We start from the raw sequence: 114,277 nt of genomic DNA, 5'->3' as shown, positions 1-114,277 counted from the left end.
CGTCCTGGCTGTGCGGATCCTCGCCCAGGTAGTGCAGCGCGATCGGGATCATGTCCGACGGCGTGTCCAGGATGGTGATCCCGCAGTCCTTCATCTTGGCGATGTTTTCGGGCTTGAAGATCAGGTCCCAGCTGTTGGCGATGTCGGTGCTGCCACCGAAGCGCTGCTTGAGCAGCTCCACGTTGTAGCCGATGCCGGTGGTGCCGATCATGTACGGCACGCCGTACTCGTTGCCCGGGTCCTGCTGGGCGATGCGCTTCATCACGTCCGGGTCGAGGTTGGCCAGGTTCGGGATCTTGCTCTTGTCCAGCGGCAGGAACACGCCGGCCTTGATCTGGCGGCCGAAGAAGTTCAGCGTCGGCACCACCACGTCGTAGCCGCTGTTGCCGGCCAGCAGCTTGGTTTCCACCATCTCATCGCTGTCGAACACGTCGTAGGTCACCTTGGTGCCGGTGGCCTTTTCGAAGTTCGGGATGGTGTCTTCGGCGATGTAATCGCTGTAGTTGTAGACGTTCAGCACCTTGCTGTCGTCGTCGGACTTGCCGCCGCCACAGGCGCTGAGTACGGATACGGCAATGCCGAGGGTGAGGATTCGCAGCTTCATCGGACTCTCCACAGGTCAGGTGCGAGGTGGGGGAACCGGCCAGACCGGCACAACGGGTGCCAGCCTAACGGGCATGCCCACATTTTCCCAGCACATGGCCCTCACGGCCATGCCGGATCTGGCGACGCGGCGCCATTCAGACGTTGAGCAGCAGGAATTCACGCTCCCACGAGCTGATCACGCGGAAGAAGGTCTCGTATTCCTTGCGCTTGACCGACACATAGGCCCGGCAGAAGCGCTCGCCCAGCATCTCGCGCAGTTCCGGGCAGCCTTCCAGCCCGTCCAGGGCCTCGCCCAGCGAGCGCGGCAGGTCGTAGCCCAGTTCCTTGGCGCTGCCGCTGATCGGCGCGGTGGGGGAGCCCTGCTCGCGGATGCCGAGCAGGCCGGCGGCCAGGGTGGCGGCGATGGCCAGATAGGGGTTGGCATCCGAGCCGGCGAACCGGCTTTCCACCCGCATGTTCTCCGGCGTATCCAGCGGCACGCGCAGCCCGCAGGTGCGGTTGTCGAAGCCCCAGTGCACATTGCTCGGGGAGACCTCGCCGAACATCAGCCGGCGGTAGGAGTTCACGTTCGGCGCGAAGAACGCCATCGCCGCCGGCACGTACTTCTGCAGGCCGGCCAGGTAGTGCCCGAACAACGGGCTGAAATCCTCACCGCCGTGCTCGCCGGTGAACACGTTGCTGCCGTCGCTGATCCGCAGCAGGCTCTGGTGGATGTGCATCGCACTGCCCGGCTCGTTCTCCATCGGCTTGGCCAGGAAGGTGGCGTAGATGCCGTGGCGCATCGCCGACTCCCGCATGGTGCGCTTGAACAGGAACACCTGGTCGGCCAGATCCATCGCATTGGCGTGGGTGAAATTGACCTCCAGCTGTGCCGCGCCGGATTCGTGGATCAGCGTGTCCACGTCCAGCTTCATCGCATCGCAGTAGTCGTACATCAGATCGAGGATCGGATCGAACTCGTTGACTGCATCGATGGAGTAGGACTGCCGCGCGGTTTCAGGACGCCCGGAGCGGCCGGCCGGCGGCAGCAGCGGGAAGTCCGGGTCGGTGTTCTTCTGCACCAGGAAGAACTCCAGCTCCGGCGCCACCACCGGGCGCAGGCCGAGTTCGGCATAGGCATTGAGGACGCGCCGCAGCACATTGCGCGGCGCGAGTTCATGCGGCTCGCCGGTCTTGGTGAAACAGTCATGGATGACCTGGGCGGTCGGATCGGTGGCCCACGGCACCATGCGCACGGTGTCGGCATCCGGGCGCAGGATCATGTCCGAATCCGACGGTGAGGTCAGCTCGTAGTAGTCGTCCGGGAACTCGCCGGTAACCGTGGTGGCGAAGATTCCCTCCGGCAAGCGCGTGCCGTAATCGTGCGAGAACTTGTCGGCCGGAATGATCTTGCCGCGCGCGTTGCCGGTGATGTCCGGTACCAGGCACTCCACCTCGGTGATGCGCCGGTCCTTGAGCCAGCGCAGCAGCGTGCTTTCTTCGGGCACGGGCGGCGGTGCGGCCTTGCGCGAAGAAGAGGCCGCTTTGCGCGGGGCTGTGGCTTTACGCGAACGCGTTCGGGTGGTCATGACCGGTCTGCTTTGCAGGAGTAACGGCGACAAGCATCGCCGAAGGCTTGGAAAATGCGGTGATGGAAGGGATGCTCGGTAACACGCCATTCCGGGTGCCACTGTACCCCGAGCACGAAGGTGTGGGCGTCGCTGCGCGCGGCTTCCACCAGGCCATCGTCGGCGCGGGCCTCCACCCGCAGGCCGTTGGCGAGGCGATCAATGCCCTGCCCGTGCACCGAATTGACCTTCACACGGTCTGCGCCGGCCCATGCCGCCAGCCAGCCGCCGCCGGTCAACTGCACGGCGTGCGCCGGTGCGTACTGCTGCTCCACCGGCGCGGCCGGGTCCTCGCGGTGATCGGCCAGCCCGGGCACCGCGTGCACGCGCGCATGCAAGGTGCCGCCCAGCACCACGTTCACTTCCTGGAACCCCGGCAGATCGCCAGCACCGGCATGTCGCGCTCCAATGCAGCCTGCAGCAGCGACAGCGCATTGGCGTCGCGCGCCGGGTCGTGCCGGTTGCCCGGCCATGTGGGCGCACCGCCGTAGTGATGCGGCTCGATGTTGCTCACTGCGCCGGTCAGCAACAGACCGTCGAGCCGGTCCAGCCAGTGCGCGGCCGGCAACGGGGGCTGCAGGCTGGGCAGCAGCACCGGCGTGGCACCGGCCGCCACGGCCAGCGCATGCACGTACTTCTCACCGGCCACCGCGAAACGGTGGTGGCCCAGCGGCGTGCTGTCGGTGGGCAGGCCAACCCAAGGGGGCGCGACCATGCGGCATGCTCCGATGACCTGTTGCCACGGTAGCGCCGTGGCCGGGCGTGGCGCAACACGCCTTGCCGGGGGCATGCGCCCTCACATGCCGGCTGCGATGCCTGCGACAGACTGCGCGCTGTCACCGCGCATCGTTGCTGGCATGCTGTCACCATGATTGACGTCCCCACCGCCCCCTGCAGGTGCACGCCGTGAGCCGCGCTGGCCAGGACCATGTATCCAGCTGGTATGCCGACAGCCTGCCGGCGCAACCGCTGCGCCCGGCCCTGGCCGGCGACCACGCTACCGATGTGTGCGTATTGGGCGCGGGCTACACCGGCCTGTCAGCAGCGCTGTCGCTGGCCGAGCGCGGCTACCGGGTCAGCGTGCTGGAAGCGCACCGGGTGGGCTGGGGCGCTTCCGGGCGCAATGGCGGCCAGGCCATCGTCGGCTACGGGTGTGAAGTGGATACGCTGGAACAGCTGGTGGGCGCCGAAGACGCGCGGCTGCTGTTTGACTATTCGCGCGACGGCATGGCCTTGCTCCGCCACCGCCTGCAGCACTACCAGATCGACTGCGACTGGCACGATGGCCACGCCAGCGTGCCGATCACCGCCCGCCAGGAACGCGCACTGCGTGCCGGGCTGCTCGACCTCGCCGAGCGCTACGACTATCCGCTGCAGTGGTGGGACCGCACTCAACTGCAGGCGCAGCTGGACAGCCCACGCTACACCGGCGCCATGTTCGATGCGGCCAGCGGCCACCTGCAGCCGCTGGCCTATGCACAGGGCCTGGCACGCGCGGCAGAAGGCCTGGGCGTGGTCATCCACGAGCAATCGCCGGTCATCCAGTTGGTGCGGGGCCCGCGTCCGCAGCTGCGCACCGCTCACGGCAGCATCAGCGCCGACCACGTGGTGATCGCCGGCAACGCCTGGCTGCAGGGCATCGCCCCGGAGCTGGAAACGCGGATCATGCCGGTGGGCACCTATATCGGCGCCTCGCAGGTGCTGGGTGCCGAACGCGCCCGGTCGCTGATCCGCAACGGCATGGCCGTGGCCGATGTCAGCTGGGCGCTGGACTACTTCCGGCTCAGCGCCGATCACCGCCTCTTGTTCGGCGGGCGCGCCAGTTACTCCGCCCTGCCGCCACCCGGGCTGCGCGGGGTGATGACCCGGCGCATGCACCAGGTGTTCCCCCAGTTGGCCGACGTGGGCATGGAACAGGTCTGGGGCGGCTACGTCGACATCACCCGCAACCGCGCGCCGCATTGGGGCCGGCTGACCCCCAACGTGTACTTCGCACAGGGCTTCTCGGGCCATGGCGTGGCCGCGACCGGGCTCGCCGGCGCCGTGCTGGCCGAGGCCATCGCCGGGCAGAACGCGCGCCTGGATGTCTTCGAACGCATCCCCCACCGCCCCTTCCCCGGCGGCCGGCTGCTGCGCACGCCGCTGCTGGTGGCGGCGATGTCCTGGTACAAACTGCGGGATGCGCTGTGGTGAAGGCGACCGGAATTTGAGATGACCATCTCATTTGTAAATGCCATGTTGGTACGACCAACAACGCATCCGCACTTGATCCGATTCTGATAATTGCTGTCTGCAATTGCATAAACCGGTTTCTGCCGATACCGTCCTGTCTGAACGGAATAGTCCAGTGCATGGACGCTGGCTGGGCACGAACGGGAGGGAACGCGTGCGACTGGATTGGTGGAAAGACGGGCTTCAGGTGAACCTTCACATTCGTCCGGCTGGATTCGTGTTGGCTGCTGTGTACGCCATCGCCTGCTGGGCCGCGCGCCAACTGTCACTGGATCAGTTCTACCTGCCCGCTGGCGTTCGTGTAGCAGCGGTTCTGTTGTGCCCGCCGCGGTTGTGGCCCTATCTGTTGTTGGGCGAATACGCCTACTTCGCGCAGATGCGTTACCCGATGGTCGAAAAGTACGGGCTCACCTGGGTGATTCTGGCGTCGGCCAGTTTGATGCCGGCGGTGATGCTGCTGACCCGCCTTCATCAGAAGCTGGTGCACGCCACAACCAACATCTGGCTCATATCGCTGGCGGCATCAAGCGCGATTGTCGTCTCCCTAATCAACCGCAGTCTTTCCGAGCTGCTGTGGCCGATCCCCCCCGTAACGCCGTACTTCACCAGTGTGGCCCGCTACATGGTGGGCGACTTCATCGGCATTCTGACGATTGCCCCGCTTGTTCTGCTTTGGATGCGTCAAAGCAGCGACCGCGAGAACAAGCCTGGTTTCTCTACCGCGACGATAGCCGGCCTTGGTACGATGATCGCACTGGGACTTCTTGCGACACTTGTGCCAACGGAGTCGTCCGCCGCCAAGACCAGCCTGCAACTACTGATGGCGCTGCCCGCCATCGCGCTCACCTGTCTTCACGGCTGGCGCGGCGCCGCGATCAGCGTCCCGGCACTGAACCTCGTCCTCGGGCTGACGATGGCCAGCCCCTCGCCAACGTCATTCGACGCGGCAACATTCGCCACGCAGCAGATCATGGCGATCACCGGTGCCGCGCTGCTCGTGCTTGGCTCTCGGATCACGCACTACTACCACCAATACAGAATTCGCGACTTCGATGGAAAAAACGCCATCAAACTCGCGCGGACCTCGCATATCGCCAGTGAAATGGACCTGCGCGAGCGTGCGCTTCATCTGCGCAGACTCGGGGATGGCATCGACATGTCCCTCGGCGAGATTGTGAGCTGGTTGAAGCAACAGGGGCATCATACGATTGCGACCAGCCTGCTGCACACGTCGGCCGTGCATTCGCGCCAGTTCCGCGAGCAGACCAGCATGGTGTATCCCACGTCGCTGGAGCATCTGGGCCTATATGTCGCCCTACAGGCCGGCGGCGTGAGAGAGGCATGGGAGCTCACGGCACGGGTGCTTCGGCCACAGCTTGGCGGCGATCCCTGTCGATTGAGCGTTGAGCTGCAGTTGGCAACGTATCGAACACTGACCGAGGCCGTGTCGCTCCTGCTGAAGAGCGAATCCGGGCAGGTGCGTGTCCGCGCGCGTTGCGGACGCGTTGGACACCAGAGCGGAATCGTACTCACGGTGGGCCTGCTCGATTCCCGGCGCAGTCTGTCTGACGCGACAGTCGCGTTGGCGACAGAGCGCCTGGCAGGCCGAACCCTGGCCTACAGTGGTGTCGTTCAGTGCAGACGCAATCGAATCAGAATGGCGCTGTTTGAGACATCAACAAGTTCAAGTGCCGCGGCCATGCAGTCCAGCACGCTGGATCAAGCTGGTGTGGCAGGCTTGGGCAGTCAGCAAGCACTAACCTGAGCATCCGAAACGGGCCAGGACCTGCAGGTGGTCATTGCCACCTGCAGGCGGTTGCCTATGTCACTGGCCGGCTTCTACAGACCACACTGCATTGGCGCCACTTCCATACAGCACCAGGGAGAACTCAGCCCCCCTGTACACCAGCGAACGCGTGACGCCCGTAGGCAACTGAACGTGCTGCGTGGGCAACGATACCTTCGCCGTGCTCTCGCCAGCCGGGAGCACCCAGAACACATCATCTGCGCTACCGATGATCACCTGCACCCTACCCGCCAGATCATTGATCTGATAGTAGGAAATTCCGTCCCGCTGGAATCCGTACAGACGCCAGTTCGGATCAAGGCTCAGGTCCAGAGCCATCGGCTGGGACTGGCCGAGACCGCGCTTGGCCAGTTGTACCCCGTGATCGTCGGACTGGGCCGATGCGATCATGGGAATAGCCGCCAGGATCAGAATACCTGCTGCGTTGCGAAGAGTGGAAAGCCGCACATTAACCTCCGAGTCGTTTCTGGTTTAGGGATGTCCGGCGATGGTACTGCCAAGCCACCGACCGGTTGAACAGCATTCGGCGTTGAAGCCCGTGGGCTGCGGGCGCCCTCGTCGCAAACTCCCGATGGGCCAGCCCACGTTGGCGGACAACGCATTACAGCATCAGCGAGAAAGACGCATTCTGGCCTCCAGAATCCCGTCAATGCGCCAGCGATACTATCTCCAGTCCTGGGAACATTTGCCCATTCCGTTTGACCTCTCGCTGCTCAAGAACGTGCACTTTCCGAAGCGACAGAAGCACGTACCACGGGGGCGACTGGCGGAGCGGATACTCGCCTATGGCGGCGGTGCCACCAGAATCGATTCCGGACGGTTCTGATGGCAGACCCGGCAAGAGCCGCGTCTGAAATCCCGGGACACCGTGGGTTCGCGCCTGTCGGCGCCTCTGGCAGTGGCAGACATGAGGCGCTGACCAGATCGCCATGGGTCGTAGATATCTGCGGTGGTCTGGACCAGATTCAGCCGTTTCCGGCTCACGGCTGGACCAAAGGGACCCTCAACCGCCGCTTGCGGGAACCTCGACGGACCAGATGGCGTCATTGCCCTCGCCGTACACCACCAGCGCAAACTCGGCACGGCTGTACACCTCGCGGCGCACGGCGTTGCCCGGCACGACCAGACGCTGGGACGGCAACGACGTCCGTGCGGGGCTCTTCCCGGCCGGCAAGGTGAAGAATTGATCGTCGATCTTGCCCACGATCACGCGCACCTGGCCTGCAAGATCATTTACCTGGTAATACGAGATTCCATCGCGCTCGAAACCGTACACGAGCCAGTTGGGATCCTGGCTCAGGTTGACCACCAATGGAAGCGATTCACCCATACCGCTTTTGGCCAACGCAATGCCGTTGCCATCGCTCGGACAGCAGGCGGCTGCCGCGACAAACGGCATCGAGAGCAGGCTAACGACCAGAACCACATCACGAACGCGGTAAATTCGCACAAGCACCTCCATAGGATAAGAAATGGAAACGGCCAGACGATTCTATCGTTGCCGCGGGTACATATTCCTTGACAATATTCCTAAAGAGTAATGACCCCGGTTGTTTCTCCGCGCCAGAGTGGGCATCAGTCCCGTACAGTGCCGTCAGGTCCATGCAGCGCGCGGCAGAGGGTTTCAGAGGCACTGCCTGGCGCCAAGGGTCCCACCGGCGCAACAGCATGGGCCCTCCAGCATCGCCCGTCCCGACCGGCACCGCGGCACGGCCAGCCAATCCACCCTAAAGTTGCATGTGAAATCGCCGCTATATCTGCCGACCCACTCGAAATCGAGCGTACGCCACATGCCGGCTCTGTTGCAGGGCGCTTTCGACAGCGACCCCGGTGATGCCTTACCCCAGCGGATCCTGCTGGTGGAAAACTCGCGCACCTTCACCAGCATGCTGCGCGAGGCGATCGAGCAGCGGCTGGAGCTGCCGGTGTTCGTGGCCACCAGCCTGGCCGAGGCCGGGCGGCTGCTCGACGAGGAACAGGGCTGGTTCCTGGTCCTGACCGGGCTGGTGCTGGCCGATGGTGACCGCGACAACGTGGTGGAGTTCTTTCTGTCGCGCGGGCTGCCCACGGTGGTGGTCAGCGGCGTCTACGACGAAGACCTGCGCAAGCGCGTGCTGCAGCAGCAGATCATCGATTACGTCCTGAAGAACACCCCCGGCAGCATCGATTACCTGGTGTGGCTGGTGCAGCGGCTGGAGCGCAACCGGCGCATCGCGGCCCTGGTGGTGGATGATTCGATGTCGGCGCGGATGTACGCCGCCTCGCTGCTGCGCATGTACGGCCACACCGTGTACGAGGCGGCCGACGGCGCCGAGGGCTTGAAGGCGATCGAGGCGCACCCGGCGATCCGGCTGGCCGTGGTCGACCAGGAGATGCCCGGCATGGAGGGGGTGGAGTTCACCCGCCGGCTGCGCACCCTGCGCTCGCGCGACAAGGTGGCGGTGATCGGCATTTCCGGCAACACCGACCCCTCGCTGATCCCGCGCTTCCTCAAGAACGGGGCCAACGACTTCCTGCGCAAGCCATTCTCACGCGAAGAGTTCTTCTGTCGCGTGTCGCAGAACGTGGACCAGCTGGAGCTGATCGGCACCCTGCAGGACCTGGCCACGCGCGACTTCCTGACCGGGCTGCCGAACCGGCGCAGCTTCCTGGAACAGAGCCAGCGCCAGCTGCCGCAGCTGCACCACAACGATGATCTGGTGGCGGTGGCAATGATCGACATCGACCACTTCAAGCACATCAACGACACCCACGGCCATGAGGCCGGCGACGATGCGCTGCGCGCCGTGGCCGCTGCGGTGGCGGGCCACGCCCGCGACCAGGACCTGATCGCCCGCTTCGGCGGTGAGGAATTCTGCCTGCTGGTGCCGGGGCTGGAGGAAGACGAGGCGCGTGGCTACTTCGAAATGCTGCGCGAGCGCATTGCCGCGCTGGAGGTGAAGCTGGGCGACACCACCCTGCGCATGACCGTCAGCATCGGGCTGTGCTGCCTGCGCCCGCAGCGCGATTCCCTGCACCGTCTGATCTCCGAGGCCGACCGCCAGCTGTACCTGGCCAAAGCTGGCGGGCGCAACCGGGTGAGCTGTACCAGCGTGGCCAGTGCCGCCCGGGAAACCGCCCTGGCGCCTTGATCGAGATCAACGCGAGCGTGTCGCGATCGACCTAGAGTCGTTCCCAGTTGAACACCACAGGGAACGCACCATGGCACTTCTGGTCTGGCAGGACGACCTGAACATCGGCATCGACGTCATCGACCACCAGCACATGCGGATCGTGGAGATGCTCAACCACCTGCACGTGGCGCAGACCAGCCTGCAGCGGCTGGCGGTGGCCGAGGTGATCGACGAACTGGTGGACTACACCATGTCGCACTTCGCCTTCGAGGAAGAGCTGATGGAGGAAGCCGGCTACCCGTTCTGTGCGGCGCACAAGCGCGTGCATGAGATTTTCATCAAGCGCGTGGCCGAGTACCGCCTGCGCTTCCAGGCCGGCGAAGACATCAGCGACGAACTGCGCACCATGCTGTCGCGCTGGCTGTTCAACCACATCCGTGGCGACGACAAGGCCTATGCGCCGCAGGTCAAGCTGCACCTGAACCAGTTCGCCCGCGAGCACCAACAGGGTGGCTGGCTGGGGCGCACGCTCAAGCGCTTCTTCCGCTGACGGCCGCGCGCCGGCCCATGGCCAGCAGCGCCAGGATGGTCACCAGCGCGGTGCCGCACAGGTAGAAGCCCACCGCCAGCAGGCCGAAGCGCTCGGCCAGCCAGGTGGCCACATAGGGCGCCGGGGCCGCGCCCAGGATGCCGGCAAGGTTGAATGACAGCGACGCCCCGGTGTAGCGCACCTGCACCGGGTAGATTTCGGCCAGGAAGGTGCCGCACGGGCCGTAGGTGAGGCCCATCAGGAACAGCCCCAGCGACAGGAAGCCCAGCACCAGCCAGGGACTGCCGGCCTGGAACAACGGGGCGAACACGATGCCGAACGCGAGGATCAGGCCGCTGGCCACGATCATGGTGCGGCGCGTGCCCCAACGGTCGCCGTACAGTGCCGACAACGGAATGCCGGCCGCGAAGAACAGGATGCCCACCATCTGCAGCAGCAGGAACTGCTCGCGGCTGTACTGCAGCACGGTGGTGCCGTAGCCCAGGGTAAATACCGTCATCAGGTAGAACAGCACGAACGTGGCGAATGCGCCCAGCGTGCCCAGCACCAGGGTCAGGCCGTGTTCGCGCATGACCGTCCACATGGGCAGCTTGACCCGCTCGTTGCGGTCCAGCGCGGCCTGGAACTGCGGGGTCTCATGGATGTTCAGGCGGACCCACAGGCCCACCGCCACCAGCAGCGAGCTGGCCAGGAACGGAACGCGCCAGCCCCACTGCAGGAAGTCGGCATCGCTCATCGCCCGCCCCAGCAGCAGGAAGATGCCGGCCGACAGCAGGAAGCCCAGCGGCGCACCCAGCTGCGGGAACATGCCGTACCAGGCGCGCTTGCCCGGCGGCGCGTTCTCGGTGGCCAGCAGCACCGCCCCGCCCCACTCACCGCCCAGCCCAAGGCCCTGGCCGAACCGGCACAGCGCCAGCAGGGCCGGGGCGAGGATGCCGATGCTGGCGTGCGTCGGCAGCAGGCCGATCGCCACGGTGGACACGCCCATGGTCAACAGGGCGGCCACCAGCGTGGCCTTGCGTCCGATCCGGTCGCCGTAGTGCCCAAACACCGCCGAGCCCACCGGCCGCGCGATGAAGGCCACCGCGAAGGTGGCCAACGACTGCAGCAGGGCCGCGCCGTCGCTGCTGTCGGGGAAGAACAGGTGCGGGAACACCAGCACCGCCGCCGTGGCGTAGATGTAGAAATCGAAGAACTCGATGGTGGTGCCGATCAGGCTGGCCAGCAGGATCCGGCGCGGGGAGTTGGCAGCAGGTGCAGCGGGAGTCGACATCGGGCACACGCAAAAGGGCAGCTGCCCGATTCTGCCATGGCCGCACGACGCTGCGGCCGATGGTTGCAGACGTGACCGTCGCCGCCGGCACGCCGGCCCGGCGCGGTCACTCGCCCAGGTGGATCCAGGTGGCTTTGAGCTCGGTGTACTTGTCGAAGGCGTGCAGCGATTTGTCGCGGCCGATGCCGGACTGCTTGTAGCCGCCGAACGGGGCGGTCATGTCGCCGCCATCCCACTGGTTCACCCACACGCTGCCCGCGCGCAGCTGGCGCGCCACCCGATGCGCGCGGCCCAGGTCGCGGGTCCACAGACCGGCGGCCAGGCCGTAGCGCGAATCGTTGGCCAGCCGCACCGCATCGGCCTCGTGGTCGAAGCCCAGCACCGACAGCACCGGCCCGAAGATTTCCTCGCGCGCGATGCTGTGGCCGGCGTCCACCTCGTCGAACACGGTGGGCTGCACGTAGCTGCCACCGGCCACTACCTCCACCCGCTTGCCGCCCAGCAGCAGCCGCGCGCCTTCTGCCTGGCCGCGGTTGATGTGCTCAAGCACGTGGCCGGCATGGGCGTTGTCGACCAGCGCTCCCATCGGCGCGTCCGGATCGAACGGGTGGCCAGGCTGCATGCGCCGTGCATGGGCCAGCACGCGGGTCACGAATTCGTCCTGGATGGAGCGCTGCACCAGCAGCCGCGACGCCGCGGTGCAGACCTCGCCCTGGTTGTAGAAGATGCCGGTGGCCGCTGCTTCGGCCGCCTTGTCCAGATCGGGCGCATCGGCGAACACCAGGTTCGGGCTCTTGCCGCCGCACTCCAGCCAGGTGCGCTTGAGGTTGGACAACCCGGCGCACTGCAGCAGGCGCCGGCCCACCGCAGTGGAGCCGGTAAAGGCCAGCGCGTCCACGTCCATGTGCAGCGCCAGCGGCTCGCCGGCGCGCTTTCCATCGCCGGGCAGCACGTTGAATACGCCTTCGGGGATACCGGCCTCGGCGACCAGTGCCGCCAGCCGGATCGCACTCAGCGGCGACCGCTCGGACGGCTTGAGCACCAGCGAATTGCCGGCCGCCAGCGCCGGGGCGATCTTCCAGCAGGCCATCAGCAGCGGGAAGTTCCACGGCACGATGGCCGCCACCACGCCCACCGGCTCGCGGCTGACCAGGCCCAGCGTGTCCGGTGCGGTCGGGGCGATCTCGCCGTACACCTTGTCGATGGCCTCGGCGGTCCAGCGCAGGCAGCGCACCGCACCCGGCAGGTCGCCCCGGCGCGCGTCACGCACCGGCTTGCCCATGTCCAGGCTTTCCAGCAGCGCCAGCTCATCGGCGTGCTGTTCAACCAGATCGGCCAGACGCAGCATGAGCGCCTTGCGGTGGACCGGCGCAGCGCGCGACCAGTGCCCGGCATCGAAGGCGCGGCGTGCGGCGGCCACCGCATGCTCCACGTCGGCGCTGCCGCAGTCGGCCACCTGGGCCAGTACGCGGCCGTCGATCGGGCTGATGCAGGCAAAGCGCGCGCCATCGGCGGCGTCCACGTAACGGCCATCGATGAAGGCCTGGCCATTCACCACCAGCGCATCGGCCTGGCGTTGCCATTCCTCGCGGGTACGGGCAGCGGTCATCGGGGTCTCCAGCAGTGGCTATCGGCCCCCTTTATACCCACCGTCCTCACCCCGCGCCGTGATGCATCTGCGATAGAGTCGTGACCATCCGGTTCCCTGCGGAGTTGCCGATGCGCCGTGCCGAACACCCGTTGTCGTCCCTGTCCCAGCAGCGCCCCGACACGATGGACGCGTTCTGGATGCCGTTCAGCGCCAACCGCCAGTTCAAGGCGTCACCGCGCCTGCTGGTGCGGGCCGAAGGCATGTATTACCACGATGTCGACGACCGCCCGGTGCTGGATGCCGCGGCCGGGTTGTGGTGCTGTAACGCCGGCCATGCGCGACCGCGCATCGTGCAGGCGATCCAGCAGCAAGCCGCCACGTTGGACTTCGCCCCGCCCTTCCAGATGGGCACGCCGTTGCCGTTCGTGCTGGCCCAGCGCCTGGCCGCGCTGGCACCGGCACCGCTGAACCACGTGTTCTTCAGCAACTCCGGTTCCGAAGCGGTGGATACCGCGATGAAGATCGTGCTGGGCTACCACCGCCTGCGCGGTGAGGGGCAGCGCACCCGCTTCATCGGCCGTGAAAAGGCCTACCACGGGGTCGGGTTCGGTGGCATGTCCATTGGCGGGCTGCCCAACAACCGCAAGCAGTTCGGGCCACTGCTGGCCGGCAGCGATTTCCTGCGCCACACCCTGGACCTGCAGCGCAATGCGTTCAGCCCCGGCCTGCCACGGCATGGCGCCGAGCTGGCCGAGGACCTGGAGCGACTGATCGCGCTGCACGATGCCTCCACCATCGCCGCGGTGTTCGTCGAACCGGTCGCCGGCTCGGCCGGGGTGATCCTGCCGGCGCCGGGCTACCTGCAGCGGCTGCGCGAGATCTGCGACCAGCACGGCATCCTGCTGGTATTCGACGAGGTGATCACCGGCTTCGGCCGCGTAGGCAACGCATTCGCCGCGCAGCGCTTCGGGGTGACCCCGGACCTGATGACACTGGCCAAGGGGCTCACCAACGGCGCGGTGCCGATGGGTGCCACGCTGGTGTCCGATGCGGTGCATGCGGCCTTCATGCAGGGCCCGCCGGCGGCCATCGAGCTGTTCCACGGCTATACCTATTCGGCCCACCCGCTGGCCTGCGCGGCCGCGCTGGCCACGCTGGACACCTATGCCGAGGAGCACCTGTTCGAGCGTGCCATCGAGCTGGGCGAGTACTGGCAATCGGCGCTGCACAGCCTGCGCGGCCTGCCGCACGTGGTGGACATCCGCAATTTCGGGCTGATCGGCGCGGTGGAGCTGATGCCGCGCAAGGATGCGCCCGGCGCGCGTGGCTATGAGGTGTTCGAGCGCTGCTTCCGCGAGGGCAGCCTGCTGGTGCGCTGCACCGGTGACGTGATCGCGCTGTCGCCGCCGTTGATCATCGACAAGGCGCAGATCGACCGCATCGTGGAGATCCTGGGCGACATGATCAACGCCACCGCCTGAGGCCATGCCTGCCGGCCGCCCTGTCTGAACCCGGCGACCGGGACGCGACTACCCCGCCCCATTACAATGGTCGGTCACGTTGGCTCGCGTACCGGATTGCATGGACATTGTCGTCAAAGAAGAACTCAAGGCCTACATCGATCCCCTGACCACCGACGAGCACGACGCGCTGGAGCGCAGCATCCTGGCCGAAGGCTGCCGCGATGCGCTGGTGCTGTGGGGCGATGTGCTGGTGGACGGGCATAACCGTTTCGGCATCTGCCAGAAGCACGACTTGCCGTTCCAGACCGTGCAGAACACCCGTTTCCAGTCGATGGACGACGTGCACCTGTGGATGATCGAGCAGCACCTGGGGCGGCGCAGCGTCTCCGACTTCCAGCGCGGCGTGCTGGCCCTGCGCAAGCGCGACATCCTGGCCGAGCGCCATCGTGCCGAGCAGGCCCAGCTGCAGAAGGAAAGCGACGGCGAGATCGCCGATGCCAGCCCGGAGGGCGATGAGGACAGCCCGCCGTGGGCACCGGCGCCGAAGGTCAGCCGCGCCGACATGGCCCGCGAAGCGCGCCTGAGCAGCAGCCAGGTGACGATGATCGAGCGCATCCACAAGCAGGCCGCGCCGGAGCTGGTGGAGGCGGTGAAGACCGGGGTGATCTCGATCAGCGCCGCCGCGGCGGTGGCCGACCTGCCCGAGGATGAGCAGCGCGCTGCGGCCGTGGGCGGCAAGGACGAACTGAAGCAGGCCGCCAAACGCGTGCGCGAGGCCAAGCGCAAGCCGCGCAAGCCGGTGCAGGAGGTGCTGCACAGCGCCGACGGTGACACCGAGGTGGACCCCAGCCGCGAAGCCGAGATTGCCGACGCGCTCAACGCATTGGGCGAAGGCCCCGCCGAACTGCGCCAGCGGGTGATTGCGCTGACGCTGGAAAACGACGCCCTGCGCCAGCAGCTGGCGGCACTGCGCAAGCAGCTGGCGGCACTGCGCAAGCAGCTGGCCGAGTAACGCCGGGCCCTGCCCGGCTGCCCTTCGTGCGGGCAACGCCGTGGCCTTTCGGACGGGGTGCGGGGTTGCCGGCCAGCGGCCGGCACTACCGGTTGGCTTCGGTACGGGGTGCGGGGTTGCCGGGCAGAGCCCGGCACTACCGTTCTGTCGGGGTTCGCCTGGTTGCCGGCCAGCGGCCGGCACTACCGGGTGCTCATACGGGGGTGGGTAGACTGTAGGGATGACGCCTATTTCTCCGCCCGATCCCCGCCGCGCGCAGCTGCGCCGTCTTAAACTTATCGCGCTGGCGATGCTGCTGGCCATGCTGGCCGGCTTCGTCATCAGCCATCTGCAGGGCGAGCGGGGCATCTGGGCGTGGGTGTCGGCGTTCTGCGAGGCCGCCGCCGTGGGTGCGCTGGCCGACTGGTTCGCCGTGGTGGCGCTGTTCCGGCGGCCGCTGGGCCTGCCCATTCCGCACACCGCGATCATTCCGCACAGCAAGGACCGCATCGCCGACAGCCTGGCGGTGTTCGTGCGCGACCAGTTCCTGGAGCCGCAGGCGCTGCTGGCGCGGTTGCAGGTGTTCGATCCGGCCAGCCGGCTGGGCAGCTGGCTGGCCGACCCGGCACGGTCGCGGCTGTTGGCCGACATGGCCCGCGGCTGGGCACTGCAGGCGCTGGACTTCCTGGACGAGGCGGCGGTACGGCGCAGCATCCAGGGCTTTGTGATCCAGCAGCTGCGCCAGTGGAACGCCGCGGCCACCGCCGGCGAGCTGCTGGGCCTGCTCACCGCCGACAACCGGCACCAGCGCGTGCTCGACGAGGGCCTGACCCGGGTCAGCGAGTGGCTGGACAACGAATCGGTGAAGCAGCGCGCGTCCGAGCTGATCGTGCGCTACATCCAGCGCGAGTGGCCCAAGCTGGCCAGCACCGTGAACTGGGTCAAGCCGATCGACGAGATCGGCGACAGCCTGGCCGAGCGCATGGCGCACGCGGTGCTGGCCGAGCTGCAGCAGATTCTGGCCCAGCCCGAGCACCCGCTGCGGCGGGATTACGAAACCTGGCTGGCCGACTATATCCAGCGCCTGCGCACCGACCCGGCGCTGGCCGGGAAAATCGACCAGATCAAGCAGCAGATCATCGACCATCCGGCCGTGCAGGACTATGTGCAGGGCCTGTGGGAGCGCATCCACGCCAGCCTGCGCGCGGACCTGTCCAGTGAGGACTCGGCGCTGGCCGGCCACCTGCGCCGCAGCCTGGCCTCGGTCGGGCAGGCGCTGCAGGACGATCCGTCGCTGCGCGATGCGCTCAACCAGCACCTGATGGACGGCGCCGAACGGCTGACCAGCCGCCTGCGCGAAGGTGTCACCCAGCACATCGCGCAGACCGTCAAGGGCTGGGACGAGCGCCACCTGGTCGAACAGCTGGAACTGAGCGTCGGCCGCGACCTGCAGTTCATCCGCTTCAACGGCACCCTGGTGGGCGGCCTGATCGGCCTGCTGCTGCACGCCCTGACGGTGTGGATGCACTGGTAGGCACCCCGCCCGGTTGACGGATTGACCGGGTGTTTTTGTGAATTGGTTCGCGTATTCTGCCGCGCATTCCGGGCTGGTGTGGCCCACAGGGGGAATGATGCAACGGACCATCCTTGCGCTGGCGCTGTGCGCGCTGGCCAGCAGCGCCCATGCCGGGCGCGTGTACAAATGCGCCGCCGGCGGGCAGACCATCTACCAGACCGTGCCCTGCCCGCCCGAGCAGGACACCGGCGTGACCCGGCCGATCACCCGCGACCCCAAACTCAGCTGGGAAGAACGCACCCGCGCCCAGCGCGAGCTGTACGACGCCCGCCGGCGCATGCAGGCCGATGCCGGCCGCGGTCAGCCGGCGGTGCGCGGTACGGTCATCGACGGCTCGGTGGACCCGGAAAAGTGCGACGACCTGCGCGTGCGCCGCGACATCAGCGAAGCCTTCGGGCGCACCGCGCCGCCGCGCATCGAAGACGAGATCAAGAAGGCCTGCGCGAAGCGGTGAGTGCAGCGGGCATCTGCCCGCTTGCAACCAGTATCCAATCAGATACACTCATCGTCATGACGTCGGTGCGGGCAACCGAGGACTTCGACAGGTGGCTGCGCCGGTTGCGCGACACGCGAGCGCGCGCGTTCATCGCAGAACGCATCCAGCGCCTGGCCCATGGGCTCGAAGGTGACGTCAAGCCGGTCGGCGGCCGTGTCAGCGAGCTTCGCATCCATCATGGCCCGGGGTACCGCGTGTACTTCACGCGGCGTGGCAGGCAATTGATCATCCTGCTCTGTGCGGGCAGCAAGGACAGCCAGGCATCGGACATCAAGAAGGCGCAACGGATCGCCGACCAGCTCTAGCGCGCACTGCCACGCGGCTCTCTCTCCAGGAATCTCTCCATGCGCAAGCCTCACCTTCTCGCCTTCGACCCTGCCGACCACCTGGTCGACGACGCCGCCATTGCGGTGTACCTCACCGAGGCGCTGGCCGCCGACGACGCGGTGCATTTCCAGGATGCACTGCAGGCCGTGGCGCGCGCACGCGGAATGGCCCACATCGCCGAGTCGACCGGCCTCGGCCGCGAGAGCCTGTACAAAGCCCTCAAACCCGGCGCGCATCCCCGTTTTGACACGGTGCAGCGCGTGCTTGGCGCACTCGGCGTGCGGCTGACGGTGACACCGCTGGATCACTCCGGGCAGGCCTGAGCGTCCCTACCCCAGCGCCGCACGTACCGCGCCCACCAACGCCGCCATCTGCGCCGGCGTGCTGAAGATGCCCGGCGTTACCCGCAGGCAGGCGCCGGAGGCCAGGCCGTCACGCGGCACCACGAACACGCCCGACTGCCGGACCATCTGTTCGGCGGTGGCGGTGGTGTCGGCCAGGGTGGTCTGCCCGCGCAGGCGGAAGGCGGCGATCGCGCTGGACAGCCGTGGATCGTCCGAGGCCAGCAGTTGCACGCCCTCTTCGTCGCGCAGCGCGTCCAGCCACAGGTTGCGCAGGTACAACAACCGGGCGCGCTTGTTGGCCACCCCGATGCGCTGGTGCAGGTCCAGCGCGACCGGCAGCGCCATGCACGCGGCGAAGTTGACCGTGCCGGTGTGGATGCGGGTGTCGATGCGGTCATCGTCGGCCTCGCCCATGTACGGGTCCAGGTCGCGCACGCGGCCGCGCCGCACGTAGATGGCGCCCATGCCCACCGGCGCGCCGATCCACTTGTGCAGGTTGATGCCGACGAAATCCACCCCCAGCGCGCGCAGCGGGGTATCCACCTGGCCGATGCCATGCGCGGCATCGAGCACCACCTCCGCGCCGGCGGCACGGGCCAGCGCCGCGATCTCGGCCACCGGCAGCAGCATGCCGTTGCGGTGGTTGACCTGGGTGAGCAATAGCAGGCGCGTACGCGGGTAGCGCTGCAATGCCTGCCGGTAGGCTTCGACGATGCTGTCGTGGTCGAACGGCTCGGGCAGCACGATGCGCTGCGTCGCCACGCCGCGGCGGGCGTGCAACCAGCGCATCGCGCTGATCATGCTGTCGTAGTCGGTATCGGCGTACAGCACGGTGTCGCCGGGGGCGAGCCGGTTGTAGCCGCCGATCAGGACCTGCATCGCCTCGGTGGCGCCACGCGTGAGCACGATCTCATCGGCGTGCACGCCCAGCACCTCGGCCAGATGCGTGCGCGCCTGTTCCAACAGCGGTGGAAACGCCCGCCGCCCGAACCACGCGTTGCCGGCGTTCACCGTGGCGGTGGCCTGCTGGTAGGCCTGCAGTACCGGGCGTGCCATCGCGCCCCAGTACCCGTTGTCGAGCATCACCACCGCATCGTCGAGGTCGTACAGCGCCCGCACGTTCGCCCACCAGGCTTCGTCGGTGGCCAGCAGGTCGGGTGCGTGGTTGGTGATCGTCGGCAGTTCCAGCCCCTCCATCATTACGTGTCCGCATCGGTAGTAGGCAGGCCTCAGTCTGCCAGTGGAGCGGCGTGCATGACCACGCCCCGGGCACGCATTGAACGGATTGATAACACTTGCCGAACGAAATGATAATGACTATCATTCACGCATTGGCTGTACGCCTAGCCCCTCCGGCCCCGGCAGCGCACTGCGCACCCAGGTCCTGCCCCGTGTACACCCCCAACCGACCCGATCTGGAGCCCGCACCTGCCGATGGCGGCGAAGCGGTGCGCCAGACCAATCCCGCCGGAGATGCAGGCTTCCCCTGCCCTACCACGGTTGTCATGTGGCGCCCCGCACCGCGCGGCCCGCAATGGATTGCACCGCCGCTTTACCACCCTGGACACCTGACATGACCGTTCCAACTGCATCGCCGCTGATCCGCCCCTCACTGCTGAGCCTGGCCCTGCTTGCCGCGCTTGCCGGCCATGCGCCGTTGGCGCTGGCCGAGACCGATCCGGGCGATGCAACCACGCTGGACACGGTCAAGGTCACCGCCGATGGCGACATCCCGACCTCGTACACCGTCAAGCAGGCCCGCACCGCGACCAAGCTGGACCTGTCGCTGCGCCACACCCCGCAGTCGGTCACCGTGCTCACCCGCCAGCGCCTGGACGACATGGGCCTGTTCGCCCTGTCTGACGTGATGGGCCAGGTCACCGGCGTGCACGTGTCGGTGACCGACAGCGAGCGCATCAGCTATATCTCGCGCGGCTATGCCATCAACAACTTCCAGATCGACGGCATGCTCAACACCTTCGGTGGGTCGCTCAAGACCAATACCGACAGTGCGATCTACGAGCGCATCGAAGTGGTTCGTGGCGCCACCGGCCTGACCACCGGCGCCGGCGATCCGTCGGGCACCGTCAACATGGTGCGCAAGCGCCCCACCGATGCGGTGGCGATGAGCGCCGGGATCACGCTGGGCCGCTGGGGCAACCAGCGCCTGGAAGCGGACATCGGCGGCCCGATCGCCCTTGACGGTCGCGTGCGCGCGCGGTTCGTGGCCGCCAAGCAGCAGAGCGATTCGTTCCGCGATGTCTACGCGCTCGACAAGGACGTGTTCTACGGCATCGTGCAGGCCGACCTGGGCGACAGCACCCTGTTCGAGGTGGGCTATGAGTACCAGTCGCCGAAGACCACCGGCGTGACCTGGGGCGTGGTGCCGTACTGGGGGGCCGACGGTACGCCGGCCAACCTGCCGCGTTCCACCAACATGTCCGCCGACTGGAGCAGCTGGCCGATCGTGGAGAAGACCACCTTCGCCCGCCTGGAGCAGCAGCTCGGCAATGGCTGGGCGATCAAGGCCGCCGCCACCCAGGCCAAGCGCGATACCGACGGCAGCGTCTGGTACGGCGCGGCCGGCTACCCGCGTGCGGACGGCACCGGCGTCACCGCCTATACCAGCCACTTCGCCGAACGCAGCGAAATGAAGGTGTTCGACCTCAACGTCAGCGGCCCGTTCCGTCTGTTCGGCCAGGAGCATGAGCTGGTGGCCGGCATCGGCCAGTCGGTGCGCGCCAGCGAGGTGCCCGACATCGACATCCCCGACTTCCCGGCCAGCTATGTCCAGGTGCCCGACTGGCGCAACTGGACCGGCCAGGTCCCGCAGCTGCCGATCCAGCGCCTGGGCCGCATCGCCTCGGAAAACGAACTGCGCCAGCGCGCCGCCTACGTGGCCGCCAAGCTGCAGTTGGCCGATCCGTTGCTGGCGGTGCTGGGCGCGCGCTACGGCAGCTGGGAAACCCGTACCTGGGCCTATAGCTATGACGCGGCCGGCAACCGCAACGGCACCACCCGCGGCGGCTACAAGCCGGACGACTCGCTCACCCCGTACTTCGGCCTGATCTACGATTTCACCCGGCAGCTCAGCGCATATGCGAGCTACACCGACATCTTCCAGCCGCAGTCCTACCGCGACCGCAACAACAACTACCTGGAGCCGGTGGTCGGTGACATGTGGGAAGCGGGCCTGAAGGGCGAATTCTTCAACGGCCGCCTCAATGCCTCCGCGGCGGTGTTCAAGGGCGTCAAGGACAACGTGGCCGAACTGGACGACGCGGTGCCGCCAGGCAGCCTGCCCGATGGCACCGATGCCTACCGTTCCACCGGCAAGGGCAACAAGGTCCGGGGCTGGGAAGTGGAGACCCAGGGCAGCATCACCGAAAACTGGAACATCTCGGCCGGCTTTGCCCATACCACCATCCGCAACCAGGCGGGCGTGTTGCAGAACACCACCAACCCGATCGACACCTTCCGCCTCAACACCAGCTGGCGTCCCAGCGGTGCCTGGGACCGGCTGTCGCTGGGCGGTGGCGTGAGCTGGCAGAGCAGCATCTACCGCAACAGCACCAAGCCGCGCGCCGACTACCTGACCAGCGGCCGCACCGAATCGGCACGCATCACCCAGGACGCGTTCTACCTGGTCAATGTGTTTGCCGGCTACCGCTTCAATGACAATTTCTCGGCCCAGCTCAACATCAACAACCTGCTCGACAAGAAGTACTACAGCAACGTCGGTTTCTACAACGGCGTGTACTGGGGCGAGCCGCGCAACGTGATGTTGAACCTGCGCTGGAAGCTGTAACCGTTCTCCAAGGGAACGTTGCCTGGTGCAGCGACACGGCCACGGATGGCCACTTTTCCATGCATCACCGGCCGCGGCCGGTGATGTCCGTTGTTCGACATGACATTGCAGGTTCCCCGTGGACAGCACGCCTGACGCCAGCTGGTTCAGCCGCTTCGGAAGTTTCTTCGCCCGCCCCTGGTTGGGGGTGGCGTCACGCTCGTTCGCCGCGATCTTCGGCGGCTACGCGTTGGCCGCCACCTGCTCGATGTTCTTCGCCGTAGCCCTGCCCATCGCGCGTGGGCAGGCCGTGCTGACCGGCATGCTGGTGGCCATCGTGCTGTGCGCCTGCGCGGCGTTGTGGGCGTTCGCCACCCGTACCGCGCTGCGCGCATGGGTCGGCATCCTGATTCCCACCGCGCTGTTCTGGGTGGGTACCGAACTGCTGAGGGCGGGCGCATGAAGAACGGATTCCGCCAATCTATGGCGTGGCTGCACACCTGGACCGGGCTGCTGGTCGGCTGGCTGCTGCTGCTGATTTTCATGGCCGGCACGGCCAGCTACTACCGCGAAGAGATCAGCCGTTGGATGCGGCCGGAACTGCCGCGCAGCTCGGTGTCCAGCGAGGTGGCCGCCGAGCGCGCCATTGCGTTCCTGCAGCACAAGGCACCGCAGGCCGAAAGCTGGAACGTGACCCTGCCCGACCCGCGCAACCCGGCCATGCGGATGTTCTGGCGCAACCCCGAATCGATGGTCAAGCCGCCGGTGGAAGGCGAGAAGCGCCGCCGTGGCGGTGGACGTTTCGGCGATGCCACCGTGGACCCGGGCACCGGCGAGGAAGTGGCCGCACGCGAAACCCGCGGCGGTGATTTCTTCTACCGCCTGCACTTCGACCTGCATTACATCCCCGTGTACTGGGCGCGCTACCTGGTGGGCTTCTGCGCGATGTTCATGCTGGTGGCGATCATCACCGGGGTGATCACCCACAAGAAAATCTTCAAGGACTTCTTTACCTTCCGCAAGGACAAGGGCCTGCGTTCGTGGCTGGATTTCCACAACGTCAGCGCGGTGATGGCCCTGCCGTATCACGCGATGATTACCTACACCGGCATCGTCACCCTGATGTTCATGTACCTGCCGTGGGGCGTGAACGTGGCTTACCCCAAGGATGAAGACGCCTTCTTCAGCGAGGCCTTCGCGCGCCTGGCCGATATCGACACACCGACCGAAGGCACGGCCACCGCACTGCCCATCCAGCAGTTGCTGGATGCCGCGCGCGCCGAGTGGAAGGGCGCCCAGGTGAGCGGCTTCACCCTGTATCACCCCGGTGGGGCCAATGCGGTGATCGATGTGTACCAGCGTGATGGCAAGCGGCTGTCGGTGGATACGCCGTCGTTGCGCTATGACGCGGTGAGCGGCGCGCTGATCGAGGCCAGCCCGCTGTCCGGTGGCGCCACCCAGACCCGCGGGGTGATGTACGGCCTGCACCTGGCCCGCTTTGCCGACTGGGGACTGCGTGCGTTGTTCTTCGTGTCCGGCCTGATCGGCTGCCTGATGGTGGCCAGCGGCGTGGTGCTGTGGGCGGTCAAGGAACGGCCCAAGCATGCCAAGAGCGGAAAGATCGGCTTCGGCCTGCGCCTGGTGGACGCACTCAACATCGGCGCGGTCGCCGGCCTGCCGATCGCCTTCGCCGCCTACTTCTGGGGCAACCGGCTGCTGCCGGTGCAGATGGCCGAGCGCGCCGATACCGAAGTGAACGTGTTCTTCTACGCCTGGGCTGCGGCCCTGCTGGCGGCCTTCATCTGGCCCAAGCGGCTGATGTGGGCATGGCAGCTCTATCTGGGCGCGGCGATGTTCCTGTTGATCCCGGTGATCAATGCCCTCACCACCCACGCACACCTGGGCGTGACCCTGCGCACCGGCGACTGGGTGCTGGCCGGGTTCGACCTGATGATGCTGGCCTTCGGTGCGGTGCTGGCCTACTGCGCGCTGCGCATGCAGCGTTGGCAGCCGGCGCTGAGCGCGGCGGAGAAGAAGAAGCGGCAGGCCGCGGCGGCGGCAGCAGCCAAGGCGCAGGAGAGCGCGAACGTGGAGGCCAACGCATGATGCTGCTGGCCCTCACCGTGAGCTTCTCGGCCTTTACCGCGCTGTCGCTGGCCATGGACAAGCACCAGCTGGACCTGCACGGCAAGGCGCCGGCCAGCCCGGCACGCATGCGGCTGTGGCGTTGGCTGGGCTGGGCGCTGCTGACGCTGTCGTTCGCGCTGTGCGTATGGGACCACGGCTGGGCCGCCGGTCCGGTGCTGTGGCTGGGTGCGATGACGGTCAGCGGCATGCTGATCGCCTTCGGCCTGTACCCGTTCCGGCCACGCTGGATCGCCCCGTTGGCGTGGGTGTTGCCGCTGGTGGGACTGGTGGTGGCGGTGGTCGCGCGCTGAGGGAGCGCATATCGGCTGTGCTAGCATCAAAGGATGGAGATGGCAGGACACTTGCAAAGGATCGCGGATACGTCCTATTTCTCGCGCATGGGCCAGCCGATACCGTTAACAGAGGGTGTTTGCGTCGCATTGTCCTTGGCCGAGGCGATAGAAGTCATCGAGGACGGTGCCTTCGACTGGATGCCATCTTCGCTGGAAGACGTGGATCCATTTCATGGTCCGCAGGCGACGCCCGTCGAGCTGCTGCAACCACGCCGACAGCTCAATCGCGCCTTGATGCGCGCCCTGTCCGCCCATGCACACGACAGCCTGCGGGTAGCGCCACACGACTTCCATATCGTCGCACGCAATGCTGCGATGTACGGCTATCGCCACTGGATCCTCGAACGTCACCTCGGCCTGCCGCCCCACTGGCAGCGCGTGATTGACTGGTACGAGCGCGGACATTGGCCGGTGGGTCATGCACCAGGGCAATTGCTGGTGGTGTAACGCGGTGCTTGCGGGAGGTGAGAACGCATCGCTGGGACCCAGCCACGCATGGCGTGGCTCTACCTTCAGATCGATCCCTGCGGCGCACCCGCCGCACCCTCACGGGCGTCGCCGCATCGCGATCGCTTGTCAGGGAACGAGTGAAAACATGTGCGCGTCGGCAGAACGACCGTCGATGACCAGTCGATTGCGTGCCACGCCCTCGCGAAACGCGCCGGCCTTCTCCGCCACCCGCTCGCTGGCGAGGTTGCCCACCGCCACCACGATCTCCACCCGTTGCAGGCCTAGCGGCCCGAACGCCTGGGCAGCCAGTGCCCGGACAACGCGGGGCGCCACGCCCTGGCCACGGCACGACTGCCGCACCCAGTAGCCCAGGTTGCAGAACCGGGGATCGTGCTGGATCTTGTTCAATCCCGCGCCGCCGACAAACGCGGTCGTGTCCTGCTCGAATATCCCGTACTCGCAGGCCGAGCCTGCCGCCCAGCCATCGCGACAGGCCTGGAACCACTGCAGCGCCTGGTCGGCGCTGTAATCGGCTGAAGACCACGGCATCCAGCGCTGCATGCCCACGGCCGACTCGCGCACCGCCGCCGCGAACGCGGCGGCATCGGCCTCCTCGAAAGGACGCAGGAGGAGGCCGTCGGCGTGGAGGGGGCGATCGTCCATGGCGGCCCCGTCCGTCATGCGCCGTAGCGGCGCAGTTCCCAGGCGCGATGGATGCGCGGGTTGCGCTCGAAGTCATCGCCGATGGTATCGGCGGAGATCTCCCTGCACTCGGCGAACTCCTTGATCGCTTCTTCGTCCAGCTTGAAGCGGCGGAAGTTGTTGGAGAAGTACAGCACGCCTTCCGGGCTCAACCGCGCCACGGCCGCGCGCAGCAGGCGTACGTGCTCGCGCTGCACGTCGAAGTCTTCGGCGCGCGCGGAGTTGGAGAAGGTCGGCGGATCGCAGAAGATCACGTCGAAGCGGTGCCGCTCGGCCTCCAGCCACGCCAGCGCATCGGCCTGGATCAGCTGGTGCTGACTGCCGCCCTTGCCGTTCAAGGCCAGGTTGTCGGCGCACCACTGCAGGTAGGTGCCGGACAGGTCCACGCTGGTGGTCGATGCCGCACCGGCCACCGCCGCCTGCACACTTGCCACGCCGGTGTAGCAGAACAGGTTGAGGAAGCGCTTGCCGATGGCCTCCTGGGCCATGTGCCAGCGCAGCGGGCGGTGGTCCAGGAACAGGCCGGTGTCGAGGTAATCGAACAGGTTCACGCGCAGCAGCGCGTCGTTCTCGCGCACCAGCACGAACTCGCCACGCTGCTCGAAACGACCGTACTTGCTGCCGCCCTTACCGCGTTCGCGCGACTTCAGTGCGACCTGCTCGGCCGGCACCTGGAACACCTCGCGCGCGGCCGACAACAGCTCGTTGCGGCGGCGGCGTACGTCCACGTCGGGAATGGTGGCCGGTGCAGCGTATTCCTGCACGTGCAGGAAGGTACGGCGTGCGCCGGCGTCTTCTTCGTAGACGTCGATGGCGGCGGCGTATTCGGGTAGGTCGGCATCGTAGACGCGGTAGCAGGTGATCGCTTCGCGTGCGCGCCAGTTCTTGAACTTCTTGATGTTCTTGCGCAGGCGGTTGGCCACCATCTGCGCGCCTTCGCTGAGCTCACGCGGCTGCCCGGCGTTCTCGCGCTGCGGCACCGCGATGGGGTCGCAGACGATCAGCGCGCACTCGATGGCGCCGTTGAACAGCTGGTACTTCTTGTTGGCGCGCAGGCCGGTGGCGAAGGCCAGGTCGGCGCTGCCGCACAACAGGCTGGCGCGCCACTGCGGCACCGCGCGCTTGAGCGCGTCGCCGAGCTGGCGGTACAGCACCGCATCGGCGGCCAGGCGCTCGTCATAGGGCGGGTTGCAGACCACGCAGCCGGTCTCCTGCGGCGGCACCTGCACATCGGTGATGTCGCGTACGCCGAACCAGATGGCATGGCCTACACCGGCCGTTTCGGCGTTCTGCTTGGCCGCATGGATGGCGTGCGGATCGACGTCGCTGCCGTGGATCACCTGCTTGAGTGCGCTGCGGCCGGCGGTTTCACGGGCGCGCGCTTCCTCCATCAGGCTATTCCAGGCGTCGCGGTCGAAGCCCAGCCAGCGGCTCGGCGGAATGCTGCCGTGGCGCTGCAGGCCCGGGGCCACGTCGGCGGCCATCAAGGCGCCTTCGATCAGCAGCGTGCCGCTGCCGCACATCGGGTCGAGCAGGCCACCGCCTTCGCTGTGGATCTTTGGCCAGTTGGCGCGCAGCAGCACGGCGGCGGCCAGGTTTTCCTTCAGCGGCGCATCGTTCTGCGCCATGCGCCAGCCGCGGCGGTGCATCGGGCCACCGCCCAGGTCGATCGAGATCGTGGCCCGGCCCTTGCGCAGCGACAGGTTGATGCGCACGTCCGGGAAGTCGGTGTTGACCGACGGCCGCTCCAGGCCCTGCGAACGCAGGCTGTCGACCACGCCGTCCTTGACCCGCTGGGCGGCGAAGCGCGCGTGGGTGATTTCGGTCCCGGAGACGTGCGCGTCCACCGACAGGGTCAGCTCGGGGCTGATGTGCTGCTCCCACGCCATCGCCGACACGCCCTGGTAGAGCGAGCCTTCATCGGGGCAGTCGAACTCGGTCAGCGGCCACAGCACCCGGCTGGCCAGGCGCGACCACAGCACCACGCGCTGCGCCTGCGCCAGTTCGCCCTCGGCGTTGACGCCGGAAATGGTGGCGGTGGCCTTTTCCAGGCCAAGCGCCAACAGTTCGTCGGCAAGCAGGTACTCCAGGCCCTTGGCGCAGGAAACAAAGAATTTCACAGGATCGGTATCGCAGGTCAGCGGAGAAGGGGTGCCCTCGGGCACGGCAAGCAGCCCGGCGCGGGCGCCAGGAGGGCCATTGTACGTGACCGGGGCAGGATCGCCCCGACGGTGCGGCCGGACCACCGGATCCGGGGCACGGCCCCACGGCAGGTCGCTCCGCCGTCACAACGACAGCAGCAATTCCTCGAACGCCCGGGCCGACACTTCGACGTGATTGTTCAGCCGGTGCCCGTCATCGACCAGCAGCAGGCGCGCCGAGCGGGCCTGGGCCCAGGCGATCACCTGCGCGGCGGGAATCAGCTCGTCATGCCAGGCATGCACCACGCTGGTGGGCACCGGGGCCGCGTCCAGGGCCGGCATCGGGCCCATGGTGGTGGGCGGCACCATCAGGAACAGGCCCCGGGTGGGAACCTGCAGCGAGGCGATCGCCGAGATGTAGGCGCCCAGGCTGGAGCCGGCCAGCACCACCGGTCCGCGCTGCGCGGCGCCGGCGGCCAGCTCTAGCAGCCGCTGCAGGCGCGCACGCACGTCGCCCACGCTGCTTACCGCGCGCATCGCGTCGAGGTCGGTGTAGTCGGGGCGTTCATGGGTCCAGCCCAGACGCTGGGCGACCTCGGCCAGCGCGGTCACCTTGGTGGCGTCCGGGCCGCTTTCAAAGCCGTGGGAAAGGATGCAGTGGCCGCGGCTCATGCACGCACCGGGCAGGAATCGATTTGAGCGTTCATGGCGGAATGCTAGCATCGCGCCATGCCCGGCCGCGCCCCGCCACCGATCGATCCGCAGCCCCTGCCCTACCAGGACAGCCTGCAGGCGCGTGTGCCGGCGCAGGTCGACCTGGTGGTGATCCACTGCACCGAACTGCCCGACCTGGCGATGGCGCGCGCATACGGCGAGCGCGTGCTGTACGACAGCGGCAGCGGCAACAGCGGGCACTTCTACATCGACCGTGACGGCCGCATCGTGCAGTACGTGGCGGTGGACCGGGTGGCGCACCATGTCAGCGGCTACAACCCGCGCTCGATCGGTATCGAGTTGGTCAACCGCGGGCGCTATCCGCACTGGCTGGATTCGCGCCACCAGGCCATGGACGAGCCCTACGCCGATGCCCAGATCGCCGCGCTGATCGACCTGCTGCAGCACCTGTGCCAGACCCTGCCAGCACTGCAGTACATCGCCGGGCACGAGTGGCTGGACACGCGCGAGGAAGTGGCCAGCGACGATCCGGAACGGCGGGTGCCGCGCAAACGCGACCCGGGTCCGTTGTTCCCGTGGCCACGGGTGTTGGCGGCGGTGGCGCTGCAGGAACTGCGGGGGTGAATCGGGGTTGCCGGGCAGAGCCCGGCACTACCGGTTTGGTTGCCGGGCAGAGCCCGGCACTACGGGTCCGGGCATCAGCCGGTGGCGACCGGGCGTGTGGGGTGGCTGACCCACCCGCTCCACGAATCGGCATAGACCTTTGCACCGTGCAGGCCGGCCACTTCCATGGCCAGTAGCAGGTGGCAGGCGGTGACGCCCGAGCCGCACATCAGCACGACCTGTTCGGGGGCATGGGTGCCGATCAACGGCTGCAGCGCGGCGCGCAGATCGGGGGCCGGGCGCAGGCGGCCGTCTGCCACGTTCAGCGCGAACGGGCGGTTGACCGCCCCGGGTACGTGGCCGGCGACCGGGTCGAGCGGCTCCACGTCGCCGCGGAAGCGCTCGCCCGCGCGCGCATCCAGCAGCCACCCCGGTGCGTGCTTGAGGCGCGCGGCGACTTCGTCGACCGTTGCGATCCGGGCGCGATCGAAACGGCCCGGATAGGGAGGCAGCGGTTCCACCACCGGTTGGTCGGTGGTCAACGCCAGGCCAGCGGCCTGCCAGGCGGCCACGCCGCCGTCGAGCACCGCCACCCGGGCATGGCCGATCAGGCGCAGCAGCCACCACAGGCGCGCGGCGGCCATGCTGCCGTCCGCGGCGTCGTAGACCACCACCTGGGTATCGGGCGCGATGCCCCACCTGCCGAGCGTGGCGGCGAACGTGTCACTGTCGGGCAGCGGATGGCGGCCCTGGCCGGTCTTGCCCAGGTCGGCCAGGTCACGGTTGAGATCGGCGTGCAGCGCGCCCGGAATATGCCCCTGCGCGTATGCCTGGGCACCGGATTGCGGATCGGTCAGCGCGAACCGCGCGTCCATCACGCGTACCGCAGTGCTGGCCGTGGCGCGCGCATCCAGCACGCGGGTGCCGGCCTGGCCCAGGGTCGCGGCCAGATCGGCGGCATCCACCAGCGTGGTCCAGGTGGGAGTGGCGGTGTTCATTCGGTCTGCTCCAGGCGGCGACGCAGGTTGTAGAGAATGGCGGCGGTGGCGCCCCAGATGCGCTGGCCGGGCCAGCCGTACTCCAGCACGTGGCGGACACGGCCGCGGTGCTCGATGTCCACGTGGCGCAGGTTGTCCGGATCCATCAGGTAGGCCAGCGGCACTTCAAACACTTCGGCCACTTCGTCCGGCTGCGGCACCGCCACGAACGCCGGGTCGATCACCGCCACCACCGGCATCACCCGGTAGCCGGTAATGGTCACGAACGGGTCGAGATAGCCAAGCACCTGGACCTGCTCGGGCGGCAGTGCGATCTCTTCCTGGCTTTCACGCAGCGCGGCGGCCACCGCATCGCGATCGTCCGGCTCGGTACGTCCACCGGGAAAGCCCACCTGCCCGCCGTGCTGGCGCAGCGTTTCGGTGCGCCGGGTCAAAATCACCTGGGCCCCTTCGGCGCGCGGCACGATGCCGGCCAGCACTGCCGCTTCCACCGGCGGGCCGGGCGGCAGCAGATCAATCAGTTCGCTGCGGTTCCAGCCATCGCCGGTCGGCGGCTGGTCGAGCGGGTGCAGGGCGCGCAACAGGCGCTCGTGTTCGGCCAGCGAGCCGCGCAGCGATTGCCGCAACTGCTCGCGCAGCGGCAGCGTGTGCTGCATGACGTGGTTCTGTTGGTGTCGAGTCATCGTGGACCAGCGGGTGATTTCATCCACGCTGCGCAGGCAGCCCGTGCAAAGGCCGGCGCGATCCAGCGCGCAGATGCCGATGCAGGGCGTAGGTATTGCATGCGTGGGGTCTGCCAGGGAATGCACCGGGCAACATTAGCGCGAATACACGGGATTTGCGCGGTTTCCAGGCGCCTTCGGGCCGCGTCTGCAGTACATCCAGGCGCGCGTGACGCCGCACGGCCGGGCACAAAAAAACGCGCCGGTGATCCACCGGCGCGTTCGGGGTGCAACGACAGATTACTTGACGCTGACCAGCTTGATCTCGAACTGCACAGCCACGTTCGGCGGGAACGGGGTGCGCGGGTCGGCACCGTAGGCCTGTTCCGGCGGGAGGGTGACTTCCCACTTCGAGCCAGCCGGCATCTGCACGAGCACTTCGCGCATGGCCTTCATTTCGACTTCGCTGACCTTGATCGACGGAATCTGCTGCGCCGGACGCGCTTCAGCCGGACGGGTGCCGTACGGGTACGGACCGGCAACTTCCAGCTGCACGACGCTGGCCTGGGTCGGCTTGGCGCCCTTGCCGGCTTCAACCACGCGGTACTGCACGCCGCTCGGCAGCGCCTGCACGCCGGCCTTGGCCTTGTTGGCGGCCAGGAACTGGGTGCTCTTGGTCTTGTTGTCGGCCGCGGCCTTGTCGTACTCGGCCTTGGCGGCCTGGGCACGACCCTGCTCGCGCTTCTGGAAGGCTTCGACGGCCGGCTTCAACTGCTCCGCCGTGATCGACGGCTGCTTCTTGGCGTAGGCATCCTGCAGGCCCTTGACCACCGAGTTGATGTCCAGCTGCTCGCCGCGCGCGGTGAGTTCAGCGAGGTTGTTACCGTAGTCGTAACCGAAGTAATAGCTCAGCTTGCCCTTTTCGGACGAGGTGTCCTGGGCGAAGGCATTGCCCGTCAGGGCCAGGGCCGCGACGGCGACCGCGATAGAACGCAACTTCATCAAACGTTTCTCCAGGGGTGGTAACTCAGGACGCATTGGGCCGCCCTGAGGCGACGGGTTAGGATAGCCGCCGCAACGTTGAACCGCCACTAACGACGCAGGCTCTGACCTGACTTCGTTTCAAGAGTTCAACATCACTTTTTTTTAACGTTTTCAGGAGTCCTGCCGTGGCCGACGCCCCCATCGCCCCCGCCCCTATCGACGTTGCCGATGACGGTGCCATCCGCACCGTGACCGTGAACCGGCCGGACAAGCTCAATGCCCTCAACCGCGCCACGCTGGAGGCCCTGGATGCGGCGTTTGCCGCGGCCGCTGCCGATCCGGCGGTCCGCGTGGTGGTGCTGACCGGCGCTGGTCCCAAGGCCTTTGTGGCCGGCGCGGATATCGCGGAAATGAACGGATTGAGCCCGGTTCAGGGACGGGACTTCTCGCTGCTGGGCCAGCAATTGATGCGCCGCATCGAGCGGATGCCCAAGCCGGTCCTGGCCCGGATCAACGGATTTGCGCTGGGCGGCGGCCTGGAACTGGCCATGGCCTGCCACCTGCGCATCGCCGCGGACACCGCCAAGGTCGGGCAGCCCGAGATCAACCTGGGGCTGATTCCCGGCTTCGGCGGCAGCCAGCGCCTGCTGCGCCTGTGCGGCCGCGCCGCTGCGTTGGAGCTCTGCCTGCTAGGCACGCCGATCGCCGCCGCGCGCGCCCTGCACTTGGGCATCGTCAATGAAGTGGTCGCTACCGATGCGCTCGACGCGCGCGTGGCCGAGCTTGCGTTGCAGCTGGCCAAGGCCGCGCCGCTGGCGTTGCGCGGCATCCTCGATGCGATCCACGTGGGCGGCGAATGCGCGCTGGGCGAAGGCCTGGAGTACGAAAGCGCGCAGTTCGGGCTGATGTTCGCCACCGAAGACATGCGCGAGGGCACCGCCGCCTTCCTTGCCCGGCGCCCGCCGGTGTTCCAGAACCGCTGAGCCATGCACGCCGCACCTGCCCTGCCCGCCCGCCTGCTGTTGCTGGTGCTCGATGACGACCTGGACGCTGCGCTGGCGGCGGGCCTGATGGACTATGTGCCCTCACCGGGCGACGCCGCACTGCTGCCGGGCCACCCGGATCTTGCCGCGCGCCTGGTGCAGGCCCAGCAGCAGCTGTACCGTGCCTGGGCCGCGCGTGCGCGCTACCAGCAGCGCACGCAGCGGCTGGCCCGCCGCGCCGCCGAACGCGAGGCGCGCCGCGCACCGCCGGCCCCCACACCCGAACTGAAACCGGCCCTGCCGCCCGCCGCCGCCGCGATCCTGGCGCGCGCGAAGGCCAAGGCTGCCGGCAAGACTTCCTGATGAGCACGATGAAGAGCACCCCGGCGGCCAAACCTGCGCCGCGCAGCGCGCGCATGCCCAAGGCCGACGTGATCGAAATGTTCACGCGCCTGCGCGAACTCAACCCGCACCCGAAGACCGAACTGGAGTACAGCTCGCCGTTCGAACTGCTGGTGGCCGTGGCGCTGTCTGCACAGGCCACCGACGTGGGCGTCAACAAGGCCACCCGCAAGCTGTTTCCGGTGGCCAACACGCCGCAGGCGATGCTCGCACTGGGCGAAGAGGGGCTGAAGAAATACATCGCCACCATCGGCCTGTTCAACGCCAAGGCCAAGAACGTGATTGCCGCCTGCGCGATGCTGATCGACCAGCACGGCGGTGAGGTCCCGCGCGACCGTGCCGCGCTGGAGGCGCTGCCGGGGGTGGGCCGCAAGACCGCCAACGTGGTACTCAACACGGCGTTCGGCGAGCCGGTGATGGCGGTGGATACCCACATCTTCCGCGTGTCCAACCGCACCGGGCTGGCCCCGGGCAAGGACGTGCGCGCGGTGGAAGACCTGCTGGTGAAGGTGATCCCGGCCGAGTTCCTGCTCGATGCGCACCACTGGCTGATCCTGCACGGCCGCTACGTGTGCAAGGCGCGCAAGCCGGACTGCCCGCAATGCGTCATCCGCGACCTGTGCCGGTTCAAGCAGAAAACCGCCGCCTGAGGCGGTGTCGCGACTGCCATCTGCACGCAACCCGGCGGTCATCTGCGTCGGGCATCAATGGCAACCCCTGACGGCGCCTGACCCGGGCCGGCCGTCGGTTTGTCTGAAACTGTCATATTTACGCAATCTTCACTAATTAGCCTGCGCAGCATCTTCCCACCTGCCTGCAAGGCTCCTCTCCATGAAACTGCATCGCCAACTCCTGACCGCGGCTGTTGCGGCTGCGCTGTTCGTCCCGGCTGCCCACGCCGAAGTGGCCATCGATGTGATCGGCGGTTCGGAGATCACCTTCGAAGGCCTGGTCCAGGCCGACGGCAACTGGTTCGACAACGACCTGACCGACCTCAACGGCGGTGATGCCGGCAACGGCAAGGACAGCGAGTTCGAACTGCGCCGCGCCGAACTGGTGCTCAAGGGCAAGGGCCCGGGCAACATCGAATGGGTGGTCGGCTACGACGCCAAGGCCGACAAGTTCCTGGACACCAACCTGAAGTACAAGCTGGCCGGCAACGCCAACCACTTCGTGCAGTTCGGCCAGTTCAAGCAGCCCAACAGCCTGGAAGAACTGTCCAGCACCAAGAACAACGACTTCATTTCCAAGGCGGCCGTCACCAATACCTACGCGGTGGCCCGTCGCCTCGGTGGCGCCTACAGCATCGGTGACAACAACTGGTCGGTGACCGCCAGCGCCTTCGGCCGCGAGCTGACCCGCAACCTGGCCCACGGCAGCGGCTACGGCGCGCGTGGTACCTGGGCGCCGATCAACGACAAGGGCCAGGTGCTCCACTTCGGCCTGAGCTATGTGGACTACGACACCGACGCAGACACCCTGCGCGTGCGTGCCCGTCCCAACGCCGACCTGGCCACCGCGCGCCTGGTCGACAGCGGCAACCTGGTGGACACCGACCGCGTGAGCACGATCGGCGCCGAAGCGATGTACATCGGCGGCCCGTTCAAGGCCCAGGCCGAGTACTACACCAGCAAGGCCAAGCGCTATACCCGCGACAACTACACCAGCGACGGCTTCTACGTCAGCGGCCTGTGGAACATCACCGGCGAGACCTGGGGCTACAAGGGCGGCACGCCGACCACCGGCCTGCCGGATGAGCCGGGCCGCGGCATGTGGCAGCTGGGCGCGCGCTACGACCACATGGATCTGAACGACGGCAACGTCAACGCCAACCCGGTGGCCGGCCGTCCGCCGATCGTCGATGGCGTGCTCGGCGGCAAGATGGATATCTGGACCGTGGGCGTGAACTACTACTGGCGCTCCAACACCAAGTTCGCGCTGAACTACGTGATGGTGGACAGCAAGAAGTACAACTCGACCGCGCGTGCGTTCGTCAACGACGACCCGAACATCCTCGAAGCGCGCCTGCAGTTCTTCTGGTAAGCGTGGCGGTAAATGTGTGACAGAAAGGGCGCAGCTTGGGCTGCGCCCTTTTTTTGGTTCTTCTCCCATCTGAGGGAAGCGTCTTGTTCCAATGGCCGTCGCAGAGTGGCACGACGCGACGCGACGCGGGTGGCCGGGTGTGCAGGCGCCGATTGGATCGGCTTGCCTTCCGATCGGGCCGGTCGCGAGCGTGAGGGCCCCGTAGCAGCCGGTAGGCCCCTGGTGCAAATGTCCCCCGGCCGCTGGGCGGCCTCCTCCTTTATTTTGCCCAGGAGCCTACCGGCTGCTACGGGGCTCGGCTTGCGGTGGGCAGGTGGACGCCACGCTTTTTTTGACGGTGGTCGGTGGTTCGGGCGCTGGGCCCCCGTGCCCTTGGAGGCGAAATAAAGGGGGAGGTGGCGGCCGCAGGCCGACGCCGGAGGACATTCGCCGGAAAGGGCATGGGGGCCCAGCGCCCGAACCGCCGACGGCCGCGTCTGGAAAGCGCCAAGGCACGTTTCTGCCTGCCCCTCAGATGGGCGAAGAACCTTTTTTTGCGTGGGCGCCCGTGCGTTGGTTGCGTAGCCACCCGAGTCGTTGGTTGCGTAGCCACCCATGGGGTGGCTCTACCCGGTTGCGTTGCGTTGTCACGCAATGCGGGGGCACGCCGCGCGCGTATGCTGGGCGCCCCCTGCCCCGTGGATGTTCCGATGCGTATCGCCCTGTCGTTGTTGCTGGCTGCCCTGTGCGGCACCGCCCTGCCCGCCCGTGCGCAGGACTGCCACGATGCGCAGGCGGCGGCGCAGCAGGCGTACCTGGAGCGGGCAGGCAATGTGCTGCCGGACCGCGCCGGTTACACCCGGGACACCGCGGGCAGCGTCTGCCGCCGCTGGCCGGCCCGCCCCGGGCTGACCCTGCTGGCCACGCCGGTCTGGCGCGATGGCGGCGACCACGACTCCCGCGATGGCGACGTGGAGGTGATGGTGATCGACTCCGACACCCTGGCACCGCGCGCCTGGACGGTGCTGCCGGGCGCACTGGACAGCGACGCGGTGTTCTTCGACGGCATGCGCCTGGATACCGCGCGCTACCAGCTGGCCGCCGACACGCTGGCATTCGGCCTGCGCCTGCAGCGACGCAATGGCTCCGGCCCCAACCCGTTCAGCGAGGAACAGCTGCGGCTGCTGGCGATGCAGGGCACGGGCCTGCGCGAACTCAACCTGCCGCTGGTGACGCGTCGCTACCAGGCCGAATGGGACACGCGCTGCGCGGGCGAGTCCACCGATGTGACACGCACGCTCTCGGTGGGCCGGCAACCGCAGCACGGCCTTGCCGAGCTGATCGTCAACGAGCGCCGGGTGACCAGTCGCAGCTGGATGGACGGCGAGACGTGCCGTGACCAGGACACGCCGGTGGACAACGAACGCCACGTGCTGCGCCATGACGGGCAGCATTATGCGGTGCCGGAGGCGCTGCGGCCGCTGTAACGGGGCAGCCCGCCCGCGCTTCGTCGATGCTCAGCGTGCCGGGGCGGTGTGTCGGCGTGATACGGCGCGCTGGACCAGCATGCTGAGGCTGATCAGACCAATGCCAAGCAGCTCGCGCGGCCCCAGCCGTTCGGAAAAAAACGCGGCGGCGAACAGAGCGCCCAGGATCGGCACGAACAAGGTGAACCACGACGCGCGCAATGACCCCAGCCCGCGAATGGCGTAATACCAGAGCCAGAACACCAGGGCGCCGTTGAGCAGCCCCGCATACAGGATGCCGACCCCGTCCGACGGCGTCGGCACGGGCAAGGGGTGATCGAACGCCACCACGGCCACCAGCAGCATCGGCAGGCTGGCGAGGAGGGCGATCAGCATCTGCACGGTGACGGCGGTGAACGGCTGCAGGCCCGGCCCGACCCTGCCCGACAAGCACGTCCCCACTGCCCACACCACCGCATTGCACAGCACCAGAACGGCGCCCGCCCCCATGCTGGCATCGCCACTGTAGACCCCCACACCCGCTAACGCAGCGGCAGGCGCGACCAGTGTCAGCCAGGACCATGATCGGCGCGCGACAGCCTCGATCAGGCTGGCGAACGCCGGCATCGTGTACATCATCGCCAGCACGCTGGACGCCGGAAAGTAGGCCAATGCCAGCATGTTGAGCGAAGCGACCACGCTGCCGGTCAAGGTCACGGCCCACAACAGGTAGCGGCGCTGCAGCGGCGCCATCCTGCGCAGATCGACCAGACTGCGGCGCACGAACGGCAGCAACGGCAGTACCCCGATCGCCATGCTGTAACAGCGGAACAGCCACGGCCCGAGGTGGTCGATGGCCTCTTTGGCGAACGAGAAACTGGTGCTCCAGATGATGACGACAACCAGCGCTGAGGCAAGGCTGCGGTGATCAGTTGATGTGCCGCTCATTCGGCAGGCACCGCATCGTAACGGGCAATGGCCGCCATGCGTGCCTGCGGTGGCGAAACCGACACCATCGAAACAAGATGCGGTGTCGAGCGCCTGCTGGTGTCAAAGACCAGCATCTGGAAAGCAGTCGGTACGAGGCATGCTCTTGCGGTGTGACACTCTCCGTCCAAGATGACCGTGAGCCCCCCGTGATTCGGGTCCCAGCCGCGCGTCAGATTCACTGCGACGCCAAAGCTCTGCCCCGGATCGCGGTGAGTAGATATGAAGTGCCCTCTGCCGAATCGACTTATATAAAACTGGACGATCCTTGTCGGCCTCCTTGCGGTGACGTTGCACAACACGTTTGACATGGCCGTTGAACCCAACAGCCGTTTCATCGAGTGGAATTCGTGGACGCCTGCATTGGCAATACTGTCGTTCAACCTCTCGAATGAGAACGAGAATCTACCCTCTTTCAGATCTTCCTCGGCCATACGCTGATGTCGAGCTATCTCACTCGGTCGATCAGGTGGAAACTCGAACTCTCCTTCACGATTCCTGATGATGTGTGACCACGCGCCCTCCGGGATTCGCCCAAGGTTGCCTGCAGCCTCCTGAACATCCGGGAGATGTGCCGCCAGATCGAAGTATGCAAACCCGTCGCGCACGAAGCAGCCCCGAATTTCATCCAGCGTACTCAAAGACAACCTCCTCCCGGACTTCGTAGGACTGCAATGACAAATGGAATCGACGCCCGACCAATCTGCACCTGTCGTGTCGAGTGATCAGCTTTACCACCTGATCTGCCGCCAGCCCAGCCATCACCGCCAATGAAGGAGCGCTCTGCCAAGCATTGACGAGCCGATTTCCGTTGCAGAAATCGTTTCGCATACGCGCCTCTTGAAACGACCTGATGAGCGGGTCGGCGCTATAGAAGGCGCCCTTGGCCCCCTCCCGAACTGACTCATAGGAGGCGTGCTGCCCGTCGTTGGGAAAAATCGGCCCTACTGATATGTCGAGCGGATCCCCTCCCAGTTCGATGACAGGAATGCTCCGCGCATGGGCCAGCCTGTGGACCTCGCGATCGACCGTTTTTGCTCGGTAGTAGCCCAGGCTTGCCCAAGCGAGCACAACCAGATCAACGCCCTCAAGAAGCTGCTCAAGCCGGTCCGTCTGCTCGGTTGCAAACTCTGCCACTGGCTCTACGCATACGTTGGGATTGTGTCGCGCCAGGCTATCGACGGCCGCAGCCACTTTCTTCCGACCGACATCGGACGATTCGTACAGAATCTGTCTATTCAGATTCGAAACCTCGACATCATCACCGTCGACGATTCGTAGCACCCCGACTCCCAGCCTTGCGAGGTTCAAGCAACACCATGTGCCCCACCCCCCCATCCCCAGGACAAGAACGCGTGCGCCCTTCAAGCGCTCCTGGTAGATCGAGCCGTGCGATACGCATTCCTCATCGATGAGAGAAAACTGAAGAATCTGGCGGTCGTATCGCTCCATCTCTTCCACGCTGAGCGTAGCGGAGACTCTCCCCCCCTCTTCCAGTAAACCGAACCCAGCCAGCGCCTCGATGAAGCTCTCGATCTCACTATCCTGTGCACCCAGCTCTTGTGCCGAGGCTGCTTTGATGATTCGCGGCAACGTGTGCTGTCCGTCGAGCAAGGAGAGTACGCCGGTTGCCCATGGCGGCGGTTGGTGAAGGATCTTCGCCTTCCCAGGGATCTCTCCGATACAGATATCACCGTCTTCGGAGACCATGACGTGATGAGAGCGCTTCAACAGCGGCTTGGCGTAACGCATTGCGTACCTCACTCAGCATGGAAGGAGGCGGGCATGCAGCCCGCCCCCTTTTCGACCTTCAGGCAAGATGAATGCGCTCACCGTCTCGGTACATCGCATCCTCTTCGCTGATCGCGGAGATGCGTTCGTTGAGATCGACAAATACAAGACTGGACATGTTCAATCCTTCCGCTTCGTCACGCGCCGACATCGACGCCATTCGAAGCTACGTTTCATCGCGACTACTTTCGGAGGTCTCGGTCAAGCAACTGGAGATGCACAGCAATTTCGGATATTTCCTAGTAACCCCTTTGCGAGCATCCGTTTCTGCGCGGAGGCAATCTCACGTCTGGCCGGCGGAGCACACGTACGTGATGGCCCGAGCGGCCGCAGTCCAGCGCGTGCAGGGCATGGCCGACCCTCACCCGTGACACATGTCACGGTGCGGTCATATGACAGACGCTGCGCTGTCATCGAACCGTTATGGAATGAGCACCGGGCGGGACACCCCGCACCGTCATCCATCCCAGGAGCCACCCCGTGATCCACGCCTTCAAGTCGCGCGCCGCCGTTGCCGTCCTCGCCGCGTCGTCCGTGTTCGCCGCCAATGCCGCCGATGTGACCGGCGCGGGCGCCTCGTTCATCTACCCGGTCATGTCCAAGTGGTCGGCCGACTACAACACCGCGACCGGCAAGAAGGTCAATTACCAGTCGATCGGTTCCGGTGGCGGTATCGCCCAGATCAAGGCGGCCACGGTGGACTTCGGTTCGTCCGATGCGCCGCTGAAGCCGGAAGAGCTGGCTGCGGCCGGTCTGGCCCAGTTCCCGTCGGTGATCGGCGGCGTGGTGCCGGTGATCAACGTGGCCGGTATCGCACCGGGCGCACTGAAGCTGGACGGCCCGACGCTGGCCAACATTTTCCTGGGCAAGATCAAGACCTGGAACGACCCGGCGATTGCGGCACTGAACCCGGGCGTGAAGCTGTCCGACGGCAAGATCACGGTTGTGCACCGTTCGGATGGTTCGGGCACGACGTTCAACTTCGTCAACTACCTGTCCAAGGTGAACCCGGAGTGGAAGAGCAAGGTCGGCGAAGGCACCTCGGTGCAGTGGCCGGTGGGCATCGGCGGCAAGGGCAATGAAGGCGTTGCTGCGTACGTGAAGCAGATCAAGGGCGGCATCGGCTACGTGGAGCTGTCCTACGCGCTGCAGAACAAGATGTCGTACGCGGCGATGAAGAACGCGTCGGGCAAGGTGGTGCTGCCGAGCGATACGTCGTTCGCCGCGGCCGCCGCCAGCGCTGACTGGGCGAGTTCGAAGGACTTCTATCTGGTGATGACGAACGCGCCGGGCGCGGACGCCTGGCCGATCACGGCGACGAACTTCATTCTGGTGCGCAAGCAGCCGAAGAACGTGGCCAACGCGAAGGCAACCCAGGAGTTCTTCCGCTGGATCTACAAGAGCGGTGATGCGCAGGCCAAGCAGCTGGACTACGTGCCGCTGCCGGACACGCTGGTGAAGCAGATCGAGACCTACTGGTCGCAGAACCTGAAGTACTGATCGGCAACAACGAGGCAATGGCGGCGGCAGGTCCTCTCTCCCCCTGCCGCCGCCGGGCGCGGATCGAAAGATCCGCGCCTTTTCTTTTTTGTGGGGTTTGTTTTTTTAGAAGCTTAAAAGCCCAGAGCTGGAGCTGGAGCTGGAGCCGGAGCTATTGCCAGAGCTTGGCGACGTGAGGGGTCGGTTCTGCTGGCTGGGCTGGTGGGGGTGGGCAGCCAGGGCACGCTGCAAGTACGTCCTTGTAAGCTCCGCCATCGCATCCATGCGATGGAGGGCCCCGGCCACCCACCCCCACCAGCCCCCGACAGTTTCCTGGCCCTTCAGCGAAAGCGCCTGCGCCTGCGCCTGCGCAATGAAGCGGGAGTGCGGTTGGATCTGAGTTGCCTTGGTCTGGGATTTGGGATTTGGGATTTGGGATTTGGGATTTGGGATTTGGGATTTGGGATTTGGATGCTCGGATGCTGGGGTGAAGGTTGAGGGTCTTGTCTTTGGCTTATCCATGGCCTCCGGCCAACTGTCTGGGGCGGGGGTGTGGGGGTTCGCGGGGCCGTTGGGCCGCATGGGCCCGACGCATGCGTCGGGCGGGTTGGGCAGGACGCCCAACCCAGGTCTTGCCGTGTACGCAGGATTGCGTACGCGAGCAAGCGGCTCACGAGGCTCCATGGATGGATTTACGGCGTGCCCCGTGAACCCCCACGCCCCCGCCCAATCAGGCGCAAGCGGCAATATCGCCGTTGACTTCCAGCTCTTGAGACTTGAGCTAAATCCCCGCCCCACGGGCGTTTCCCGTGCACCCGGTCACACCGTCATACGGCTGTAACAAAAACATCATTTCATAGCAGCGTCGCCGGAGAGACCGGCCCCTATCCCGCTACGGAGTGACCGATGAAACTGCACACGGCTGGCTTGACCGCCCTTTCCCTGGCCATCGCGCTGGGTCTTTCCGCCTGCAAGCCGGGCGCCGAAGGCCAGGCTGCCGCGCCGGCTACCGACGCTCCCGCGGCTGCGCCCGCTGCCGGTGATCGCCTGACCGCTGAAATTTCCGGCGCCGGCGCGTCCTTCATCTTCCCGCTGGTGTCCAAGTGGTCGGCTGACTACAACACCGCCACCGGCGCCAAGATCAACTACCAGTCCATCGGCTCCGGCGGCGGCATCGCGCAGATCAAGGCCGGCACCGTCGACTTCGGTTCCTCCGACAAGCCGCTGAGCAGCGAAGAACTGGCCCAGGCCGGTCTTGGCCAGTTCCCGTCGGCGATCGGCGGCGTGGTGCCGGTGGTCAACATCGACGGCCTGGAAGCCGGCAAGCTGCGCCTCAGCGGCGCGCTGCTGGCCGATATCTTCCTGGGCAAGGTCAAGACCTGGAACGACCCGGCCATCGTGGCCGCCAACCCGGGCGTCAAGCTGCCCGACGGCAAGATCACCCTGGTCCACCGCTCCGACGGCTCGGGCACCACCTTCAACTTCTCCAACTATCTGTCCAAGGTCAGCCCGGACTGGAAGAGCAAGGTCGGCGAAGGCACCTCGGTGCAGTGGCCCGACGGCGTAGGTGGCAAGGGCAACGAAGGCGTGGCCTCGTACGTGAAGCAGATCAAGGGCTCCATCGGCTACGTCGAACTGGCCTACGCGCTGCAGAACGGCATGCCGTATGCCTCGATGCAGAATGCCGCCGGCAACTGGGTGCAGCCGAGCGCGGAAACCTTCGCCGCTGCCGCCGCCAGCGCCGACTGGGCCAGCGCCAAGGACTTCAACCTGGTCATCACCAACGCCCCGGGCGACCAGGCGTGGCCGATCACCGCCACCAATTTCATGCTGATGCACAAGCAGCCCAAGGATGCCAAGCGCAGCAAGGAAACCCTGGCGTTCTTCAAGTGGGCCTTCGAAAACGGCCAGAAGCAGGCCAACGAACTGCATTACGTGCCGCTGCCGGCCGAGCTGGTGACGCAGATCGAAGGGTACTGGGCGGCTGAATTCAAGTGATCCAGACCGGACCCGCGCGTTGCGCGGGTCCGGAGTGTGGCGCCATGACACCGTTCTGCCAGGCATGGCCTGGCACTACCCCACCTAATTTTGGGCCCCCGCCTTTCCCATGAATGCCATCGCCCAGCCTGTTCCCGCACCGTCCACCCGCGACCTGCGTGACGCCCGCAATGACAAACTGTTCCGGTGGGTCCTGATCGCCACCGTCATCCTGGTGCTGGTGGCCCTGGCCTGCGCCGCACTCTCGATGCTGTGGGGCGGCCGCCATGCCTTGCAGGAGCAGGGCCTGAGCTTCTTCTATTCGTCCGAATGGAATCCGGTCGAAAACAAATTCGGCGCCCTCGCGCCCATCTACGGCACCCTGGTCACCGCGTTGATCGCGATGGTCATCGCCGTGCCGGTGAGCTTCGGCATCGCCTTCTTCCTCACCGAAGTGGCGCCGCGCTGGTTGCGTGGCCCGGTCGGTACCGCCATCGAACTGCTGGCCGGCATCCCCTCGATCATCTACGGCATGTGGGGCCTGTTTGTGCTGGTGCCGGTGATGACCGAGTACGTCACCCCGTTCCTCAACGACCACCTGGGCACCCTGCCGATCATCGGTCCGCTGTTCCAGGGCCCGCCGCTGGGCATCGGCGTGCTTACCGCCGGCTTCGTGCTGGCCATCATGGTCATTCCCTTCATCTCCTCGGTGATGCGCGAAGTGTTCCTCACCGTGCCGACCCGCCTGAAGGAATCGGCGTACGCGCTGGGCTCCACCAAGTGGGAAGTCAGCTGGGACATCGTGCTGCCCTACACCCGCTCGGCGGTCATCGGCGGCATCTTCCTGGGCCTGGGCCGCGCGCTCGGCGAAACCATGGCGGTGGCCTTCGTGATCGGCAACAGCGTGCGCCTGTCGCCGTCGCTGCTGGAACCGGGCACCACCATTGCCGCGCTGATCGCCAACGACTTCGGTGAAGCCACCGAAACCTATCGCTCGGCGCTGCTGCTGCTCGGCTTCGTGCTGTTCATCGTCACCTTCGTGGTGCTGGCAATCGCCCGCCTGATGCTGATGCGTCTGTCCCGCAAGGAGGGGAACTGATGTCCACCGTCGCCAAGAGCTCTTCCCAGCCGCTGTACCTGCGCCGCCGCATCGTCAATGTGGTCGCGCTGCTGATGTCCTGTCTGACCGCGCTGTTCGGCCTGTTCTTCCTGGGCTGGATCCTGTGGACGCTGGCCTCCAAGGGCCTGGCGGGCATCAACCTGGACCTGTTCACCAAGATGACCCCACCGCCGATGCAGGAAGGCGGCCTGGCCAATGCGTTCTTCGGCAGCGCGGTGATGTGCGGCCTGGCCATTGCCATCGGCACGCCGCTGGGCGTACTGGCCGGCACCTGGCTGGCCGAGTACGGCAACTTCCGCAAGGCCGGCACCGTGGTCCGTTTCGTCAACGACATCCTGCTGTCGGCACCGTCGATCGTGCTGGGCCTGTTTGTCTACACGCTGTACGTGATGCAGACCGGCGGGCAGTTCTCGGCCTTCGCCGGTGCGCTGTCGCTGGCCTTCATCGTGCTGCCGGTGGTGGTGCGCACCACCGATGAGATGCTGCGCCTGGTGCCCTCGCAGATGCGCGAAGCGGCGCTGTCGCTGGGCATCCCGCAGTGGAAGGTGACCGTGCAGGTGCTGTACCGCAGCGCCGCCGCCGGCATCGTCACCGGCATCCTGCTGGCGCTGGCCCGCATCTCCGGTGAAACCGCGCCGCTGCTGTTCACCGCCTTCGGCAACCAGTACTGGAACAGCAACGTGTTCCAGCCGATGGCCTCGGTCCCGGTGGTGATGAACCAGTTCGCCGGCAGCCCGTATGAATCCTGGCAGGTGCTGGCCTGGGCCGGCGCGCTGGTGCTGACCGTGTTCGTGCTGCTGGTCAGCCTCTCTGCGCGCGGCATCCTGCTGCGCAACCGTATCTCCCATGACTGACCTTTCCGCGGATATCGCCATGAACGATCTTTCCAACGCCGTGCCGATGCAGCGCATCGTGGTCCCGGCCTCGCATGAAAACCTGCAGACCCCGGCGCCGATCAAGCTGGCCGCGCGTGGACTGGACTTCTACTACGACAAGTTCCATGCGCTGAAGAACATCGAGCTGGAGATCCCCGAAAAGCGCGTCACCGCCCTGATCGGTCCGTCCGGCTGCGGCAAGTCCACGCTGCTGCGCATCTTCAACCGCATCTACGCGCTGTACCCCAAAATGGAGGCGCGCGGTGAGGTGCTGCTGGACGGCGAGAATATCCTGGCGCCGAAGTACCCGATGAACCGCCTGCGCAGCAAGGTGGGCATGGTGTTCCAGAAGCCGGTGCCGTTCCCGATGACCATCTTCGAGAACGTGGCCTACGGCATCCGCCACCACGAGAAGCTGTCCAAGGCCGACATGGCCGTGCGCGTCGAGCAGGCGCTGCGCCAGGGTGCGCTGTGGGACGAGGTGAAGGACAAGCTCAACCAGAGCGCGCTGGGCCTGTCCGGTGGCCAGCAGCAGCGTCTGTGCATTGCCCGTGCCGTGGCCCTGCGCCCGGACGTGCTGCTGCTGGACGAGCCGACCTCGGCGCTGGACCCGATCTCCACCAGCCGCATCGAGCAGCTGGTGGAAGAGCTCAAGCACGATTACACGATCGTGATCGTGACCCACAACATGCAGCAGGCCGCGCGCGTGTCGGACTACACCGCCTTCATGTACCTGGGCGACCTGATCGAACACGACCGCACCGAAGTGATCTTCTCGCAGCCCAACAAGCAGCAGACAGAAGACTACATCACCGGCCGTTTCGGCTGATCTCGGCCACGAACCTTTGGATGACACCCGCATGAGCATTCCCAACGACCATATCGTCAAGAGTTACGACGAAGAGCAGCAGCGGCTGGTGGCCGAGATCGTGCGCATGGGCGAGATGGCGGTCGCACAGCTCGAGGCGTCGATGGACGTGATCGAAAAGCGCGACGAGAACGCCGCCCAGCGCATCATCGCCAACGACGAGGCGATTGACGGCCTGGAGCAACAGATCAGCCACGACGTGATGCGTCTTGCACTGCGCGGGCCGATGGCGCGCGACTTGCGCGAGATCCTGGCAGGCCTGCGCATTCCGGCCGATATCGAGCGCATCGGCGACTACGCCGCGAACGTGGCGAAGCGTTCGATCGCCCTGAGCAAGGTACCGCCGCTGCCGCAGATCCAGGGCCTGCGTTCGCTGGGCCGGCTGGCAGCGCAGCAGGTACGACGCGCGATCGAGGCCTACCGCGACAACGACGCGGCCGCCGCGCTGGCACTGCGCGACGACGACGCACGGCTGGACGCACAGTACACCGCACTGTTCCGCGAGCTGCTCACGTACATGATGGAAGACCCGCGCAACATCACCCCGTGCACGCACCTGTTGTTCATGGCCAAGAACCTGGAACGCGTGGGCGACCACGCCACCAACATCGCCGAGAACGTCTGGTTCCTGGTACACGGCGAGCAGGTCCTGCCGCCACGCGAAAAGCGCGACGAAACCAGCAGCACCGATCACGTCTGAACTGCCGAACTATAGAAAAGCAAAAGCCGCTGCCTTCGGGTGGCGGCTTTTTTTCGTTTCGGGCTTCCATGTCGCCCAAGAATGGAGCTCAACAGCTGCAGTCTTCTCGTTGACCTGAGTTGGGCGGGGGTGTGTGGGTTCGCAGGACACGCCGCAAGTACGTCCATGTAGGCTCCGTCGCCGCATCCATGCGGCTCAGGGTCCCGCGAACCCACACACCCCCACCCTCGACAGTTAGCTGGCAGCCATAGCAAAGCCGAGCACTGCAAAGCTGCAACGGCACGGATCTAAATGCTCTGCTTCTTCGTTGCGATCCGACTCACTGTCACAGGGTGGGTACGGGTGGGTTGGCGGGACCGTTGGGCGCCATGGATGGCGCCCACGAGCCTCCAAGGATGGATTCACGGCGTGTCCCGCCAACCCACCCGTACCCGCCAAGCCAGACACGCCCGCACCACCGGCTGTTGCAGTTGCAGTTGCTCCAGCTCTAGCTCTAGCTTTTCGCTTCTAAAAAGAAAAACAACCACCCCCACACTTCACGAAATGTTGAATCCTGTGTGAGGATTCGTTGAGCCGGGCCGGCCCACCATGGCCACACCTGCTGCCCCCACGCAGCCATCCCGGGCCCCGGCCCATACCAAGGAGCACCACCCGATGAGCAATCCCACCCGTTCGCTGTCCCTGCTGGCCGCCACCGCGCTCGTCGCCGGCCTCGGCGTCACCGCGTCGGCGTCTGCGCTGAGCATGACCGACCTGGCCCAGGGCTACCTCGTTGCCGGGCAGGCCGCGACCAAGGCCGCCGAAGGCAAATGTGGTGAAGGCAAGTGTGGCGCCCATGGCGACAAGGCCGGCACCAAGGCCGCTGACAAAACGGCCACCGCAACCGGCGCCAAGGCCGCCGAAGGCAAGTGTGGCGAAGGCAAGTGCGGCGCCGACAAGGGCAAGGGCACCGGCGCCAAGACCAAGGCCGCCGGCGACAAGAAGGCCGCGGAAGGCAAGTGCGGCGAAGGCAAGTGCGGTGCCAAGCACTGACCGCATCGCCCCGGGCATGCACCGGTCGCCGCTGCCTGCGGCGGCGACCGGGCTGGGCCTGCGCCGCGCACTGCTGCAGACCCTGCGTGATGCCCCGGCCGGCGACCTCGACTTCCTCGAATGCGCCCCGGAAAACTGGATCGGCGTGGGCGGCCCTGCCGGGGAGGCCCTGGCCGACCTCGCCCAGCGCTACCCCCTGACCTGCCACGGCCTGTCCCTGTCGCTCGGCAGCACCGCGCCGCTGGATACCCAACTCCTTGAACAGGTGGGCCGGTTCCTCGACCAGCACCGGGTACCGCTGTACAGCGAACACCTGAGCTACTGCAGCGACGATGGCCACCTCTACGACCTGCTGCCCATCCCCTTCACCGATGAAGCCGTGCACCACACCGCCGCGCGCATCGCCCGCGTGCAGGATGTCCTGGGCCGCCGCATCGCGGTGGAAAACGTCTCCTACTACCTCGCCCCCGAACCGGCCATGGACGAACTGGCCTTCACCAACGCCGTGCTGGCCGAAGCCGATTGCGACCTGCTGCTGGACGTCAACAACGTCTACGTCAACGCCTGCAACCACGGCTACGACGCCGACGCGTTCATCGCCGGGCTGCCCGCCGAGCGCATCGTCTGCCTGCACGTGGCCGGGCACCTGGACGAGGCCGAGGACCTCAAGATCGACACCCACGGCAGCGCCGTGATCGATCCGGTCTGGAACCTGCTGGCCCGCACCTACGCGCGCATCGGTGCACGCCCCACCCTGCTCGAACGCGATTTCAACTTCCCGCCCTGCCCCGAACTGCGCGACGAACTGCGCACCATCCGCCAGCTGATGGCCGCATACGCCGGAGCCACCCGTGACTGACGCGCCGGCCCGCCTGCACGCCCAGCAGCGGGCACTCACCACCCACCTGCGCGACCCGGCACAGGTAGCCTCGCCCGCCGGATTGGACGCACGGCGCGTGGCGGTTTACCGGCGGCTGGTGTTCAACAACCTGCTGGGCCTGCTGGGCACCGGCTTCCCGGTCTGCGTGCAGCTGCTGGGTGATTCCGAGTGGACCGTGCTGGTAAGGCGCTTCGTGGCCGAGCACCGTGCGCAGACCCCGCTGTTCACCGAGCTGGCCGCCGAGTTCGTGCAGTGGCTGCAGGCCCAGCCGATGCTGCCGCACCCGGCGCTGGCCGAACTGGCCCACTACGAGTGGGTGGAAACCGCGTTGTACCAGCTTGATGCCCAACCACTGCCGGCCACGCCCGGGCTGGACCCGATGCATGCCCCCTTGCAGCGTTCGCCGTTGGCGTGGCCGCTGCTGTACCACTGGCCGGTGCACCGGCTGGGCAGCGACGACGCGCCCGGCGCGCCTGGCGACGCCCCCACCGGGCTGCTGGTGCGGCGTGACCCGGATGGGCAGGTGCGTTTTGCGTCCATCAGCCCGATGGCCGCGCAGTTGCTGGAACAGATCGGCCAACAGCCCGGCCATGCCGGCACGTGGCACCTGCAGCAGCTTGCACGGGCCCACGGCCTGGCCGCCGATGCACTGCTCGCCCCCGGAGCAGCATTGCTGCGCCAGTTCCACGGCAGCGGCGTTGTCGGCCCGGCCCCGCCCGCTTCCTGATCCCCCACCAAGGATTCCGTTGATGAAGACACCGTACCTGGCCGCCCTGCGCGGCCGGCTGGACCCGCTCGGCCCGTGGATTGCCCCGCTTGGCCTGCGCCTGCTGATGGCCTGGGAGTATTTCGAATCCGGCCGCGAGAAACTGCACGGCAGCAACTGGTTCGGCGACCTGCCGCAGGCATTTCCGTTTCCCTTCGACCAGATACCGGCCAGCGTCAACTGGCAGCTGGCCACGTGGTTCGAGCTGGTGGGCGCGGCCTGCCTGCTGGTCGGCCTGGGCACGCGCATGGCCGCCAGCAGCCTGCTGGTGCTGACCGTGGTGGCCACCGCCGCCGTGCATTGGCCCATGCACTGGGACGGGCTGGGCGAGCTGGCGATGGGCTATGCCATCACCGACCAGGGCTTTGGCAACTTCAAGCTGCCCGTGCTGTTCATGGCCATGCTGCTGCCGCTGGCCCTGCAGGGGGCTGGCCCGTTGAGCCTGGACCGGCTGCTGCAGCGCTGCCTGGCACGCTCGCCTGCGCTGGCCTGAGCGCGGGGGGCGTACAGCCCCCCTCTGCTAGAATCGCCGCATGACAGATGCCGCCTCGCCCCACACCGCCGCTCCGGCGCCTGCTGCCCCGGCAGTGAACCTGGCCATGTCCCAGCGCTTCCGCGGCTTCCTGCCGGTCGTGATCGACGTGGAGACCGGCGGCTTCGATTGCAACCGCAATGCGCTGCTCGAAATCGCCGCCGTGCCGATCGAAATGGACGAAAACGGGCTGCTGTACCCCGGCCAGACCGCCAGCGCCCACGTGATCCCGGCCGAAGGTTTGGAGATCGACCCGAAGTCGCTGGAAATCACCGGCATCATCCTCGACCACCCGTTCCGCCTGGCCAAGTCCGAGAAGGATGCACTGGACCACATCTTCGCGCCGGTACGTGCGGCGGTGAAGAAGTACGGCTGCCAGCGCGCGATCCTGGTCGGGCACAACGCGCACTTCGACCTGGGTTTCGTCAACGCCGCGGTGAACCGGGTGGGCCACAAGCGCAACCCGTTCCACCCCTTCAGCGTGTTCGACACAGTGACCATGGCCGGCATCGCCTATGGCCAGACCGTCCTCGCCCGCGCCGCCGCTGCCGCCGGGCTGGGCTGGGACGCCGACGAAGCGCACAGCGCGGTGTACGACACCGAGCAGACCGCCAAGCTGTTCTGCACCATCGCCAACGCCTGGCCGCGGTAACCCGGTACGCCCCCCGAAGGTAGAGCCGACCGTTGGTCGGCTGCCGTTCGCGCCAACCGCCTGCATGCCACACACCACGTGCAGCCGACCAACGGTCGGCTCTACCGATGTGTCGCTTCGCCGGGTAGAGCCGACCGTTGGTCGGCTGCTCTTCGCGCCAACCGCCTGCATGCCACGCACCACGAACAGCCGACCAACGGTCGGCTCTACCCGATGTGTCGCTTCGCCTGGTAGAGCCGACCGTTGGTCGGCTGCCGTTCGCGCCAACCGCCTGCATGCCACACACCACGTGCAGCCGACCAACGGACGGCGCTACCCGATCGCGGTGCGGTCGCGGCCTTCGCTCTTGGCCCGGTACAGCGCGCGGTCGGCGCGCTGGTAGAGCAGCATCGGGGTGCGGTCGGCGGCGTCCAGTTCCACCAGTCCCGCGCTGAAGGTCACCTTCAGGCCCGGCACGCCGGCCCAGTCCGGGTGGTCATGGAACAGCCCGCGCAGGCGCGCGCACACCTGCGCCGCTTCGGCCAGGCGAGTGTCGTTGAGCAGCAGCGTGAACTCCTCGCCGCCGGTCCGCGCGGGCATGTCCGAATCGCGGCAGGCCGAGGCGATCACGCGCGCCACTTCCACCAGCACCACATCACCCACGCTGTGGCTGTGCTGGTCGTTGACCTCCTTGAAGTGGTCGATGTCCAGCACCACCAGGCACAGCGGGTGGCCGCTGCGCTGGGACCGGGCGAAGTCGCGCGCCAGTGCCTCATCGAAGGCGCGCCGGTTGGGCAGACCGGTCAACGCATCCTCGCGTGCCTGCCGGCCGAACTGCTCGGCCTGCACCGCCAGCCGGTCGGCCAGTTCGGTCTTTTCCTGGTTCAACGCCTGCAGGTTCACCGTCTGCGCCTGCAGGTCGCGGGTGGCTTCATCCACCATCCGCGCCAGGCGCACGTTGCTGGCCTTGTAGCGGTGGATCAGATACAGGTACAACGCGATCAGACCGCCCAACAGCAGCAGCGCGGCCACCACCTGCACACTGCGGCGCTGCCACAGGAACGGTTCAACGGTGAATTCCCACACCGCCTCGCTGTCGCTCCAGCTGCCACCGGGATGCGCGGCGGACACGTGCAGGGTGTAATCGCCCGGCGGCAGGCCGATGAACTCCACGCTGCGCTGCTGGCCGCGTTCGATCCAGCCCTTGTCCAGGCCGCTCAAGCGGGTGCGGTAGCGGATCCGCTCGGACATCAGGTAGCTCAGGCCCACATAGCTCACGCTGAGTCGGCGCCCACCGGGAATGCTGTTGTGGTTCTCGCCCTGCCAGTGCAGCGGCTTGCCATCGACCTGCACGCTTTCGATCACCGCCGGCGGCGCCAGCCGCTCGCGGAAGCGCTGCAGGCGCAGTGGGTCGACCATGCTCAGGCCGCCCGCGGTGACCACCCAGAATGTGCCGTCCTGGCGCAGGAGGGCCGACGGGCCGGAACTGCCGTTGGCCTGCGAATTGGCCATGCCGTCGATCTCGTTGTAATGCTCCACCTCGACCCGCGGTGCGCGGCCATCGGCTACCTCGTTGAGCATCGCCATGTCGGTGCGCAGCACGCCGCGGTTGCTGCTGATCCAGACGTTGCCGATGCGGTCGGGCACCAGCTGGAACACGGTGTCCACCGGCATGCCCTGCTCCAGCCCGACCCGTGCCAGGCGGCCGTCCTGCCAGCGGTACAGGCCGCGGTCGCTGCTGACCCACATCGCGTCGCCCACCTGCTGGAAGCCGAACACGCTGCGACCGCCGCCCAGCGGGGCCAGGTCGATGCTCTGCACGCGGTTGCCGCGCAGCACGCGGATGCCCTCGATGGTGCCGATCCACAAGGCGCCGTCGGCGTCGTGGGCCAGGGCGGTAATCAGGCCGCCCGGCATGCCCGGCGCACGCGGCACTTCCACGCCGTGGTCATCGATGCGCACCACGCCCTTCTGGGTGCCGGCCCAGACCACGCCGGCGCGGTCCACGCTGATGGCGCGGATGTTGCCGCCGGGCAGGCCATCGGCGGTGCCGTAGTTGCGCAGGGTGCGGCCCTGGGCATCCAGCCGGAACACCCCGTCGCCGAACGTGCCGACCCACAGATCATCCTCGTGGTCCTGGGCCAGGCTGAGCACCGAGGGTGTCTTGCCGCCGCTGTTGCGCAACGCCACCGGCGAGAAACGGCCCTGTGCATCGCGCCGGTCCAGGCCGCTGGCACTGCCGATCCACAGCTGCCGCTGCTGGTCCTCCAGCACCGTGCGGATGTAGTCGCCGCTGAGCCCGTCGCGCTCGGTGAAACTGCTGAACAAGGTTTCGCGCAGCCGGTACAGGCCGCCGTTGGCGCCCACCCAGATGCTGCCTTCGGCGTCCTCGCGCAGGCTCACCACGCGCCCGCCGGGCAGCGACAGCCCGGTGGGCAGGCGCTCCAGGCCATGCCGCGACAGCCGCAGCAGGCCCTGGTTCTCGGTGCCCAGCCACAGGTCGCCATGGCGATCCTGCAGCATCGCGGTGATGTGCATCACCCCGGGCAGGCGGTGCTGCAGCTGCGGCACGCCGTCCTGCATGCGGTAGATGCGTTCGCCGGCCACGATCCAGACCACGCCGTCCGGCCCGCGGTAGGGCCACACCAGGCCGTGCCCCAGCCCGAAGCTCTCCGGTGCGCGCCGCAGCACGCCGTCGGTGTCGCGCACCACCAGCCCGTCCAGGGTGCCCACCCAGACCCGGTCCTGCGCGTCCACCACCAGTTTGGTGAAGCTCATGGCCATCGGCACACCGGCCGGCGGTTTCTGGTACTCGATGCGACCGTCCGGGGCGAGGCTGCCGATGCCCTGCCCTTCGTAGAGCAGCCACAGGCGGCCATGGCTGTCCATCTGCATGGCCTGGATCAGCACCTGCGGCGTACCGGGCTGGTGTTCGTAGACCTGCCAGCGCCCGTCGCTGCCGCGCCGGGTCACGTTGCCGCGTGAATCACTGATCCACAGCCCACCGCTGCGGTCCACCAGCAACGCGCCCACGCCGTTGTCGCGCAGGCCCGGCCGGGTGCTGCGGTCGAAGACGGTGAAATCCAGGCCGTTGTAGCGCACCAGCCCTTCCCAGGTGGCGAACCAGAGGTGGCCTTCGGGGGTCTGGGCGATGTCGCGCAGCGAGTTGTGCGGCAGGCCATTGCGCGAGGTCCACACGTCGATGGCGTAGTCGCGCAGCGGCGGTGGCCCGTCCTGCGCCCCCACCGTGGACGGCAGCGCGCACAGCAGGCACAGCCACACCAGGGCAGTGCCAAGACACCGGGCAAACTGTCGATGTACCGGCCGCCACCGGCTCCCGCGCCCCCCTGGGTTCATCCGTGGGGACCGGCCGGCAAACAGCCTGGGCGCCGCGCGGCAAGCGGCGATGCACCAATGGGGCAACCGACGAAGAAAGGCACGCTCATGCGGGATAACGCGGGGGGAGTTGCCCATAGTAGGCAAAACCGCGCGTGTGTGTGGCGAGAATGCTCAGCCCGGGCGCCAGGTCCCCACGCGCAACGTGGCCGGCCATTCCACCACCGCCTCCAGCCCACCCTGCGGATGGTTGCGCAACAGCAGCCGCGCCCCGTCTTTTTCGGCCAGGGCACGCGCGATGGTCAGGCCCAGCCCGGCGCCACCGGTCTCGCGCGAGCGCGAGGTTTCCAGCCGCACGAACGGATCAAACACCGCCTCCAGCTCTTCTTCCGGCAGGCCGGGGCCGCTGTCACGGATCCGCACGATCACCCGCTCGGCATCCTGCTCCACGCTGACCCGTGCCGAGTGCCCATAGGTGACCGCGTTGTCGACCAGGTTGGAAAACAACCGGTGCATCGCCAACGGGCGCAGCATCAGCACCGCCCCGCTGGGGTGTTCGAAGCGCACGTCGGCACCGGCTTCGCCGGCGTCTTCCACGATGCTTTCCAGCAGCGAGTCCAGGTCCAGCGCCGCGCGTTGTTCGGCGCTTTCGGCACTGCGCGCCAGTTCCAGGCCTTCGCGGATCAGCGCCTGCATCGCGGCGAGGTCGCCCACCAGGCGCTCGCGCAGCGCTTCATCGGCGACATTCTCCAGCCGCAGGCGCAGCCGGGTAACCGGGGTCTGCAGGTCATGGGTGATTGCCGCCAGCATCTGGGTGCGCTCGCCAAGGTGGCGCTGCAGCCGCTTCTGCATGGCATTGAACGCTTCTGCGGCGCGGCGCACTTCCAGCGGTCCGGTCACCGGCATCGGCGCGCCCTGCAGGTCATCGCCCAGTGCCGCGGCGGCCGCGGCCAGGCGTTGCAGCGGCGCGCTGGCCATGCGCGCCACGATATAGGCCAGCACCGCGATGGCCAGCACCAGCAGGGTCAGAAACAGCGGGTCCACGGCCAGGATGCCGTTGTGGGCCACCGCCGGCGAGTCCAGCGCCAGCTGCAGCGGCGTGCCGTCGCTCAGGCGCAGCGACACCATGCGGCAGCGGGGCGGAATGAAGGCCGGGTCGCGCTCGCGCGGCGGGCCGTTGCGCGGCTTCTTCGGGTGCGGCAGCTCCGGCAACGTGGGCAGGCAGGAACGGAACCAGGTGAAGGCCACCTTGCTGCTCGACACCGGCCCGGGGCGATCGTCCAGCACTTCCATCAAGGCCGCGTCCGGGCGCCCTACCCGGGCACCGGGCGGCAGTCGCCGCACGCTGGGGCCGCCGCTGTCGAGCAGGCGCTCACGCAGCTCGGGGTTGCCATCGAGCAGATTCACATAGCCCTGCAGCCGGTCGGCGATGCGGTTGAGGTTCTGCCGCTCGAACTCCTGCTGGCGCTTGGAACTGGCCAGCATCGTCGCGCCGATCGCGGCCACGCTCATGCCCAGCAGCAGGATCACGAACAGGCGCCCCACCATGGAGGCGAAGAACCGGCGCAGGCGATTCATTCCAGCGTCACTGCCGTGGCCAGCACATACCCTTCGTTGCGCACGGTCTTGATCAATCCGTCGCTGCCGCCATCGTCGGCCAGCTTGTTGCGCAGCCGGCTCACCTGCAGGTCGATCGCGCGGTCCTGCGATTCATAGGTGCGGCCGCTGCTGAGCGCCACCAGCTGCTCGCGCGACAACACCTTGTTGGCGTGCCCGACAAACACCCGCAGCAGCCGGAACTCCGCGCCGGACAGCACCACCACACGGCCATCGGGATCGAGCAGGTGGCGATGCTCCAGGTCGAAGATCCAGTGCGAGAACCGGGCACGGCGAATGGCCAGCGGCTCCAGGTTGGCCGGCAGCGCTTCGGTACGGCGCAGCACGTTGCGGATGCGCGCCAGCAGTTCGCGGGGCTCGAAGGGCTTGCCCAGGTAGTCGTCGGCACCCATCTCAAGGCCCAGCACGCGGTCGATCGGCTCGCTGCGCGCGGTGAGCATGATCACCGGCGTGTTGGAGCGCGCACGCAGGTCGCGGCACAGGGTAAGACCGTCTTCGCGCGGCAGGTTGAGGTCGAGCACGATCAGGTCCACGTGCTCGCGCTCGAGTACCTGGCGCATGCCATGGCCATCGCCGGCGGTGCTCACCTGGTAGCCGGCACGGCCCAGTTGTTCGGCCAGCAGCTGGCGGATGTCGTTGTCGTCGTCGACGATCAGCAGTCGATGCATCGGGTTGGGAGTCTCCATGCGGCCATGATCCCCTGTCGGGAGCTGAACCGCATCCAGTGGTTTACGTACACGTGTTTCAAGGGCCGCCACAGACACACAACGACACACACCGGCCCCGGTCTGGTTACGCCGCGACACATGGCGAGTGTTGAGCCTTCGCCGAGCGGTCTTCACAATGCTGACAACGCCGCACGCCGGCCTGCCGAGTAGACGATCATCGTGAAGCCCCGCCTGCCCACCACCCGTCGCGGCCGTGTGCTGCTGTTGATCATCGTGATTGCCGTGCTGGGTGCGATTGTCGCATGGACCCTGCGCAAGCCGGCCGCACCGGCCCTGGCCACCACGCCGGTCAGCCGCGGGGACATCGAACAGACCGTGGAAGCCACCGGGGTGATCGACGCCTACAAGCTGGTCAGCGTGGGCGCGCAGGCCTCGGGCCAGATCAAGTCGCTGAAGGTGCAGCTGGGCGATAGCGTCAAGCAGGGCGACCTGATTGCCGAGATCGACGCCACCACCCAGCAGAACCAGGTGCTCAACGCGCAGGCCACGCTGGACCAGGTCAAGGCCCAGCGCTCGGTGCAGCAGGCCAGCCTGCGTGAGGCAGAACTGGAATTCGCCCGCCAGCAGCAGATGCTCGCCGCCGAGGCCACCTCGCGCGCCGAGTACGACGCCGCCGATGCCAAGCTGAAAACCGCGCGTGCCCAGATCCAGTCCTACGACGCACAGATCAAAGGCCGCGAAACCGAACTGGGCACCGCCCGCGCCAACCTGGCCTATACCCGCATCATCGCGCCGATGGACGGCACCGTGGTCGCGGTGGTGGCCGAGGAAGGCCGCACCGTCAACGCCAACCAGACCGCACCAACCATCGTGATGCTGGCGCGGCTGGACCTGGTCACGGTCAATGCCGAGGTGTCCGAGGCGGACGTGGTGAAGATCAAGGCCGGCATGCCGGTGTACTTCACCACGCTGGGCGAGCCGGACCGCAAGTACCACGCCACCCTGCGCCAGGTGAACCCGGCGCCGTCGTCGATCGCCAACGACAGTTCGTCCAGTTCCAGTTCGTCCAGCTCCAGCGCCAGCAGCGCGGTGTACTACAACGCACTGTTCGACGTGGAAAACCCCGACGGCACGCTGCGCATCGACATGACCGCGCAGGTGTCGGTGATGCTCAAGCAGGCCAAGGGCGTGCTGACCATTCCGGCCGTGGCCCTGGGCCCGAAGACCCGCGATGGCCAGTACATGGTGCGCGTGGCCGATGCCGACGGCATGCCCACGCCGCGCAAGGTCAAGATCGGCATCAACAACGGCGCCACGGCCGAAGTGCTGTCCGGGCTGAAGGAAGGCGAGAAAGTGGTGGTGGGTGAAGGTGGCGCTGCCGCCGGCGGCAGCGGCAGTGGTGGCCGCGGCGGTGCGCAGGTGCGGATCGGTGGCCCGGGCATGGGCGGACCGCGTCGATGACCCCGGCATCCACCGGCACGCCGCTGCTGCGGCTGCGCGACCTGCGCCGCGAATTTCCCGCGGGCGATGAGACCATCGCGGTGCTGCGCGACGTCAACCTGGACATCGCCGCCGGCGAGATCGTCGCCATCGTCGGCCAGTCCGGCTCGGGCAAGTCCACGCTGATGAACATCCTCGGCTGCCTGGATCGTCCTACCCGTGGCAGCTACCAGGTGGCCGGCCGCGAGACCGGCAGCATGGAACCGGACGAACTGGCCGAGCTGCGCCGCGAACATTTCGGCTTCATCTTCCAGCGCTACCACCTGCTGGGCGATCTGGACGCACGCGGCAACGTGGCCGTGCCGGCGGTGTATGCGGGCAGCCCGGGGCCGGTGCGCACCGCGCGTGCCGAGCAGCTGCTGCAGCGGCTCGGGCTGGGCGACCGCATGAACCACAAGCCCGGCCAGCTCTCCGGCGGCCAGCAGCAGCGCGTGTCCATTGCGCGTGCACTGATGAACGGCGGCGAGGTGATCCTGGCCGATGAGCCGACCGGCGCACTGGACACCAAATCCGGCGAAGAAGTGATGGGCATCCTCGGCGAGCTGCATGCCGAGGGGCACACCATCATCATCGTCACCCACGACATGAGCGTGGCCGAACACGCCCAGCGCATCATCGAGATCCGCGACGGCGAGATCATCGCCGACCGTCTCAATCCGAATGCGCCGCGCTACCGCGCGCAGCGCCAGCCGACCGTGGCCGCCGGCAAGGGCCACAGCTGGCGGGCCGCGCGCGATCGCTTCACCGAAGCCTTCCGCATGGCCCTGCTGGCGATGAATGCCCACCGCCTGCGCACCTTCCTGACCATGCTCGGCATCATCATCGGCATCGCCTCGGTGGTCTCGGTGGTGGCACTGGGCAATGGCTCGCAGCAGCAGATCCTGCAGAACATCAGCGCGCTGGGCACCAACACCATCGACGTCTATCCCGGACGCGGTTTCGGCGACATGCGCTCGGCGCGGGTGCAGACCCTCAAGGCCAGCGATGCCGATGCGCTGGCGCGGCAGAGCTACATCGACAGTGCCACGCCCAGCGTGTCGTCCTCGGTAACCGCGCGCTACCGCAACCAGTCGGCCACCGCGCAGGTCAGCGGCGTGGGCGAGCAGTTCTTCCGGGTCAAGGGCGTCACCCTGATCGCCGGCAGCTTCTTCGACACCGATGCGGTACGCAGCCTGGCCCAGGTGGCGATCATCGATGAGAACACCCGCACCCAGTTCTTCCCCAACGGCGAAGACCCGGTGGGCCAGGTGATCCTGCTGGGCAACGTGCCGGTCCGCGTGGTCGGCGTGGCCCAGCGGCAGAGCTTCGGCTTTGGTGGCAGTACCAGCTTGAGCGTATGGGTGCCCTACACCACGGTGATGTCGCGCATGCTGGGCCAGAGCCATGTCTCCAGCATCACCGTGCGCGTGGATGACGCCACCCCGATGGATGCCGCGCAATCGGCGATTTCCAAGCTGCTGATCATGCGGCATGGCACCGAGGACTTCTTCCTCAGCAACAGCGCCGAGATCCGCCAGACCATCGAGCAGACCACCCGCACGATGACGCTGCTGATCAGTGCGATCGCCGCGATCGCGCTGCTGGTCGGCGGCATCGGCGTGATGAACATCATGCTGGTGTCGGTGACCGAGCGCACCCGCGAGATCGGCGTGCGCATGGCGGTCGGCGCGCGGCAGAGCGACATCCGCCAGCAGTTCCTGATCGAGGCGGTGCTGGTCTGTCTGCTCGGTGGCCTGCTTGGCGTCGGTCTGTCACTGGTGGTCGGCTGGCTGTTCGGCAAATTCGCGCCGGACTTCCAGATGCTGTTCTCGACCGCATCCATCGTGGCCGCGTTTGCCTGCTCCAGCCTGATCGGCGTGGCGTTCGGCTTCCTTCCGGCGCGCAATGCCGCCCAACTTGATCCCGTGGAGGCGCTGGCGCGCGAATGAAGATTTCTCCTGCCCTGTTGCACCCTGCTTCGCTGCGTCCGTTGGCCCTGGCCTGCGTGACCGCGCTGGCTTTGTCGGCCTGTGTCAGCACCGGCCGCTACCCGATCGATGCACCGGCGGTCCCGGCCAGCTACGGCCGTGGCGATGCCGCCTTGAACACCCCCACCGAGGCGGTCACCGAACAGCCGCATGCGGCAACGGCCGATGTCCGCCGCGATGCCTGGTGGACCCAATTCGGTGACCCCGGCCTGGACCGTGTGATCGATCGCGCGCTGGCCGCCAATACGGACCTGGCCTCTGCCGGGCTGGCCGTGCAGCGCGCGCGCCTGCAGGCCGGGCTGGCCGACAACGCGCTGTGGCCGCAGCCCTCGGGCAGCGTCAGCAGCAGCGGCAACCGCCCCATCGACCAGAGCGCGGACTGGAACCGCGGCAGCTCGGCCGGCGTATCCCTGCAATGGGAGATCGACCTGTGGGGGCGCCTGCGCACCCAGCGCGACATCGCCCAGTGGGAAGCCCAGGCCAGCCAGGAAGACCTGCAGAACACCGCCCTGCTGGTGATCAGCGACGTAGCCACGCAGTACTGGACGCTGGCGTTCCTCAACCAGTCCATTGCCGCCGGCCAGGCCAACCTGGAACGGCTGCAGCGCACCCGCGAGCTGGTCCAGGCCCGCTTCGATGCCGGTGCGGTGTCGCGGTTGGAAGTGCGCCAGGCTGCCCAGAGCCTGGAGGCCCAGCGCGCCGCGCAGAGTGCACTGGAGCAGCAGCGCGTTGCCGCCCGCAATGCGTTGACGGTGCTGCTGGATGGGCAGCCGCTGACACTGGCCGACGAGCCGCAGCAACTGGCGCGTGTGGGCAGCCCGGTGGTCGCCGAAGGCCTGCCAGCCGACCTGCTCGGCCGCCGCCCCGACCTGCGCGCGGCCGAATTGCGCCTGCGCAACAGCCTGAAGACCATCAAGGTGACCGCCACCCAGTACTACCCGGCGCTCAGCCTGACCGGCAGCGTCGGTACCGGTGCCACCTCACTGTCGGACGTGTTGAAGAACCCGGTGGCTACGCTCGGTGCCGGGCTGTCGCTGCCGTTCCTCAATGTGCGCCAGGCCCAGTTGAACACCCGGCTGGCCGGTACCGATTACCAGATCGCCGCCAACGGCTTCCGGCGCACGCTGTACACCGCGCTGTCGGAGGTGGACAACGCCCTGTCGGCACGCACGCAGTTCGCCACGCAGGTGGCGGCCTCACAGGCGTCCTACGACGAAGCCGTCGCGATCGAACGGATGTACGAGGTGCGCTACCGGGTAGGCGCCACCGACCTGCGCACCTGGCTGGAAGCGCAGCAGACCCGGCGCGATGCCGAACTGTCGCTGGCCTCGGTGAGGCAGCGGCAGTTGATCAACGACGTAACGTTGTTCAAGGCATTGGGCGGCAGCGCAGGCTGACACCCCGGGGGGTAGAGCCGACCGTTGGTCGGCTTTCGTACGCCGCATAGAGCAGCCGACCAACGGTCGGCTCTACCCCCTCGCGCGGGTGGGTTACAGGCCGCGCTGGCGGACGGCCTCGAACAGGCTCACGCCGGTGGCGACGGAGACGTTGAGGCTTTCGATGTCGCCCGGCATCGGGATCTTGACCAGGCCGTCGCAGTTTTCGCGGGTCAAACGACGCAGGCCGTCGGCTTCGCCGCCCAGCACCAGCGCCACGTTGCCCTTCAGGTCGATGGAGTACAGCGACGCGGTGGCTTCACCGGCCAAGCCGTAGATCCAGACGCCCAGCTTCTGCAGGTCCTTCAGGCAGCGCGACAGGTTGGTCACCGCCACCACCGGGATGCGGTCGGCCGCACCGGCCGAGGTCTTGCGCACGGTCGCGTTGACCGTGGCCGACTTGTCCTTGGGAATGATCACTGCGGTGGCACCGGCGGCCGCCGCGCTGCGCAGGCAGGCGCCCAGGTTGTGCGGGTCCTGCACCTCGTCGAGGATCAGCAGCAGGGCCTTGCCCTCGGCCGCCTCGACCAGGCCTTCCAGTTCGTTCTCACCGTAGGTGCGTGCCGCCTGGTAGCGCGCGGCCACGCCCTGGTGGCGTACCGAGCCGCCCACGCCGTCGAGCGCCTGGGTGTTGACCTTGCGCACGTCAATGCCCTTGCGGCGCGCGTTCTCTTCAATCTCCACCAGCCGCGGATTCTTCGCGCTGGCTTCGATCAGCACCTCGCGGACGTTCTCGGCATCGTTCTCGATCGAAGAGGCGACAGCGTTGACGCCGACGATCCACTGGCTTTGCTTGCTCATTGCGGGGGCACGACCGGTACAGGGGGTGGTAATGGTAGAGCATCAAGGCCCCGCCTGCCCCGCCGGGCGTTCACGCCGGGGGCCCGCCCCCGGGGTGCGGCACCTTCAGGGGGTGTCGTGGTCGGGGTGCTGGTGGCTGACCAGGCCCTGCAGCAGGGCCATCTCGGGGTCATCCTGGTCACGGATCACGCGCAGCGACGCCAGGGTGTCCACGAACGGCAGCTTGGCCTCGGTGCCGTACTGCACGGTGGGCGGCAGGCGCGCGGGTTCGTCGAAGGCACCGGCCGCAATGGCCATGCCGTCGGGTGCTTCGTAGGTCAGCGGCGTCCCGCAGTCGGGGCAGAAGCCGCGCTGGACCAGGTTGGAGGAGGCAAAGCGGCGTGGCTCGCCCCGGGTCCAGGTGAAGTCGACGGTGCGCACGGAGACCAAGGGGGCGTAATAGGCACCGAAGGCTTTCTGGCACATCCGGCAATGGCAGATCGAACTGTCGGTGAGTTCGCCGCGGACGTGGAAGCGGATGGCGCCGCACTGGCAGCCGCCGCTGTATTCGGGGAGGTCGGGCATGGGCGCGCTCCGAATCGGGAATGCGGGGCCGATCAACGCGTACCGACCAACGGTCGGTACCCACCGGATGACGGTAGGCACCTACCGGATAACGATCGGTACCCACCGGTTTGAGTGTGGCCGCACCGGCAGGGCGGCCGCGGCGTACCGGCCGGTGGCCGGTACGCCCGTCTTTCAGTACTTCTGCTTCTTGCGCTTGGCCGGCTGGCCGCGCGGTGGCAGTTCGGCCACCTCGTCGCCCTGCTCCTCGACCAGGCGGAAGTCGATCTTGCGCTCTTCCATGCTGGCCTTGAGCACCAGGATCCGCACGCGGTCGCCCAGGCGGTAGGCCTTGCCGCGGCGTTCGCCGCTGAGCGTCTTGCGGGTGGCGTCGAACTGGTAATAGTCGTGTGGCAGCTGGGTCACGTGGACCAGGCCGTTGACCTTGGATTCGTCCAGTTCCACGAACAGGCCGAAGCTGGTCACGCCGCTGATCACGCCCTCGAACTGGCCGCCCACGTGCTTTTCCATCCACGCGGCGCGGTAGCGTTCGTCCACTTCGCGCTCGGCCTCGTCGGCCCGGCGCTCGCGTTCGGAGCACTGCAGCGCCAGCGCGGCCATCTCACGCGGCGAGTAGGTGTACTTCTCTGCCGGTGCGCCGCTGAGCGCATGCTTGATCGCACGGTGCACCAGCAGATCGGGATAGCGGCGGATCGGCGAGGTGAAGTGCGCGTACGCATCCAGCGACAGACCGAAGTGACCCTGGTTGTCCGGCGAATACACCGCCAGGCTCTGGCTGCGCAGCAGCACCGATTCCAGCAGGGCCGCGTCGGGGCGCTCGCGCACCTTCTTGAGCAGCTTGGTGTAATCGCCCGGCTGCACCTTCGACCACGGCGGCAGGCTCAGCTTGAATTCCTTCAGGAACTCCAGCAGGTCGTCGTACTTGGCTTCCGGCGGCTTGGCGTGGTCGCGGAACGGCGCCGGCACCTGCTTGTGCAGCAGGTAGCGCGCGGCCTGCACGTTGGCGGCGATCATGCATTCTTCGATCAGCTTGTGCGCGTCGTTGCGCACCAGCATGCCGGCCTGGGTCACTTCGCCGGTGTTGTCCAGCACGAAGCGCACTTCTGACGATTCAAACTCGATCGCGCCGCGCTTGGTACGGGCCTTGGCCAGCACCTTGTACAGCTGGTGCAGGCGCTCGACCTGCGGCAGCACCGCAGCGATCTCCTTGCGCACCGCCGGGTCGTTTTCACCGACCGCCTGCCAGACCTGGTTGTAGGTCAGGCGGGCATGCGAATTCATCACCGCTTCGTAGAAGCGCGAATGGATCACCTCACCGTCGCGGTTCACCTGCATGTCGCAGACGAAGCACATGCGATCGACCTTGGGCATCAGCGAGCAGATACCGTTGGACAGGGTCTCGGGCAGCATCGGCACCACGAAACCCGGGAAATACACCGAGGTGGCGCGCTTCTGCGCTTCGTCATCCAGCGGCGTGCCGGGGCGGACGTAGTTGGACACGTCGGCGATGGCCACCACCAGGCGGAAACCCTCGGCATTCGGTTCGCAGAACACCGCGTCATCGAAGTCCTTGGCGTCTTCACCGTCGATGGTCACCAGCGGCGTGCTGCGCAGGTCCACGCGGTTGCCCAACATGGCCGGCTCGACCACCAGCGGTACCGAAGCGGCCTCGTTGAGCACCTCCTGCGGGAACTCGAACGGCAGTTCATGGCCGTGGATGGCGGTTTCCACGATCAGCGAGGCGGTCAGCTTGTCGCCGAGCACCGCGATGATGCGGCCGATCGGCGGGCGGCGGGTATCCGGGGCCTGGGTCAGCTCGCAGACCACCAGCTGGCCGTCGCGGGCCTCGCCGGTCTGGTCCGGCGGGATCTGGACGTTGCGCTGCACGCGCTTGTCGTCGGGCACCACGTAATTGATGCCGAACTCGACGCTGAAGCGGCCGATCAGGCGGGTCATGCCGCGCTCGAGCACGCGGGCGATGCTGCCCTCGCGGCGGCCGCGGCGATCGATACCGGTCACGTTGGCCAGCACGCGGTCGCCGTGCATGACCTTGCGCATTTCATACGGCGGCAGGAACAGGTCGTCCCCGCCCTCCACCGGACGCAGGAAGCCGAAGCCTTCCGGGTTGGCGATGACCACGCCGGTGATCAGGTTGGTGGCCTGCACCGGGGCGAAACCGCCGCGGCGGTTCTGCACCAGCTGGCCATCGCGCACCATCGCGCCCAGGCGCTTGCCCAGCGCGTCGGCGCGGTCAGGTTCGGTCAGGCCCAGGTGGATGCCGATTTCCTCGGCGGTCTGCGGGCCATCACAGCGGTCAAGCAGCTGCAGGATGGCTTCGCGGCTGGCGATCGGCTGCGCATAGCGCTCGGCCTCACGCTCGGCATGGGGGTCGATCACATTCATGTCGGTAGCAGTGGGATGCGGGCGGCGACGGGTCGGGATCGGCGCGCCGGCATCCGGCTTGGGGCCGGACCGCTTGCCACCGCGCGACGGCGCTGGGGTGTTCATTGATTCGGGCATCCACGGTGGCAGCTTGCCGGCCTTCTTGGCGGCAGCGCGGGGCTTGCCCGACGGACCGGCAGCCTGCTTGGGCGCCGGGGACTTGGGGGCTTTCGCGCCCTGGGTCGGTTTCTTTGGTTTCATTGGCCTCCATGGTAACCGCTGACAGTGTGCAGAACCGGTCATGGGCGCGGCATATGCAGGTTTGTGAAGAAATTTAACAAAACCGTTGACAAGCCCCTGCGGCATCTTCACAATTCGCCTCCTGAGTCGCCCAGGTGGCGGAATTGGTAGACGCACTAGCTTCAGGTGCTAGCGGGGGCAACTTCGTGGAGGTTCGAGTCCTCTCCTGGGCACCACGACTCAGAAAATGATCAAACCCGCGCAAGCGGGTTTTTTCGTTTCCGGGGTCTGCCCGTCACAGACGGGGCGTGTCAGGCATCCGGATCGTAGTAGCGGCGCGCCAGCCCCGCCCGCCCGGGAAAGTGCTTGAACCACGGCCGGGCCGCGTCGATCACTGCGGCCACCGCCGTGTGCGCCATCAGCCGCTCCACATAGGCGGACAGTGCCGCGTGCGCGTCCGGCACCGGCACGTAGGCCACCGCATAGAACAGCGCCGGTGCCGCAGCGCAATCGGCCAGGGTGAACGCCTCGCCCGCCAACCAGCGTCGCCCATCCACCTGCCGGTCCAACAGCGCATAGCTGTTCAGCAGCGTCGCGCGGGCGGCGGCGGTCGCCGCGCCACCGGCGTCGCTGGCGGGCTGCAGCAAGGCGGCGGTGAGCGCCTGCATCGGCGTCATCACATACAGGTCGCAGACCCGGTCCCAGAACCGCACCTCCAGCGCCTGCGCCGGATCCTGCGGAATGAGCCGCGGCCCGTCGGCGGCATGATGGCGCTGCAGGTGCTCGATGATGATGCTGGTTTCGCCGATGGGCCTGCCCTGCTCGACCAGCAGCGGCATTTTGCCCAGCGGCCACAGCGCCCGGAACGCCGCGCGCTCGGCCGGGTCGCCGAGGTTCAACAGCCGCGCGTCCAGCGCCACGTCCAGTACGTGGGCGGCGATGAGCACCTTCTGGCAGCAGGAAGACAGCGGATGGAAGTGCAGGATCGGGGTTTCCATGGGAACGCCTTGCTGCCGGGTGGGATGAGTATTTTCAGCGTCCCCCGCCCGGGTCAAGCCGTGCCGCGCCACCGGCCGATGCACTCTGTGCGGATATGCCGTCAGGATGCATTGACAGCCCTGTGATGCTTCCGCATAATTCGCCTCCTGAGTCGCCCAGGTGGCGGAATTGGTAGACGCACTAGCTTCAGGTGCTAGCGGGGGCAACTTCGTGGAGGTTCGAGTCCTCTCCTGGGCACCACGACTCGGTAAATGATCAAACCCGCGCAAGCGGGTTTTTTCGTTTCTGCGGTGCGATGTTCTGCGTGTCGCATGCACGCTGCGTCCGACATGCAGGGCGATGATCCGGCAGTGCGCGACGAGCGAAATTTTCCGCGACATGCTGTTGACACATTCGTGGTTCTCCCGCAGAATTCTCCTCCTGAGTCGCCCAGGTGGCGGAATTGGTAGACGCACTAGCTTCAGGTGCTAGCGGGGGCAACTTCGTGGAGGTTCGAGTCCTCTCCTGGGCACCATGACTCAGACAATGATCAAACCCGCGCAAGCGGGTTTTTTCATGTCTGGGGTTTGGGGGGGGTTCTTTTTTTTTAGAAGCTAGATCAAGAGCTGAAGCCGGAGCCGGAGCCGGAGCCAGAGCCAGAGCCAGAGCCAGAGCCGGAGCGTTGGTTGTGCGCGTGCGACGGGGTGGTCGGGGGTGTGTGGGTTCGCGGGACACGCCGTGAATCCATCCCTGGAGGCTCGTGAGCGCCATCCATGGCGCCCAACGGTCCCGCGAACCCACACACCCCCGCCCCAGACAGTGGGCCGGTGCCCATGGAACAACAACGCAACGCCGCGGTAGAGCCGACCGTTGGTCGGCTGCTCTGCCTCTCGGCTTCACAGCCTCTCGGCTGTTGAGCTGTTGAGCTGTTGGGCTGTTGGGCTGTTGGGTTGTGGGCTCTTCGCCACGCACCGACTCACTTTCAAGGGCGGGTACGGGTGGGTTGGCGGGACCGTAGAGCGCCATGGATGGCGCGAACGAGCCTACAGGGACGTACTTGCGGCGTGTCCCGACAATCCACCCGTACCCGACCAAGCCAAGAGACATACAGACGATGCGCTGTTGCTCTGCTGTTGCTCTGCTCTGCTCTGCACGTGCTCTTCCCAGCCAACATGAAAAAAAACCCCGCCTTTCGACGGGGTTTTTTCGTTTCAGATCAGACGCGGATCAATGCCCGCCGGCCGATGCTGCGCCCGCCCCTGCACCGAACGGCGGCTTGGCCAGCCACAGGAAGGCGATGATCGCCAGGAAGATCCAGCCCAGCAGGAAGAAGATGTCGTTGAAGCCCATCTGCGATGCCTGGTGGTTGATCATGTTGTTCAGCGCTGCCGCACCGTGTTGCAGGTTGCCCTGCCCCATCGCCGCTACCTGATCCTGCATGCCCGGCTGATATGCCGAAATGTGCTCGGTCAGATCCGCGTGGTGCACCTGCGTCCGGCGCGCCCACAGCCACGTCGTCAACGATGCCGCGAAACTGCCGCCCAGCGTACGCAGGAACGTTGCCAGCCCCGACCCCGCCGCGATCTCGCGGCCGTCCAGGTCCGACAGCAGAATCTGCAGCACCGGCATGAAGAACAGTGCCACGCCAATGCCCATGATCAACTGCACGCCTGCCACGTGGGCATAGTCCACCTGCAGGTTGAAGTCCGAACGCATGAAACTGGTGAAGGACAGGAACACGAACGCGAACGACGCGATCATCCGCATGTCGAACCGCGACGCGTACTTGCCCACGAACGGCGTCATGATCACCGGCAGAATGCCGATTGGCGCCGTCGCCAGGCCCGCCCAGATCGCCGTGTAGCCCATGTCGCGCTGCAACCACTGCGGAATCAGCAGCGACACACTGAAGAATGCCGCATACGCCACCACCATCGCCAGCGTGCCGGCGCGGAAATTGCGGTGCCGGAACAGCTTCAGGTCGACGATCGGGTCCTTGTCGGTCAGCTCCCAGATCAGGAATACCGCCAGGGCCACCACCGCCACGCAGGCCAGCACCACGATCTTGGTCGAGGCGAACCAGTCCTCATCGTTGCCCAGGTCGAGCACCAGCTGCAGTGCGCCCACACCGATCACCAGGGTGATCAGGCCGACGTAATCCATCTTCGGCTTTTCGGTCTGCTCCGGGCGGCCCTTCAACTGGCTGCCTACCACCATCGCCGCGAAGATGCCCAACGGCACGTTGATCAGGAAGATCCATTCCCAACTGTAGTTGTCGGTGATCCAGCCGCCCAGGATCGGGCCGCAGATCGGTGCCACCACCGTGATCATTGCCAGCAGCGCCAGCGCCTGCCCGCGTTTCTCGCGCGGGTAGATCGAGACCAGCAACGACTGCGTGATCGGGTACATCGGACCGGCCACGAAGCCCTGCAGCGCGCGCGACAGCACCAGCATGCCCATGCTCTGGGCCAGGCCGCACAGCAGCGAGGTGATCACGAACGCCAGCGTCGCCCAGACGAACAGCTTGCGTTCGCCGAAGCGGCGGCTGAGCCAACCGGTCAGGGGCAGCGCGATCGCGGTACTCACCGCGAACGAGGTGATCACCCAGGTGGCCTGCTGCGAACTGGCACCGAGGTTACCGGCGATGGTGGGCAGCGACACATTGGCAATAGTGGTGTCGAGCACCTGCATGAACGAGGCCATCGCCAGGCCCACGGTGCACAGGGCCACGCTCGGTGGCAGGAAGCCGGCGGCCGCACTGGGCGCCGCCGGTGCGCCCGGATTGCCGGGCGCGGCTGGAGCTTGGGCGGACATGGTGACCTCAGCTCGCCTTGGCCTGCTGCGGCAGGTTGCGCTGGATGATGGCGTGGATCGCATCATCGGCGCTGTGCAGCTGCTTGGCGTAGACGTCGGTGTCGAACACCTGGCCCTTGGCGGCCTGGGTCGGCAGCACCGTGCCCTTCTGGTCGCGCAGGCTCACTTCGGCCTTGATCGACAGACCGATGCGCAACGGGTGTTCGGCCAGCTGCTTGGCGTCGATGGCGATGCGCACCGGCACGCGCTGCACGATCTTGATCCAGTTGCCGCTGGCGTTCTGCGCCGGCAGCAGCGAGAACGCCGAACCGGTGCCCAGGCCCAGGCTGTCGATGCGGCCCTTGTAGGTCACATCACCACCGTACAGGTCCGAGCGCAGCTCCACTTCCTGGCCCAGGCGCATGTGGCGCAGCTGGGTTTCCTTGAAGTTGGCTTCCACCCACATCTGTTCAGTCGGCACCACGGCCATCAGGGCGTTGCCCGGCTGCACGCGCTGGCCAACCTGCACCGAACGACGGGCAACATAGCCGGCCACCGGCGCGACGATACCGGCGCGGGCATTGTTGAGGTACGCCTGGCGCAGCTGCGCGGCGGCGGCCTGCACGTCCGGCTGGGTGGCGATCACGGTGTCATCGACCAACGCGTTGTTGCGCTCGAAGGTCTCGCGCGACCCGGCCACGGCCGCTTCGGCGGCAGCCAGCTCGTCACGCGCGTGCGCCAGTTCTTCGTTGGAGATCGCACCGCTGGCGGCCAGGCCCTTGCGGCGGTTGAAGTCGTCGCGGACGCGCTTCAGGGTCACCTGGCGGGCATTCAAGTCCGCCTGGGCGCCTTCCACGCTGCGGTACAGGCCGCGGGTCTGGCGCACGGTCTTGGCCAGGTTGGCTTCGGCCTGCTGCAGCGCCACTTCGGTGTCGGCCGGGTCCAGCTGCACCAGCAGCTGGCCACGCTCCACGCGCATGCCGTCATCGGCGTTGATCGCCACCACGGTACCGCTCACCAACGGGGTGATCTGGACCTGGTTGCCCTGCACGTAGGCGTCGTCGGTGTCTTCGAACCAGCGGCCGAACATGAAGTACCACAGCGCCAGCGCCGCCAGCAGCAGCACCACGATGACCAACAGGCCGCGCAGCAGCTTGCCGCGACGGGACGGAGCTGCCGGGGCGGCAGCGGGAGCGGATGTCTGGCTCATGGGATGTGTCTCAGGAATGCGTGGAATCAGGGGCGGTGGCGAGCGTGGCGGTGTCGCCGGACGGGGTGAACCCACCGCCCAGCGACTGGCTCAGCCGCACCGAAACAAGGATCTGCCGGGACTGCAGTTCGGCCAGCCGCTGCTGGGACACCAGCAACTGCTCTTCGACCACCAGAACCTCCAGGTAGCTGCCGATGCCGGCGCGGTAGCGCTGCTCGGCCAGGTCATGCGCTGCGCGGGCGGTATCCACCGCCTGCTGCTGCGCGGCGGCCTGGCTGGCCAGCGAGCGCACCGCGTTGACCTGGTCGGCCACATCGCGCAAAGCGTTCACCACCGACTGGTTGTAGTCGGCCACGGCCAGGTCGTACTGGGCGTCGGTCGTGTCCAGGTTGGCGCGCAGGCGGCCGCCATCGAAGATCGGCAGGCTCAGCGCCGGGCCGAGGAAGGCGAAGGTGGAGCCGCTCTTGAGCAGCTGGTCCACTTCACTGGACACCACCCCGCCCAACGCGGTCAGGTTGAGGCTGGGATAGAACTGGGCCTTCGCGGCATGGATCTCGCGATCAGCCGCTTCCACGCGCCAGCGCGCGGCCACGATGTCCGGGCGGCGGCCCAGCAGCGCGCTCGGCAACACGCCGGGCAGCTGCAGGGCCAGCGGATTGAGCACCTGCGGGCGCTCGATCTGCAGGCCGCGGTCGGGGCCCTGCCCGACCAGCGCGGCCAGCGCGGTGCGGGCCTCGTCGATCTGCTGCTGGGCGGCCTGTTGCTGCTGCTGCGCGGCCGGAATGCGCGCTTCGGCCTGGCGGGTCTGCAGGTCGCTGTCGATCCCGGCGCGGCGGCGCTGGGCGGTCAGGTCCAGGGTCTTCTGCGAGCGCGCCAGCTCTTCGCTGGCCACGTCATGCAGCTTGTAGGCATAGCCCAGCTGCGCATACGCCTCGGCAATGGCCGCCGACAGGTTCAGGCGCGCGGCCTGCGCGTCCACTTCGGCGGCATGGCCACTGTCCACGGCCGCTTCCCAGGCGGCGCGCTTGCCGCCCCACAGGTCGATGCCGTAGCTGAAGCTGAGGTAGGCCTGGCCGCTGCCGGCATAGCTGCCACCGAGCTCATCGCCGACCATCGATTCGGGCAGGCGCACGCCGGTGTAGCCACCGGAGGCGGACACGCTGGGCAGGCGCTCGGCGTGGGCGGTACCGATCCGGGCGCGGGCCTGGCGCAGGCGCGCATCGGCCGCGTCCAGGCCGGGGTTGCGCTGCAGGCCTTCGGCGATCAGGGCGTCCAGTTGCGGGTCGCCCAGTGCGCGCCACCAGTCGGCGGCCGGCCAGCCGGGTTGGCTCAGGCCAGCGGCAGACAGGGTGCGCTGGGTCTGCAGGCTGTCGGCATCCAGCAGCGTGGCCTGCGGCTGCAGGCCGCGGCTGCTGGCACAGGCGGCCAGCGCCAGCGCAAGCACCGATACCAGCACCGGGCGCAGCGGACGCAGCGAAGAAGTGCGATCAAGGGAGGAGGTCATGGCGTAATCAACGAGTCACGTACACGGGTCATGAGGGAAAGCAGCTGGGCGCGCTCGTCGGTGGACAGGTCGCGCATGGCGTCATCGATGGTCTGGTCGCCGCGCTGCTTCAGCCGGGCCCACAACTGGCGGCCTTCATCGGTCAGTACGATCTGCAACGCCCGCCGGTCCTGGGCATGCGGCTCGCGCCGCACGCAGCCCATGGCTTCCAGCTTGTCCAGCAGGCGGGTCACCGCGCTGGGCACCTGGTCCAGGGCCTGGGCCAACTCGTTGGCGGTACACGGGGCCTTGGCCGCGAGCACCTTCAATCCGAGGTAGTGGGTGAAACCAATGCCAAGGTTTTCCTCGGCCATCGACGTGTCGAGCTGACGGACCAGGCCGTCGCGCACCTGGCGCAACAGCAGCCCGAAGCTGGGAGGAGTGGTTTCAGGGCAGATCATCATGGGGCGGCACTTTACTTCCAGAAAATATATTTCTCAATGGAAATATTAAATCTGGAACCAAATGCTGTGTTGCAACAACCGGAACAATGCGGGGATGGCTACCTTAATGGCCGCTTCAGCTGGCCGGGTATTACAATTTGGACAATGGATAACACATTCAGGCCAGACCCGACCTCCACCGCCGCCCAGATGATCCGCAACGAGGTGCTCGACTGGTTCGAGCGCGACGATGGGCTGGGCGTGCTGGGCTTCCAGGTCGACAGCCCGCGCGGGCTGGAACGCGAGATCGACTGGCACCAGCACCACCGCGCCCAGCTGATCTGCGTGGAGGCCGGCCTGCTCAACACCCGCACCCGCCACGGCAACTGGTCGCTGCCGCCCGGCTGCGCCGGCTGGATGCCGCCCGGCGAGCCGCACACGGTGGACATCTCCGGGCCGCTGCGCGGCTGGGGCCTGATCATCAGCCCGGCGCTGGCCCACGACCTGCCGAGCGAACCCTGCGTGGTGGCCATCTCCGACCTGCTGCAGGCCCTGGCCATGCGGGTGACCCGCTGGACCCCCGCCGCGGCGGCCGACCTGCGCCAGCAGCACATGATCGAGGTGCTGCTGGACGAAATCCGCAACGCGCCACGCCAGCGCATGCACCTGCCGATGCCACAGGACCGGCGCCTGCTGCGGATCGCCTCGCAGCTGATCGCCGACCCGGCCGACGGCCGCAGCCTGGAACAGTGGGCGCAGTGGGCCGGGTTGTCACCGCGCACCCTCACCCGCCACTTCCGCGACGAAACCACGCTCAGCTTCGCCCAGTGGCGCCAGCAGGCCCGCCTGGCCGACGGCCTGCGCCGCTTGTCCGACGGCCACAGCGTGTCCGATATCGCCCACGAACTGGGCTTCAGCAGCCCCAGCGCGTTCGTTACCGTGTTCCGCCGGCACTTCGGCTGCCCGCCCGGGCGCTACCTGGCGCGCAGCGGCCAGCCCCTGAATCCAACACGCGGCTTGGCATCCCCGGCCGCATCCGGATAATCGACCGCCTGCGAGGGCGACAGCCGTCGCCGTCCCTTGCCACAGGTAACAATCCCGCATGACCGATCTTGCCCGCCCCGCCTTCCACGGCTTTGAACAGCTGCCCCTGCGCGAGTACGCCGAACGGGCGTACCTGGACTATTCGATGTACGTGGTGCTCGATCGCGCACTGCCGTTCATCGGCGACGGCCTGAAGCCGGTGCAGCGCCGCATCATCTATTCGATGAGCGAGCTGGGCCTGAATGCCGCCTCCAAGCCGAAGAAGTCCGCGCGTACCGTGGGTGATGTGATCGGTAAGTACCACCCGCATGGCGACAGCGCGTGCTACGAAGCCCTGGTGCTGATGGCCCAGCCGTTCTCCTACCGCTACCCGCTGATCGAAGGCCAGGGCAACTTCGGTTCCACCGACGATCCCAAGTCGTTCGCGGCGATGCGTTACACCGAATCCAAGCTGACCCCGATCGCCGAGGTGCTGCTGGGCGAAATCAACCAGGGCACCACCGACTGGACCCCGAACTTCGACGGCACCCTGGAAGAGCCGACCTGGATGCCGGCGCGCCTGCCGCATCTGCTGCTCAACGGCACCACCGGCATCGCCGTGGGTATGGCCACCGACGTGCCGCCACACAACCTCAACGAGATCGTCAGCGCGCTGCTGCACCTGCTGGACGACCCGGACGCGACCGTTGCCGACCTGTGCGAACACGTAAAGGGCCCGGACTACCCCAGCTTCGCCGAGATCATCACCGCCCCGGCCGACCTGCGGAACATGTACGAAACCGGCTACGGCAGCGTGCGTGCGCGCGCGACGTACTTCAAGGAATCGACCAACATCGTCATCAACGCGCTGCCCTTCCAGGTATCGCCGTCGAAGGTGATCGAGCAGATCGCCGCGCAGATGCGCGCCAAGAAGCTGCCGTGGCTGGAAGACATCCGCGATGAGTCCGACCATGCCAACCCGGTGCGGGTGGTGCTGGTGCCGCGCTCCAACCGCGTCGATGCCGACCAGCTGATGGGCCACCTGTTCGCCACCACCGACCTGGAGCGCAGCTACCGGGTCAACCTCAACGTGATCGGCCTGGACGGGCGTCCGCAGGTGAAGAACCTGAAGATGCTGCTCAGCGAATGGCTGCAGTTCCGCGCCACCACCGTCACCCGCCGCCTCACCCACCGCCTGCAGAAGGTCGAGCGCCGCCTGCACCTGTTGGACGGCTTGCTGGTGGCCTTCCTCAACCTGGATGAAGTGATCCGCATCATCCGCACCGAGGACGAGGCCAAGCCGGCGCTGATCGCGCGCTTCAGCCTGAGCGAGGAACAGGCCGAGTACATCCTGGACACCCGCCTGAAGCAGCTGGCCCGCCTGGAAGAGATGAAGATCCGCGGCGAGCAGGACGAGCTGGCCAAGGAGCGCGACAAAATCCTGGCCATCCTGGACAGCAAGGCCAAACTGAAGAAGCTGATCCGCGACGAACTGACCGCCGATGCCAAGAAGTTCGGCGATGACCGTCGCTCGCCGCTGGTGCAGCGCGGTGCGGCCCAGGCTATCGACGAAACCGAGCTGGTGCCGAGCGAGCCGATGACCGTGGTGCTGTCGGAGAAGGGCTGGATCCGCGCGGCCAAGGGCCACGACATGGACCCGTCCACGCTGTCCTACCGCGACGGCGATGCCCTGCTGGGCTCGGTGCGGGCGCGCAGTACCCAGCAGGTCGCGTTCCTGGACAGCGAGGGCCGTGCGTACTCCACGCTGATCCACACCCTGCCCTCGGCCCGTGGCAACGGCGAACCGCTGACCGGCCGCTTCTCGCCGGCCGCCGGCAGCCAGTTCCTGACCCTGGCCAGTGGGGAAAACAACACCCGCTTCGTGCTGGCCTCCACCCACGGCTACGGCTTCGTGACCCGCTTCGAGAACCTGACCGGGCGCAACAAGGCCGGCAAGGCGATGCTCAACCTGACCTCCGGCTCCAAGGTGCTGACCCCGGCCGTGGTGGCCAACCCGGAAACCGATCGCATCGTAGCGGTGACCAGCTCGGGCAACCTGCTGGCGATCGCCGCCGGCGACCTGCCGGAACTGGACAAGGGCAAGGGCAACAAGATCATCGACATCCCCAAGGCCAAGCTCGCCACCGAGCGCGTGGTCGCCGTGGTATCGGTGGGCCCGGGCAACACCCTGCTGGTACGCAGCGGCACGCGCACCATGAACCTGTCCTTCAAGGACCTGGAAACCTACCTGGGCACGCGCGCCACGCGTGGCCACCTGCTGCCGCGCGGCTGGCAGAAGGTGGAAGGGCTGGCGGTCGAATAACCGAAAGCAAACAGCGCAGATGAAAAAACGGCCGGGGAAACCCGGCCGTTTGCGTTCCCACACGGCCCCACCGCGCGTAGAGCCGACCGTTGGTCGGCTGCACGATCCCCGTAGAGCCGGGCTCTGCCCGGCTGCATCCGCCGCACGTTGCGCGGTTGCCGGGCAGAGCCCGGCACTACGCATTGCCCAAAAAACGAAAAAGCCGGGAATCCCCGGCTTTTTCGTTCGTCGCTGGCTGGCGGATGCTGGCGGGCGGACGATGGCTTCTGCAGCGTGCTGGCGAAGGCTGGCTGGCGTGCGGAAGCGGAACAAAGGCACCGGTAGTGCCGGCCGCTGGCCGGCTCGACGCGATGCCCGAAGGCAGGTCAGTGCGCAGGCGTACCCTTCGCATCCATCTTGCTGGTCTGGTACAGCGCCAGCCCGATCCGCTTGATCAGGCCCAGCTGCTGTTCCAACCACCAGGCATGGTCTTCTTCCGTGTCCTTCAACTGCACCAGCAGCATGTCGCGGCTCACGAAGTCCTGGCGCTGCTCGCACAGCTTCATGCCGGCGGCCAGGTTGTTGCGCACGCTGTATTCGGTGTCCAGGTCCTTCTGCAGCATCTCCTCCACGGTCACGCCCGGCTCGAAGCCATGCGGACGCATGTCCGGGGTGCCACCGAGGAACAGGATCCGGCGCAGCAGCGCATCGGCGTGCTGGGTCTCTTCTTCCATCTCGTGGTTGAGGCGCTCGTACAGCGCCATCAGGCCCTGGTCTTCGTAGCGGCGCGAATGGATGAAGTACTGGTCACGCGCAGCCAGCTCGCCGCGCAGCAGTTCCTTCAGGCACGCGATGACGTCCGGATTGCCTTTCATGTGGGGGTGCTCCTGATGAATCAATGCACGCATGGTGCCCCATCCAGAATTCCAATGATCTAATCGGAATCAGTTGCAGTTGCGCTTGCAGCGACCTCCACGTGGCGTTCACAGCCCCTACAATCCGACGCATACCACCATCGGGGGATGCTGCATGCGTCGTTGGCTTACGCGGTTGCTGTGGGTGTCGCTGGTGTTCGGCGTCGTGCTCATCGCCACCCTGTGGTGGCTGCTGCGCGGCAGCCTGGCGCACCTGGACGGCCCGCTGCCGGTGGATGGCCTGCAGGCGCCGGCCACCGTCAGCCGCGATGCGCGCGGGGTGGTCACCATCGACGCGGCCAGCCAGGCCGATGCGATGCGGGCGCTGGGGCTGGTGCATGCGCAGGAACGCTACTTCGAGATGGACCTGATGCGGCGCAGCGCCGCCGGGGAGCTGGCCGAGCTGTTTGGCCCGGCCGCCGTGCCGGTCGACCAGCGCATGCGCGTGCATCGCCTGCGCGCCCGCACCCACGCCCACCTGGCCGCGGCCGTCGGCACCGCCCCCCTGCCCCTGCAGGCCTACGTGGCCGGGGTCAACCAGGGCCTGACCGACCTGCGCGTACGCCCCTGGCCCTACCTGCTGCTGCGCCAGCGGCCCACCCCCTGGCTGGCCGAGGACAGCGTGCTGACCGGGCTGGCGATGTACGCCGACCTGCAGGACCCCACCAACCAGACCGAACTGGCCATGGCGCGCATCCGCGCGGTGGTGCCGCCCGCGCTGTACGCCCTGCTCAGCCACGACGGCAGCGAGTGGGATGCACCGCTGTTCGGCGCGCCACGCGGCAATGCGGTGCTGCCGGGACCGGACGCGGTGAATCTGCGCGCGCCCGCTACCGCGCGCTCGGCCAGCGCCGCCGGGCACGCCGACCCGGACGTGCATGGCAGCAACAACTTCGCCGTGGCCGGTGCACTGACCGCCGATGGCCGCGCGATCCTGGCCGATGACATGCACCTGGGGCTGCGTGCACCGGCCCTGTGGTTCCGGGTGCGGCTGCGCTACCCCGACGCCCAGGCGCCGGGCGGCACGGTCGACGTGAGCGGCTTCTCGCTGCCCGGGCTGCCCGCGATCGTGGTGGGCAGCAATGGCCACGTGGCATGGGGCTTCACCAACAGCTACATCGACAACGCCGATTACGTCCCCGTGCCCGCACACGCGCCCGGCACCCTCGACGGCATCACCACCCACACCGAGCGCATCCGTGTGGCCGGCCAGCCGGACACCATGCTGCGCGTGCGCGAGACGGCCTGGGGCCCGATCCTGCACGAGCGTCCCGACGGCAGTGGCGAGGCGCTGCGCTGGACCGCACAGCTGCCCGGCGCGGTGCGCTTGGACTTCGCCGACATGGCGCGGGCGGCCAACCTGGACGACGCGCTGCAGATCGCCGACCGCGCCGGCATCCCGACCCAGAACCTGCTGCTGGCCGACCGCCAGGGCCGCATCGCCTGGCGACTGATCGGCGCCCGCCCGGACCGCAGCGCGGACTGCCCGCCGGCCGGCGCGGCCACGCCGGTGGCCGCGCACTGCGCGCCCTGGCCGATCCGCAGCGACGCCTCGCCGGCGCTGATCGATCCGGCCAACCACCGTTTATGGACTGCCAACGGCCGCGTGCTCGATGGCAGCGCGCTGGCGGTGGCGGGCAACGGCGGCTATGACCTGGGCGCGCGTGGGCAGCAGATCCGCGATGGCCTGTTGGCGAAGGAACGCTTCGACGAACGCGACCTGCTGGCCATCCAGCTCGACGATCGCGCCGTGTACCTGCAGCGCTGGTGGACGCTGCTGCGGCAGGTGGTCGAACACAGCGACGACCCGGCGCTGCAGCGACTGGAGCGGGCCAGCCGGCACTGGGACGGGCGCGCCGCCGCCGATTCGGTGAGCTACCGGATCACGCGCGGCTTCCGCGGCATGGTGCTGGACAGCGTATCGGCGGGCCTGCTGGCACCGGCGAAGCAGCGCCTGGGCGATGCCTACCTGGAGCCGCGTCTGGCGCAGATCGAAGGCGTGCTGTGGCCGCTGGTCAACGAACGCCCCGCGCACCTGCTGCCGCCGCCGTATGCCAGTTGGGACGCGCTGCTGGCAGACGCCGCCCGGCGCCTGGAGGCCGACCTGGCCGCGCAGGGGCCCAACCTCGCCGAGCGCAGCTGGGGCGAGCGCAACACCGCGGCGATCTGCCACCCGGTCAGCCGCGCCCTGCCCGCCTTCGCCCGGTCGTGGCTGTGCATGCCCGCCGACCGCCTGCCCGGCGACCGCGACATGCCGCGCGTGCAGGGCCCGGCGTTTGGCGCGTCCCAGCGCATGGTGGTGTCGCCCGGGCATGAAGCCGACGGCATCATCCACATGCCCGGCGGCCAGAGCGGGCACCCCCTGTCACCGTTCTGGGGGGCCGGGCACGAGGACTGGGTCAACGGCACGCCGACACCATTCCTGCCCGGTGCGACGGTGCATACGCTCCGGTTGGTGCCGACGCGGGAATGACGGGGTGACGGACGGTGACGGAGCAGCCGACCAACGGTCGGCTCTACCGCGATGTGGGGTCCAACCCCCACCCGGACGTACCGAAGGTGGGTCGGTACGCCAGACCGGTACGTAACGACCGTGGGTCGGTACACCGCACCCGAGCCTGCCGACGGTCGGCCGATACGCCCCACCGGCAGGTACCGACCGTTGGTCGGTACACCGCCGAAATTCAACGTCGGCAACGTTCGATCAGGCTCAACAACGGCCCGGTCATCGCCGTGGTCACCAGCGCCATGATCACCAGCACGGCGAACAGGCGGTCGCCCAGGAAGCCCAGTTCGTAGCCCAGGTTCAGCACGATCAGCTCCATCAGGCCGCGGGTGTTCATCAGTGCGCCCAGCTTCCACGCCTCGTGGTTGCCCATGCCGGCGCTGCGCGCCGCGCTCCACGTACCGAACAGCTTGCCCACCGTGGCCACGGCGATCACCACCACGCACAACAGCAGGTCGCTGGCCTGCAGGGCGTCGGCGCGCATGCGCAGGCCGGTCATGGCAAAGAACAACGGCAGCAGCAGGGTGACCGCGAACGGTTCGACCCGGGTGGCCACGGTATGCCGCAGGGTGGCGTTGCCCGACACCGCCACGCCAGCGGCGAACGCGCCAAACAGCGCATGGATGCCCAGCATTTCGGTGACCAGTGCGCAGCCCAGGGCCATCAGCAGCATCACCAGCAGCCAACGGCCTTCCTGCCCGGCTGCAATCACCTGCCGCGAGAACCACGGCCGCACCAGGCCCAGCATCACCCCGACAAACACCACCACGCACACCAGGTTGAGCGCGGCCGGCACCCAGCCCTGCGCCTGCGCGGCCGCCACGATCAGCGCCAGCAGGCACCACGCGGTGGCATCGCCGAGCGCAGCGCAGGCGATGGCGGTCTGGCCCAGCGGTGTGCTGGTCATGCCACGGTCGGCCAGGATGCGCAGCAGCACCGGGAACGCGGTGATGCTCAATGAAATGCCCACGAACAAGGCGAACCCGGTAAACCCGATCCCGCGAGGCGCGTGCGCACCGTACAGCCAGATCGCCAAGGCCACGCCCAGCACGAACGGCACTGCGATACCGGCATGGCTGACCACGAACGCAAACCGGCGGCGACCGCGCAATCCGCCCAGGTCCAGTTCGGCACCGGCCACCAGCAGGAACATCAGCACGCCCAACTGGCTCAGCAGCCCCAGCGAGCCCAACGACGCGGCCGGGAACAGCGCGCCGTGCACCTGGGGCAACAGCGCCCCCAGCACCAGCGGGCCCATCATCAGCCCGGCGGCCATCTCACCGATCACGCCCGGTTGGCCGAAGCGCCGGAACAGCCAGCCGGCGCCCTTGGCCACCAGCAGCAGCACCAGCAGCTGCATCAGGAACAGGCCCAGCGGGGCATGCAGGTGCGCGGCCCAGTCGGCGCCCAGCGACGATTGCGCCCGTTCCACCTGCACCGCTACGGTGGGGCCGGCATACCGCGCCAGGCCCAGGCCCACCAGCAACGGCAGCGCCACCCAGCCCAGGTAACGCCACGCCAGCCCGCTACGGCGCATGCCGCCGGTGGTATCTGCTTCCATTCCCGATCCCCATCGATTGAGGGAGCGATTCTACGGGCTGGCGGTATTCCCGCCAGCCCTGCCACGTGCGATCAGGCCAGGGCCTGCTCGTGCACGCCGGCCACGGCGCGCCCGGACGGATCGGCCATGCTGGCGAAGCTGGCGTCCCAGGCGATCGCCGCCGGCGAGGAGCACGCGATCGACTTGCCGCCCGGCACCGTTTCAGCCGCCGCCTGGGTCGGGAAGTACTGCTCGAACACGTGGCGGTAGTAGTACGCCTCCTTGGTCTGCGGCGGGTTGTGCACGAAGCGCTTGTCGGCCGCGGCCATCACCCGGTCGCTGATCTGCGCCTCGGCATGCGCCTTGAGCCCGTCGATCCAGCCATAGCCGACCCCATCGCTGAACTGCTCCTTCTGCCGCCACAGGATCGACTCGGGCAGGTACCCTTCGAACGCTTCGCGCAGCACCGCTTTTTCGATCCGGCGGGCGCCCTGCGGCCCCTGCCCGACCATCTTGTGCTTTGCGTCGATGCGCATCGCCACGTCGAGGAACTCACGGTCCAGGAACGGCACGCGCGGCTCCACGCCCCAGGCCATCATCGACTTGTTGGCGCGCAGGCAATCGTAGTTGTTGAGCGCATCGAGCTTGCGCACCAGCTCTTCGTGGAACTCGCGTGCGTTGGGCGCCTTGTGGAAGTACAGGTAGCCGCCGAAGATCTCGTCGCTGCCCTCGCCGGACAGCACCATCTTCACCCCCATCGCCTTGATCCGACGCGCCAGCAGGAACATCGGCGTGGAAGCGCGGATGGTGGTGACGTCGTAGGTTTCCACGTGGCGGATCACCTCCGGCAGCGCGTCGAGGCCTTCTTCGAAGGTGTACTCGAAGCCGTGGTGCACGGTGCCCAGCGCCTCGGCGGCGATGGCTGCGGCGGCCAGGTCCGGCGAGCCCTTCAGGCCGATGGCGAACGAATGCAGGCGCGGCCACCACGCTTCGCTCTGGTCGCCATCCTCGATGCGGTGCCGTGCGTACCGCGCGGCGACCGCTGCCACCAGCGAGGAATCCAGCCCGCCGGACAACAGCACGCCGTACGGCACGTCGGTCATCAACTGGCGGTGCACCGCGCGCTCGAAGGCTTCGCGCAGTTCCACCCGGTCGGCCTCCACCCCTTCCACCGCGTCGTAGTCACGCCACGGCCGCACGTAGTAACGGGTGAGCGTATCGGTGGCGCTGTCGTACCAGTGGCCCGGCGGGAACTGCGCGGCATCGGCGCAGATGTCCACCAGCGACTTCAGTTCCGAGGCGACCACCAGGCGACCGTCCTTGTCGTGGCCCCAGTACAGCGGCACCACGCCGATCGGATCGCGCGCGATCAGCACCCGCTGCTGGTCCCGGTCCCACAGCGCGAAGGCGAAGATGCCGTTGAGGCGGTTGAGGAAGGAGGCCGGACTGTCTTCGCGGTACAACGCGTTGATGACTTCGCAGTCCGAGCCGGTCTGGAACGCGTAGGGCTGGGCCAGTTCGGCCTTCAGTTCGGTGTGGTTGTAGATCTCGCCGTTGACGGCCAGGGCCAGGCCGCCGTCCTGCGACAGCAGCGGCTGCGAGCCACCGGCGGGATCGACGATCGCCAGGCGTTCGTGGACCAGGATGGCGCCGGCATCGACGTACACCCCGCTCCAGTCCGGGCCGCGATGGCGCTGGCGCTGGGACAGGTCCAGCGCATGGCGGCGCAGAGCGGGAAGGTCGTCGCCCGCCTGCAGGCCGAAAATACCGAAGATCGAACACATGGGAACAGCTCCTGATGATGGGGGAATACACGTGATGCATGCGTTCGAGCGGCCATAAAAAAACCCGCATCGGACGATGCGGGTTTTCTGGAGTCCGGGCGTGTTGCTTGTACTAGCCCTGGTCGCAGTCCCGCATCGGCCGCGCACGATTATTCGCGCGCAGATTGCTGCGGTTGGTATTGGTGACGGCGGTGGCCAGGAACGAGGACATGGATCGACCGTAACCGGGTTTTGGCGGCCGTGCAACTGTTGCGATGGCAACCATGCGGCCGTCGGCACCGCAGGGGTACAGCCGACCGGGGCGATAATCACGCCCCCTCTGCACGACCCGGCTGGAATGACCCTTCGCATCGGACGCATCGCCCCCCGCATGGGCGGCATCGCCCTCACCCTCGCCCTGGCCGCGTGCGCCAGCACACCGTCACGCACCCCCGCTGCACTGGTCCAGGCGGTGGAGGCCAAGGCCGCCGACGGCCGCTTCGACAGCGCCTGGGAGGCGGCCCGCACCTATGAACGGTTCAACGACCCCCGTGCCGTGGGCTGGTACGAGCGCGCCGCCGCAGCCACACCGTGGACGTTCCACAACCCCCAGGCCGAAGAGGCGCTGGGCCGGATCTGGACCGACGGCCAGCTGCTGCACGGTGACGGCCCGCACGTGGTCCAGGGCGCCGCGCTGCGCCCCTCGCCGCGCCGGGCCGAGCGCTGGTACCGCGCCGCCGCCGAGCACGGCAACCCGATGGCCATGCTGATGCTGGCGCGGTTCCACCGCGAGCGCGGGCACGCGGCCAGCGCATTGCGCTGGGACCTGCGCGCGACGATCTACAACCACATGCCCTCCGAATCGTCGCGGCTGCCGCAGGCCATCGCGCCGCAGGACGACGCACTGCACCCGCTCGTGCTGGACATCCAGAAACGCGCCCGGCGCGGCGACGCCGACGCCCAGGTGGACCTGGGCACGCTGTATGAAACCGGGATGGGCGGCCTGCCCCGCGATGGCAACCAGGCGCTGCGCTGGTACCGCCAGGCAGGCGACCAGGGCAATGTCTACGGGCAGTACTTCAGCGGGCTGCTGCTCGGCCGTGGCCGCGCCGGCGTGACCCGCGACCTGGACGCCGCCGCCGGATGGTTCACCAGGGCCGAGGCGCAGCGGTTCTACCTGGCCGGCGAATCGTACTGGCGCGAGCGGATCAAACCGCCCTTCTGGACCTTCGATTGACGCCAACCGGTGATCGGCTGCACGCCCACCCCGGTAGAGCCGACCGTTGGTCGGCTACCCACCCACCCGACCCGGGTAGAGCCGACCGTTGGTCGGCTGCACGTTGCGGCGTCAACGGCAGCCGACCAACGGTCGGCTCTACCCCGGATTGAACGTCGGATTAGACGTCGGATTGCGCATTGGATTGAACGTCGGATTGCGCATTGGATTGAACGTCGGATTTCGCATCGGATTGAACATCTGATCCAATATCGGATTGAACGTCGCATTACGCGCCAGGAAGCTTTGTACACACTCCGCACCCACCTTCAAGACTCCCGCCCACGCCACACATCACCCAGAATGGCCGCATGACCACCGCCATTTTCCGCGACGACACCATCACCCGCGCGCGCATGCAGACGATCATCGCCGCGCATCCGCGTGCCGCCGTCTTCGAGGGCTGCAACTTCGACCAGGGCGACTTTTCGCGTCTGGACATGGACGGCTTCCAGTTCAACCAGTGCTCGGTGGCCGGTGCGAACTGGCTGGCCGCGTCGCTGGAGGAAAGCCAGTGGCTGAAGTGCCGGGGCGGGCAGTGCGACTTCAGTTCGGCGCTGCTCAGCGATGCGCGCTTCTCGCATTGTGATCTGAACAACAGTCACTGGCGCCGCGCCACCCTGTCCTCGGTGCAGTTCCACGACTGCAAGCTCACCGGCGCGCACCTGCAGGAAGTGACTGGCTGGGCACTGGAATTCCGCGATTGCCTGCTGGTCAGTGCCGACCTGCGCGGCCTTTCGTTCCGCAAGGCGAACCTGCAGGGCATGGATTTTTCCGATGCGGAGCTGTCTGGCTGTGATTTCCGCGATGCGGTGTTCACCGGCGGCAGCCTGCGCAACGCACAGACCCGGCTGACCCGGTTCGAGGGCGCCGACCTGCGCGGCACCGACATCAGCGGGCTCAACGTGATGGACGCCAAGCTGTTCAAGAAGGCGGTGATTTCGCAGCAGCAGGCGGCCGCCGCGCTGGCTGCGTTCGGGTTGATCGTGGCGTAAGGGCGAACCGACCAACGGTCGGTTCTTACCTGATACGGTCGGTACCTACCTGACGCTGTAGGCGCCGACCGTTGGTCGGCGCAGCACGTAAACCCGGTAGTGCCGGCCGCTGGCCGGCTCTCGTGATTGCCAGACGAAAAGGAGAGCCGGCCAGCGGCCGGCACTACCGCAATCGAGCGGCGGTTGATTCAACCCGATGGCGTCAGGCGAGCAAACGCTCTATCAACCGCTGGTACAACGCCGGCAGCGCCTCCAGATCCGCGACCCGCACGTTCTCGTCCACCTGGTGGATGCTGGCATTCACCGGCCCCACTTCGATGCATTGCGCGCCCAGCGGTGCGATGAAGCGCGCGTCGGAGGTGCCGCCGCCGGTGCTTTCTTCCGGCGGTGCGCCGGCAAATTCGCCCAGCACCTCGCGCGCCACGCGGCGCAGGGTACCTTCCGGGGTGTAGAACGGCTCGCCGCTGCGATGCCACTTCAGCGTGTAGTCCAGGACATGCGCATCCAGCAGCGCGCCGATGGCCTGCTCCAGCGTCGGCGCGTTCCAGTGCGGGTTGTAGCGCAGGTTGAACAGCACCTGCAGCTCGCCCGGAATCACATTGTTGGCCCCGGTACCGGCATGGATGTTGGACACCTGCAGGCTGGTCGGCGGGAAACTTTCGAAGCCATCGTCCCAGTGCCGTGCGGTGAGTTCGGCCAGTGCCGCAGCGGCCAGATGGATCGGATTGCGCGCCTTGTCCGGATACGCCACATGGCCCTGCACGCCCTTCACCGTCAGCGTCGCCGACAGGCTGCCGCGGCGGCCCACACGCAGCAGGTCGCCCAGCACTGCGGTGGACGACGGCTCACCGGTGATGCACCAGTCGATGGCCTGGCCGCGTTCGCGGAAGATGTCGGCCACGCGACGCACACCGTCGATGGCATCGCCTTCCTCGTCGCTGGTCAGCAGCACGGCCAGCGTGCCGGGATGCTCGGGATGGGCGGCCACGAACTGCTCGGCGGCCACCACGAACGCGGCCACGCTGCCTTTCATGTCCGCCGCACCGCGCCCGTACAGCACGCCATCACGGATCTGCGGATCGAACGGATCGCTGCTCCAGGCCTCGACCGGGCCGGTCGGCACCACGTCGGTATGCCCGAGCAGCACCAGCACCGGCGCGCCCTGGCCGTGGGTCGCCCACAGGTTGTCGACCTCGCCCAGGCGCAGGTGTTCGCAGTGGAAGCCGGCAGCCGCCAGCCGCGCGGCCAGCAACGGCTGGCACCCGGCGTCGTCGGGGGTGACCGACCGCCGTGCGATCAGGTCGCAGGTCAGCGCAAGCACATCGCTCACGCGCCCACCCCGAACCGCTGCTTGAAGCCGTTGTCGGTGAAGCCCTGGGTCATCACGCCATCGGCGGTGACCACCACCGGGCGCTTGATCAACTGCGGGTGCTCGCGCAACAGCAGCTTCCACTCGGCATCGGACGCGGCCGCCTTGCGGTTGTCCGGCAACTGCCGCCAGGTGGTCGACGATTTGTTGACCAGGGCAGCGAAGCCGCCCGCCTGCCCGGCCCAGTCGACCAGCGTTTCCGGTGTCGGCTTCGCTTCGCGGTAGTCGACAAACGCATACGGCACCGCGAAACGATCCAGCCACTTGGTGGCCTTCTTGCAGGTGTCGCAGTTCTTCAACCCATACACGGTGGTGGTCATGGCAGGACTCAGTCGGCCAGGCCGCGCAGCAGGTCGTTGACGCTGGTCTTGCTGCGGGTCTTGGCGTCCACCTGCTTGACGATCACCGCGCAGTACAGCGAGTGCGAGCCGTCCTTGGACGGCAGCTGGCCGGACACCACCACGCTGTACGGCGGTACCGAGCCGTAGCTGATTTCGCCGGTGGCGCGGTTGTACACGCGGGTGCTCTGGCCCAGGAACACGCCCATGCCGATCACGCTGTGGTGGCCGACCACGAAGCCTTCCACCACTTCCGAACGGGCGCCGATGAAGCAATGGTCTTCGATGATGGTCGGGCTGGCCTGCAGCGGCTCGAGCACGCCACCGATGCCGGCGCCGCCGGACAGGTGGCAATGCTTGCCGATCTGCGCGCACGAACCCACCGTGGCCCACGTGTCCACCATGGTGCCTTCACCAACGTAGGCGCCGATGTTGGTGAAGCTCGGCATCAGCACCACGTCCTTGCCGAAATACGTCCCGCGACGGGCAATCGCACCGGGCACCACGCGCACGCCGGCGCGGCGGAACTTGGCCTCGTCAAACCCGGCGAAGCGCGATTCCACCTTGTCCCAGAACGGTGCGGGACGCGCGTCGACCACGGCCATGTCGTTGACGCGGAAGTACAGCAGCACCGCCTTCTTGAGCCACTCGTTGACCTTCCAGCCGCCGTGGCCATCGGGCTCGGCCACGCGGAATTCACCGGTTTCCAGGCCGTCGATGACGCGGCCGACCAGCGGCTTGGTCGAGCCTTCCAGCTCATGCAGGGTCAGCGTGGCACGGCGCTCGAAGGCGCTCTCGATGCCGAACTTCAGCTCTTCCACGCCCGGCGTGGCCGGCTTGCGCAGCGACTTGCGGGCAATGGTGGCGTCGCGGCTGGCGCTGCGCTTGGCCGCGCTCTCGGCCGGGGTGGCGGCCTTGCTGGCCGGGGCCTTCTTCGCAGCGGCCTTCTTCACCGCCGGCACCTTGGCGGCGGCAACGGGCTTCTTCACGGCGGCCGGTGCGGCAGCGGTCTTCTTGGCTGCCGCGGTCTTGGCGGCAGTCTTCTTGGCGGGCTTGGTGGCCATCAGTGGGGGTCTCCGGCGTTTCGATCGGGGTCCAGGCACGCGAGCATCGCGTCGTGCAGCTGCTGCCTGGCAGATTCGGTAAGGGGGTGGTCGTGCTCATCGCTGATCACGAACATGTCTTCGGCGCGCTCGCCGAAGGTGGCGATGCGCGCGTCGTGCACGCGCAGTCGCTGGTTGCGCAGTACGAACGCCACGTCGGCCAGCAGGCCGGGGCGATCAGGGGCGATCAGGCTGAAACGGGTGCCGGGGCTGCCATCGCTGCCGTCGCGGAATTCGATGCGCGGTGCAAAACGGAAATGCCGCAGCTGGCGCGGGATCACCCGGCGCGAGGGCCGCAGCCGGGTCAGGTCGCCGGCCAGCGCATCGCGCAGCGCTGCTTCCAGGCGTGGCGCGTCACCGTCGGCGAAGCTGTCGGCCGGGGTCACTTCGAAGGTATCGAAAATGGTGTCGACCGGGCCGTCCAGCACGCGCGCACGGTGAATGCCGTAGCCCTTGCGGTCCAGCGTCATCACGATCGCGGCGAACAGGCCATCGCGGTCCGGCGACTGCACGAACACTTCCAGTGCGTGGTCGTCCGGGGTGATCCGGCGCACCTTGACCAACGTCTGGCCAGGCTTCACCGGCACCAGTGCGGCGGCCTGCCAGGCTAGCTGCTCCGGGCGCAGGCGGATGAAACTTTCGTCGGGCATCACCGCGAACTGGCGATCGATGGTGGCGTCGTCGTAGCCGCGCTCGCGCACCAGCGCACGCACCGAATCCCGCGCTTCGGCGACCCGCTCGGCGGCCGGCATCTGGTTTTCCAGGCCGTCGCGCAGCGCGCGCCGTGCGGCGAAATACAGGTCGGCCAGCAGCCGGTCCTTCCACGCATTCCACAGCTTGGGGCTGGTGCCGGCGATGTCGGCACAGGTCAGCAGGTACAGGTAGTCCAGGCGGTCGCGGCTGCCCACCAGCGTGGCGAAACGGTGGATCACCTCCGGGTCGGAGATGTCCTGCTTCTGCGCGGTCACCGACATGCGCAGGTGCTGTTCCACCAGCCATGCCACCAATTCGGTGTCCGAACTGCTCAGCGCATGCGCCTGGCAGAACGCGCGCGCATCCACCGCGCCCAGTTCGGAGTGGTCGCCACCGCGTCCCTTGGCGATGTCATGGAACAGCCCAGCGAGCAGCAGCAGTTCGGGCTTGCGCAGGCGCGGCCACACTTCGTGGGCGATCGAGAAACGGTCGTCGGCGCGGCTGCTGGCGAACAGGCCGATGTTCCGCAGCACCATCAGCGTGTGCTGGTCCACGGTGTAGACATGGAACAGGTCGAACTGCATGCGCCCGGACACCTGCGCGAAGGCCGGTACCCACTGGCCCAGCACGCCCAGCCGCGCCATCCGTGCCAGCGTATCGACCGCGCGCGGGCTGCGCAGCAGCGCCATGAACTGCTCGCGCGCCGCGACGTTGGCATCGGTGTACGCCGGCAGCTCCGGCAGCGCTTCGGCCAGCGCACGCGCGGTCAGCGAATGCAGGCCGCGCACATCGGGGTTGTAGGCCCAGCTGGAGAACAGCGCGAACACCTGTTCGATGTCGCCCTGCGGCCAGCGCGCGTCGTTGGCGGCCAGGTAGCCGCGGCGCAGCGAGAAGCCCACGCTGACCGGCTCGGGCACCGCTTCGCCGTCGAACTGTTCCTCGAAACGCTGCAGCAGCCGGTCGCTGATCCGCCGCACCACGCTGGCGCTGCGGTAGAAGCCCTGCATCATCTTTTCCACGGCCAGGCTTTCAAGGTCGTCCTCGAAGCCCAGGCGCGCGGCCAGGGTTTTCTGGTAGTCGAAGCGCAGGCGTTCTTCGGGGCGGTTGGCCAGCAGATGCAGGCCGAAGCGCAGCCGCGCCAGCGCGCAGCGTTCGCGCTTCAGCGCGGCCGCTTCGTCGGCGCCCAGATGGCCCAACCCGACCAGCGCTTCAAGGTCGCGCACGCCGAACGCACGCAGGGCCATCCAGCCCAGCGTATTGAGATCGCGCAGCCCGCCCGGGCCGTCCTTGATGTCCGGTTCCAGGTTGTCGGCGGTGTCGCCGAAGCGCTGGTGGCGGGCCAGCAGCTCTTCGCGCTTGGCCAGGAAGAATTCGCGCGGCGGCCACAGGCCGTCGGTATTGACCGCCGCCTTCAGCGCGAGGCGTGCCGCCTCATCGGCCAGCAGCGGCCGCGACTCGATCAGCGCGGTCATCACGGTTTGATCCGCACTGGCCTCGATGCACTCGGCCGCCGAGCGCACCGCGTGGCTGACCGGCAGCCCGCAGTCCCAGAGCAGCGCGAACAGCCGCGCCAGGCTGGATTCGTGCTGGCGCTGGTGCCCGGGCTCGCCGAATACCAGCAGGTCGATGTCCGAGCGCGGGAACAGTTCGCCGCGTCCGTAACCGCCCACGGCAAACAGCGCCAGGCCGCTACCGGCCGGCAGGCAACGCTGCCAGGCCAGCCGGATCAGGTGGTCGGCCGCACGCGCGCGCAACGCCAGCAGGCGCTCGATGTTGTCGCCCTGGTCGAAGCGGCGGTACAGCCGCGCGTCGGTCTGCTGCAGCGATTGCCGCGCCAGCGCCGACCATTCCAGGTCGGTGACGGACGCTGCCGGCGCGTCCAGCATCGGGCTCGCCGGCAACATGCTCAGACCTGCGATTCGCCGGGCGAGAGGGTCAGCACGTCCACGCCGGTCTCGGTGACCGCGATCATGTGCTCCCACTGTGCCGACAACTTGCGGTCCTTGGTCACCACGGTCCAGCCATCGGGCAGCACCTTGTTGTAGCGGGTGCCCTCGTTGATCATCGGTTCGATGGTGAAGGTCATGCCCGGCTGCAGCACCAGACCCTGGCCCGGGCGGCCGTAATGCACCACCTGCGGCTCATCGTGGTAAACCTTGCCGATGCCGTGGCCGCAGTACTCGCGCACCACGCTGAAACGCTCGCCTTCTGCCAGGCTCTGGATGGCATGGCCGATGTCGCCCAGGGTGGCGCCCGGCTTGACCGCACGGATGCCGGCCCACATGGCCTGGTAGGTGGTGTCGACCAGGCGCTTGGCCATCGTCGACGGCGTACCGGCGTAGTACATGCGGCTGGTGTCGCCGTGCCAGCCGTCCTTGATCACGGTGACATCGATGTTGACGATGTCGCCGTCCTTGAGGACCTTGGCTTCGCTGGGAATGCCGTGGCAGATCACGTTGTTGACCGACGTGCAGACCGTCTTGGGGAAGCCACGGTAGCCGACGTTGGCCGGCGTGGCCTTCTGCACGTTGATGATGTGGTCGTGGCAGATGCGGTCCAGCTCTTCGGTCGTCACGCCGGGCTTTACATACGGGGTGACGATGTCGAGCACCTCGCTGGCCAGGCGGCCGGCGATGCGCATCAGTTCGATTTCCTGGGGGGTTTTCAGATTCACGCTCATGGCGCCCATTATCGCCGATCCGGGACCAATCTGAACGGGATCGGGTGGAACGCTGACAGCCGGGATTGGGGCTGGGCCTTGGTCAGATAGCTGAACCAGCGTGATCTACATCGCAAAACGCGCTCCCATGCCGAAAACGGCCATCGATTTCCCCGGATCTCACGGCTCCCATACAGCGCCGAACCTATAACCGGGACAAGACCGCAGTAGAAGTCCGGCAGCATCGTGTTGTTCAGCAAGGACCGTCGTCCAAGGAGCATGCCCATGCGATTTCTCCGCACTACCGTACTCAGCCTGGCCGTCGCCAGCCTGGCCGCGCCCGCCCTGGCGGCTGATACCACCACCTTCAACGTCAAGATCATCATCACCAAGGCGTGCACGATCACCGCCGCGGCCGCCACCGACGTGGACTTCGGTTCGGCCCTGTCCACCGCCACCACTCCGTCGAACGCGCAGGGCACGATCACCGCCCAGTGCTCGGCGCTGACCCCGTATACGGTTGCCCTCAACGCAGGCGCCAATGCCGGCACGGCCAATGACGTGACCACCCGGCGCATGAAGAACACCGACGTCAGCGTGACCGCCAACAACTTCGTCGGTTACCAGCTCTACCGCGACGCCGCGCATACCGATGTGTGGGGCACCACCACCGGCACCAACACCGCCGCCGGCATCGGCACCGGCCTGGCACAGACGCTCAACGTCTACGGCCAGATCGCCAACCCCAGCGTCAACAACGCCGCTGCGGGCAATTACCAGGACACCATCACCGCCACCATCACCTACTGAGGGTCCGCCATGCCGATTTCCGCAGGGCGACGCCCGTGGCGGTTCGGGTACGCGGCCCTTGGCTGGCTGTGGCTGCTGATGGGGAGCGCCACCGCCGCGAGCCTGCAGGTCGCCCCTACGTCGTTGCAGCTCACGCCGCGCCAGAACGCCGACGCGCTGTGGCTCACCAACAGCGGCACCGCACCGGTCCAGGTGCAGGTGCGGGTGTTCGAATGGCGCCAGGACGGCGGCCAGGACCAGCTTCTGCCCACCACCGAGCTGCAGGTGAGCCCGCCCATGCAGGCGCTGGCCGCCGGCCAGCAGCAGCTGATCCGGGTGGTGCGCAGCGACCCCGCCCCGCCCACCGCCCAACGCGCCTACCGGGTGGTGGTGGACGAACTGCCCAGCGCGGTGCCACAGGGCACCGGCATGCAGTTCGTGCTTCGCTATTCGATGCCGGTGTTCATCCAGCCCGCGGGCGAGGCCCCGCTCAAACACGCGCTGCAGGCCCGCCTGCTGCGGCTTGATGACGGGCGGCCGGCCCTGGAGGTACACAACAGCGGCAACAGCTATGCGCAACTGGCCGATATCGGCCTGGGCAGTGCGGATCGGCCGCAGATCGTGCACCCCGGCCTGCTCGGCTATGTCCTGGGCGGACAGACCATGCGCTGGCCGCTGGATGTTCCGGCGGCCCGCCTCGCAGGCGCCACGTTCTCGGCGAAGATCAATGGCGAGTCGGCCCAGACGCCGCTGCCCGTCGCGCCTGCGGCTCGCTGAGGCCTGCATGCGGATGCTGCTCACCGCGACGCTGGCACCGTGCGCGGCGATGGCGGCCGACGCGGACATCGGGGTGTCCGGCGAAGCCCTGCTGCCGCCGCCGACGCCACTGACCGCCGGGCAGACGCTGTACCTGGAAGTGACCCTCAACCAGGCACCGCGGGGCCTGCTGCCCTTCACCGAGCTGCAGGGCCGGCTGATGGCCTCGCCCGCCACCCTGCGCCAGCTGGGCTTTTCCGCGCGGGGCGAGGAACCGGTCGCGCTGGACCTGCTCAGCGGCGTAGTGGTGCGCTACGACGCGAGCATGCAGACGCTGGCCCTGGACGTGCCGCTGGAGCAGCTGTCGTTGCCGACCACACGGCTGGAGCGCCCGGCCGAAACCGCACCGACAGCGGCGGCATCGCCCGGCGCGCTGCTCAACTACGACGTGTACGGCAGCCACACCGAAGGCGGCGGCAACCTCGCCCTGACCACCGAACTGCGCCTGTTCGGGCTGGGTCGCGGCGTGTTCGAATCCAGTGCACTGCTGCGCACCTACCAGGATCCGGAAGACCGTCAGTGGCGGGGTGAAAGCGTGCGCCTGGATACCGCGTGGCGGCTGGATTTCCCCGATTCGGCCGTCACCCTCACGGTGGGCGACTTCTACAGCGGCTTCGTCGACTGGAGCCGCCCGGTGCGCATGGGCGGCGTGCAGATCGGGCGCAACTACGGCCTGCAACCTTATCGCGTACTGACCCCCACCCCCACCTTCCTCGGCGAGGCGGTGGTGCCCTCCAATGTGGAGCTGTATGTGGACGGCCTGCGCCAGTACAACGGCGAGGTTCCGGTCGGGCCGTTCCAGCTGGCCGCGCAACCCGGCATCAGCGGCATCGGCAACGCCCAGGTGGTCATCACCGACGCGTTCGGCCGCATGCAGACCCTGGACTTCGCGTTCTACGGCGCCCAGCAACTGCTGGCCAAGGGGTTGTCGGACTGGTCGGCCGGCGTGGGCCGGATGCGCCGCGACTACGGCATCCGCTCGTTCGGCTACGAAGCGCCGGTGATCGGCAGCGCGACCTGGCGCTACGGCGCCAGCGACAGCTTCACCGCCGAGACGCACCTGGAAGGCGGCGGCGGGGTGCTCAATGGCGGGGCCGGTGGCTGGTGGCTGCTTGGCGGCGCCGGCGTGCTCAACGCCGCCTACGCGCACAGCCGCCTGGACGGTCTGCAGGGCGGCCAGTATTCGCTGGGGTACAGCTGGAACAACCGGCGCTTCAACCTCAACCTGCTCACCCGGCGCACCCATGGCGACTACCGCGACCTGGGCGCGCTGCAGAACACGCTGCCGCCGGACATCAGCGAACAGGCCACCGTGGGCCTCAACCTGGCACGCGCCGGCTCGCTCAGCGCCAGCTACCTGCGGCTGCGCTATCCCGACGGCGATGACAACCGCTACGCCAGCCTGTTCTGGTCGCGCAGCTTCGGCGAGCGCTGGTCGGCCTACCTGTCGTTCAACCAGAACCTGTCCGACAGCGACGACCGCAGCGCCTACCTGTCGGTGTCGGCCGCGCTCGGCCGCAACCGCCAGAGCAGCGTGTCGGCGCAGCGCAACGGCGAGCGCGTGACCTACGTGGCCGACGTCTCCCAACCGGTGCCAGGCGATGGCAGCCAGGGCGGATACGGCTGGCGCGTGCAGGCGCGCGGTGGCGATGACGGCGCCGGCGGGCTGGCCGAACTGGGCTGGCTCAACCAGGTAGGCCGCTACGCGCTGGGCTATTCACGGCAGGGCGATTTCGACTACGGCTATGCCAACGCCAGCGGCAGCCTGGTGTGGATGGGCGGGCATCTGTTTGCCGCGCGCGAAGTAACCGATGCGTTCGCGCTGGTCTCCACCGATGGCCACCCCGGCATTCCGGTGCGGCTGGAGAACCGCCTGATCGGCAGTACCGACCGTAACGGCCTGCTGTTGGTGACCTCGCTGCTGTCCTGGCAGCGCAACCGGCTCTCGATCGACACCCTGGACCTGCCCGCGGACATGCGCGCCGATCGCGTGGATGCCTGGGTCACCCCGCGCCAGAGCGCCGGGCTGGGCGTGGACTTCGGCCTGCGCCGCACCCTCGCCTGGAGCGTGGTGCTGCAGGATGCCGCCGGCCTGCCGCTGCCGGTGGGCAGCACCGTGCTGCTGCCCGGCGGGCGTACCGCCACGGTGGGCTACGACGGCGAGACCTACCTGGAGGACGTGGCGTTGCCGGCAGACCTGCAGGTACAACTGCCGGACGGCCGCTGCAGCGTACGGCTGGCCCCGGCCGTGGCCCCCACCTCGCCCGGCACCACGCGGATCGGCCCGCTACGCTGCCTGCCGGTGCCGGCGCGATGAACGCCGTGCGGTTGATCGCCGTGCTGCTGGTACTGGCCCTGGCCTGCCATATCGCCCCGGCGCGTGCGGCTACCACCTGCACGGCCACCGCGCCGACCGCACTGGCGTTCGGCACCATCACCAACGGTGCCGCCACCGCGACCAACGCCGTGACCAGCTTCACCATCACCTGCACCACCGCCGCACTGAGCGTCCTCGGCAGCGCCAGCGTGCGCGCCTGCCTGAAGATCGGCACCGGCAGTACCGGCAGCACCCTGCTGCCCACCCGCAGCATGACCAACGCCAGCGCCGACCCGATGGCCTTCCAGCTGTACACCAATGCGGGGCGCACCACGGTGTGGGGCACGGTACCCGCCGGGACCCCGCCCGCTGCGGTGGTCACGCTCAGCTACGCCGTGCCGCTGCTCACCGGCGGCAGCGGCGCCCAGACCATCACCGTGTACGGGCAGGTGCCGGCCGCGCAGGTGCTGTCGGCCGGCAGCTTCGCCAGCACGTTCACCGCCGCCAACGTCAGCCTGGAATACGCGTACAACGAGAGCGTCATCGGTACCGCGCAGCCGCCGGCGCTGTGCACCACGGCCAGTGGCGTCAGCGGCCACAAGACCGCCGACAGCGCCTTCCCGTTCACCGTCAGCGCCAACGTGCTGCCCCAATGCAGCACCTACGTCACCACGGACATGGATTTCGGCAGCAATGCCGGGGCGATCACCGCCAACCGGGACCGCACCTCCACCATCGGCCTGACCTGCATCAACCGCACCGCCTACAGCATCGGCCTGGACAACGGGCAGAGCGCGCAGGGCACCACCCGGCGCATGCGCTTCACCGCACCGGACAGCAGCGTCTACTACATTCCCTACGAGCTGTACCGCGACCCGGCACGCTCGCAGCGCTGGGGCAACACCCTCAACACCGACACCCAGTCCGGCACCGGCAACGGCGCGGCGCAGACGCTGACGGTGTACGGCCGGGCCCCGCCTACCACTGGCGCGATACCTGCGCAGGGCAGCTATAACGACGTGATAACCGTCACCATCACTTATTGAACTAGTCCACACATCGACTCAAGCGGATGCGATCCCGGCCGTTAACGGTCGCATCCCCCGCCGTGCGATGTTCGATGCCCCCGCGATCGCCTTCCGTCGTCCTGGCCAGCCTGCTGGCGCTCTGTGCCGCCGCATCGCCCGCCACCGCCCGCCCCGCCGCGGGCGGCAGCGCCGGGCTGCGGATCGGGGTGCGGATCGTCGCCGACTGCAGCCACCCCGGCACGCCCCGCGAACCGGCCTGCCGACCCGCACAGCAGCGCAGCGACGGTCGCCAGCCGGTCCCCGCCCAGGTGACGGCCCTGAGCCCGGCGCCCGCGACATCGCGCCCCGGGCAGCCGGACGTGGTCACGGTCACTTACTGATGCGACCCGCCGCGGCACTCGTGCTCGGTGCGCTGGCGGCGCTGCCTGTGTACGCCCTGGAGATCAGCCCGGTCCGCGTGTCGGTACCGGCCGGCCCGGCCCACGCCGAGCTGTGGCTGGCCAACCCCGACGGCGCAGCCTGGTCTGGCGAGGCCCGGCTGTACCGCTGGGAACAGGCGGGCGACCAGGAACGGCTGGTGCCCGCCGCGGACCTGGCCGTGAGCCCGGCCCGGCTGGAGATCGCCCCGGGCCAGCGCCAGCGGGTCCGCGTGGTCCGTCTCGGCGCCGTGCCCGACGCCGTCCAGCACGGCTACCGGCTGGTGATCAGCCCGGACCCGGACCTGGGCGCCGGCGCCGGCGCCGGCGTTGCACGGTACTCATTGCCGGTGTTCGTGGAGCCCGACAGGCCGGGGGTGCCGCTGCCACGGGTGCGGGTCGGCACCGATGGCAACCCGTCGGCGCCGCGCCTGCGCCTCTATAATGACGGCGACGGCCATGCCCACCTGGCAGATCTCGTCTTCGTGGACGCCCACGGGCGTCGCCACCCGCTGATCGAGGGCCTGGCCGGCTATGTGCTGCCGCGCAGTGCCCGCAGCTGGGACCTGCCGCCGCGACCGGATGGCTACGCCGGCGGCCAGTTCCGGGCCCGGCTCAACGATGCCGCCGACGCCCCACTTCCCACCGCGATTGCGCCTGCCCCCGGCACCGGGCTATAATCGACCGGATCCCTGCCGCCTTGGCGCGGGAATACGTCAACACCGGACGTCACCGGTGAATTCACACCTGCCGCCCATATCCGTGCCGGGGTGCTCCGCAAGGAGTTCGGTCACGGAAGCGACAGGGAAGCCAAACCCCGGAACCACCCGCCTCGCGGCGGACCGCCCTCTATTACCCGTGGCGGCCGGTTCCCTATCAGGAGTTACTGCAATGCCTCAGGTCACCATGCGTCAGATGCTGGAAGCCGGCGTCCACTTCGGCCACCAGACCCGTTACTGGAACCCCAAGATGGGCCAGTACATCTTCGGCGCCCGCGGCAAGATCCACATCATCAACCTGGAAAAGACCGTTCCGCTCTTCAATGACGCGATGAACTTCATTTCCAGCGTTGCGCAGAAGCGCGGCACCATCCTGTTCCTGGGCACCAAGCGCAGCGCCCGCGAGTCGATCCGTGAAGAAGCCGAGCGTTGCGGCATGCCCTTCATGAACCAGCGTTGGCTGGGCGGCACCCTGACCAACTTCCGTACCGTGAAGCAGTCGGTTGCCCGCCTGAAGGAACTGGAAGCCGGCGAAACCGACGGCAGCTTCGAGAAGCTGGTCAAGCACGAAGTGCTGGGCCTGCGTCGCGAGCGCGACAAGCTGGAAGCCTCGCTGGGCGGCATCAAGGACATGAACCGTCTGCCCGACGCGATCTTCGTCATCGATATCGGCCACGAAGACATCGCCATCAAGGAAGCCAAGAAGCTCGGCATCCCGGTGATCGCCGTGGTTGATACCAACTACAACCCGGAACTGGTCGACTACGCGATCCCGGGCAACGACGACGCCATCCGTGCCGTGCAGCTGTACGCCCGCGCCGCTGCCGACGCCGTGCTGGAAGGCAAGGCTGCTGCGCCGCACGCTGCCACCGTCCGCGAAGAAGAGTTCAGCGAAGCCGCTGCTGGCGAAGAAGCCAAGCCGGCCCGCCGCGCTCCGGCCAAGAAGGCTGCTGCCGCTCCGGCCGCTGAAGCTCCGGCTGCCGACGCTCCGGCGGCTGGCGAAGCCCAGGCCTGATCCAGGCCCACGGTGGGCGCCACGCGCCCACCGTTCCTGTCCGCTGCCGATGGCGCGACGACAGGACACTGTCACACGGGCCGGCCACCATGCCGGCCCAACCCCTTTCTTTCGTGAGGAAATCCCGTGGAAATCACTGCTTCCCTGGTCAAGGAACTGCGCGAGCGCACTGGCGCCGGCATGATGGAGTGCAAGAAGGCACTCGTCGAAAACGGCGGCAACATCGACGCCTCGGCCGAATGGCTGCGCAAGTCCGGCCTGGCCAAGGCCGACAAGAAGGCTGACCGCGTGGCTGCCGAAGGCATCATCGTGGCTGCACAGGACGGCAACAAGGCCGTGCTGGTGGAAGTCAACTCGGAAACCGACTTCGTCGCCAAGGACAGCAACTTCCTGGACTTCACCAAGGCTGTCGGCGCTACCGCGCTGAGCTCCGGTGCTGCCGACATCGACGCACTGAAGGCCGCCAAGCTGCCGACCGGTGAGACGATCGAAGAAGCCCGCGCCGCGGTGATTGCCAAGGTCGGCGAGAAGGTCGACGTGCGTCGCATCGTGCGTCTGGAATCGACCAACAACGTTGCTGCCTACGTGCACGGCGGCCGCATCGGCGTGCTGGTGGAACTGGCCGGCGGCGACGCCGAGCTGGCCCGTGGCTTGGCCATGCACGTGGCTGCGATGAACCCGCCGCACAACAAGGCGGCCGATGTGCCGGCCGAGTTCGTTGCGAAGGAGAAGGAAATCGAGCTGGCCAAGATGACCGACAAGGACAAGTCCAAGCCGGCCGACATCCTGGAAAAGATCATCAGCGGCAAGATCGCCAAGATCGTGAACGAAGTGACGCTGTACGGCCAGCCGTACGTGCTGGACACCAACCAGTCGGTCGAGCAGGTGCTGAAGGCTGCCGGCGCGGACGTGGTGGGCTTCAAGCGCCTGGCCGTTGGCGAAGGCATCGAGAAGGTGGTGGAAGACTACGCCGCCGAAGTGATGAAGCAGGCTGGTCTGGCCTGATCCACTACGCTGTCGCTTCGGTGATGGCGGGTTGATCTGCTTCTACGAAAAAACCCGGCTTCGGTCGGGTTTTTTTGTGGGTGGTTGTTTTTTTTCGAAGCGTAAAGCGTAGGGCAAAAGCGCAGAGCTGGTTTCCTTGCTGTTTGCGGTTCCGTGCAGGCTGGCAGGCTTACCCCCTGCCGGGACACGCCGTGAACCCATCCCTGGGGGCTCGTGGGCGCCATCCATGGCGCCCAACGGTCCCGGCAGGGGGTAAGCCTGCCAGCCCCGACGTTGTTTCGCTAACGGATGGATGGGGAACAGCGGGGCTGTGTTTTTGCTGTTGATTGGGGCTTGGTGGGTACGGTTGGTTTGTTTGGATGGGCTGGATGGGTTGGATGGTTTTTTATTTGGGGTGGGTATTGGGTGGTTTGGAGCAGCCGACCAACGGTCGGCTCTACCCCCAAATCCCCTACCTACCCACCCATCTAACCGCACGCCGGCCGGCCAACTGCCGGCCACTAACCAGCCACCAACCATCAGCAAACCGACACCCCACTGGCCGCCGGCTGCTGCCCTCCCAACGCACCCGCACTCTGTCGGGGGTTGGTGCGGGTGGGTTGGCGGGACCGTTGGGCGCCATGGATGGCGCCCACGAGCCTCCAGGGATGGATTCACGGCGTGTCCCGCCAACCCACCCGCACCGACCCAGCCCCCAGCACCGCGGCGCCGCAGTTGCAGTTGCAGTTGCAGTTGCAGTTGACCTTGACGTCGCCGTAAAAAAGCCGCGCGCCAGCGCACAACCATCAACCCACCCTCACCCCTTGGACTGGAACGACACTTCCTCGTACGGCTGCACCACCACCCAGCCCTCGCCGGCAAACCGCATCTGCAGGCTCTCGCCCGACCCGCGCCCCACCAGCGTGCCCAACGAAATGTCCGCCACGATCTCCGGCACCAGCGACCCCGACCAGGCCACCGTCGCGTTCGGATCGGTGAACACCGGACCCGTCTGCGCGTTCACCGGCAGCGTCATCGGCTCGTAGTGCGACGTCATCGCCACGATCCCGTGCCCGCTCAACTGAATGTTGAACAGACCGCCCGACAGCATCCCCGCCACCTTCTTCATCATCGTGATCTTCGACGCGATCCCCGTCTCGAAGGCCAGCACATCATTGCCGTTCACGAAAATCGACTCCCCCGCCAGCCGCAGCAACGTCACCTCCTTGCCCGCGTCGGCCAGGTACACCCGCCCCTGGCCCTCCACCTTCATCAACTGCAGACCCTCGCCAGTCACCATCTTCTTCAGCAGCGTGCCCAGCCCCTGCTCCAGCAGCCCCTGCCGGGTGAACTTCACCCCGCCCTTGCGCGCCACCATCGAACCGGCCTTTGCCCAGACCATCCCATCCACCCGGACCTCCAGCATGTGCGGGCTTTCCAGCTCGAACGCATCCGCGCTGACATCCTTCTCCTGGGTGGTGGACAAAAACTCCTGCAACGTCTTTACGGCCATGTCGTGCGTCATCCATGCAAAGGGAGCGCGAATGGTAGCGCCCCTCCCCCTGCGCCGGGGAATGTGTTACCAAGGGCGCGATGACCCCGCCCGCCGCGATCTGCCCGTTGGTTTTGCAGTACGTGGCGCATCGGCAAACGCAGTGCCGACGCCAATCGACCCACCAACGCAAGTATCAACGCCAAAATCTGTGACGCACTCCATGTATTCTTGCCCCAACACACCATCAGTCATGCCATGCCTCCCGAGCTGACAGCCGCCCTGGCGCTCTGCCGCAACCTGCCCTCGCCGCCCGGTATTGCCCTGCGCATCATCGAACTGGCCCAGGACCCGGAAGCGGACATCACCACCGCCGCCGACATCATCGCCATCGACATGGCGCTGAGCGCGCGCATGCTGCGCATCGCCAACTCGCCGCTGTATGCCAGCCGCCGCCGCATCGAAAACCTTGGCCAGGCACTGACCATGCTCGGCTTGAATGCCACCGTCAGCCTCGCCCTCGGCTTCACCGTCACCCAGGGCCTCACCGCGCCCGGCGACGGCCAGGACCTGCGCGAACGTGCGTGGCGGCGCAGCATTCTCAGCGCCCTGGCCGCCAGCCTGCTGGGCCAGGCGCGCGGCCTGCGCAAGGCCGAAGAACTGATGCTGGCCGGCCTGCTGCAGGACCTCGGCATCCTGGTGCTGGCCCAGGCCCAGCCCGACACCTACCTGCCGCTGCTGCGCCAGGCCGCGGACAACGACGCGCTGGTGGCGCTTGAGCGTGAACACCTGCAGTGCACCCATGCCGACGTCGGCGCCCTGATGGCCGAGCAGTGGGACCTGCCGCGCTACCTGGTGGACAGCATCGCCCGCAGCGAATCGCCTGCCGCGGCCGAAGACAACTTCCAGACCTGCGTGGCCCTGTCCGGTGCCGTCGCCGACATCTGGCTCAGCGCCGACGCCGACGCCGCGCGCGAGCACGCCCTGCACCTGGTCCACGAAACGCTGCAGCTGGACAGTGCCCAGTTCGACCAGGTGCTGGCCCGCATCAGCGACTCCCTGCCCGACATCAGCGCCCTGTTCGAGACGCCGTTGCTGTCGCCCTCGCGCGTGCAGCAGCTGATCGACCACGCCCAGGAACTGGCGACCCTGCGCAACCTGCGCGAAATGCAGGATGCCGCCCAGGCCCGCCAGCGCGCCGACGAGTTCGAAGCGCGCGCCAACCGGTTGGCCGAACAGGCCCACCGCGACGCACTGACCGGCGTACTCAACCGGCGCCAGCTGGAGGCGGTGCTGGAACAGGAATTCCTGCGTGCCACCCGCCACGGCTGGCCCCTGTCGGTGGCCTTCATCGACCTGGATGACTTCAAGAAGATCAACGACGCCCACGGCCACCTGATGGGCGACCAGGTACTGCGCGTGTTCGCCGGCAAGCTGCAGGAGCAGCTGCGCACCAGCGATACCGTGGCCCGCTTCGGCGGCGAGGAATTCATCGCCCTGCTGCCCAACACCACCGAACTGGTTGCACTGGAGGTGGTCCGCCGGGTGCTGGCCAACATCGTCAATACGCCGATGGCCGAGGTGCCCGACGGCCCCCTGTTCGTGACCTTCTCGGCCGGCGTCGCCACCCAGGGCGGCTACGAGCGTTTCGCCGATGTTCAGGACCTGCTGAAGGCCGCCGACGACGTGCTTTACCGCTCCAAGAACCTGGGCCGCAACCGTGTCATCGCGCGCTCTCCGGGGACGGCGCCGGCGTGAACCGGACGCCCCTACCCGCGAGGGACGGGCCCCGGGCCTGCGCCGCAGCGCAGCAAAATAAACGCACGGGCAGAGCCGGCTTCCAGTAGAATTCCCGCGTTTTCCACGCATCCAGAGGTCACCATGTCCAGTCTTGCCTATCGCCGCATCCTGCTGAAAGTTTCCGGGGAGGCGCTGATGGGAGACGAGGACTACGGCATCGACCCCAAGGTCATCAACCGCCTGGCCCGTGAGGTCATCGAAGCCCAGCAGGCCGGCGCGGAAGTGGCCCTGGTCATCGGCGGCGGCAACATCTTCCGCGGCGCCGGCCTGGCGGCCGGCGGCATGGACCGCGTCACCGGCGACCAGATGGGCATGCTGGCCACCGTGATCAACGCGCTGGCCATGCAGGACGCACTGGAAAAGCTCGGCGCCAAGGCGCGCGTGATGAGCGCCATCAAGATCAACGACGTGTGCGAGGACTACATCCGCCGCCGCGCCATCCGCCACCTGGAGAAGGGCCGGCTGGTGATCTTCGCGGCCGGCGTCGGCAGCCCGTTCTTCACCACCGATTCCGGCGCTGCCCTGCGCGCCATCGAGATCGGCGCGGACCTGCTGCTGAAGGCCACCAAGGTCGACGGCGTGTACGACAAGGACCCCAACAAGTACAGCGATGCGGTCCGCTTCGACAGCCTGACCTACGACGAAGTGATCCGCCGCGGCCTGGAAGTGATGGACACCGCCGCCTTCGCCCTGGCGCGCGACAGCGACCTGCCGCTGCGCGTGTTCGACATGGGCCAGCCGGGCGAACTGCTGAAGATCCTGCACGGCGACAACATTGGCACCCTGGTGCGCGGTCGCGACCAGGCTGCCTGAACGACGTAGTCATCCCGGCAGCCGGCCTGTCGCCGCGCCTGCCGGGTGCAGGTACCTGCGGGCGTCGGCCAACGGCCGGCCCCGATAAGGCGGGCTGCCCCCTTATTCGCCTATAATCGTCCGATTACCAGCTACATCCAGGATTCGGGCGATGCTCAACGATATCAAGCAGGACGCGCAGACGCGCATGGCCAAGAGCATCGATGCTCTGAAGCACACCCTGACCTCCATCCGCACCGGCCGCGCCTCGCCGGCGCTGCTGGACCGCATCACGGTCAAGGCTTACGGCACCGACACCCCGCTGAACCAGGTCGCCTCGATCAGCGTGTCCGAAGGCCATTCCCTGGTCATCACCCTGTTCGACAAGGGCATGATCAAGGACGTCGAGAAGGCCATCTACGCCTCCGACCTCGGCCTGACCCCCAACGTGGCCGGCACTGTGATCCGCCTCAACCTGCCGCCGCCGACCGAAGAGCGCCGCAAGGAGCTGGGCAAGCAGGTGCAGAAGGAAGGCGAAGGCGCCAAGATCGCCATCCGCAACATCCGCCAGGACGCCAACAAGGCCATCGCCACCCTGATCAAGGACAAGGCGATCAGCGAAGACGACAAGAAGCGCGGCGAAGACGACATCCAGAAGTTGACCGACAAGTCGATCAAGGACGTCGATAGTGTCGTGGCCGAAAAAGAAAAGGAACTGATGTCGGTCTGAGCCCCATGTCCCAGGCCCCGACCTCCAGCACCCCTGCGGCCATCCCGCGCCACGTTGCCATCATCATGGATGGCAACGGGCGGTGGGCGCAGAAGCGACGCCGCCCGCGCCTGATCGGCCATCGCGCCGGCGCGCGCGCGGTCAACCGCACCATCGATTTCTGCCTGGAACGCGGCATCGCCGCGTTGACCCTGTTTGCCTTCTCCAGTGAGAACTGGGGCCGGCCAACCGACGAGGTCGACGCGCTGATGAAACTGTTCCTCAATGCGCTCGACCGTGAAGTGGACGAGCTGCATCGGCGTGGCGTGCGCGTGCGTTTCATCGGCGAACGCGAGCGCTTCGGCGCCGGGCTGGTCAGCCGCATGCAGCTGGCCGAACAGCGCACCGCCGACAACCGCGCGATGACCCTGAACATCGCCGCCAGCTATGGCGGCCGCCAGGACATCGCCCGCGCGGCGCGCGAACTGGCCGCAGAGGTGGCCGCCGGCCGCCTGCTGCCCGAACAGATCGACGAAGCGATGCTGTCCAGCCGGGTCGCCCTGGCCGACCTGCCGCCACCGGACCTGTTCATCCGCACCGGCGGCGACACCCGCATCAGCAATTTCCTGCTGTGGCAGCTGGCGTATACCGAATTGTGGTTCACCGACGTGCTGTGGCCCGAGTTCGACGCCGCCGTCCTGCAGCAGGCGCTGGACGCCTATGCCGCCCGTGAACGCCGCTTCGGCCTGACCAGCGCCCAGATCGCCGCCCTGGCCACCGAGACGTCCACCCCATGACCAAGACCCGAGTCATCGCCGCGCTGATCATGGCGCCGGTCGCCATCGCGGCCATCCTACTGCTGCCGACCCAATGGCTGGCCGCAGCTGCCGCCGCCGTGTTCCTGATCGGCCTGTGGGAATGGCTGAAGCTGGCCGACGTGGACGACACCCTCGCCCGCACCGTGCTGCTGGTGCTGAACCTGCTGCTGATGGTGCTGATGGTGTGGGCCGGCGACGGCTCGCTGGTGCTGTACCAGATCGCCGCGCTGGTCGGTATCGTCTGGTGGCTGATGGCGCTGCTGTGGCTGCGCTTCTTCACCTTCGGCGCCAGCCCGAGCAGCCCGGCGCGTGCGCTGAAACTGCTGGCCGGCACCCTGGCCATCGTGCCGGCGTGGGCCTCGCTGGTGCTCATCCATGCCAGCGGCAGCAACGGCCACCTGTGGCTGCTGACGGCACTGGCCGTGGTCTGGGCGGCCGATTCGGGCGCCTACTTCGCCGGCCGCACCTTCGGCCGCACCAAGCTGGCCCCGCGGATCAGCCCCAACAAGACCTGGGAAGGTCTGGGCGGCGGCATGGTGGCCGGGCTGGCGGTCGCGCTGGGCTTTGGCTACATGGCCGGCATCGACAACGCCCACGTGCTGGGCCTGATCATCACCGCCGTGGTGACCGTGTTCGCCTCGGTGCTGGGTGACCTGTACGAGAGCCTGATCAAGCGCCACGCCGGCGCCAAGGACTCGGGCCACATCATTCCCGGCCACGGTGGCGTGCTGGATCGCATCGACGGCGTGCTTGCCGCCCTGCCCGTGTTCGCACTGGGCAAGGAAATCTTCGGATTCTGAACATGGTCAGCGTTACCGCTCCCCGCCGGGTCGCCGTGTTCGGCGCCACCGGCTCGATCGGCGCATCGGCGCTGGATGTGATCGCGCGTCATCCTGACCGCTACCGCGCCAGCGTGCTGGCGGCCGGGCGGCAGGTGGAGGCGCTGGTGGCGCTGTGCGTGCAGCATCAACCCGACCATGCCGTGATCGCCGACGACACCCTGTTCGCCGCGTTGCGTGACGGTCTGCGCGACGCCGGGCTGCCTACCCAGGCCCACGCCGGCGCAGCCGCGCTGGACCAGCTCGCCGCCAGTGCCGAATGCGACACCCTGGTCGCCGCCATCGTCGGCGCCGCCGGGCTGTCCTCGACCCTGGCCGCCGCCACGGCCGGCAAGCGCATCCTGCTGGCCAACAAGGAGTCGCTGGTGCTGGCCGGCGAGCTGTTGATGCGCCAGGCCGACGCCGCCGGGGCCGAGATCATCCCGATCGACAGCGAACACAGCGCGATCTTCCAGTGCCTGCGCTCGCGCGATGCCAGCCTGGAGGGCGCCGGCGTCCGCCGGATCCTGCTGACCGCCTCGGGCGGCCCCTTCCGTGGGCGCAGCCGCGCCGAACTGGGCGAGGTCACCCCGGCGCAGGCCGTGGCGCACCCGAAGTGGTCGATGGGGCCGAAGATCTCGGTCGATTCGGCGACGTTGATGAACAAGGGCCTTGAAGTCATCGAGGCCCACCACCTGTTCGGCGTCCCGGGCGAGCGCATCGAGGTGCTGGTGCACCCGCAGAGCCTGGTGCATTCGCTGGTCGAATTCGTCGACGGCTCCACCCTCGCCCAGATGGGCCTGCCGGACATGCGCACCACCCTGGCCGTGGGCCTGGGCTGGCCGCAGCGGATCGAATCCGGGGTCGGCGGGCTGGACCTGCTGACCCAGGGACGGCTGGATTTCGAGGCGCCCGACACCGACGCCTTCCCCTGCCTGGGCCTGGCCTGGCAGGCCATGGCGGCCGGCGGTACCGCGCCGGCGATCCTCAATGCTGCCAATGAAGTGGCTGTTTCAGCATTTCTTCAGGGAAAAGTCGCTTTCCTTGCCATTCCGGCGCTGGTGGCTAACGCTCTGTCAACACTGTCGGTCGAGTCCGCCGATACACTGGCGGTCCTGCTGGCTGCCGACCAGCGTGCCCGCCTGATCACCCAAGCCGCCATCGACCACGCCTGAATGCCCTTCCCGCCTCTCTCCAGTGCTGTCCACCATGGGTGAATTCATCGGATCTGTCTGGTGGATGATCGTCAGCCTCGGCGTGCTGGTGACGTTCCATGAATTCGGCCACTACTGGGTGGCGCGCCGCTGTGGGGTGAAGGTACTGCGGTTCTCGGTCGGCTTCGGCCGCCCGCTGTGGATGCGGCGCAACCGCGCCGGCACCGAGTTCGCCATCGCGGCCATCCCGCTCGGCGGCTACGTGAAGATGCTCGACGAGCGCGAAGTCGAGGTGCATCCGCACGAGCGTGACCAGGCCTTCAACCACAAGAGCGTGTGGCAGCGCATCGTGATCGTGGCCGCCGGCCCGGCCGCCAACCTGCTGCTGTGCATCGCCCTGTTGTGGGCGATGTTCGTGCTCGGCAAACAGGACTACTCCCCCACCATCGGCCGCACCAGCGGCATGGCCCAGGCCGCCGGGCTGCAGTCGGGCGACCGGCTGATCAGCGTGGACGCGCGCAGCGTGGTCACCGCCGGTCAGGCCAGCATGGCGCTGACCACCGCCGCCATGGACCGCCACGACGCCCGCCTGGAAGTGCTCGACGCGCAGGACCGGGTACAGACCCGGGTGCTGCCGCTGTCACAGCTGCCGCAAGGCTTCGACGAGCGCCGGGTGCCGGTGCTGGCCGGGCTGACCTGGCAGTTCTGGCTGCAGCCGGCGCTGGTTGAAAAAGTCGTGCCCGACTCGGCCGCCCAGGGCGTGCTGCTGCCGGGCGACCTGATCGTGGCCGTGGACGGCCAGCGCATCGACGCCATCGACCAGGTGTTCACCGAAATCCACACCCTGGGCAAGCGCGGCGGCCCGGGCATGATCGAAGTGCTGCGCGGCGGCGAACGCCTGGCCCTGGAAATCACCCCGCGCCAGGGCAAGGACGGCCGTGGCCAGCCCACCTGGCAGATCGGGATCGGCTTTGCCCAGTCCAGCGCCCCGGCCTACGACGCCGAACTCAAGTACGGGCCCCTTGCGGCACTGCCGGTGGCCCTGCGTGAAACCGCCCGCATGGCCGGTGATTCGCTGGGCATGATGCGCCGGATCGTCACCGGCAACGCCTCGCTGCAGAACATTTCCGGCCCGGTCACCATTGCCCGCGTGGCCAATGTGTCCGCCCAGCGGGGGCTGGACTGGTTCCTGTTCTTCCTGGCCCTGCTGTCGCTGAGCCTGTGCATCATCAACCTGTTGCCCATCCCCATCTTGGACGGCGGGCACCTGCTGTATTACCTTATTGAGTTGGTCAAGGGCAGCCCGCTGAGCGAGCGCGCCATGGCTGCCGGCCAGTACGTCGGGCTGGCGCTGCTGGCCGGGCTGATGGGGTTGGCGTTCTACAACGACATCCTCGGCCTGGCCGCGCGATGAACTTTTTCCCTTTTGTCGTCGTCTTATGCGCCGGCATCCCGCAACATTGCATTCGACTCCAACCGGACGTGACATGACGCGACTCCCCAATCGCCGCCTGCTTGCCCTTGCACTCGCCGCCGGTTTCGGCGCGCCCGCCCTGGCCCAGGCAGCCGAGCCCTTCACCGTCAGCGACATCCGTGTCGATGGTCTGCAGCGCATCACCTCCGGTACCGTGTTCACCTACCTGCCGGTGGAACGTGGCGAAACCCTGACCGACAACAAGGTCGGCGAGAGCATCCGTGCGCTGTACAAGACCGGCTTCTTCGAAGACGTGCAGCTGGATCGCCAGGGCGACATCCTGGTGGTCACGGTCAAAGAGCGCCCGGCGATCAACAAGTTGACCGTCACCGGCAACAAGGACATCAAGAGCGACCAGCTGCTCAAGGGCCTGAGCGACATCGGCCTGACCGAGGGCGGCACCTTCGACCGCCTGAGCCTGGACCGCGTGACCCAGGAACTTCGCCGCCAGTACAACGACCGCGGCAAATACAACGTGGACATCACCCCCACGGTGAGCCCGCTGGACCGCAATCGCGTGGACATCACCATCGCGATCAAGGAAGGCAAGGCCGCCAAGATCCAGCACGTGAACCTGGTGGGCACCGAGAAATTCGCCTCCGAAGACATCCTGGAAACCTGGGAGTCCAAGGAGCACAACTGGGCCTCGTGGTACCGCCGCGATGACCAGTACTCCAAGGAAAAACTGTCCGGCGACCTGGAAAAGCTTAATTCCTGGTACCTGGACCGCGGCTACGTGGACTTCAGCATCGATTCCACCCAGGTCTCGATCAGCCCCGACAAGCGCGACATGTTCATCACCGCCGGCGTGACCGAAGGTGAGCAGTACAAGATCTCCGACATCAAGGTCACCGGCGACACCATCCTGCCGCAGGAAGATGTCGAGCGCATGGTGATCCAGAAGTCCGGCGACACGTTCTCGCGTGCGCTGCTGGAATTCAGCTCGGACGCGATCACCAACTCGCTGTCCAACATCGGTTACGCCTTCGCCAAGGTGAACCCGATCCCGACCAGCAACCGCGCCGACCGTACCGTGGCGATCAACATGCAGGTCGTGCCGGGCCCGCGCGTGCAGGTGCGTCGCATCACCTTCAAGGGCAACACCCGCACCTCCGACGAAGTGCTGCGTCGTGAAATGCGCCAGTTCGAGAACAGCTGGTACTCGCAGGCCGCGATCGATCGTTCCAAGATCCGCCTGCAGCGCCTGGGCTACTTCGAATCGGTCGACGTCGAGACCCCGCCGGTCACCGGCAGCAACGACCAGGTCGACGTGGTCTACAACGTCAAGGAAACCACGTCGGGCAGCTTCGTGTTCGGCCTGGGCTATTCGCAGTCCTACGGCATGACCACCTCGGTGCAGCTGTCGCAGAACAACTTCCTCGGCGGCGGCAACCGCGTGTCGGTTGAAGCGTCGCGCAGCAGCTACCTGCAGCGTTACGGCTTCAGCTACACCAACCCGTACTTCACCGATGACGGCGTGTCGCTGGGCTACAACCTGTCCTGGCGCGAACTGGATTACTCCGACTTCAACACCGCCCAGTACAACAGCACCAACCGTTCGGCGCAGATGGTGTTCGGCGTGCCGATCACCGAGAACGACACGGTCTCGCTGATGGTCGGTATCGACAGCAACCAGATCAACACCTACCAGGGCTCGACGCCGCAGTCGATCATCGATTACATCGATGCCATCGGCACCAAGACGTTCCACTCCTGGCGCACCGAACTGGGCTGGGCCCGCGATACCCGCAACGATTACTTCATGCCGACCCGCGGTACCTACCAGCGTATCGGCCTGGAAACCACCCTGCCGGGCTCGACGATCGAGTACTACAAGCTGAACTACCAGTTCTCCAAGTACTGGCCGATCATCCCGTCGCTGGTCATCAACACCCGTGCCGAAATCGGCTACGGCGACAGCTATGGCAAGGACATCACCCGCGACCTCTGCTACACCGCACCGACCGCGGCCAACCCGAATCCGACCCAGACGGTGGACTGCAACTCCGCCTCGGCCGATTACGTGAAGACCGTCACCGCCACCGGCCTGCCGTTCTACGAGAACTTCTACGCCGGCGGTACCAACTCGGTGCGCGGCTTCGAGGACAACACGCTCGGTCCGCGCTCGGAGCCGAACAACGGCTACTACAACGGCCAGCCGCTGGGTGGTTCGGTGAAGACCGTCGGCTCGATCGAAGCCTACTTCCCGCGCCTGTTCGACAGCCCGTCGGCCCGCATCTCGGCCTTCGTGGACTTCGGCAACGTGTACGACGGCAGCAAGAACTTCAAGGCCAACGAACTGCGCGTATCCACCGGTGTGGCCCTGCTGTGGCGCGCGCCGGTCGGCCCGATCTCGATCAGCTATGCGTTCCCGTTGAAGAAGGAAGACGGCGACGAGATCGAGCGTCTGCAATTTACCTTCGGCGGTCAGTTCTGACCGACGAAGCTAAATTGCCCAAGGTTTGCGTTGCAAACCTTGGGCCCACGATGCTTCCTATCCCCCGCGCCGTTGGCGCGGCCCCCTTAACAGAAGGGGGCCTTTCCACCAGATGCGCTACGAGACGCCGGGCTTTGCCCGGCGTTTTCGTTTGTGGGGTATCGGCCATTGGCCGGCTGCGCGGGATGGTGGGAATTCCGTGCCGACCAACGGTCGGCACCTACCGTCGCGTGGGATCGGACCTGCTGGGGAGCCGGCCAGCGGCCGGCACGACCGGCGGCGTGGCCGATCCGCCTGACAGCGGTAGTGCCGGCCGCTGGCCGGCTCCACGGAAAGCCGATCCGACGCGCCGGTCGCTGCCGACCGTTGGTCGGCACGGCCCTTCAACCACCGCGCGGAGCCGGCCAGCGGCCGGCACTACCGCCGCGCTTGCGACCCACTGTCTGGGCAGAAACCGATAGCCCGCCGGTAGGCAAGGCCCCACCCCGCATGACCGAACCTGCGCCACACGGTAAACTTCCGCCGTGAATACTCCTACCTACACCGCCCAGCAACTCGCCGAGCAGTTCGGCCTGCAGGTCCATGGCGACGGCAGCACCGCCATCCATGGCGTGGCCACGCTTGCCCATGCCGGCCCCGGCCAGCTCACCTTCCTTGCCAACCCGCGCTACCGGGCCCAACTGGCCGACAGCCAGGCCGGCATCGTGGTGCTGCGCGCCGAGGACGCCGAGGCTGCCCCCGGCAGCGCCCTGATCGCCAAGGACCCGTACACCACCTTCGCCAAGATCGGTGCGCTGTTCGACATTGCCCCCGCGCGACCGCCCGGCATCCATCCCAGCGCCGTCATCGACCCGACCGCCCAGGTCGCCGCCAGTGCCCACATCGGCCCGTTCGTCAGCATCGGCGCCGGCAGCGTCGTGGGCGAGAACTGCATCATCGGCACCGGCAGCATCATCGGTGAGAACTGCACCCTGGACAGCGGCTGCGAACTGATCGCCCGCGTCACCCTGGTCACCCGCGTCAAGCTTGGCAAGCGCGTGCGCATCCATCCCGGCGCCGTGCTGGGCGCCGACGGCTTCGGCCTGGCCATGGATGCCGGCAAGTGGATCAAGGTGCCGCAGCTGGGCGGCGTACGCATCGGCGACGACTGCGAGATCGGCGCCAACACCTGCGTCGACCGCGGCGCCCTGGAAGACACCATCCTCGACGAGGACGTGCGCCTGGACAACCTGGTGCAGATCGCCCACAACGTCCAGATCGGCGCCCATTCGGCCATCGCTGGCTGCACCGGCATCGCCGGCAGCGCCAAGATCGGCCGCTACTGCCTGCTCGGCGGGCATGTGGGCGTGGTCGGCCACCTCGAAATCTGCGACAAGGTCGTCATCACCGGCAAGTCGGTGGTGCGCAACTCCATCCACGAGCCGGGTGAGTACTCCTCCGGCACCCCATTGACCGACAACCGCACGTGGCGCAAGAACGCCGCGCGCTTCAAGCAGCTGGACGCCCTCGCACGTCGGGTCCTGGCTGCTGGCAAGGAGAAAGAATGAACGACACGCTGCAGCTCCCGATCGACATCACCCAGATCCAGGAGCTGATCCCCCACCGCTACCCGTTCCTGCTGGTGGACAGGGTCGTCGAACTCGACGTCGAGACCAAGCAGATCGTGTGCCAGAAGAACGTCAGCTACAACGAACCGTACTTCCAGGGTCACTTCCCGGGTCGCCCGATCATGCCCGGCGTGCTGATCATCGAAGCGCTGGCCCAGGCCGGTGGCGTGATGACCCAGTTGACCCTGGGGCGTGACGCGCAGTCCAAGCTGTTCTACATGGTCAAGGTCGAAAACGCCCGTTTCAACAAGCAGGTGGTTCCCGGCGACGTGCTCATGCTGCATGTGCAGATGAAGCGCCTGATCCGCAACATGGGCTGGTACTACGGCGAAGCCCGGGTCAACGGCGAAGTCGTGGCCAGCGCGGAAGTCATGTGCGCCGGCGCCAAGGGCTGAGCCACCACGGAGGCAGGAATGACTGACAACGCACCACGGATCCATCCCACGGCAGTGATCGAGGAAGGCGCGCGCCTGGCCGACGACGTCCAGGTCGGCGCCTTCACCCTGATCGGTGCCGATGTCGAGATCGGCGCCGGCACCGTGATCGGTCCGCACTGCTCGATCCACGGCCCGACCCGCATCGGCCGCAACAACCGTTTCATCGGCCATGCCGCGATCGGCGGCGAACCGCAGGACAAGAAGTACCGCGCCGAACGCACCGAACTGGTGATCGGCGACGGCAACGTCATCCGCGAGTTCGTCACCATCAACCGCGGCACCGAAGGCGGCGGCGGCATCACCACCGTCGGCGACGACAACTGGATGCTGGCCTACACCCACGTGGCCCACGACTGCCACGTCGGCAGCCATTGCGTGTTCTCCAACAACACCACGCTGGCCGGCCACGTGAGCGTGGGCGACTACGTGATCATCAGCGGCTTCGCCGGCGCGCACCAGTTCTGCCGGATCGGCGCGCACGCCTTCCTGGGCATGGGCGCGCTGACCAATGGCGACGTGCCGCCGTTCACCATGGTGGGCAGCGACTCGCTCGGTCGCCCGCGCGGCATCAACAGCGAAGGGCTGAAGCGTCGTGGTTTCGATGCCGAGCGCATCGCCAGCATCAAGCGCGCCTACCGCACCCTGTACGTGGCCGGGCTGCCGCTGGCCGAAGCCAAGGTGCAGCTGGCCGAACAGGCCGCGCACAGTGCCGACGTCAAGGACCTGCTGGACTTCATCGAGCACGCCGAGAGGCCACTGCTGCGATGACGGCCTCTGGCGGGCACACTCCAGCGGGCACCACCGCCCAGGTCATCGAACTGGCGGCGGTGATGGGCGCGTTGGACAACGCGGCCCTGTCGGCAACCTCGAACCGGCCGGTGCGGATCGCGCTGGTGGCCGGCGAGGCCTCCGGCGACCTGCTCGGTGCCGGGCTGGTGCGCGAGCTGAAGGCGCGCTTCCCGCATGCCGAGTTCGCCGGCATCGGCGGTGACGCGATGCGCAGCGCCGGCTGCCAGACCTGGTTCGACGCCAGCGAGCTGGCGGTGATGGGCCTGACCGAGATCCTGCGCCACCTGCCCCGGCTGCTGAAACTGCGCGGCGAGTTCCGTCGCCGTGCACTCGACTGGCAGCCGGATGTCTTCATCGGCATCGACGCCCCCGATTTCAATCTGGGCGTGGAGCGCTGGCTGAAGGAACGCGGCATCACCACGGTGCACTACGTGAGCCCGTCGGTGTGGGCCTGGCGCGAAAAGCGCGCTGAGAAGATCGGGGCCAGCGCCGACCTGGTGCTGTGCCTGTTCCCGATGGAACCGCCGATCTACGCAAAGCACGGCATCGATGCGCGCTTCGTGGGTCACCCGATGGCCGACGATATTCCGCTGCACAGCGACCGTGACCAGGCGCGCATGGCGTTGGGCCTGCCGTCGAATGCAAAGGTGCTGGCCGTGCTGCCGGGCAGCCGGCTGGGCGAGATCGGCAAGCTGGGTGAACCCTTCTTCGAAGCCGCCTGGCAGGTGTCCGAGCGGATTCCGGGCCTGCACGTGGTGGTACCGGCGGCCAACCCGGCCTGCCGCCAGTTGATCAGCGAGCAGTTGTCGCGCTCGGCGTTGCCGGTGGCCTATTCGCACCTGCTCGATGGTGATGCACGCAACGCGATGATCGCCGCCGACGTGGTGGTGCTGGCGTCGGGCACGGCGACATTGGAAACGATGCTGGTGAAGCGGCCGATGGTGGTGGGCTACCGCGTGGCCGAGCTGACGTACCGGATCGTGAAGGCGCTGGGGCTGATCAAGGTGGACCGGTTCGCGTTGCCGAACATTCTGGCGGGCAAGGACCTGGCGCCGGAGTTGATCCAGCACGACTGCGTGCCGGACAAGCTGGCCGCGGCGATTCTGCAGTGGTTCGATCATCCGCAGCGCGCGATCGACCTGCAGGACACCTACCAGCAGCTGCACCTGCAACTGCGCCAGGATGCGTCGGCGCGTGCGGCCGATGCGGTGGCCGAGCTGCTGGCGCGCAAGGCGACGGCATGAGCCGGCGGCACGCGGCGACGGCGTCGATGGCGCTGTTCGACGGGGCGGCGCTGGCCACGGTGGCACCGCGTTACGTGGCCGGGGTGGACGAGGCGGGTCGCGGTCCGCTGGCCGGGCCGGTGGCGGTGGCGGCGGTGGTGTTCTGCCCGGACCGGCCGCGGTTGAACGGGCTGGACGATTCCAAGCAGTTGACGGCGCTGCGTCGTGACCAGTTGTTCGACAAAATCCAGGACCGGGCGCTGGCCTTCCACGTGGTGATGGTGGAGGTGGGCGAGATCGATGCGCTGAACATCTACCAGGCGACGATGCTGGGGATGCGGCGTGCGGTGGAGGGGGTGTCGCACGTGGCGCAGTTCGCGCGGATCGACGGGAACGTGGTGCCGAAGGGGCTGCCCTGTCCGGCGCAGGCGCTGGTGGGCGGGGACGCGCTGGACCGGGCGATCATGGCGGCGTCGATTCTGGCCAAGGTGACGCGCGATCGTTTCATGCTGGCGTTGCACGAGGAGCACCCGGAATACGGGTTCGATCAGCACAAGGGCTATGGGACGCCGGCGCATCTGGCGGCACTGCGCAGTCACGGGCCCTGCCCGCAGCACCGCCGCAGCTTTGCGCCGGTGCGCGCTTGTTTTGAGGTGGTGTAGGGGTTTTTTATGCTGCGCATGGCCGAGGCGGGAGCCATTGCAACAGCAACAGCAACAGCAACTTCAACTGCAACTGCCGGGGGCCCGGTTGCTCACTGTTGGGACGGTACGGT

At 67.3% G+C, this 114,277-nt stretch carries 97 protein-coding genes, 3 tRNA genes and 1 pseudogene (1 of these 101 cut by a window edge); 63 read left to right on the top strand and 38 right to left on the bottom strand.

Features of this window, described 5'->3' with window-relative positions:
- The 3 genes and pseudogenes from AC6CHL_RS09715 to AC6CHL_RS09705 form a co-directional block, all read right to left on the bottom strand.
- Positions 1 to 604, bottom strand: the 5' portion of a protein-coding gene (locus AC6CHL_RS09715) for a polyamine ABC transporter substrate-binding protein (protein ID WP_498294252.1). It extends 503 nt beyond the left edge of the window; 604 of the gene's 1,107 nt are visible here — the first part of the coding sequence; the start codon lies at positions 602 to 604; its stop codon lies beyond the left edge, outside the window.
- Positions 605 to 740: 136 nt separating this feature from the next.
- Positions 741 to 2,174, bottom strand: a complete 1,434-nt coding sequence (locus AC6CHL_RS09710; RefSeq protein ID WP_038689327.1) for a glutamine synthetase family protein — start codon at positions 2,172 to 2,174, stop codon at positions 741 to 743.
- Positions 2,171 to 2,928: pseudogene (locus AC6CHL_RS09705) on the bottom strand (gamma-glutamyl-gamma-aminobutyrate hydrolase family protein). The gene AC6CHL_RS09710 and the pseudogene AC6CHL_RS09705 overlap by 4 nt, the downstream one beginning before the upstream one ends.
- A gap of 182 nt (positions 2,929 to 3,110) precedes the next feature.
- Here AC6CHL_RS09705 and AC6CHL_RS09700 point away from each other — a divergent pair.
- Positions 3,111 to 4,406, top strand: a complete 1,296-nt coding sequence (locus tag AC6CHL_RS09700; RefSeq protein ID WP_463600682.1) for an NAD(P)/FAD-dependent oxidoreductase — start codon at positions 3,111 to 3,113, stop codon at positions 4,404 to 4,406.
- 193 nt (positions 4,407 to 4,599) lie between these two features.
- Complete coding sequence (locus tag AC6CHL_RS09695) at positions 4,600 to 6,210, top strand: MASE1 domain-containing protein (protein WP_498294251.1); 1,611 nt, start codon at positions 4,600 to 4,602, stop codon at positions 6,208 to 6,210.
- Positions 6,211 to 6,270: 60 nt separating this feature from the next.
- On the opposite strand, the gene AC6CHL_RS09690 is transcribed toward AC6CHL_RS09695, so the two are convergent.
- Complete coding sequence (locus AC6CHL_RS09690) at positions 6,271 to 6,699, bottom strand: hypothetical protein (RefSeq protein ID WP_498294250.1); 429 nt, start codon at positions 6,697 to 6,699, stop codon at positions 6,271 to 6,273.
- Positions 6,700 to 7,255: 556 nt separating this feature from the next.
- Positions 7,256 to 7,702, bottom strand: coding sequence for a hypothetical protein (locus tag AC6CHL_RS09685; protein ID WP_498294249.1), 447 nt, complete (start codon positions 7,700 to 7,702; stop codon positions 7,256 to 7,258).
- Positions 7,703 to 8,042: 340 nt separating this feature from the next.
- Here AC6CHL_RS09685 and AC6CHL_RS09680 point away from each other — a divergent pair, with 340 nt between their 5' ends.
- Positions 8,043 to 9,383: a GGDEF domain-containing response regulator gene (locus tag AC6CHL_RS09680; protein ID WP_038689337.1), complete on the top strand. Its 1,341-nt coding sequence runs from the start codon at positions 8,043 to 8,045 to the stop codon at positions 9,381 to 9,383.
- Between the two features lie 70 nt (positions 9,384 to 9,453).
- Positions 9,454 to 9,915, top strand: coding sequence for a bacteriohemerythrin (locus tag AC6CHL_RS09675; protein WP_038689338.1), 462 nt, complete (start codon positions 9,454 to 9,456; stop codon positions 9,913 to 9,915).
- Here the strand turns inward: AC6CHL_RS09675 and AC6CHL_RS09670 are convergent.
- Both AC6CHL_RS09670 and AC6CHL_RS09665 read right to left on the bottom strand, forming a co-directional pair.
- Complete coding sequence (locus tag AC6CHL_RS09670) at positions 9,896 to 11,188, bottom strand: MFS transporter (protein ID WP_448133336.1); 1,293 nt, start codon at positions 11,186 to 11,188, stop codon at positions 9,896 to 9,898. The two genes, AC6CHL_RS09675 and AC6CHL_RS09670, sit on opposite strands and share 20 nt — an antisense overlap.
- 106 nt (positions 11,189 to 11,294) lie before the next feature.
- On the bottom strand, positions 11,295 to 12,797 hold the full coding sequence (locus tag AC6CHL_RS09665; RefSeq protein ID WP_498294248.1) for an aldehyde dehydrogenase: 1,503 nt from the start codon (positions 12,795 to 12,797) through the stop codon (positions 11,295 to 11,297).
- Between the two features lie 110 nt (positions 12,798 to 12,907).
- Between AC6CHL_RS09665 and aptA the strand changes: the two genes are divergently transcribed.
- From aptA to AC6CHL_RS09635, 6 genes are all read left to right on the top strand, one after another.
- Positions 12,908 to 14,260 (top strand): omega-aminotransferase AptA, encoded by a 1,353-nt coding sequence (gene aptA, locus AC6CHL_RS09660; RefSeq protein WP_498294247.1) that lies wholly within the window; start codon positions 12,908 to 12,910, stop codon positions 14,258 to 14,260.
- A 100-nt stretch (positions 14,261 to 14,360) separates the two neighbouring features.
- Positions 14,361 to 15,254, top strand: a complete 894-nt coding sequence (locus AC6CHL_RS09655; protein WP_498294246.1) for a plasmid replication/partition related protein — start codon at positions 14,361 to 14,363, stop codon at positions 15,252 to 15,254.
- Between the two features lie 220 nt (positions 15,255 to 15,474).
- Positions 15,475 to 16,767, top strand: coding sequence for a DUF445 domain-containing protein (locus tag AC6CHL_RS09650; RefSeq protein ID WP_038689349.1), 1,293 nt, complete (start codon positions 15,475 to 15,477; stop codon positions 16,765 to 16,767).
- A gap of 97 nt (positions 16,768 to 16,864) precedes the next feature.
- The gene (locus tag AC6CHL_RS09645; RefSeq protein WP_181406228.1) at positions 16,865 to 17,263 is read left to right on the top strand and encodes a DUF4124 domain-containing protein; all 399 of its coding nucleotides are present in this window, start codon (positions 16,865 to 16,867) and stop codon (positions 17,261 to 17,263) included.
- Positions 17,264 to 17,319: 56 nt separating this feature from the next.
- On the top strand, positions 17,320 to 17,610 hold the full coding sequence (locus AC6CHL_RS09640; protein WP_128098155.1) for a type II toxin-antitoxin system RelE/ParE family toxin: 291 nt from the start codon (positions 17,320 to 17,322) through the stop codon (positions 17,608 to 17,610).
- A gap of 39 nt (positions 17,611 to 17,649) precedes the next feature.
- Positions 17,650 to 17,955: an addiction module antidote protein gene (locus AC6CHL_RS09635; RefSeq protein ID WP_038689351.1), complete on the top strand. Its 306-nt coding sequence runs from the start codon at positions 17,650 to 17,652 to the stop codon at positions 17,953 to 17,955.
- Between the two features lie 6 nt (positions 17,956 to 17,961).
- Here the strand turns inward: AC6CHL_RS09635 and AC6CHL_RS09630 are convergent, their stop codons facing one another.
- Positions 17,962 to 19,176, bottom strand: coding sequence for an aminotransferase class V-fold PLP-dependent enzyme (locus AC6CHL_RS09630; RefSeq protein ID WP_498294245.1), 1,215 nt, complete (start codon positions 19,174 to 19,176; stop codon positions 17,962 to 17,964).
- A 373-nt stretch (positions 19,177 to 19,549) separates the two neighbouring features.
- On the opposite strand from AC6CHL_RS09630, the gene AC6CHL_RS09625 reads away from it, so the two are divergent.
- The 5 genes from AC6CHL_RS09625 (at position 19,550) to AC6CHL_RS09605 (ending at position 24,690) form a co-directional block, all read left to right on the top strand.
- Positions 19,550 to 21,784, top strand: a complete 2,235-nt coding sequence (locus tag AC6CHL_RS09625; RefSeq protein WP_498294244.1) for a TonB-dependent siderophore receptor — start codon at positions 19,550 to 19,552, stop codon at positions 21,782 to 21,784.
- Positions 21,785 to 21,902: 118 nt separating this feature from the next.
- Entirely contained in the window at positions 21,903 to 22,226 is a 324-nt protein-coding gene (locus AC6CHL_RS09620) for a DUF3649 domain-containing protein (protein WP_038689355.1), read from the top strand.
- The gene (locus AC6CHL_RS09615; RefSeq protein WP_498294243.1) at positions 22,223 to 23,869 is read left to right on the top strand and encodes a PepSY-associated TM helix domain-containing protein; all 1,647 of its coding nucleotides are present in this window, start codon (positions 22,223 to 22,225) and stop codon (positions 23,867 to 23,869) included. The genes AC6CHL_RS09620 and AC6CHL_RS09615 overlap by 4 nt, the downstream gene beginning before the upstream one ends.
- Positions 23,866 to 24,201: a DUF3325 domain-containing protein gene (locus tag AC6CHL_RS09610; RefSeq protein WP_070426976.1), complete on the top strand. Its 336-nt coding sequence runs from the start codon at positions 23,866 to 23,868 to the stop codon at positions 24,199 to 24,201. Before AC6CHL_RS09615 ends, AC6CHL_RS09610 begins: the two co-directional genes overlap by 4 nt.
- Positions 24,202 to 24,240: 39 nt before the next feature.
- Positions 24,241 to 24,690 (top strand): hypothetical protein, encoded by a 450-nt coding sequence (locus tag AC6CHL_RS09605; RefSeq protein WP_237393519.1) that lies wholly within the window; start codon positions 24,241 to 24,243, stop codon positions 24,688 to 24,690.
- A 129-nt stretch (positions 24,691 to 24,819) separates the two neighbouring features.
- Here the strand turns inward: AC6CHL_RS09605 and AC6CHL_RS09600 are convergent, their stop codons facing one another.
- The 3 genes from AC6CHL_RS09600 to AC6CHL_RS09590 all read right to left on the bottom strand — a co-directional run bounded on the left by AC6CHL_RS09600 (position 24,820) and on the right by AC6CHL_RS09590 (position 28,208).
- Positions 24,820 to 25,356: a GNAT family N-acetyltransferase gene (locus tag AC6CHL_RS09600; protein ID WP_498294242.1), complete on the bottom strand. Its 537-nt coding sequence runs from the start codon at positions 25,354 to 25,356 to the stop codon at positions 24,820 to 24,822.
- 14 nt (positions 25,357 to 25,370) lie between these two features.
- Entirely contained in the window at positions 25,371 to 27,515 is a 2,145-nt protein-coding gene (gene rlmKL, locus AC6CHL_RS09595) for a bifunctional 23S rRNA (guanine(2069)-N(7))-methyltransferase RlmK/23S rRNA (guanine(2445)-N(2))-methyltransferase RlmL (RefSeq protein ID WP_498294241.1), read from the bottom strand.
- Between the two features lie 165 nt (positions 27,516 to 27,680).
- A complete protein-coding gene (locus AC6CHL_RS09590; RefSeq protein WP_447592765.1) occupies positions 27,681 to 28,208 on the bottom strand; it encodes an alpha/beta hydrolase in 528 nt (175 codons plus the stop codon).
- 57 nt (positions 28,209 to 28,265) lie between these two features.
- Here AC6CHL_RS09590 and AC6CHL_RS09585 point away from each other — a divergent pair, with 57 nt between their 5' ends.
- The gene (locus AC6CHL_RS09585) at positions 28,266 to 28,835 is read left to right on the top strand and encodes an N-acetylmuramoyl-L-alanine amidase (protein ID WP_448133329.1); all 570 of its coding nucleotides are present in this window, start codon (positions 28,266 to 28,268) and stop codon (positions 28,833 to 28,835) included.
- Positions 28,836 to 28,909: 74 nt separating this feature from the next.
- On the opposite strand, the gene AC6CHL_RS09580 is transcribed toward AC6CHL_RS09585, so the two are convergent.
- From AC6CHL_RS09580 to AC6CHL_RS09570, 3 genes are all read right to left on the bottom strand, one after another.
- Positions 28,910 to 29,812: a sulfurtransferase gene (locus AC6CHL_RS09580; protein WP_498294240.1), complete on the bottom strand. Its 903-nt coding sequence runs from the start codon at positions 29,810 to 29,812 to the stop codon at positions 28,910 to 28,912.
- On the bottom strand, positions 29,809 to 30,612 hold the full coding sequence (locus tag AC6CHL_RS09575; RefSeq protein ID WP_394343854.1) for a CoA pyrophosphatase: 804 nt from the start codon (positions 30,610 to 30,612) through the stop codon (positions 29,809 to 29,811). Before AC6CHL_RS09575 ends, AC6CHL_RS09580 begins: the two co-directional genes overlap by 4 nt.
- 162 nt (positions 30,613 to 30,774) lie before the next feature.
- On the bottom strand, positions 30,775 to 31,476 hold the full coding sequence (locus AC6CHL_RS09570) for an FKBP-type peptidyl-prolyl cis-trans isomerase (RefSeq protein WP_038689367.1): 702 nt from the start codon (positions 31,474 to 31,476) through the stop codon (positions 30,775 to 30,777).
- Between the two features lie 182 nt (positions 31,477 to 31,658).
- Between AC6CHL_RS09570 and AC6CHL_RS09565 the strand changes: the two genes are divergently transcribed.
- The 5 genes from AC6CHL_RS09565 to AC6CHL_RS09545 all read left to right on the top strand — a co-directional run bounded on the left by AC6CHL_RS09565 (position 31,659) and on the right by AC6CHL_RS09545 (position 36,352).
- Positions 31,659 to 32,441: an enoyl-CoA hydratase-related protein gene (locus AC6CHL_RS09565; protein ID WP_448134830.1), complete on the top strand. Its 783-nt coding sequence runs from the start codon at positions 31,659 to 31,661 to the stop codon at positions 32,439 to 32,441.
- Between the two features lie 3 nt (positions 32,442 to 32,444).
- Complete coding sequence (locus AC6CHL_RS09560; protein ID WP_038689369.1) at positions 32,445 to 32,804, top strand: hypothetical protein; 360 nt, start codon at positions 32,445 to 32,447, stop codon at positions 32,802 to 32,804.
- Entirely contained in the window at positions 32,804 to 33,493 is a 690-nt protein-coding gene (nth, locus tag AC6CHL_RS09555) for an endonuclease III (RefSeq protein ID WP_320488354.1), read from the top strand. The genes AC6CHL_RS09560 and nth overlap by 1 nt, the downstream gene beginning before the upstream one ends.
- A gap of 181 nt (positions 33,494 to 33,674) precedes the next feature.
- Positions 33,675 to 34,886 carry an OprO/OprP family phosphate-selective porin gene (locus AC6CHL_RS09550; protein WP_038689373.1) on the top strand — a complete coding sequence of 404 codons (1,212 nt, stop codon included), beginning with the start codon at positions 33,675 to 33,677 and terminating at the stop codon, positions 34,884 to 34,886.
- Between the two features lie 689 nt (positions 34,887 to 35,575).
- The gene (locus AC6CHL_RS09545; RefSeq protein WP_498294239.1) at positions 35,576 to 36,352 is read left to right on the top strand and encodes a PA3715 family protein; all 777 of its coding nucleotides are present in this window, start codon (positions 35,576 to 35,578) and stop codon (positions 36,350 to 36,352) included.
- A 30-nt stretch (positions 36,353 to 36,382) separates the two neighbouring features.
- Here AC6CHL_RS09545 and AC6CHL_RS09540 read toward each other — a convergent pair whose 3' ends face one another.
- From AC6CHL_RS09540 to AC6CHL_RS09525, 4 genes are read right to left on the bottom strand one after another with little or no spacing between them, the layout of a single operon-like run.
- A complete protein-coding gene (locus AC6CHL_RS09540; protein ID WP_498294238.1) occupies positions 36,383 to 37,279 on the bottom strand; it encodes a DMT family transporter in 897 nt (298 codons plus the stop codon).
- Positions 37,276 to 37,959: a 2OG-Fe(II) oxygenase gene (locus tag AC6CHL_RS09535; RefSeq protein ID WP_448133326.1), complete on the bottom strand. Its 684-nt coding sequence runs from the start codon at positions 37,957 to 37,959 to the stop codon at positions 37,276 to 37,278. Before AC6CHL_RS09535 ends, AC6CHL_RS09540 begins: the two co-directional genes overlap by 4 nt.
- On the bottom strand, positions 37,943 to 39,070 hold the full coding sequence (locus tag AC6CHL_RS09530) for a HesA/MoeB/ThiF family protein (protein ID WP_038689377.1): 1,128 nt from the start codon (positions 39,068 to 39,070) through the stop codon (positions 37,943 to 37,945). Before AC6CHL_RS09530 ends, AC6CHL_RS09535 begins: the two co-directional genes overlap by 17 nt.
- 58 nt (positions 39,071 to 39,128) lie before the next feature.
- Positions 39,129 to 39,227 (bottom strand): pantocin A family RiPP, encoded by a 99-nt coding sequence (locus AC6CHL_RS09525; RefSeq protein ID WP_185753352.1) that lies wholly within the window; start codon positions 39,225 to 39,227, stop codon positions 39,129 to 39,131.
- A gap of 362 nt (positions 39,228 to 39,589) precedes the next feature.
- Here AC6CHL_RS09525 and pstS (AC6CHL_RS09520) point away from each other — a divergent pair, with 362 nt between their 5' ends.
- The 11 genes from pstS (AC6CHL_RS09520) to rnt all read left to right on the top strand — a co-directional run bounded on the left by pstS (AC6CHL_RS09520) (position 39,590) and on the right by rnt (position 49,990).
- The gene (pstS, locus tag AC6CHL_RS09520) at positions 39,590 to 40,609 is read left to right on the top strand and encodes a phosphate ABC transporter substrate-binding protein PstS (RefSeq protein ID WP_038689379.1); all 1,020 of its coding nucleotides are present in this window, start codon (positions 39,590 to 39,592) and stop codon (positions 40,607 to 40,609) included.
- Positions 40,610 to 41,494: 885 nt separating this feature from the next.
- Positions 41,495 to 42,586: a phosphate ABC transporter substrate-binding protein PstS gene (pstS, locus tag AC6CHL_RS09515; protein ID WP_428712412.1), complete on the top strand. Its 1,092-nt coding sequence runs from the start codon at positions 41,495 to 41,497 to the stop codon at positions 42,584 to 42,586.
- A 109-nt stretch (positions 42,587 to 42,695) separates the two neighbouring features.
- Complete coding sequence (gene pstC, locus AC6CHL_RS09510; RefSeq protein WP_038689384.1) at positions 42,696 to 43,664, top strand: phosphate ABC transporter permease subunit PstC; 969 nt, start codon at positions 42,696 to 42,698, stop codon at positions 43,662 to 43,664.
- Positions 43,664 to 44,539: a phosphate ABC transporter permease PstA gene (gene pstA, locus AC6CHL_RS09505; RefSeq protein ID WP_038689386.1), complete on the top strand. Its 876-nt coding sequence runs from the start codon at positions 43,664 to 43,666 to the stop codon at positions 44,537 to 44,539. Before pstC ends, pstA begins: the two co-directional genes overlap by 1 nt.
- 19 nt (positions 44,540 to 44,558) lie before the next feature.
- Complete coding sequence (pstB, locus tag AC6CHL_RS09500) at positions 44,559 to 45,389, top strand: phosphate ABC transporter ATP-binding protein PstB (RefSeq protein WP_038689387.1); 831 nt, start codon at positions 44,559 to 44,561, stop codon at positions 45,387 to 45,389.
- A gap of 31 nt (positions 45,390 to 45,420) precedes the next feature.
- Positions 45,421 to 46,128, top strand: coding sequence for a phosphate signaling complex protein PhoU (gene phoU / locus AC6CHL_RS09495; protein ID WP_038689389.1), 708 nt, complete (start codon positions 45,421 to 45,423; stop codon positions 46,126 to 46,128).
- A 654-nt stretch (positions 46,129 to 46,782) separates the two neighbouring features.
- The gene (locus tag AC6CHL_RS09490) at positions 46,783 to 47,160 is read left to right on the top strand and encodes an HvfA family oxazolone/thioamide-modified RiPP metallophore (protein WP_038689391.1); all 378 of its coding nucleotides are present in this window, start codon (positions 46,783 to 46,785) and stop codon (positions 47,158 to 47,160) included.
- Positions 47,147 to 48,019 carry an HvfB family MNIO-type RiPP peptide maturase gene (locus AC6CHL_RS09485; RefSeq protein ID WP_498294237.1) on the top strand — a complete coding sequence of 291 codons (873 nt, stop codon included), beginning with the start codon at positions 47,147 to 47,149 and terminating at the stop codon, positions 48,017 to 48,019. The genes AC6CHL_RS09490 and AC6CHL_RS09485 overlap by 14 nt, the downstream gene beginning before the upstream one ends.
- Positions 48,012 to 48,767, top strand: a complete 756-nt coding sequence (locus tag AC6CHL_RS09480) for an HvfC family RiPP maturation protein (protein ID WP_038689395.1) — start codon at positions 48,012 to 48,014, stop codon at positions 48,765 to 48,767. The genes AC6CHL_RS09485 and AC6CHL_RS09480 overlap by 8 nt, the downstream gene beginning before the upstream one ends.
- A 22-nt stretch (positions 48,768 to 48,789) precedes the next feature.
- Entirely contained in the window at positions 48,790 to 49,299 is a 510-nt protein-coding gene (locus AC6CHL_RS09475; protein ID WP_038689397.1) for an HvfX family Cu-binding RiPP maturation protein, read from the top strand.
- Positions 49,300 to 49,339: 40 nt separating this feature from the next.
- Positions 49,340 to 49,990, top strand: a complete 651-nt coding sequence (gene rnt / locus AC6CHL_RS09470; RefSeq protein WP_425598277.1) for a ribonuclease T — start codon at positions 49,340 to 49,342, stop codon at positions 49,988 to 49,990.
- A gap of 312 nt (positions 49,991 to 50,302) precedes the next feature.
- On the opposite strand, the gene AC6CHL_RS09465 is transcribed toward rnt, so the two are convergent.
- From AC6CHL_RS09465 to AC6CHL_RS09455, 3 genes are all read right to left on the bottom strand, one after another.
- Positions 50,303 to 53,326 (bottom strand): two-component regulator propeller domain-containing protein, encoded by a 3,024-nt coding sequence (locus AC6CHL_RS09465; RefSeq protein WP_498294236.1) that lies wholly within the window; start codon positions 53,324 to 53,326, stop codon positions 50,303 to 50,305.
- A gap of 153 nt (positions 53,327 to 53,479) precedes the next feature.
- Positions 53,480 to 54,883 carry an ATP-binding protein gene (locus AC6CHL_RS09460; protein WP_498294235.1) on the bottom strand — a complete coding sequence of 468 codons (1,404 nt, stop codon included), beginning with the start codon at positions 54,881 to 54,883 and terminating at the stop codon, positions 53,480 to 53,482.
- Positions 54,880 to 55,608, bottom strand: a complete 729-nt coding sequence (locus AC6CHL_RS09455; RefSeq protein ID WP_038689401.1) for a response regulator — start codon at positions 55,606 to 55,608, stop codon at positions 54,880 to 54,882. Before AC6CHL_RS09455 ends, AC6CHL_RS09460 begins: the two co-directional genes overlap by 4 nt.
- A 201-nt stretch (positions 55,609 to 55,809) precedes the next feature.
- Between AC6CHL_RS09455 and AC6CHL_RS09450 the strand changes: the two genes are divergently transcribed.
- From AC6CHL_RS09450 to AC6CHL_RS09440, 3 genes are read left to right on the top strand one after another with little or no spacing between them, the layout of a single operon-like run.
- A complete protein-coding gene (locus AC6CHL_RS09450; protein WP_038689403.1) occupies positions 55,810 to 57,051 on the top strand; it encodes an efflux RND transporter periplasmic adaptor subunit in 1,242 nt (413 codons plus the stop codon).
- Positions 57,048 to 59,018, top strand: a complete 1,971-nt coding sequence (locus tag AC6CHL_RS09445) for a MacB family efflux pump subunit (RefSeq protein ID WP_498294234.1) — start codon at positions 57,048 to 57,050, stop codon at positions 59,016 to 59,018. Before AC6CHL_RS09450 ends, AC6CHL_RS09445 begins: the two co-directional genes overlap by 4 nt.
- On the top strand, positions 59,015 to 60,454 hold the full coding sequence (locus AC6CHL_RS09440; protein WP_498294233.1) for a TolC family protein: 1,440 nt from the start codon (positions 59,015 to 59,017) through the stop codon (positions 60,452 to 60,454). The genes AC6CHL_RS09445 and AC6CHL_RS09440 overlap by 4 nt, the downstream gene beginning before the upstream one ends.
- 93 nt (positions 60,455 to 60,547) lie before the next feature.
- Here AC6CHL_RS09440 and rlmB read toward each other — a convergent pair whose 3' ends face one another.
- The 3 genes from rlmB to rnr all read right to left on the bottom strand — a co-directional run bounded on the left by rlmB (position 60,548) and on the right by rnr (position 64,543).
- Entirely contained in the window at positions 60,548 to 61,294 is a 747-nt protein-coding gene (rlmB, locus tag AC6CHL_RS09435; protein ID WP_038689409.1) for a 23S rRNA (guanosine(2251)-2'-O)-methyltransferase RlmB, read from the bottom strand.
- Positions 61,295 to 61,399: 105 nt separating this feature from the next.
- Entirely contained in the window at positions 61,400 to 61,858 is a 459-nt protein-coding gene (locus AC6CHL_RS09430; protein ID WP_463600660.1) for a GFA family protein, read from the bottom strand.
- A gap of 174 nt (positions 61,859 to 62,032) precedes the next feature.
- Positions 62,033 to 64,543: a ribonuclease R gene (gene rnr / locus AC6CHL_RS09425; RefSeq protein WP_425598278.1), complete on the bottom strand. Its 2,511-nt coding sequence runs from the start codon at positions 64,541 to 64,543 to the stop codon at positions 62,033 to 62,035.
- Positions 64,544 to 64,629: 86 nt separating this feature from the next.
- Here rnr and AC6CHL_RS09420 point away from each other — a divergent pair.
- Positions 64,630 to 64,716: transfer RNA gene (locus tag AC6CHL_RS09420), tRNA-Leu, on the top strand.
- Positions 64,717 to 64,791: 75 nt separating this feature from the next.
- Here AC6CHL_RS09420 and AC6CHL_RS09415 read toward each other — a convergent pair.
- A complete protein-coding gene (locus tag AC6CHL_RS09415; RefSeq protein ID WP_447592733.1) occupies positions 64,792 to 65,478 on the bottom strand; it encodes a glutathione S-transferase family protein in 687 nt (228 codons plus the stop codon).
- A 154-nt stretch (positions 65,479 to 65,632) separates the two neighbouring features.
- Here AC6CHL_RS09415 and AC6CHL_RS09410 point away from each other — a divergent pair.
- Together AC6CHL_RS09410 and AC6CHL_RS09405 are read left to right on the top strand one after the other, a co-directional pair.
- A tRNA-Leu gene (locus tag AC6CHL_RS09410) sits at positions 65,633 to 65,719 on the top strand.
- A 187-nt stretch (positions 65,720 to 65,906) separates the two neighbouring features.
- Positions 65,907 to 65,993, top strand: a tRNA-Leu gene (locus tag AC6CHL_RS09405).
- Positions 65,994 to 66,685: 692 nt separating this feature from the next.
- Here the strand turns inward: AC6CHL_RS09405 and emrB are convergent.
- Genes emrB through AC6CHL_RS09385 form a run of 4 tightly spaced genes read right to left on the bottom strand, consistent with a single transcriptional unit; the run spans position 66,686 to position 71,405 of the window.
- Positions 66,686 to 68,272, bottom strand: coding sequence for a multidrug efflux MFS transporter permease subunit EmrB (gene emrB, locus AC6CHL_RS09400; protein ID WP_038689417.1), 1,587 nt, complete (start codon positions 68,270 to 68,272; stop codon positions 66,686 to 66,688).
- 7 nt (positions 68,273 to 68,279) lie between these two features.
- Entirely contained in the window at positions 68,280 to 69,461 is a 1,182-nt protein-coding gene (emrA, locus tag AC6CHL_RS09395) for a multidrug efflux MFS transporter periplasmic adaptor subunit EmrA (protein WP_447592730.1), read from the bottom strand.
- 10 nt (positions 69,462 to 69,471) lie between these two features.
- Complete coding sequence (locus tag AC6CHL_RS09390; protein WP_498294232.1) at positions 69,472 to 70,965, bottom strand: efflux transporter outer membrane subunit; 1,494 nt, start codon at positions 70,963 to 70,965, stop codon at positions 69,472 to 69,474.
- Entirely contained in the window at positions 70,962 to 71,405 is a 444-nt protein-coding gene (locus tag AC6CHL_RS09385; RefSeq protein ID WP_038692375.1) for a MarR family winged helix-turn-helix transcriptional regulator, read from the bottom strand. The genes AC6CHL_RS09390 and AC6CHL_RS09385 overlap by 4 nt, the downstream gene beginning before the upstream one ends.
- A gap of 147 nt (positions 71,406 to 71,552) precedes the next feature.
- Here AC6CHL_RS09385 and AC6CHL_RS09380 point away from each other — a divergent pair, with 147 nt between their 5' ends.
- A complete protein-coding gene (locus tag AC6CHL_RS09380; RefSeq protein WP_448133314.1) occupies positions 71,553 to 72,431 on the top strand; it encodes an AraC family transcriptional regulator in 879 nt (292 codons plus the stop codon).
- Positions 72,432 to 72,489: 58 nt separating this feature from the next.
- Entirely contained in the window at positions 72,490 to 74,733 is a 2,244-nt protein-coding gene (gene parC, locus AC6CHL_RS09375) for a DNA topoisomerase IV subunit A (RefSeq protein WP_038689425.1), read from the top strand.
- Between the two features lie 365 nt (positions 74,734 to 75,098).
- Here the strand turns inward: parC and bfr are convergent, their stop codons facing one another.
- Entirely contained in the window at positions 75,099 to 75,587 is a 489-nt protein-coding gene (gene bfr / locus AC6CHL_RS09370) for a bacterioferritin (RefSeq protein ID WP_498294231.1), read from the bottom strand.
- Positions 75,588 to 75,741: 154 nt separating this feature from the next.
- Here bfr and AC6CHL_RS09365 point away from each other — a divergent pair, with 154 nt between their 5' ends.
- Positions 75,742 to 78,099 (top strand): penicillin acylase family protein, encoded by a 2,358-nt coding sequence (locus AC6CHL_RS09365; RefSeq protein WP_498294230.1) that lies wholly within the window; start codon positions 75,742 to 75,744, stop codon positions 78,097 to 78,099.
- A gap of 211 nt (positions 78,100 to 78,310) precedes the next feature.
- On the opposite strand, the gene AC6CHL_RS09360 is transcribed toward AC6CHL_RS09365, so the two are convergent.
- Both AC6CHL_RS09360 and asnB read right to left on the bottom strand, forming a co-directional pair.
- Positions 78,311 to 79,693: a cation:proton antiporter gene (locus tag AC6CHL_RS09360; protein WP_498294229.1), complete on the bottom strand. Its 1,383-nt coding sequence runs from the start codon at positions 79,691 to 79,693 to the stop codon at positions 78,311 to 78,313.
- 71 nt (positions 79,694 to 79,764) lie between these two features.
- The gene (asnB, locus tag AC6CHL_RS09355; protein ID WP_314404613.1) at positions 79,765 to 81,456 is read right to left on the bottom strand and encodes an asparagine synthase B; all 1,692 of its coding nucleotides are present in this window, start codon (positions 81,454 to 81,456) and stop codon (positions 79,765 to 79,767) included.
- Between the two features lie 337 nt (positions 81,457 to 81,793).
- Between asnB and AC6CHL_RS09350 the strand changes: the two genes are divergently transcribed.
- Both AC6CHL_RS09350 and AC6CHL_RS09345 read left to right on the top strand, forming a co-directional pair.
- The gene (locus AC6CHL_RS09350) at positions 81,794 to 82,672 is read left to right on the top strand and encodes a tetratricopeptide repeat protein (RefSeq protein WP_498294228.1); all 879 of its coding nucleotides are present in this window, start codon (positions 81,794 to 81,796) and stop codon (positions 82,670 to 82,672) included.
- Positions 82,673 to 83,022: 350 nt separating this feature from the next.
- Complete coding sequence (locus tag AC6CHL_RS09345) at positions 83,023 to 83,706, top strand: pentapeptide repeat-containing protein (RefSeq protein WP_498294227.1); 684 nt, start codon at positions 83,023 to 83,025, stop codon at positions 83,704 to 83,706.
- A 202-nt stretch (positions 83,707 to 83,908) separates the two neighbouring features.
- Here the strand turns inward: AC6CHL_RS09345 and dapE are convergent, their stop codons facing one another.
- The 5 genes from dapE to map are packed head-to-tail and all read right to left on the bottom strand — an operon-like array spanning position 83,909 to position 89,889.
- Positions 83,909 to 85,036 (bottom strand): succinyl-diaminopimelate desuccinylase, encoded by a 1,128-nt coding sequence (gene dapE, locus AC6CHL_RS09340; RefSeq protein WP_498294226.1) that lies wholly within the window; start codon positions 85,034 to 85,036, stop codon positions 83,909 to 83,911.
- On the bottom strand, positions 85,033 to 85,395 hold the full coding sequence (locus tag AC6CHL_RS09335) for a Spx/MgsR family RNA polymerase-binding regulatory protein (RefSeq protein WP_038689439.1): 363 nt from the start codon (positions 85,393 to 85,395) through the stop codon (positions 85,033 to 85,035). Before AC6CHL_RS09335 ends, dapE begins: the two co-directional genes overlap by 4 nt.
- An 8-nt stretch (positions 85,396 to 85,403) precedes the next feature.
- On the bottom strand, positions 85,404 to 86,477 hold the full coding sequence (dapD, locus tag AC6CHL_RS09330; RefSeq protein WP_137189005.1) for a 2,3,4,5-tetrahydropyridine-2,6-dicarboxylate N-succinyltransferase: 1,074 nt from the start codon (positions 86,475 to 86,477) through the stop codon (positions 85,404 to 85,406).
- Positions 86,477 to 89,095, bottom strand: coding sequence for a [protein-PII] uridylyltransferase (locus AC6CHL_RS09325; RefSeq protein WP_498294369.1), 2,619 nt, complete (start codon positions 89,093 to 89,095; stop codon positions 86,477 to 86,479). The genes dapD and AC6CHL_RS09325 overlap by 1 nt, the downstream gene beginning before the upstream one ends.
- A gap of 20 nt (positions 89,096 to 89,115) precedes the next feature.
- Entirely contained in the window at positions 89,116 to 89,889 is a 774-nt protein-coding gene (map, locus tag AC6CHL_RS09320; RefSeq protein ID WP_038692380.1) for a type I methionyl aminopeptidase, read from the bottom strand.
- A 264-nt stretch (positions 89,890 to 90,153) separates the two neighbouring features.
- Between map and AC6CHL_RS09315 the strand changes: the two genes are divergently transcribed.
- From AC6CHL_RS09315 to tsf, 7 genes are all read left to right on the top strand, one after another.
- A complete protein-coding gene (locus tag AC6CHL_RS09315; RefSeq protein ID WP_038689443.1) occupies positions 90,154 to 90,678 on the top strand; it encodes a Csu type fimbrial protein in 525 nt (174 codons plus the stop codon).
- Between the two features lie 9 nt (positions 90,679 to 90,687).
- On the top strand, positions 90,688 to 91,434 hold the full coding sequence (locus AC6CHL_RS09310) for a fimbrial biogenesis chaperone (protein WP_463600653.1): 747 nt from the start codon (positions 90,688 to 90,690) through the stop codon (positions 91,432 to 91,434).
- Positions 91,435 to 91,441: 7 nt separating this feature from the next.
- Positions 91,442 to 93,790 carry a fimbria/pilus outer membrane usher protein gene (locus AC6CHL_RS09305; protein WP_498294225.1) on the top strand — a complete coding sequence of 783 codons (2,349 nt, stop codon included), beginning with the start codon at positions 91,442 to 91,444 and terminating at the stop codon, positions 93,788 to 93,790.
- Positions 93,787 to 94,836 carry a Csu type fimbrial protein gene (locus tag AC6CHL_RS09300; protein ID WP_038689450.1) on the top strand — a complete coding sequence of 350 codons (1,050 nt, stop codon included), beginning with the start codon at positions 93,787 to 93,789 and terminating at the stop codon, positions 94,834 to 94,836. Before AC6CHL_RS09305 ends, AC6CHL_RS09300 begins: the two co-directional genes overlap by 4 nt.
- Positions 94,837 to 95,197: 361 nt before the next feature.
- A complete protein-coding gene (locus tag AC6CHL_RS09295) occupies positions 95,198 to 95,914 on the top strand; it encodes a fimbrial biogenesis chaperone (RefSeq protein ID WP_498294224.1) in 717 nt (238 codons plus the stop codon).
- 211 nt (positions 95,915 to 96,125) lie between these two features.
- Positions 96,126 to 96,968, top strand: a complete 843-nt coding sequence (rpsB, locus tag AC6CHL_RS09290) for a 30S ribosomal protein S2 (RefSeq protein ID WP_038689452.1) — start codon at positions 96,126 to 96,128, stop codon at positions 96,966 to 96,968.
- Positions 96,969 to 97,094: 126 nt separating this feature from the next.
- Positions 97,095 to 97,973, top strand: coding sequence for a translation elongation factor Ts (gene tsf, locus AC6CHL_RS09285; RefSeq protein WP_038689454.1), 879 nt, complete (start codon positions 97,095 to 97,097; stop codon positions 97,971 to 97,973).
- Positions 97,974 to 98,769: 796 nt separating this feature from the next.
- On the opposite strand, the gene AC6CHL_RS09280 is transcribed toward tsf, so the two are convergent.
- Positions 98,770 to 99,465, bottom strand: coding sequence for an AIM24 family protein (locus tag AC6CHL_RS09280; protein WP_498294223.1), 696 nt, complete (start codon positions 99,463 to 99,465; stop codon positions 98,770 to 98,772).
- Between the two features lie 237 nt (positions 99,466 to 99,702).
- Between AC6CHL_RS09280 and AC6CHL_RS09275 the strand changes: the two genes are divergently transcribed.
- The 13 genes from AC6CHL_RS09275 (at position 99,703) to rnhB (ending at position 114,164) form a co-directional block, all read left to right on the top strand.
- The gene (locus AC6CHL_RS09275; RefSeq protein WP_498294222.1) at positions 99,703 to 101,202 is read left to right on the top strand and encodes a GGDEF domain-containing protein; all 1,500 of its coding nucleotides are present in this window, start codon (positions 99,703 to 99,705) and stop codon (positions 101,200 to 101,202) included.
- A 123-nt stretch (positions 101,203 to 101,325) separates the two neighbouring features.
- Positions 101,326 to 102,057, top strand: a complete 732-nt coding sequence (gene pyrH, locus AC6CHL_RS09270) for a UMP kinase (protein ID WP_038689459.1) — start codon at positions 101,326 to 101,328, stop codon at positions 102,055 to 102,057.
- Between the two features lie 151 nt (positions 102,058 to 102,208).
- On the top strand, positions 102,209 to 102,766 hold the full coding sequence (gene frr / locus AC6CHL_RS09265; protein WP_038689461.1) for a ribosome recycling factor: 558 nt from the start codon (positions 102,209 to 102,211) through the stop codon (positions 102,764 to 102,766).
- Between the two features lie 5 nt (positions 102,767 to 102,771).
- Complete coding sequence (gene uppS, locus AC6CHL_RS09260) at positions 102,772 to 103,542, top strand: polyprenyl diphosphate synthase (protein ID WP_038689463.1); 771 nt, start codon at positions 102,772 to 102,774, stop codon at positions 103,540 to 103,542.
- Positions 103,539 to 104,363, top strand: coding sequence for a phosphatidate cytidylyltransferase (locus AC6CHL_RS09255; RefSeq protein WP_498294221.1), 825 nt, complete (start codon positions 103,539 to 103,541; stop codon positions 104,361 to 104,363). Before uppS ends, AC6CHL_RS09255 begins: the two co-directional genes overlap by 4 nt.
- 2 nt (positions 104,364 to 104,365) lie before the next feature.
- A complete protein-coding gene (dxr, locus tag AC6CHL_RS09250; protein ID WP_498294220.1) occupies positions 104,366 to 105,556 on the top strand; it encodes a 1-deoxy-D-xylulose-5-phosphate reductoisomerase in 1,191 nt (396 codons plus the stop codon).
- Between the two features lie 34 nt (positions 105,557 to 105,590).
- Entirely contained in the window at positions 105,591 to 106,949 is a 1,359-nt protein-coding gene (gene rseP, locus AC6CHL_RS09245) for an RIP metalloprotease RseP (protein WP_498294219.1), read from the top strand.
- A gap of 73 nt (positions 106,950 to 107,022) precedes the next feature.
- Positions 107,023 to 109,446, top strand: coding sequence for an outer membrane protein assembly factor BamA (bamA, locus tag AC6CHL_RS09240; protein WP_498294218.1), 2,424 nt, complete (start codon positions 107,023 to 107,025; stop codon positions 109,444 to 109,446).
- Positions 109,447 to 109,970: 524 nt separating this feature from the next.
- Complete coding sequence (lpxD, locus tag AC6CHL_RS09235; protein ID WP_447592688.1) at positions 109,971 to 110,993, top strand: UDP-3-O-(3-hydroxymyristoyl)glucosamine N-acyltransferase; 1,023 nt, start codon at positions 109,971 to 109,973, stop codon at positions 110,991 to 110,993.
- Positions 110,990 to 111,448 carry a 3-hydroxyacyl-ACP dehydratase FabZ gene (fabZ, locus tag AC6CHL_RS09230; RefSeq protein ID WP_038689474.1) on the top strand — a complete coding sequence of 153 codons (459 nt, stop codon included), beginning with the start codon at positions 110,990 to 110,992 and terminating at the stop codon, positions 111,446 to 111,448. The genes lpxD and fabZ overlap by 4 nt, the downstream gene beginning before the upstream one ends.
- Before the next feature lie 18 nt (positions 111,449 to 111,466).
- Positions 111,467 to 112,258 (top strand): acyl-ACP--UDP-N-acetylglucosamine O-acyltransferase, encoded by a 792-nt coding sequence (lpxA, locus tag AC6CHL_RS09225; protein ID WP_038689477.1) that lies wholly within the window; start codon positions 111,467 to 111,469, stop codon positions 112,256 to 112,258.
- Between the two features lie 62 nt (positions 112,259 to 112,320).
- Positions 112,321 to 113,523 (top strand): lipid-A-disaccharide synthase, encoded by a 1,203-nt coding sequence (gene lpxB / locus AC6CHL_RS09220; RefSeq protein ID WP_498294368.1) that lies wholly within the window; start codon positions 112,321 to 112,323, stop codon positions 113,521 to 113,523.
- On the top strand, positions 113,520 to 114,164 hold the full coding sequence (gene rnhB / locus AC6CHL_RS09215; protein ID WP_498294217.1) for a ribonuclease HII: 645 nt from the start codon (positions 113,520 to 113,522) through the stop codon (positions 114,162 to 114,164). Before lpxB ends, rnhB begins: the two co-directional genes overlap by 4 nt.
- Positions 114,165 to 114,277 lie beyond the last annotated feature (113 nt).

The organism is Stenotrophomonas sp. GQ19, from assembly GCF_059758695.1.
Note: the sequence above shows the minus strand (reverse complement) of the source record. Positions and strands in the feature narration are given on the sequence as shown.

What these genes read in the sequence shown, in the direction of transcription:
- AC6CHL_RS09525 (WP_185753352.1), bottom strand. Translation starts at nt 39,227, where the DNA reads ATGTCCAGTCTTGTATTTGTCGATCTCAACGAACGCATCTCCGCGATC.
- AC6CHL_RS09540 (WP_498294238.1), bottom strand. Translation starts at nt 37,279, where the DNA reads ATGAGCGGCACATCAACTGATCACCGCAGCCTTGCCTCAGCGCTGGTT.
- AC6CHL_RS09295 (WP_498294224.1), top strand. Translation starts at nt 95,198, where the DNA reads ATGCGACCCGCCGCGGCACTCGTGCTCGGTGCGCTGGCGGCGCTGCCT.
- bfr (WP_498294231.1), bottom strand. Translation starts at nt 75,587, where the DNA reads ATGAAAGGCAATCCGGACGTCATCGCGTGCCTGAAGGAACTGCTGCGC.
- AC6CHL_RS09650 (WP_038689349.1), top strand. Translation starts at nt 15,475, where the DNA reads ATGACGCCTATTTCTCCGCCCGATCCCCGCCGCGCGCAGCTGCGCCGT.
- rnr (WP_425598278.1), bottom strand. Translation starts at nt 64,543, where the DNA reads ATGACCGGTTCTGCACACTGTCAGCGGTTACCATGGAGGCCAATGAAA.
- emrB (WP_038689417.1), bottom strand. Translation starts at nt 68,272, where the DNA reads ATGTCCGCCCAAGCTCCAGCCGCGCCCGGCAATCCGGGCGCACCGGCG.
- rpsB (WP_038689452.1), top strand. Translation starts at nt 96,126, where the DNA reads ATGCCTCAGGTCACCATGCGTCAGATGCTGGAAGCCGGCGTCCACTTC.
- frr (WP_038689461.1), top strand. Translation starts at nt 102,209, where the DNA reads ATGCTCAACGATATCAAGCAGGACGCGCAGACGCGCATGGCCAAGAGC.
- AC6CHL_RS09315 (WP_038689443.1), top strand. Translation starts at nt 90,154, where the DNA reads ATGCGATTTCTCCGCACTACCGTACTCAGCCTGGCCGTCGCCAGCCTG.
- AC6CHL_RS09310 (WP_463600653.1), top strand. Translation starts at nt 90,688, where the DNA reads ATGCCGATTTCCGCAGGGCGACGCCCGTGGCGGTTCGGGTACGCGGCC.
- pstA (WP_038689386.1), top strand. Translation starts at nt 43,664, where the DNA reads ATGTCCACCGTCGCCAAGAGCTCTTCCCAGCCGCTGTACCTGCGCCGC.
- AC6CHL_RS09550 (WP_038689373.1), top strand. Translation starts at nt 33,675, where the DNA reads ATGAAACTGCATCGCCAACTCCTGACCGCGGCTGTTGCGGCTGCGCTG.
- pstC (WP_038689384.1), top strand. Translation starts at nt 42,696, where the DNA reads ATGAATGCCATCGCCCAGCCTGTTCCCGCACCGTCCACCCGCGACCTG.
- AC6CHL_RS09415 (WP_447592733.1), bottom strand. Translation starts at nt 65,478, where the DNA reads ATGGAAACCCCGATCCTGCACTTCCATCCGCTGTCTTCCTGCTGCCAG.
- AC6CHL_RS09440 (WP_498294233.1), top strand. Translation starts at nt 59,015, where the DNA reads ATGAAGATTTCTCCTGCCCTGTTGCACCCTGCTTCGCTGCGTCCGTTG.
- AC6CHL_RS09580 (WP_498294240.1), bottom strand. Translation starts at nt 29,812, where the DNA reads ATGAACACCGCCACTCCCACCTGGACCACGCTGGTGGATGCCGCCGAT.
- AC6CHL_RS09445 (WP_498294234.1), top strand. Translation starts at nt 57,048, where the DNA reads ATGACCCCGGCATCCACCGGCACGCCGCTGCTGCGGCTGCGCGACCTG.
- pstS (WP_428712412.1), top strand. Translation starts at nt 41,495, where the DNA reads ATGAAACTGCACACGGCTGGCTTGACCGCCCTTTCCCTGGCCATCGCG.
- AC6CHL_RS09325 (WP_498294369.1), bottom strand. Translation starts at nt 89,095, where the DNA reads ATGCTGGACGCGCCGGCAGCGTCCGTCACCGACCTGGAATGGTCGGCG.
- AC6CHL_RS09455 (WP_038689401.1), bottom strand. Translation starts at nt 55,608, where the DNA reads ATGGAGACTCCCAACCCGATGCATCGACTGCTGATCGTCGACGACGAC.
- lpxA (WP_038689477.1), top strand. Translation starts at nt 111,467, where the DNA reads ATGACTGACAACGCACCACGGATCCATCCCACGGCAGTGATCGAGGAA.
- uppS (WP_038689463.1), top strand. Translation starts at nt 102,772, where the DNA reads ATGTCCCAGGCCCCGACCTCCAGCACCCCTGCGGCCATCCCGCGCCAC.
- AC6CHL_RS09615 (WP_498294243.1), top strand. Translation starts at nt 22,223, where the DNA reads ATGAAGAACGGATTCCGCCAATCTATGGCGTGGCTGCACACCTGGACC.
- AC6CHL_RS09430 (WP_463600660.1), bottom strand. Translation starts at nt 61,858, where the DNA reads ATGCCCGACCTCCCCGAATACAGCGGCGGCTGCCAGTGCGGCGCCATC.
- AC6CHL_RS09645 (WP_181406228.1), top strand. Translation starts at nt 16,865, where the DNA reads ATGCAACGGACCATCCTTGCGCTGGCGCTGTGCGCGCTGGCCAGCAGC.
- AC6CHL_RS09610 (WP_070426976.1), top strand. Translation starts at nt 23,866, where the DNA reads ATGATGCTGCTGGCCCTCACCGTGAGCTTCTCGGCCTTTACCGCGCTG.
- AC6CHL_RS09475 (WP_038689397.1), top strand. Translation starts at nt 48,790, where the DNA reads ATGAAGACACCGTACCTGGCCGCCCTGCGCGGCCGGCTGGACCCGCTC.
- AC6CHL_RS09680 (WP_038689337.1), top strand. Translation starts at nt 8,043, where the DNA reads ATGCCGGCTCTGTTGCAGGGCGCTTTCGACAGCGACCCCGGTGATGCC.
- aptA (WP_498294247.1), top strand. Translation starts at nt 12,908, where the DNA reads ATGCGCCGTGCCGAACACCCGTTGTCGTCCCTGTCCCAGCAGCGCCCC.
- AC6CHL_RS09675 (WP_038689338.1), top strand. Translation starts at nt 9,454, where the DNA reads ATGGCACTTCTGGTCTGGCAGGACGACCTGAACATCGGCATCGACGTC.
- AC6CHL_RS09590 (WP_447592765.1), bottom strand. Translation starts at nt 28,208, where the DNA reads ATGAGCCGCGGCCACTGCATCCTTTCCCACGGCTTTGAAAGCGGCCCG.
- AC6CHL_RS09600 (WP_498294242.1), bottom strand. Translation starts at nt 25,356, where the DNA reads ATGGACGATCGCCCCCTCCACGCCGACGGCCTCCTCCTGCGTCCTTTC.
- AC6CHL_RS09665 (WP_498294248.1), bottom strand. Translation starts at nt 12,797, where the DNA reads ATGACCGCTGCCCGTACCCGCGAGGAATGGCAACGCCAGGCCGATGCG.
- AC6CHL_RS09530 (WP_038689377.1), bottom strand. Translation starts at nt 39,070, where the DNA reads ATGCGTTACGCCAAGCCGCTGTTGAAGCGCTCTCATCACGTCATGGTC.
- pstB (WP_038689387.1), top strand. Translation starts at nt 44,559, where the DNA reads ATGAACGATCTTTCCAACGCCGTGCCGATGCAGCGCATCGTGGTCCCG.
- AC6CHL_RS09625 (WP_498294244.1), top strand. Translation starts at nt 19,550, where the DNA reads ATGACCGTTCCAACTGCATCGCCGCTGATCCGCCCCTCACTGCTGAGC.
- AC6CHL_RS09490 (WP_038689391.1), top strand. Translation starts at nt 46,783, where the DNA reads ATGAGCAATCCCACCCGTTCGCTGTCCCTGCTGGCCGCCACCGCGCTC.
- fabZ (WP_038689474.1), top strand. Translation starts at nt 110,990, where the DNA reads ATGAACGACACGCTGCAGCTCCCGATCGACATCACCCAGATCCAGGAG.
- rseP (WP_498294219.1), top strand. Translation starts at nt 105,591, where the DNA reads ATGGGTGAATTCATCGGATCTGTCTGGTGGATGATCGTCAGCCTCGGC.
- pyrH (WP_038689459.1), top strand. Translation starts at nt 101,326, where the DNA reads ATGTCCAGTCTTGCCTATCGCCGCATCCTGCTGAAAGTTTCCGGGGAG.
- AC6CHL_RS09460 (WP_498294235.1), bottom strand. Translation starts at nt 54,883, where the DNA reads ATGAATCGCCTGCGCCGGTTCTTCGCCTCCATGGTGGGGCGCCTGTTC.
- AC6CHL_RS09365 (WP_498294230.1), top strand. Translation starts at nt 75,742, where the DNA reads ATGCGTCGTTGGCTTACGCGGTTGCTGTGGGTGTCGCTGGTGTTCGGC.
- lpxB (WP_498294368.1), top strand. Translation starts at nt 112,321, where the DNA reads ATGGGCGCGTTGGACAACGCGGCCCTGTCGGCAACCTCGAACCGGCCG.
- nth (WP_320488354.1), top strand. Translation starts at nt 32,804, where the DNA reads ATGAGCACGATGAAGAGCACCCCGGCGGCCAAACCTGCGCCGCGCAGC.
- AC6CHL_RS09335 (WP_038689439.1), bottom strand. Translation starts at nt 85,395, where the DNA reads ATGACCACCACCGTGTATGGGTTGAAGAACTGCGACACCTGCAAGAAG.
- map (WP_038692380.1), bottom strand. Translation starts at nt 89,889, where the DNA reads ATGAGCGTGAATCTGAAAACCCCCCAGGAAATCGAACTGATGCGCATC.
- AC6CHL_RS09345 (WP_498294227.1), top strand. Translation starts at nt 83,023, where the DNA reads ATGACCACCGCCATTTTCCGCGACGACACCATCACCCGCGCGCGCATG.
- rnt (WP_425598277.1), top strand. Translation starts at nt 49,340, where the DNA reads ATGACAGATGCCGCCTCGCCCCACACCGCCGCTCCGGCGCCTGCTGCC.
- asnB (WP_314404613.1), bottom strand. Translation starts at nt 81,456, where the DNA reads ATGTGTTCGATCTTCGGTATTTTCGGCCTGCAGGCGGGCGACGACCTT.
- AC6CHL_RS09560 (WP_038689369.1), top strand. Translation starts at nt 32,445, where the DNA reads ATGCACGCCGCACCTGCCCTGCCCGCCCGCCTGCTGTTGCTGGTGCTC.
- AC6CHL_RS09380 (WP_448133314.1), top strand. Translation starts at nt 71,553, where the DNA reads ATGGATAACACATTCAGGCCAGACCCGACCTCCACCGCCGCCCAGATG.
- AC6CHL_RS09655 (WP_498294246.1), top strand. Translation starts at nt 14,361, where the DNA reads ATGGACATTGTCGTCAAAGAAGAACTCAAGGCCTACATCGATCCCCTG.
- AC6CHL_RS09605 (WP_237393519.1), top strand. Translation starts at nt 24,241, where the DNA reads ATGGCAGGACACTTGCAAAGGATCGCGGATACGTCCTATTTCTCGCGC.
- AC6CHL_RS09275 (WP_498294222.1), top strand. Translation starts at nt 99,703, where the DNA reads ATGCCTCCCGAGCTGACAGCCGCCCTGGCGCTCTGCCGCAACCTGCCC.
- AC6CHL_RS09300 (WP_038689450.1), top strand. Translation starts at nt 93,787, where the DNA reads ATGAACGCCGTGCGGTTGATCGCCGTGCTGCTGGTACTGGCCCTGGCC.
- AC6CHL_RS09630 (WP_498294245.1), bottom strand. Translation starts at nt 19,176, where the DNA reads ATGATGGAGGGGCTGGAACTGCCGACGATCACCAACCACGCACCCGAC.
- AC6CHL_RS09670 (WP_448133336.1), bottom strand. Translation starts at nt 11,188, where the DNA reads ATGTCGACTCCCGCTGCACCTGCTGCCAACTCCCCGCGCCGGATCCTG.
- AC6CHL_RS09640 (WP_128098155.1), top strand. Translation starts at nt 17,320, where the DNA reads ATGACGTCGGTGCGGGCAACCGAGGACTTCGACAGGTGGCTGCGCCGG.
- dxr (WP_498294220.1), top strand. Translation starts at nt 104,366, where the DNA reads ATGGTCAGCGTTACCGCTCCCCGCCGGGTCGCCGTGTTCGGCGCCACC.
- AC6CHL_RS09385 (WP_038692375.1), bottom strand. Translation starts at nt 71,405, where the DNA reads ATGATCTGCCCTGAAACCACTCCTCCCAGCTTCGGGCTGCTGTTGCGC.
- AC6CHL_RS09350 (WP_498294228.1), top strand. Translation starts at nt 81,794, where the DNA reads ATGACCCTTCGCATCGGACGCATCGCCCCCCGCATGGGCGGCATCGCC.
- AC6CHL_RS09360 (WP_498294229.1), bottom strand. Translation starts at nt 79,693, where the DNA reads ATGGAAGCAGATACCACCGGCGGCATGCGCCGTAGCGGGCTGGCGTGG.
- AC6CHL_RS09545 (WP_498294239.1), top strand. Translation starts at nt 35,576, where the DNA reads ATGCGTATCGCCCTGTCGTTGTTGCTGGCTGCCCTGTGCGGCACCGCC.
- dapD (WP_137189005.1), bottom strand. Translation starts at nt 86,477, where the DNA reads ATGGCCACCAAGCCCGCCAAGAAGACTGCCGCCAAGACCGCGGCAGCC.
- AC6CHL_RS09585 (WP_448133329.1), top strand. Translation starts at nt 28,266, where the DNA reads ATGCCCGGCCGCGCCCCGCCACCGATCGATCCGCAGCCCCTGCCCTAC.
- AC6CHL_RS09255 (WP_498294221.1), top strand. Translation starts at nt 103,539, where the DNA reads ATGACCAAGACCCGAGTCATCGCCGCGCTGATCATGGCGCCGGTCGCC.
- AC6CHL_RS09635 (WP_038689351.1), top strand. Translation starts at nt 17,650, where the DNA reads ATGCGCAAGCCTCACCTTCTCGCCTTCGACCCTGCCGACCACCTGGTC.
- AC6CHL_RS09390 (WP_498294232.1), bottom strand. Translation starts at nt 70,965, where the DNA reads ATGACCTCCTCCCTTGATCGCACTTCTTCGCTGCGTCCGCTGCGCCCG.
- rlmB (WP_038689409.1), bottom strand. Translation starts at nt 61,294, where the DNA reads ATGAGCAAGCAAAGCCAGTGGATCGTCGGCGTCAACGCTGTCGCCTCT.
- emrA (WP_447592730.1), bottom strand. Translation starts at nt 69,461, where the DNA reads ATGAGCCAGACATCCGCTCCCGCTGCCGCCCCGGCAGCTCCGTCCCGT.
- AC6CHL_RS09465 (WP_498294236.1), bottom strand. Translation starts at nt 53,326, where the DNA reads ATGAACCCAGGGGGGCGCGGGAGCCGGTGGCGGCCGGTACATCGACAG.
- phoU (WP_038689389.1), top strand. Translation starts at nt 45,421, where the DNA reads ATGAGCATTCCCAACGACCATATCGTCAAGAGTTACGACGAAGAGCAG.
- AC6CHL_RS09305 (WP_498294225.1), top strand. Translation starts at nt 91,442, where the DNA reads ATGCGGATGCTGCTCACCGCGACGCTGGCACCGTGCGCGGCGATGGCG.
- bamA (WP_498294218.1), top strand. Translation starts at nt 107,023, where the DNA reads ATGACGCGACTCCCCAATCGCCGCCTGCTTGCCCTTGCACTCGCCGCC.
- AC6CHL_RS09710 (WP_038689327.1), bottom strand. Translation starts at nt 2,174, where the DNA reads ATGACCACCCGAACGCGTTCGCGTAAAGCCACAGCCCCGCGCAAAGCG.
- AC6CHL_RS09280 (WP_498294223.1), bottom strand. Translation starts at nt 99,465, where the DNA reads ATGGCCGTAAAGACGTTGCAGGAGTTTTTGTCCACCACCCAGGAGAAG.
- AC6CHL_RS09570 (WP_038689367.1), bottom strand. Translation starts at nt 31,476, where the DNA reads ATGAAGTTGCGTTCTATCGCGGTCGCCGTCGCGGCCCTGGCCCTGACG.
- parC (WP_038689425.1), top strand. Translation starts at nt 72,490, where the DNA reads ATGACCGATCTTGCCCGCCCCGCCTTCCACGGCTTTGAACAGCTGCCC.
- rnhB (WP_498294217.1), top strand. Translation starts at nt 113,520, where the DNA reads ATGAGCCGGCGGCACGCGGCGACGGCGTCGATGGCGCTGTTCGACGGG.